This window comes from Anabaena sp. WA102 (genome assembly GCF_001277295.1).
GTDB lineage: Bacteria > Cyanobacteriota > Cyanobacteriia > Cyanobacteriales > Nostocaceae > Dolichospermum > Dolichospermum heterosporum.
The window spans coordinates 2,534,916-2,650,258 of the sequence record NZ_CP011456.1 but is presented as its reverse complement, the minus strand read 5'-3'; the positions used below and the strand labels follow the sequence as shown (position 1 = coordinate 2,650,258).

The 115,343-nt window shown below is 37.6% G+C and carries 90 protein-coding genes, 1 other RNA gene and 6 pseudogenes (2 of these 97 cut by a window edge); 46 read left to right on the top strand and 51 right to left on the bottom strand.

Features of this window, described 5'->3' with window-relative positions; genetic code table 11:
- Positions 1-1,301, bottom strand: partial view of a translation elongation factor 4 gene (lepA, locus tag AA650_RS11400; RefSeq protein ID WP_053539107.1) — the 5' portion only. The gene continues 511 nt to the left of window position 1, outside the view; the window shows 1,301 of its 1,812 coding nt (coding positions 1-1,301); it begins with the start codon at positions 1,299-1,301; the stop codon falls past the left edge of the window.
- Between the two features lie 298 nt (positions 1,302-1,599).
- Here lepA and AA650_RS11395 point away from each other — a divergent pair, with 298 nt between their 5' ends.
- From AA650_RS11395 to AA650_RS11385, 3 genes and pseudogenes are all read left to right on the top strand, one after another.
- Positions 1,600-1,836, top strand: a complete 237-nt coding sequence (locus AA650_RS11395) for a hypothetical protein (protein WP_053539106.1) — start codon at positions 1,600-1,602, stop codon at positions 1,834-1,836.
- 174 nt (positions 1,837-2,010) lie between these two features.
- The gene (locus AA650_RS11390; RefSeq protein WP_053539105.1) at positions 2,011-2,220 is read left to right on the top strand and encodes a hypothetical protein; all 210 of its coding nucleotides are present in this window, start codon (positions 2,011-2,013) and stop codon (positions 2,218-2,220) included.
- Between the two features lie 388 nt (positions 2,221-2,608).
- A pseudogene (locus AA650_RS11385) lies at positions 2,609-4,108 on the top strand (ATP-binding protein); the annotation flags it as partial.
- 23 nt (positions 4,109-4,131) lie between these two features.
- Here the strand turns inward: AA650_RS11385 and AA650_RS11380 are convergent.
- Positions 4,132-4,380, bottom strand: coding sequence for a TIGR02450 family Trp-rich protein (locus AA650_RS11380; protein ID WP_027400712.1), 249 nt, complete (start codon positions 4,378-4,380; stop codon positions 4,132-4,134).
- A 646-nt stretch (positions 4,381-5,026) separates the two neighbouring features.
- On the opposite strand from AA650_RS11380, the pseudogene bchL reads away from it, so the two are divergent.
- From bchL to AA650_RS11340, 8 genes and pseudogenes are all read left to right on the top strand, one after another.
- Positions 5,027-5,894: pseudogene (gene bchL, locus AA650_RS11375) on the top strand (ferredoxin:protochlorophyllide reductase (ATP-dependent) iron-sulfur ATP-binding protein).
- 26 nt (positions 5,895-5,920) lie between these two features.
- Complete coding sequence (locus AA650_RS11370) at positions 5,921-6,727, top strand: DUF5331 domain-containing protein (protein ID WP_039203629.1); 807 nt, start codon at positions 5,921-5,923, stop codon at positions 6,725-6,727.
- A 152-nt stretch (positions 6,728-6,879) separates the two neighbouring features.
- Positions 6,880-8,283 (top strand): ferredoxin:protochlorophyllide reductase (ATP-dependent) subunit N, encoded by a 1,404-nt coding sequence (locus tag AA650_RS11365; protein ID WP_053539104.1) that lies wholly within the window; start codon positions 6,880-6,882, stop codon positions 8,281-8,283.
- Between the two features lie 128 nt (positions 8,284-8,411).
- The gene (locus AA650_RS11360; RefSeq protein WP_053539103.1) at positions 8,412-8,885 is read left to right on the top strand and encodes a DUF29 domain-containing protein; all 474 of its coding nucleotides are present in this window, start codon (positions 8,412-8,414) and stop codon (positions 8,883-8,885) included.
- 33 nt (positions 8,886-8,918) lie between these two features.
- The gene (locus AA650_RS11355; protein WP_233455406.1) at positions 8,919-9,224 is read left to right on the top strand and encodes a DUF7680 family protein; all 306 of its coding nucleotides are present in this window, start codon (positions 8,919-8,921) and stop codon (positions 9,222-9,224) included.
- Between the two features lie 175 nt (positions 9,225-9,399).
- On the top strand, positions 9,400-10,002 hold the full coding sequence (locus tag AA650_RS11350; RefSeq protein ID WP_053539102.1) for a hypothetical protein: 603 nt from the start codon (positions 9,400-9,402) through the stop codon (positions 10,000-10,002).
- Positions 10,003-10,191: 189 nt separating this feature from the next.
- A complete protein-coding gene (locus AA650_RS11345; protein WP_053539101.1) occupies positions 10,192-10,851 on the top strand; it encodes a helicase-related protein in 660 nt (219 codons plus the stop codon).
- Positions 10,852-11,148: 297 nt separating this feature from the next.
- Positions 11,149-11,337: a hypothetical protein gene (locus AA650_RS11340; RefSeq protein ID WP_027400728.1), complete on the top strand. Its 189-nt coding sequence runs from the start codon at positions 11,149-11,151 to the stop codon at positions 11,335-11,337.
- A 328-nt stretch (positions 11,338-11,665) separates the two neighbouring features.
- Here the strand turns inward: AA650_RS11340 and AA650_RS11335 are convergent, their stop codons facing one another.
- On the bottom strand, positions 11,666-12,550 hold the full coding sequence (locus AA650_RS11335; RefSeq protein WP_053539100.1) for a GUN4 domain-containing protein: 885 nt from the start codon (positions 12,548-12,550) through the stop codon (positions 11,666-11,668).
- 14 nt (positions 12,551-12,564) lie between these two features.
- Between AA650_RS11335 and AA650_RS11330 the strand changes: the two genes are divergently transcribed.
- Positions 12,565-14,184, top strand: coding sequence for an RluA family pseudouridine synthase (locus AA650_RS11330; RefSeq protein ID WP_053539099.1), 1,620 nt, complete (start codon positions 12,565-12,567; stop codon positions 14,182-14,184).
- Between the two features lie 279 nt (positions 14,185-14,463).
- The gene (locus tag AA650_RS11325) at positions 14,464-15,153 is read left to right on the top strand and encodes a TMEM175 family protein (RefSeq protein ID WP_053539098.1); all 690 of its coding nucleotides are present in this window, start codon (positions 14,464-14,466) and stop codon (positions 15,151-15,153) included.
- Positions 15,154-15,185: 32 nt separating this feature from the next.
- Here the strand turns inward: AA650_RS11325 and AA650_RS29095 are convergent, their stop codons facing one another.
- The 8 genes from AA650_RS29095 to AA650_RS11285 form a co-directional block, all read right to left on the bottom strand.
- Entirely contained in the window at positions 15,186-17,117 is a 1,932-nt protein-coding gene (locus tag AA650_RS29095; protein WP_081424207.1) for an MFS transporter, read from the bottom strand.
- Positions 17,118-17,154: 37 nt separating this feature from the next.
- Complete coding sequence (locus tag AA650_RS11315) at positions 17,155-17,790, bottom strand: GNAT family N-acetyltransferase (RefSeq protein ID WP_199924429.1); 636 nt, start codon at positions 17,788-17,790, stop codon at positions 17,155-17,157.
- Positions 17,791-17,863: 73 nt separating this feature from the next.
- Entirely contained in the window at positions 17,864-18,514 is a 651-nt protein-coding gene (locus tag AA650_RS11310) for an SET domain-containing protein (protein ID WP_053539096.1), read from the bottom strand.
- Positions 18,515-18,636: 122 nt separating this feature from the next.
- Complete coding sequence (locus tag AA650_RS11305; protein ID WP_053539095.1) at positions 18,637-19,761, bottom strand: fatty acid desaturase family protein; 1,125 nt, start codon at positions 19,759-19,761, stop codon at positions 18,637-18,639.
- A gap of 101 nt (positions 19,762-19,862) precedes the next feature.
- On the bottom strand, positions 19,863-20,987 hold the full coding sequence (locus AA650_RS11300; RefSeq protein ID WP_053539094.1) for a fatty acid desaturase family protein: 1,125 nt from the start codon (positions 20,985-20,987) through the stop codon (positions 19,863-19,865).
- A gap of 248 nt (positions 20,988-21,235) precedes the next feature.
- A complete protein-coding gene (locus tag AA650_RS11295) occupies positions 21,236-22,156 on the bottom strand; it encodes a fatty acid desaturase family protein (RefSeq protein WP_053539093.1) in 921 nt (306 codons plus the stop codon).
- Between the two features lie 237 nt (positions 22,157-22,393).
- Positions 22,394-23,926 (bottom strand): SDR family oxidoreductase, encoded by a 1,533-nt coding sequence (locus AA650_RS11290; protein WP_199924428.1) that lies wholly within the window; start codon positions 23,924-23,926, stop codon positions 22,394-22,396.
- A gap of 22 nt (positions 23,927-23,948) precedes the next feature.
- A complete protein-coding gene (locus tag AA650_RS11285) occupies positions 23,949-26,021 on the bottom strand; it encodes a fatty acyl-AMP ligase (protein WP_053539091.1) in 2,073 nt (690 codons plus the stop codon).
- Positions 26,022-26,730: 709 nt separating this feature from the next.
- Here AA650_RS11285 and AA650_RS11280 point away from each other — a divergent pair.
- Genes AA650_RS11280 through AA650_RS11265 form a run of 4 tightly spaced genes read left to right on the top strand, consistent with a single transcriptional unit; the run spans position 26,731 to position 30,668 of the window.
- Positions 26,731-27,324 (top strand): TetR/AcrR family transcriptional regulator, encoded by a 594-nt coding sequence (locus tag AA650_RS11280; RefSeq protein WP_053539090.1) that lies wholly within the window; start codon positions 26,731-26,733, stop codon positions 27,322-27,324.
- A gap of 47 nt (positions 27,325-27,371) precedes the next feature.
- Positions 27,372-28,661, top strand: a complete 1,290-nt coding sequence (locus AA650_RS11275; RefSeq protein ID WP_053539089.1) for an ABC exporter membrane fusion protein — start codon at positions 27,372-27,374, stop codon at positions 28,659-28,661.
- Between the two features lie 33 nt (positions 28,662-28,694).
- Positions 28,695-29,876 (top strand): ABC transporter permease DevC, encoded by a 1,182-nt coding sequence (gene devC, locus AA650_RS11270; protein WP_081424206.1) that lies wholly within the window; start codon positions 28,695-28,697, stop codon positions 29,874-29,876.
- Between the two features lie 42 nt (positions 29,877-29,918).
- The gene (locus AA650_RS11265) at positions 29,919-30,668 is read left to right on the top strand and encodes a DevA family ABC transporter ATP-binding protein (RefSeq protein ID WP_053539088.1); all 750 of its coding nucleotides are present in this window, start codon (positions 29,919-29,921) and stop codon (positions 30,666-30,668) included.
- Between the two features lie 80 nt (positions 30,669-30,748).
- On the opposite strand, the gene AA650_RS11260 is transcribed toward AA650_RS11265, so the two are convergent.
- Together AA650_RS11260 and AA650_RS11255 are read right to left on the bottom strand one after the other, a co-directional pair.
- Positions 30,749-31,300: a hypothetical protein gene (locus tag AA650_RS11260; protein WP_053541259.1), complete on the bottom strand. Its 552-nt coding sequence runs from the start codon at positions 31,298-31,300 to the stop codon at positions 30,749-30,751.
- Complete coding sequence (locus AA650_RS11255) at positions 31,297-32,397, bottom strand: AAA family ATPase (RefSeq protein ID WP_053539087.1); 1,101 nt, start codon at positions 32,395-32,397, stop codon at positions 31,297-31,299. The genes AA650_RS11260 and AA650_RS11255 overlap by 4 nt, the downstream gene beginning before the upstream one ends.
- Before the next feature lie 260 nt (positions 32,398-32,657).
- On the opposite strand from AA650_RS11255, the gene AA650_RS11250 reads away from it, so the two are divergent.
- A complete protein-coding gene (locus AA650_RS11250) occupies positions 32,658-33,185 on the top strand; it encodes a single-stranded DNA-binding protein (RefSeq protein ID WP_053539086.1) in 528 nt (175 codons plus the stop codon).
- A gap of 47 nt (positions 33,186-33,232) precedes the next feature.
- Here the strand turns inward: AA650_RS11250 and AA650_RS11245 are convergent, their stop codons facing one another.
- Both AA650_RS11245 and AA650_RS11240 read right to left on the bottom strand, forming a co-directional pair.
- Positions 33,233-34,111, bottom strand: a complete 879-nt coding sequence (locus AA650_RS11245; RefSeq protein WP_015078484.1) for an NAD(P)-dependent oxidoreductase — start codon at positions 34,109-34,111, stop codon at positions 33,233-33,235.
- A gap of 355 nt (positions 34,112-34,466) precedes the next feature.
- Positions 34,467-35,666 (bottom strand): class I SAM-dependent methyltransferase, encoded by a 1,200-nt coding sequence (locus tag AA650_RS11240; protein WP_053539085.1) that lies wholly within the window; start codon positions 35,664-35,666, stop codon positions 34,467-34,469.
- A gap of 628 nt (positions 35,667-36,294) precedes the next feature.
- Here AA650_RS11240 and AA650_RS11235 point away from each other — a divergent pair.
- A pseudogene (locus tag AA650_RS11235) lies at positions 36,295-37,543 on the top strand (ISNCY family transposase).
- A gap of 495 nt (positions 37,544-38,038) precedes the next feature.
- Here the strand turns inward: AA650_RS11235 and AA650_RS11230 are convergent.
- The 5 genes and pseudogenes from AA650_RS11230 to purL all read right to left on the bottom strand — a co-directional run bounded on the left by AA650_RS11230 (position 38,039) and on the right by purL (position 47,818).
- Positions 38,039-39,238 carry an IS4 family transposase gene (locus tag AA650_RS11230; RefSeq protein WP_053537530.1) on the bottom strand — a complete coding sequence of 400 codons (1,200 nt, stop codon included), beginning with the start codon at positions 39,236-39,238 and terminating at the stop codon, positions 38,039-38,041.
- A 535-nt stretch (positions 39,239-39,773) separates the two neighbouring features.
- A pseudogene (locus AA650_RS11225) lies at positions 39,774-40,792 on the bottom strand (IS4 family transposase).
- A 162-nt stretch (positions 40,793-40,954) separates the two neighbouring features.
- Positions 40,955-41,974 (bottom strand): transposase, encoded by a 1,020-nt coding sequence (locus AA650_RS11220; RefSeq protein ID WP_053537527.1) that lies wholly within the window; start codon positions 41,972-41,974, stop codon positions 40,955-40,957.
- A gap of 308 nt (positions 41,975-42,282) precedes the next feature.
- On the bottom strand, positions 42,283-43,773 hold the full coding sequence (gene purF / locus AA650_RS11215; RefSeq protein WP_053539084.1) for an amidophosphoribosyltransferase: 1,491 nt from the start codon (positions 43,771-43,773) through the stop codon (positions 42,283-42,285).
- Between the two features lie 214 nt (positions 43,774-43,987).
- Complete coding sequence (purL, locus tag AA650_RS11210; protein ID WP_053539083.1) at positions 43,988-47,818, bottom strand: phosphoribosylformylglycinamidine synthase subunit PurL; 3,831 nt, start codon at positions 47,816-47,818, stop codon at positions 43,988-43,990.
- 735 nt (positions 47,819-48,553) lie between these two features.
- Between purL and ssrA the strand changes: the two genes are divergently transcribed.
- Positions 48,554-48,945: a transfer-messenger RNA gene (gene ssrA / locus AA650_RS26400) on the top strand.
- A 273-nt stretch (positions 48,946-49,218) separates the two neighbouring features.
- On the opposite strand, the gene psb29 is transcribed toward ssrA, so the two are convergent.
- The gene (psb29, locus tag AA650_RS11205) at positions 49,219-49,890 is read right to left on the bottom strand and encodes a photosystem II biogenesis protein Psp29 (RefSeq protein ID WP_027400742.1); all 672 of its coding nucleotides are present in this window, start codon (positions 49,888-49,890) and stop codon (positions 49,219-49,221) included.
- Between the two features lie 111 nt (positions 49,891-50,001).
- Complete coding sequence (locus tag AA650_RS11200) at positions 50,002-50,373, bottom strand: STAS domain-containing protein (protein ID WP_053539082.1); 372 nt, start codon at positions 50,371-50,373, stop codon at positions 50,002-50,004.
- A 109-nt stretch (positions 50,374-50,482) separates the two neighbouring features.
- Between AA650_RS11200 and AA650_RS27860 the strand changes: the two genes are divergently transcribed.
- Entirely contained in the window at positions 50,483-50,656 is a 174-nt protein-coding gene (locus AA650_RS27860; RefSeq protein ID WP_234413373.1) for an alpha/beta hydrolase, read from the top strand.
- Here AA650_RS27860 and hemF read toward each other — a convergent pair.
- The 4 genes from hemF to AA650_RS11180 form a co-directional block, all read right to left on the bottom strand.
- A complete protein-coding gene (hemF, locus tag AA650_RS11195; RefSeq protein WP_053539081.1) occupies positions 50,647-51,693 on the bottom strand; it encodes an oxygen-dependent coproporphyrinogen oxidase in 1,047 nt (348 codons plus the stop codon). The two genes, AA650_RS27860 and hemF, sit on opposite strands and share 10 nt — an antisense overlap.
- A gap of 623 nt (positions 51,694-52,316) precedes the next feature.
- Positions 52,317-52,772, bottom strand: a complete 456-nt coding sequence (locus AA650_RS11190) for a ferredoxin (protein WP_053539080.1) — start codon at positions 52,770-52,772, stop codon at positions 52,317-52,319.
- A complete protein-coding gene (locus tag AA650_RS11185; RefSeq protein WP_027400746.1) occupies positions 52,772-53,158 on the bottom strand; it encodes a DUF1257 domain-containing protein in 387 nt (128 codons plus the stop codon). Before AA650_RS11185 ends, AA650_RS11190 begins: the two co-directional genes overlap by 1 nt.
- Positions 53,159-53,197: 39 nt before the next feature.
- Entirely contained in the window at positions 53,198-53,407 is a 210-nt protein-coding gene (locus AA650_RS11180) for a DUF2997 domain-containing protein (protein ID WP_053539079.1), read from the bottom strand.
- An 870-nt stretch (positions 53,408-54,277) separates the two neighbouring features.
- Here AA650_RS11180 and AA650_RS11170 point away from each other — a divergent pair.
- Positions 54,278-55,135: a peptidoglycan recognition protein family protein gene (locus AA650_RS11170; protein WP_053539077.1), complete on the top strand. Its 858-nt coding sequence runs from the start codon at positions 54,278-54,280 to the stop codon at positions 55,133-55,135.
- A 105-nt stretch (positions 55,136-55,240) separates the two neighbouring features.
- Positions 55,241-56,119 carry an Rpn family recombination-promoting nuclease/putative transposase gene (locus AA650_RS11165; RefSeq protein WP_015080216.1) on the top strand — a complete coding sequence of 293 codons (879 nt, stop codon included), beginning with the start codon at positions 55,241-55,243 and terminating at the stop codon, positions 56,117-56,119.
- A gap of 135 nt (positions 56,120-56,254) precedes the next feature.
- On the opposite strand, the gene AA650_RS11160 is transcribed toward AA650_RS11165, so the two are convergent.
- From AA650_RS11160 to ribBA, 3 genes are all read right to left on the bottom strand, one after another.
- Positions 56,255-56,890, bottom strand: coding sequence for an RloB family protein (locus AA650_RS11160; protein WP_053539076.1), 636 nt, complete (start codon positions 56,888-56,890; stop codon positions 56,255-56,257).
- Complete coding sequence (locus AA650_RS11155) at positions 56,865-58,208, bottom strand: AAA family ATPase (protein WP_052149937.1); 1,344 nt, start codon at positions 58,206-58,208, stop codon at positions 56,865-56,867. Before AA650_RS11155 ends, AA650_RS11160 begins: the two co-directional genes overlap by 26 nt.
- A 334-nt stretch (positions 58,209-58,542) precedes the next feature.
- Positions 58,543-60,216 carry a bifunctional 3,4-dihydroxy-2-butanone-4-phosphate synthase/GTP cyclohydrolase II gene (gene ribBA, locus AA650_RS11150; RefSeq protein WP_053539075.1) on the bottom strand — a complete coding sequence of 558 codons (1,674 nt, stop codon included), beginning with the start codon at positions 60,214-60,216 and terminating at the stop codon, positions 58,543-58,545.
- A 299-nt stretch (positions 60,217-60,515) separates the two neighbouring features.
- Here ribBA and AA650_RS11145 point away from each other — a divergent pair, with 299 nt between their 5' ends.
- Positions 60,516-61,367: a DNA-methyltransferase gene (locus tag AA650_RS11145; RefSeq protein WP_053539074.1), complete on the top strand. Its 852-nt coding sequence runs from the start codon at positions 60,516-60,518 to the stop codon at positions 61,365-61,367.
- A 21-nt stretch (positions 61,368-61,388) separates the two neighbouring features.
- Here the strand turns inward: AA650_RS11145 and AA650_RS11140 are convergent, their stop codons facing one another.
- Together AA650_RS11140 and AA650_RS11135 are read right to left on the bottom strand one after the other, a co-directional pair.
- Positions 61,389-62,219 carry a ScaI family restriction endonuclease gene (locus AA650_RS11140; protein WP_053539073.1) on the bottom strand — a complete coding sequence of 277 codons (831 nt, stop codon included), beginning with the start codon at positions 62,217-62,219 and terminating at the stop codon, positions 61,389-61,391.
- Positions 62,220-62,441 (bottom strand): helix-turn-helix domain-containing protein, encoded by a 222-nt coding sequence (locus tag AA650_RS11135; RefSeq protein ID WP_015080221.1) that lies wholly within the window; start codon positions 62,439-62,441, stop codon positions 62,220-62,222.
- A gap of 210 nt (positions 62,442-62,651) precedes the next feature.
- Between AA650_RS11135 and argC the strand changes: the two genes are divergently transcribed.
- Entirely contained in the window at positions 62,652-63,710 is a 1,059-nt protein-coding gene (argC, locus tag AA650_RS11130; protein ID WP_053539072.1) for an N-acetyl-gamma-glutamyl-phosphate reductase, read from the top strand.
- An 80-nt stretch (positions 63,711-63,790) separates the two neighbouring features.
- Here the strand turns inward: argC and eno (AA650_RS11125) are convergent, their stop codons facing one another.
- Positions 63,791-65,080: a phosphopyruvate hydratase gene (gene eno, locus AA650_RS11125; RefSeq protein WP_015080223.1), complete on the bottom strand. Its 1,290-nt coding sequence runs from the start codon at positions 65,078-65,080 to the stop codon at positions 63,791-63,793.
- A 452-nt stretch (positions 65,081-65,532) separates the two neighbouring features.
- Between eno (AA650_RS11125) and AA650_RS11120 the strand changes: the two genes are divergently transcribed.
- Both AA650_RS11120 and AA650_RS27855 read left to right on the top strand, forming a co-directional pair.
- Positions 65,533-65,763, top strand: a complete 231-nt coding sequence (locus AA650_RS11120) for a hypothetical protein (RefSeq protein ID WP_027400762.1) — start codon at positions 65,533-65,535, stop codon at positions 65,761-65,763.
- Positions 65,738-65,881, top strand: a complete 144-nt coding sequence (locus tag AA650_RS27855; RefSeq protein ID WP_199924472.1) for a hypothetical protein — start codon at positions 65,738-65,740, stop codon at positions 65,879-65,881. The genes AA650_RS11120 and AA650_RS27855 overlap by 26 nt, the downstream gene beginning before the upstream one ends.
- 117 nt (positions 65,882-65,998) lie before the next feature.
- Here AA650_RS27855 and AA650_RS11115 read toward each other — a convergent pair whose 3' ends face one another.
- The 5 genes from AA650_RS11115 to AA650_RS11095 form a co-directional block, all read right to left on the bottom strand.
- Entirely contained in the window at positions 65,999-67,498 is a 1,500-nt protein-coding gene (locus tag AA650_RS11115) for a TolC family protein (protein WP_053539071.1), read from the bottom strand.
- 67 nt (positions 67,499-67,565) lie between these two features.
- A complete protein-coding gene (locus tag AA650_RS11110) occupies positions 67,566-68,747 on the bottom strand; it encodes an ABC transporter permease (protein ID WP_053539070.1) in 1,182 nt (393 codons plus the stop codon).
- Positions 68,748-69,004: 257 nt separating this feature from the next.
- Positions 69,005-70,528 carry an HlyD family efflux transporter periplasmic adaptor subunit gene (locus AA650_RS11105; protein ID WP_053539069.1) on the bottom strand — a complete coding sequence of 508 codons (1,524 nt, stop codon included), beginning with the start codon at positions 70,526-70,528 and terminating at the stop codon, positions 69,005-69,007.
- A 133-nt stretch (positions 70,529-70,661) separates the two neighbouring features.
- On the bottom strand, positions 70,662-71,102 hold the full coding sequence (locus AA650_RS11100) for a hypothetical protein (RefSeq protein WP_053539068.1): 441 nt from the start codon (positions 71,100-71,102) through the stop codon (positions 70,662-70,664).
- 102 nt (positions 71,103-71,204) lie between these two features.
- Complete coding sequence (locus AA650_RS11095) at positions 71,205-71,591, bottom strand: DUF4879 domain-containing protein (RefSeq protein WP_053539067.1); 387 nt, start codon at positions 71,589-71,591, stop codon at positions 71,205-71,207.
- Between the two features lie 528 nt (positions 71,592-72,119).
- On the opposite strand from AA650_RS11095, the gene AA650_RS11090 reads away from it, so the two are divergent.
- Together AA650_RS11090 and AA650_RS11085 are read left to right on the top strand one after the other, a co-directional pair.
- Complete coding sequence (locus tag AA650_RS11090) at positions 72,120-72,320, top strand: hypothetical protein (protein WP_199924427.1); 201 nt, start codon at positions 72,120-72,122, stop codon at positions 72,318-72,320.
- 48 nt (positions 72,321-72,368) lie between these two features.
- Positions 72,369-72,677 carry a FitA-like ribbon-helix-helix domain-containing protein gene (locus tag AA650_RS11085; protein ID WP_015080227.1) on the top strand — a complete coding sequence of 103 codons (309 nt, stop codon included), beginning with the start codon at positions 72,369-72,371 and terminating at the stop codon, positions 72,675-72,677.
- A gap of 62 nt (positions 72,678-72,739) precedes the next feature.
- On the opposite strand, the gene AA650_RS11080 is transcribed toward AA650_RS11085, so the two are convergent.
- The 3 genes and pseudogenes from AA650_RS11080 to eno (AA650_RS11070) form a co-directional block, all read right to left on the bottom strand.
- Positions 72,740-73,075, bottom strand: a complete 336-nt coding sequence (locus AA650_RS11080) for a XisI protein (RefSeq protein ID WP_053539065.1) — start codon at positions 73,073-73,075, stop codon at positions 72,740-72,742.
- Entirely contained in the window at positions 73,063-73,482 is a 420-nt protein-coding gene (locus AA650_RS11075; RefSeq protein WP_027400758.1) for an element excision factor XisH family protein, read from the bottom strand. Before AA650_RS11075 ends, AA650_RS11080 begins: the two co-directional genes overlap by 13 nt.
- Positions 73,483-73,515: 33 nt before the next feature.
- A pseudogene (gene eno, locus AA650_RS11070) lies at positions 73,516-74,154 on the bottom strand (phosphopyruvate hydratase); the annotation flags it as partial.
- Between the two features lie 245 nt (positions 74,155-74,399).
- Between eno (AA650_RS11070) and AA650_RS28695 the strand changes: the two are divergent.
- Both AA650_RS28695 and AA650_RS27850 read left to right on the top strand, forming a co-directional pair.
- On the top strand, positions 74,400-74,816 hold the full coding sequence (locus tag AA650_RS28695) for a type II toxin-antitoxin system HicB family antitoxin (protein WP_234413371.1): 417 nt from the start codon (positions 74,400-74,402) through the stop codon (positions 74,814-74,816).
- The gene (locus tag AA650_RS27850) at positions 74,809-74,952 is read left to right on the top strand and encodes a type II toxin-antitoxin system HicA family toxin (RefSeq protein ID WP_199924426.1); all 144 of its coding nucleotides are present in this window, start codon (positions 74,809-74,811) and stop codon (positions 74,950-74,952) included. Before AA650_RS28695 ends, AA650_RS27850 begins: the two co-directional genes overlap by 8 nt.
- Before the next feature lie 338 nt (positions 74,953-75,290).
- On the opposite strand, the gene AA650_RS11060 is transcribed toward AA650_RS27850, so the two are convergent.
- Both AA650_RS11060 and proB read right to left on the bottom strand, forming a co-directional pair.
- A complete protein-coding gene (locus AA650_RS11060; protein ID WP_053539064.1) occupies positions 75,291-76,478 on the bottom strand; it encodes an FtsW/RodA/SpoVE family cell cycle protein in 1,188 nt (395 codons plus the stop codon).
- A 90-nt stretch (positions 76,479-76,568) separates the two neighbouring features.
- Positions 76,569-77,678, bottom strand: coding sequence for a glutamate 5-kinase (proB, locus tag AA650_RS11055; RefSeq protein WP_053539063.1), 1,110 nt, complete (start codon positions 77,676-77,678; stop codon positions 76,569-76,571).
- A 686-nt stretch (positions 77,679-78,364) separates the two neighbouring features.
- Here proB and AA650_RS11050 point away from each other — a divergent pair.
- On the top strand, positions 78,365-78,928 hold the full coding sequence (locus AA650_RS11050; RefSeq protein ID WP_053539062.1) for a Uma2 family endonuclease: 564 nt from the start codon (positions 78,365-78,367) through the stop codon (positions 78,926-78,928).
- 230 nt (positions 78,929-79,158) lie between these two features.
- On the opposite strand, the gene pheS is transcribed toward AA650_RS11050, so the two are convergent.
- Positions 79,159-80,151, bottom strand: a complete 993-nt coding sequence (gene pheS / locus AA650_RS11045; RefSeq protein ID WP_053539061.1) for a phenylalanine--tRNA ligase subunit alpha — start codon at positions 80,149-80,151, stop codon at positions 79,159-79,161.
- A gap of 454 nt (positions 80,152-80,605) precedes the next feature.
- Here pheS and surE point away from each other — a divergent pair, with 454 nt between their 5' ends.
- Both surE and AA650_RS11035 read left to right on the top strand, forming a co-directional pair.
- Positions 80,606-81,403, top strand: a complete 798-nt coding sequence (surE, locus tag AA650_RS11040; protein WP_027400770.1) for a 5'/3'-nucleotidase SurE — start codon at positions 80,606-80,608, stop codon at positions 81,401-81,403.
- A 333-nt stretch (positions 81,404-81,736) separates the two neighbouring features.
- Positions 81,737-82,618 (top strand): MBL fold metallo-hydrolase, encoded by an 882-nt coding sequence (locus tag AA650_RS11035; protein WP_053539060.1) that lies wholly within the window; start codon positions 81,737-81,739, stop codon positions 82,616-82,618.
- Between the two features lie 57 nt (positions 82,619-82,675).
- On the opposite strand, the gene AA650_RS27845 is transcribed toward AA650_RS11035, so the two are convergent.
- Positions 82,676-82,843, bottom strand: coding sequence for a hypothetical protein (locus AA650_RS27845; RefSeq protein WP_168634134.1), 168 nt, complete (start codon positions 82,841-82,843; stop codon positions 82,676-82,678).
- Positions 82,844-82,904: 61 nt separating this feature from the next.
- On the opposite strand from AA650_RS27845, the gene AA650_RS11030 reads away from it, so the two are divergent.
- From AA650_RS11030 to AA650_RS11025, 3 genes and pseudogenes are all read left to right on the top strand, one after another.
- Entirely contained in the window at positions 82,905-83,810 is a 906-nt protein-coding gene (locus tag AA650_RS11030; protein WP_234413369.1) for an RNA-guided endonuclease InsQ/TnpB family protein, read from the top strand.
- Positions 83,811-83,953: 143 nt separating this feature from the next.
- On the top strand, positions 83,954-84,151 hold the full coding sequence (locus tag AA650_RS26385) for a transposase (RefSeq protein WP_234413368.1): 198 nt from the start codon (positions 83,954-83,956) through the stop codon (positions 84,149-84,151).
- Between the two features lie 346 nt (positions 84,152-84,497).
- Positions 84,498-85,383 (top strand): annotated as a pseudogene (locus AA650_RS11025) (bestrophin family protein).
- Between the two features lie 7 nt (positions 85,384-85,390).
- Here the strand turns inward: AA650_RS11025 and AA650_RS11020 are convergent.
- From AA650_RS11020 to AA650_RS11010, 3 genes are all read right to left on the bottom strand, one after another.
- Positions 85,391-86,320 (bottom strand): alpha/beta fold hydrolase, encoded by a 930-nt coding sequence (locus AA650_RS11020; protein ID WP_199924425.1) that lies wholly within the window; start codon positions 86,318-86,320, stop codon positions 85,391-85,393.
- A 21-nt stretch (positions 86,321-86,341) separates the two neighbouring features.
- Complete coding sequence (locus AA650_RS11015) at positions 86,342-87,166, bottom strand: SDR family oxidoreductase (RefSeq protein ID WP_053541257.1); 825 nt, start codon at positions 87,164-87,166, stop codon at positions 86,342-86,344.
- 767 nt (positions 87,167-87,933) lie between these two features.
- Positions 87,934-88,605 (bottom strand): pentapeptide repeat-containing protein, encoded by a 672-nt coding sequence (locus AA650_RS11010; RefSeq protein ID WP_053539058.1) that lies wholly within the window; start codon positions 88,603-88,605, stop codon positions 87,934-87,936.
- A 439-nt stretch (positions 88,606-89,044) separates the two neighbouring features.
- Between AA650_RS11010 and AA650_RS11005 the strand changes: the two genes are divergently transcribed.
- Positions 89,045-90,880 carry an APC family permease gene (locus tag AA650_RS11005; protein ID WP_053539057.1) on the top strand — a complete coding sequence of 612 codons (1,836 nt, stop codon included), beginning with the start codon at positions 89,045-89,047 and terminating at the stop codon, positions 90,878-90,880.
- 228 nt (positions 90,881-91,108) lie between these two features.
- Here AA650_RS11005 and AA650_RS11000 read toward each other — a convergent pair whose 3' ends face one another.
- A complete protein-coding gene (locus AA650_RS11000) occupies positions 91,109-96,577 on the bottom strand; it encodes a translocation/assembly module TamB domain-containing protein (RefSeq protein WP_053539056.1) in 5,469 nt (1,822 codons plus the stop codon).
- A gap of 413 nt (positions 96,578-96,990) precedes the next feature.
- Between AA650_RS11000 and AA650_RS10995 the strand changes: the two genes are divergently transcribed.
- The 8 genes from AA650_RS10995 to AA650_RS10960 all read left to right on the top strand — a co-directional run bounded on the left by AA650_RS10995 (position 96,991) and on the right by AA650_RS10960 (position 111,296).
- A complete protein-coding gene (locus AA650_RS10995) occupies positions 96,991-97,410 on the top strand; it encodes a DUF3110 domain-containing protein (protein WP_027400778.1) in 420 nt (139 codons plus the stop codon).
- 163 nt (positions 97,411-97,573) lie between these two features.
- Complete coding sequence (gene murQ / locus AA650_RS10990; protein WP_039204873.1) at positions 97,574-98,494, top strand: N-acetylmuramic acid 6-phosphate etherase; 921 nt, start codon at positions 97,574-97,576, stop codon at positions 98,492-98,494.
- Positions 98,495-99,097: 603 nt separating this feature from the next.
- Positions 99,098-100,306: a response regulator gene (locus AA650_RS10985; RefSeq protein WP_053539055.1), complete on the top strand. Its 1,209-nt coding sequence runs from the start codon at positions 99,098-99,100 to the stop codon at positions 100,304-100,306.
- 204 nt (positions 100,307-100,510) lie between these two features.
- Positions 100,511-100,873, top strand: coding sequence for a response regulator transcription factor (locus AA650_RS10980; protein ID WP_053539054.1), 363 nt, complete (start codon positions 100,511-100,513; stop codon positions 100,871-100,873).
- A 135-nt stretch (positions 100,874-101,008) separates the two neighbouring features.
- Positions 101,009-101,482, top strand: coding sequence for a chemotaxis protein CheW (locus tag AA650_RS10975; RefSeq protein ID WP_053539053.1), 474 nt, complete (start codon positions 101,009-101,011; stop codon positions 101,480-101,482).
- A gap of 174 nt (positions 101,483-101,656) precedes the next feature.
- Positions 101,657-105,523, top strand: a complete 3,867-nt coding sequence (locus tag AA650_RS10970; protein ID WP_053539052.1) for a GAF domain-containing protein — start codon at positions 101,657-101,659, stop codon at positions 105,521-105,523.
- Positions 105,524-106,022: 499 nt separating this feature from the next.
- The gene (locus AA650_RS10965; protein ID WP_053539051.1) at positions 106,023-109,649 is read left to right on the top strand and encodes a hybrid sensor histidine kinase/response regulator; all 3,627 of its coding nucleotides are present in this window, start codon (positions 106,023-106,025) and stop codon (positions 109,647-109,649) included.
- Positions 109,650-109,946: 297 nt separating this feature from the next.
- A complete protein-coding gene (locus AA650_RS10960; protein WP_053539050.1) occupies positions 109,947-111,296 on the top strand; it encodes a PrsW family glutamic-type intramembrane protease in 1,350 nt (449 codons plus the stop codon).
- A gap of 212 nt (positions 111,297-111,508) precedes the next feature.
- Here AA650_RS10960 and AA650_RS10955 read toward each other — a convergent pair whose 3' ends face one another.
- From AA650_RS10955 to AA650_RS10945, 3 genes are all read right to left on the bottom strand, one after another.
- Positions 111,509-112,144 (bottom strand): hypothetical protein, encoded by a 636-nt coding sequence (locus AA650_RS10955; protein WP_053539049.1) that lies wholly within the window; start codon positions 112,142-112,144, stop codon positions 111,509-111,511.
- Positions 112,145-112,237: 93 nt separating this feature from the next.
- Positions 112,238-113,860 carry a CHAT domain-containing protein gene (locus tag AA650_RS10950; RefSeq protein ID WP_053541256.1) on the bottom strand — a complete coding sequence of 541 codons (1,623 nt, stop codon included), beginning with the start codon at positions 113,858-113,860 and terminating at the stop codon, positions 112,238-112,240.
- 206 nt (positions 113,861-114,066) lie between these two features.
- Positions 114,067-115,343, bottom strand: the 3' portion of a protein-coding gene (locus AA650_RS10945) for a PP2C family protein-serine/threonine phosphatase (protein ID WP_053539048.1). It continues 892 nt past the right edge of the window; only the last 1,277 of its 2,169 coding nucleotides appear in the window; its start codon lies beyond the right edge, outside the window; it ends in the stop codon at positions 114,067-114,069.

Sequence of the window (115,343 nt, the reverse complement as noted above, 5' to 3'; positions counted from 1 at the left end):
AAGATACCGCGACGGTTTTGAGACAACTCCATTAAAGAACCAACGTAGATTTCGGGAGTAATCATTTCTACTTTAACGTAGGGTTCTTCAATTCTGTCGCGCTCATTGGGGTTAGGTAAGCGGCTAGGATTATCAATGTACAGTTCTTCCCCTTTGATGGTGACGACTTTGTAAACCACTGAGGGGGCGGTAATGATTAAATCTAGGTTATACTCACGCTCTAAGCGTTCCTGGACGATTTCCATGTGCAGTAGTCCCAAAAACCCACAACGGAAACCAAAACCCATTGCACTGGAGGTTTCTGGCTCATACTGTAATGCGGCATCATTGAGTTCTAGTTTTTCTAAGGCTTCCCGCAAGTCTTCAAACTGATCTGCGTCTATGGGGAACATTCCACAAAATACCATGGGATTGGCTTCTGCGTAACCAGGTAAGGCTTCGGTGGCTTTGTTTTTGCATAGGGTAATGGTATCTCCTACTCTGGCATCAGCTACGGCTCTAATCGCTGCACCTAAATAACCTACTTCTCCGGCATGGAGTTCTTCAACTGGCTTTTGGGTGGGAGAGAGTACGCCTAGTTCATCAATGACATATTCTTTACCGGATGCCATTAAGTAGATGCGATCGCCTCTTTTGACAGTTCCATCCATGACCCGGAAATAAACAATTACACCCCGGTAACTATCATAGTAACTATCAAAAATCAGCGCTCGCAGGTTTTCATTTACAGTGTCAGCGGGTGGGGGAACTCGTTCGACAATTGTTTCTAAAATCTCAGCAATGCCAATTCCCTCTTTTGCTGAAGCCAAAATTGCACCACTGCAATCTAAACCAATAATTTCTTCAATTTCGCCAATTACTCGCTCTGGTTCTGCTCCTGGTAAATCAATTTTATTTAAAACCGGAATAATTTCTAGATTACTCTCTAGAGCTAAATACACATTGGCTAGGGTTTGCGCCTCTACGCCTTGGGACGCATCCACAACTAACAATGCCCCTTCACAAGCCACAAGGGAACGGGACACTTCATAGGAGAAGTCTACGTGACCAGGAGTATCAATTAAATTGAGAACGTACTGCTGACCATCCTTGGCAGTATAATTCATCCGGGCAGCTTGCAGCTTAATTGTAATGCCGCGCTCCCGTTCCAAATCCATGTTATCGAGAAACTGCTCTTTCATCTGTCTATCTTCTACAGTCCCAGTAGCCTGTAGCAAACGATCTGCGAGAGTGGATTTCCCGTGATCAATGTGAGCAATAATACAAAAGTTGCGAATGCGATCTGCGGGAACGTCAGTCATATACCATCTTTGCTCTAAAGCAAACCAAAGTGAAAGCTATTTACTTCATGTATTTTAACACAAACAGCAGAAGTCCAAGGAACAGGGAACAGGGAACAGGCAGGAAGCAAAAATTAATTACCCATTACCCATTACCTCTTCCCCGTTCTCTGCTATGACAACTTACGCTATTATTTAGAATCTATTTCTAGCTCCCAGTATTGATGACTCAGCAGTTTACAATTGGATAGACTCAATTATAAATATCATGACTGCTGAAAAACAGTTTCAATAAACCTATTTCAGAGTATTTAAACCCATGAATATGCAGGAACAACCCAACAGTGCAGATAAAAAACGCACTGAGAAGACAGAAATCGCTCTTAATCTAGATTCTGAATTGATAGAGCAAATTCAACATCTAACTAATGATCCCAGTAAGGTGATTGAGGTGGCTATCCGTCAATGGTTACGGGGTGATTTTAATAGAGATGATGAGTTAACACGTACCCCTCTACGAACACCTGTTCCCCCCCGTGGTGAATGGAATGATTAAACCGACTTGACAGGTATCAGCTAATAATAAGAAATGTAAAAATTAATCTCTTAAATGCCAGAAAAGTCAAAAATCTACCCTTGAAAAATGTAAAACCTGTAAAAGTTTATGCCAGAATTTAATTAGCTTTAGTATAAGTACGGTGGAAAGCTTTTTGTCTATCCAACTCGATTAATGACTATTAGTGGCAATAGCCAATTTCCGAATTTAATTTCTCAAAATCTGGAATCTAGTAATTTTATGAGCGATCGCTCATCAGCAACTCTGGGAGCAGAGTTAGTATATACTCAAGATGCCTCTGGACGCTATTTGACTTTTTATTGGCAACACAGCCAATACTTAGAGTGTGATCCCCAGAAGATAGTTGATGTCCTCAGTCAGTAACCCAGCCCTAAAGGGACTGGGCTTGCAAGAGTAATTAAGCAAGCCGTACTGACCAGACCACCCTGAGCGTTGTCGAAGGGTAGCCGTTATTTGAGTCACGACACCTCGGAATGCGAAGCTAGTTCCCCGCTCTGTCGCTTGTAATTAAACAGTTCTAAGGTCACTGGAACAGTGTTGCAAGCTCAAGCAAGCTCTTATAACAGGTCGTTCGCGCCAGCGTGCCGGAGGCATCTAGCTAACATTACCCCAGAAATGGGAGTTGGTTTCCAGGTTCCAATCAAAAATCTGGTTTCAATTTTAATATCCACAGCGGTTAAAACCGCTCGTGTCGTTTCCCTCTCAGGTCTAAAGACGCGCTCGTTTCCCACTTACCGGGTATTCTTATGAAAATGATAGCTTTGCTCCAGTAGATAAGGTTGTTTATCTAGAAAATTTACACCGGATTTTGAGCAGTTCTGTGCCGGAAAGGGTGAAATACTGGTTTAAATGCCCAAATATCGAATTATTAGAGTTGGAATTGACAATTACGCCGATTCTGCCGCAATTTGGTCAGCCCACAACTACAGTTTTGGTAATAGGTAGGTTGTTACCATCAAAAATTAATCCTCAAGATGTGAATCAGGCACTTAAACCGCCAACAGCGCTTGAGTTAGCTTTACGATTGCAGCGACATCAGAAGTTATTAAACAAAATCACCAGAAATATTCGTCGGACACTGGATTTAGATGTTATTTGGCAACAAACAGTTGATAGCTTGGGAAAAAGACTCAACCTAGAACGCTGTATTATTTGCCCTTATCAACCCGCTAATACCAAGGTTCAGGTAATTGCGGAGTATCATCAACCAGAGCAAATTTCTATTCTTGACTCAGAAATAGATATATCTTCTGAGCCGGCTTTTGCTCAAGCATTAGCGACTTTAGAGCCTGTGGTGATGGCAGTTTCATTTAATCACCAATCTCCACAGTCTCAATCTCTGGTTGTTGCGACTTGTTACAAAGACAAAGCTAATGGTTTAGCTGCTCTTAGTTTTGTTGATGAATGCCATCCACTAACACAAGCAGAATTAGAATTAGCCAGGGAAGTGGCAGATCAGTTAGGAACAGCGATCGCTCATGCTACTTTATATCAAGAACTAGAAGAATCCCGACAAAAAGCTGAAGAAGTTTCTCGCTTAAAAAGCGAATTTCTGGCTAATGTCTCCCACGAAATTCGGACTCCTCTCAATGGCATGATTGGCTTCTTAAAGCTAATTTTAGAAGGAGTTACAGATGATGCTCAAGAACAACATGAGTTTATTTTAGAAGCTCATGAATTATCTTTGCATCTGTTAAATATCCTCAATGATATTTTGGACTTTGCTAAAATTGAAGCAGGTAAAATGGAATTAGACTGTTCACCAGTCAATCTCAAAGAATTATTTGATGACGTTGAAGGCTTTACCCGTCAGCAAGCGGAGGTGAAAAATATTAGTTTTCACATGGAAATGCCTGCAATTTCTGATGCAATTATTGTTCAAGGCAACTATAAGAGATTATTACAAGTAATGCTAAATTTAGTAGGTAATGCTATTAAATTTACCCATGAAGGTGGTATTACTATCAGTGCTGATTTAATACCAAAAAAACACCCTACAACAGTCAAAGTTCGCGTTGTTGACACAGGTATTGGTGTTTCCTTAGATAAGCAAGATAAACTATTTCAATTATTTTCTCAAATTGATGGTTCTCGGACTCGTCACTATGGTGGTACAGGTTTAGGACTCACAATATCCCAAAAGCTCATAGAAGCAATGGGTGGTGAGGTACATTTTTATAGTCTAGGTGAGGGACTTGGTTCAACAGTGACTTTCACTGTGCCACTGTATCAACAACCATTGATGGTTTAGAAGAGGCAAGAGGCAAGAGGGAATTAATGGTTTTCGATAGAGTTTATTTCTTGTAAGGTTTGCCAACCAGCGTACCATTGGGAATTATCTTGTAATAATTTAGCATTTAACCAAAAGCGTACTTGAGGATCACAAGCTGCTACCATTTCCGCATATACCCATTTACCCTGATTTTTGCGGTTAACAACCTGAAAATGTCGCCAACCATCAACTTTTTTCTGTGCAGTCCATTTAGAACCCAGCAAGTAAGGAAATTTTTGTTTTTTAGTCATTTGTCAGTTGTCATTGGTTAAGAACTTTCTTATCTTCCCTGTTCCCTGTTCCCTGTTCCCTATTCCCTATTCCCTATTCCCTGTAAAGTTTTATATCAGATATTTTATAATTTAATAAATATTTACTAATCCAGGAACAATGGTAACAAAAAGGGAAGCGATCGCTCATAAAATTTCTTTATTGCCAATTTTACGCCTGAATCAGAATACCCGATTAACCTGATCCCCAAATCTCACCTTTATTTTCAACCGACCGTTGACAATGCTTTTCTGGTTGCACACACCGTAAATACCAGCAATATCGTCAAGGGTTACAAGAGTAAGCAAATATTATGGAATAAATAGATTTTTATATATGGATTTTTTTTGTCTTTTGAAACTATTTTTATAAAAACAAAAGATTAAAACTTTAAAAAATAGAATTTTTAGCCATTTAAGACTAATAAATGGCTTAATACTTTAGAAATAGAATATTTAATCACTTAAATAGCTGATATCAGCACCTTTCAGATTCTAGTCCCCTTTCCTTTCCAGAGAATTTGCACAATAATGACACTCAAGCACCTCACACATCCCCGAATCAATGTAGATACAGGCAAATGTTTGAGCTAAGAGTTTGTAAAGAAACTATAAGAGAGGTACAACAATGAAACTAGCAGTTTACGGAAAAGGTGGAATCGGCAAATCTACAACCAGTTGTAATATCTCTGTAGCTCTGGCTAAACGAGGTAAAAAGGTCTTACAAATTGGCTGTGATCCCAAACATGACAGCACCTTTACCCTGACTGGGTTTTTGATTCCCACCATTATTGATACCTTGCAAGAAAAAGATTATCACTACGAAGATGTTTGGCCAGAGGATGTAATTTACAAAGGTTATGGCGGTGTTGATTGCGTTGAAGCAGGTGGACCTCCAGCCGGTGCCGGTTGTGGTGGCTATGTAGTTGGGGAAACAGTCAAATTATTAAAAGAACTTAATGCTTTTGATGAATACGATGTAATTTTATTTGATGTCCTTGGTGACGTTGTTTGTGGTGGCTTTGGCCGCACCGTTAAATTATGCAGATTATTGCCTAATTGTTACAGATAATGGTTTTGATGCTCTATTTGCAGCCAACCGGATTGCTGCTTCCGTTCGGGAAAAAGCTCGGACTCACCCCTTGCGTTTGGCAGGATTAATCGGTAATCGTACCTCCAAGCGGGATTTAATTGATAAATATATAGAAGCCGTGCCTATGCCTGTTTTAGAGGTATTACCTTTAATTGAAGATATCCGCGTTTCCCGCGTCAAAGGCAAAACTTTATTTGAAATGGCAGAGTCAGATCCTTCTCTAAGCTACGTTTGCGACTACTACCTGAATATTGCTGATCAAATTCTCGCTCAACCCGAAGGTGTCGTTCCCAACGACTCTCCTGATCGTGAACTTTTTTCTCTATTGTCAGATTTTTATCTCAATCCAGTAAAAGTTAAAGCCACAAATGCTGAAGAGGAATTAGACTTGATGATTGTATAAAACATTTTACCTCTCAGGATGGACTTATGGCTTTCTTTGATAGTTTTACCGATTCGATCAAACAAAAGTGGCTGCAATTCTTTCAAGCCAATCGTGAATGGATTACGCTCCAAATGACTGTTGAATCAGTTTATACCCCTGATGGCGGCAAGCGTCCGTCTTCTTACCTCATCCTGGGAGTCATCAATGCTCTAGAACCAAAATTAGCCCAGCTAATGTTCCCCTTTGCCAAACTGAATCCAGATGCGGATATTTTAATTGAAGTTCTGGATTTGCATTTTGACCCTGATATTGCCCTTGGTAATCGTCTCAGCCCCACAGTAGAACCAGAAATGTACTCTCGTCTGTCGGCTGTGGTGGCAGATATGCCTGAATCAGAATCTTTCTCAGTCACTGGGATCAATCTGAATAATTTGGGAAACGAGACGCAAGCCACTTGGGCTATAGATAGAGATCATGAAGGTTTTGGTGGTATTTCTTTATCCGATGAAGGTGTTTCCCATCACTCAGAAGCATCATCCAGATTAGAAGCAATGGGTGATTTTGGTCATACCTCCTTTAATCCGATGTCTTTAAGTGATGAAGACGCTTTTGGAGAGATACCTGATAATGCTTTTGGGGAAATGACCGAAAATGCTTTTAGTGGACTGAATCTATCTGAAGATAATTCTTTGGATGAACTAAATACATCTGAAGAAAATGGATTTGATAATGTAGTTTCAGACATCTGGGGTGATGAAACTTCGCTGCATAATGGTGACGACAATTTGGAAGAACTACCATCTGAAGTTTTTAATGAATCAGAAATGGCTCGTCTCTTCCCTAACAATTAATTGTTGAAAGCAGAATTTAGGTGACAGGTGACAGGTGACAGGTGACAGGGAAGAAAGTAGGGGGAAATGAATAACCCAATCATCAATCACCAATCACCAATCACCAACCATCTACTTTCCAAGTTAAAAAAAATTAAAGGGAGAATATTAATATGACTGTTGCTCAACAGCCTGAAGCTTTAAATTTTGAATGTGAAACCGGAAATTATCACACTTTTTGTCCTATTAGCTGTGTGGCTTGGTTATATCAGAAAATTGAAGATAGTTTCTTTTTGGTAATTGGCACGAAAACCTGCGGTTACTTCCTCCAAAATGCTATGGGGGTGATGATTTTTGCTGAACCTCGCTATGCTATGGCTGAGTTGGAAGAGGGGGATATTTCGGCACAGTTGAATGATTATGAAGAATTAAAACGTTTGTGTGAGCAAATTAAACGCGATCGCAATCCTAGTGTAATTGTCTGGATTGGTACTTGCACCACTGAAATTATTAAAACCGATTTGGAAGGTTTAGCACCTAAGTTAGAAGCCGATTTAGGTATTCCCATTGTTGTCGCCCGTGCCAACGGACTCGACTACGCATTTACCCAAGGAGAGGACACTGTGTTAGCCGCTATGGCTCATCGTTGTCCTGAAAAGTCTCCCGTATCGGAAACTGAAAAAGGCGAGCGTAACGCCATTCAGAAACTGATGAATTTCGGTAAGAAAAAAGAAGACATCGCTCAAGATGAATCTGAGTATGTAAATCATACACCTTTGGTGCTGTTTGGTTCTTTGCCTGACCCAGTTGTGACCCAATTAACCTTGGAACTGAAAAAACAAGGGATTAAAGTTTCTGGTTGGCTACCCGCAAAAAGGTTTACAGAATTACCCGTGATTGAAGAAGGGTATTATGTCGCTGGTGTCAATCCTTTCCTCAGCCGCACTGCTACAACTTTAATGCGTCGTCGCAAGTGTAAACTCATTGGCGCACCATTCCCCATTGGTCCTGATGGTACTCGCGCTTGGATTGAAAAAATCTGTTCTGTATTGGGAATTACTCCCCAGGGTTTAGATGAACGAGAAGCACAAATTTGGGAAAACTTAGAAGAATACGTGCAATTAATTCGCGGTAAATCTGTGTTTTTCATGGGTGATAATTTATTAGAAATTTCCCTAGCGCGGTTCTTGGTGCGTTGCGGAATGACTGTTCAAGAAATCGGCATTCCTTACATGGATAAACGCTATCAAGCTGCTGAATTGGCTTTGTTAGAAAAAACTTGTCAGGAAATGGGTTCACCTTTACCAACAATTGTCGAAAAGCCAGATAATTATAATCAAGTTCAACGCATTTATGAGTTAAAACCAGATTTGGTAATTACTGGTATGGCTCATGCTAATCCATTGGAAGCACGGGGTATTAATACTAAGTGGTCTGTGGAGTTTACTTTTGCACAGATTCACGGTTTTGGTAATGCGCGTGATGTTTTGGAGTTGGTAACTCGTCCTTTAAGAAGGAATAATAATTTGAAGGATTTGGGTTGGGATAAGTTGGTAAGAGAGGAAGCGCAGGTTTAGATTTTGCGTTTTATTCGGCAATTTTAGGACGAGCTTTTTAGTTCGTCCTTTTTTTCACGCAGAGACGCAAAGAGAGGAGAAATGTTATAATTGGTAAGTTATGCTTTTGATTTAGTGGATAGAGCTATATGAACCATCAACTATATGAACAAGATTTTAATCTTTGGAGAGAAACTATCATTACACAAATCAAAGAAAAACATTTTCATGATGTTGATTGGGAACATTTATTATTAGAACTGGATGATATGGGTAAATCGGAAAAACGGTCTTTCTTGAGTAATTTAACAATTTTAATTGCTCACTTACTCAAGTTAACTGTTCAAGCTGATGCTCCTGAAATGATGAAAGGAAGTTGGTACAGTTCTATTACTGAACATCGTTTTAGAATTAAAAAAGATTTACAAGAAAATCCTTCTTTTAAAAATTATCTGCATGAAGTAATTTCTATAGCTTATGCTGATGCTAGAAAACTGGCAATTAAAGAAAGTAAAAATGCAAAATTGGGAGTGAGAAAACCAGATGAATCAGAATATCCTCTTGATTTACCTTTTAGTTTAGAACAGTTACTAGATGAGGATTTTTATGGAGATATGTTATAATACTAAGTAATTGGACAAAAATATTTACAGTCATTGCAGGGTAATGCTTTAATTCAGGTAAAACAGGCGATTTATGATTGTTTGAAAGCCAATAATTATGACCCAAAAACATTAAGTCATAATCGCCAAAGTCCTTATGTTTTAACTGAGGAAACGGGTATAAATTTAGCTTTGTTATTTCAGACGATTCAACCACTTTCTAAACCTGAAAGAATTGCTAATATTGCCCAAGGTATCAAAGCAATGAGTTATGAGGAATCCCATTACTGGTTTGCTAAGATTAGTAATGGGAAGCGTAGTCAAGCTTTAAAAGCGATTAGGGTATTATTAGGAGATTGAGGTTTGTTAACTGTTGACTGTGGTGTAAGTAGGTTGGCGTTGAAAATTGTCGTTATGGCAAGGCAAAAGGCAAGAGGCAAGAGGCAAGAGTGAAGAGGGTTTGGGCGATTTTACGTTTCTTTACACAGTTTGGTTTTATTGTGTTCACCTACTTAATTAATTAAAGGTAATAAAGATGGCTTACAGTGATTTTAAATTAAGTGAAATTATCCAAAAATTTGAATTGACATTAAACGAAGTATCAGGATTATTTGGAGATGTTCCAGAGGAAGAATCTAGTGATTTACTAAGAACAATCCTCAAGGAAAATGTTGATTTAGCTGTTTCAATTAATACAGAAAAAGCCCGTTCTGAGATGATAATTAGTCCAATTTTACTGGAAGTAAGAAGAAAGTTAAATAATGAAATCAGTTTATTTTCTGGGGTGGATTTTAATGTAGATAATCAACAAGGGTTAAATGGTTTTTGCGATTTTCTGATTAGTCTTTCTAAAGAACAGCTTTTTGTCCGCGCACCTGTAATTACATTGGTAGAAAGTAAAAATGAAAACTTGAAATCCGGTTTGGCTCAATGTATAGCTGAAATGTTGGCTGCTCAATTATTTAATGAACAGAAACAAAATCAGATTAAAATTGTTTATGGTGCTGTAACTATCGGTACTATTTGGCAGTTTTTGAAGTTAGAAGATAAAGTAGTTTCTATTGATTTAACTGAATATTATATCAAGGATGTAAAAAAGATTTTAGGAATTTTAATCAGTGCAATTAAGCAGGAATAATTGTCTGAATCAGGATTTCCAGGATTAGAGGATGTACAGGATCGGTTTATTTGTGAGAATCAGGATTAAAGGATTTTGAGGATGTGGGTTTGTGTTTGATATTTTTTTGTCTGAATCAGGATTTCCAGGATTAGAGGATGTACAGGATCGGTTTATTTGTGAGAATCAGGATTAAAGGATTTTGAGGATGTGGGTGAATCTGCGTCAGAAGGGTTAAACTTGCAAAATTGTGGGGTATTAATCAATTATGATATGCCCTGGAATCCCATGCGTGTGGAACAAAGAATTGGCAGAATTGATAGAATTGGACAAAGGTATGAAACTGTCCGCATTCACAATTTTTATTATGATGGCACTGTAGAAGCAAAAGTTTATAGAAAATTGCGCGATCGCATTAACGCCTTTGCTACAGTTGTTGGTAATCTCCAACCCATTTTAGCTAAAGTTCCCACTTTCATTGAACAAGCTGCGATGAGTGCAGATCCAGAAGAAGAGGATGTGTTGATGTCTGAGTTTGACTCGGTATTAAATGCACCTCTCCGCCCAGGAATTGAAGCAATGCTAACAATGGATTTAGATGCTGATTTAGCGGAAATTCAAAAGCCTATTCCACCTACTCCTTTTACACCAGAAAGCATTGAACATTTATTTACCACATCAACAATTTTAAAATCTACTGGGGTGATTTTTCAGCTAAAAGACGAAAAAACGTGGCTACTTACCTATAAAAACCGGGAATACATGATTACTTTTTACCCAGATATGTTTGATGAAATACCTTCTCTGAGATTAATGAATTTTGGAGAACCTTTGTTTGCGGAGTTTTTGCAGATGACACAAAACTTATAGATTTATCTGAAGAATAAACCCAATTTCCAGTTTTATACACCTTAAGCATCTCATTTTTTGGGTTTTAAGGCAATATTTCTGGAAATACCTCAGCTATTATATTACTTTGCTGAACACAACCTACGTAACCGCAAATGTAGAGAATTAAGAAGAGTTGCATCCTCTATAAATCATTGGGTTGATAATATAAAAGTCAGAACTAATTGACGAGAATTTCTAATTCTTGTGTCGTTTTTTAACACAGAAGGTAGGGAGGGTTCTTTCAGTTTTCAGTAGAAATTAAAGGGGGTATCTGTTATGAAAGAATACATGAGTATTTTAGAGGGATTAGTTGATCAGTTGACACTAGCGGCAATTTTAGAGATGCTAGAGCGAATATGCCATAAAAAAGCGGAAAATCTGAGAACTCACTGGAATGATGAAGAATCTGCAAAACTGTGGGATAAAGCAGCTAGACAGATAGAAAATATCAATGTTGATATTTAAATGTTACGAAAAAAAACTCCTAGTTGATGGTTATTTTCAGTTAATGGAAATAACCAACTTTTAATTTTGTGGATAGATAATTACCCCAAAAAGCCAGCGAGTAGTAGTGGTAATAGTATCAAAGCAGACCCAATTAGAACCAGGGTGGCTGGATCAATTTTAATGTGGTTCTTTTGTGGATTACGCATTTAGTGAAGTTCCGAAAAATAGTTATTTTAACACAATCTGAATTCAATAATTATCTGAGCAAAACTAATTTAAAATTTTGAGAACAAACAAAGATATCTGTATTCTTGGTTTGTTCCCTACCCCAAATATAGCATTTATTTTATTTACAATCATTCATGCGAATAAATATCTTGTGATAACAGCCTACTGCTTGTCCAAACCAAAGCCTATCTAAATTTCCCACACAGGCTTTTCCCAAAGACGTTCCTACAGGTTTGGGTAAATATCCTATGGGGGTATCTGTGGATAATTGGAAATGAGATTCTATATGGGTTATATTTTCTGGGTTCCATCCTACTTTTTGACGAAATTTCTGATCTATTTTATAATTAAAATTGATTTGACCATTATTTTCTTGGTTCCAAATTTTAGTTTGGACACTAAAACCAAATCTATTTTCACTAGCATCTAACCACAAATTGTCTATATTCTGTAAAGCTTCACAAGGAAAAGTTTCAATAGCTCTGGTACTTAACCAATTATTATTTTCTCTATTAGTAATTTTCAACATTACTGATTGTGTTTCTTTCGCAGCATCTTCCCAATTTTTAGCTTGTAAATATTGACTCAATTGAGTATAATTCTCTTGTCTATGCTGAGGATGCCAATAAATCAAATTTTGAATTTGATAGGATGAAAAAAAAGATAAAAATGGCATGAAGCATATTATAATTAATATCAAATATCTAGTTGTATAAGCAATAAATTGATGAATTTTTTGGTAATAGCGTTGATTGTTTGTTAGTATAGCCAGTAAATGGGAAATTTTTTTCATATCCTCATCTACAAATAGATATATGAGGAAAAATGGTAAACACAAAAATACCAAAGTGAGGATAAAATTCCCAACGGGATTATTAATAATTTCTGGTGTGAGAATAATTAGAGGTATTGTAAAATATACTAACGTCCATACCAAAAAAAGCTTACAAATTAAAACAAGCAACTTCAACAAAAATTTATTAACTATCAAATATTTGATCATACTCTATATATTTTATGATTTACCTGCATCCGCTTTCAGATTTTATCTCATCTAATTTGATCATTACTTCGGCACAGCCTAACTATTACTATGAAGGAAAATGCCCCCAAACAGGGGAAATACTCAGATTACCCCGTACCCCTTTAGCGGAAGCTATAGCTAATAATCTGATGCAACAACTTGAGCAAAATCATCTTTATTCCCAGGAGGGAAAAATGTATGGTATTTTGTTAGTTGAATTACCCAATGGTGAACCAAGAGTTATTAAAGCATTTTCCGGTTTATTAAATGGTAATAGTATGCTTAAAGGTTGGGTTTCACCAATTCCTGGTAGGGAAGAAGTGGTTTTATTAGAAACTCAGACCTTAGCCAAGTTAGAAGCCATTAAACAAGAAATTATTAGCCTTGAGAAACTTTCAGAAAGAGAAGAATATAAAACTCTATCTGCTGAATATACTCAACAGTTACAGGCTCTTAGTTTACACCATTATCGTAGCAAACTACAACGACAGACACAACGTCAAGAATTTTGGCAAACTCTCACGGATGAATCTCTGAAAATTGCGCTGGAACAATTGGAAACAGAAAGTCGTCTACAAGGAATTGAACGTCGCCATCTTAAACGTCGTCAAAATGAAATTTTACAACCTTTACAGAAAATTATAACATCAGCAGATCAGAAAATTGCCGTACTAAAACAACAGCGTAAACAACTATCCCGACATTTACAAACAGAAATGCACGCTGCTTATAGCTTAATTAATTTTCAAGGACAATCTTTATCTCTACAGCAATTATTACCAACAGGAACACCAACTGGCACAGGAGAATGTTGCGCTCCTAAATTATTACATTATGCAGCTACTCATCAACTAAAACCTTTAGCAATGGCTGAATTTTGGTGGGGTAATTCTACTGTAGAGGATAAAATACAGGGAGAATTTTATGGTGCTTGTTTGGAAAGATGTCAGCCATTAATGGGATTTTTGCTATCAGGATTAAAGCCAAATCAAGTAGAAATAATTTATGAAGATGAATGGCTAATTGCTGTGAATAAATCATCAGGACTATTATCTGTTCCTGGTCGTTATTTTCATAATCAAGATAGTGTAATCAGTCGTTTACGTCATCTATATAATCAAGAAATAATCGCGGTACATCGTTTAGATCAAGATACTTCCGGGATTCTCTTAATAGCTAAAGATCCAGTTACTTATTCTCAAATAAGTAAACAATTCCAAAAAAGACAAGTATCTAAAGTTTATGAAGCTTTGCTGACAGGTTCTCTAGCTATTAATGAAGGTGAAATTAATTTACCTTTATGGGGAAATCCTGATCATCGTCCTTATCAAGAAGTGGATTTATCACGAGGTAAACCTAGTTTAACTCACTTCCGCGTTATGAACAGAGAAGGAGATTATACCCGTGTTGAATTTGTGCCTTTGACTGGACGGACTCATCAATTACGGGTTCATGCTGCTGATACAAGAGGACTGGGAATGGCAATTTTGGGGGATAAACTCTATGGTTATCATAGTGATACTGATAGATTATATCTGCACGCGAGAGAGTTGAGGTTTCAGCATCCTCATGTAGAAAAAATCTTCCACTTACAGGTAAAAACACCATTTTAATTATAATTAGGGCTTGCTGAAAAAGTGGAAAAAGCCTTAATTTGTAGGTTAGGTTGTGAAACGTGAGCGTTCGCGGAGCAATCAGCAGGATATCTGAATTTGCAAAAATATCTTGACAAACACTTTAGGTTTATTATATTATTTAATATAACGAGCGTTCGATATAGAAACGATAGCTGTTATGCCGAAATTCTTGTTATTTGAATTTTATTTTCCACCGTAAGTTTACTTTGACCCAACGTACAAATTAAAAGTAGCCTGCACTTTTGGATATGACTAATGAATGAAGATAAAAACAATAATTCTGATCAGAAAGAGCCTATTGTCCACCTTCAGAGAATAGCTGATATTATATTCGCACTGGCAATGGCAGAGTGCTTCTTAGCTCTTGATTTTCCTGAAAATCTGCAACAGCCCACAGACTCAGAAATTGTGGCATTTTTACTAGCTCAAATAAAACCACTCACTAGCTACGCGATCGCATTTGTGATTGTTGGTTTCTACTGGCTAGAACATATCAAGCAATTTAAATATTACAAACAAGCAGATACGATTCATATTTCACTCTATTTACTTTATCTGATGGGAATATTTCTGATTCCTTACTCTGACACCCTAGTTATTTATTTTCCAGAAAATGCTCTTGTGAAAATATGCTTTAGCGTCAATACTGCATTCATTGGATTGATATCATTTATTAACTGGAATTATGCGACTTATAAACACCGACTAATTGCCGATGATCTAAATAGTGAAATTATTATTTCTACAAGATGGAAAATCTTGATAGAGCCGATGTTTTCCTTATTAACAATAGGAGTTGCTATTATCGATCAAGGTTGGTGGGAATATGTCTGGTTTTTATTACCAATTCCTTATCTCTGGACAGAGAAGATATTTAGCAAGGGTGCTGTCAAAAATAATCAACAGGCTGACAATAATTATGAAAAATATCAGGACAAGGAGTAGCTAATCATCCCCAAATACTAAATATACTTCGTTTACTGTATCTTCGCCTTAATATTGACATCTTTAAGCTGACCGTCTTCCATATAAATAATACGGTCAGCAATATCCAAAATGCGGTTATCGTGGGTAACGAGCAAAATAGTACAGCCTTGTTCTTTAGCAAGTTTCTGCATCAATTCCACAACATCGCGGCCAGATTTTTTATCAAGTGCAGCGGTAGGTTCATCAGCTAAGACAATTTTAGGCTGGCTGACTAAAGCACGAGCGATCGCTACCCGTTGTTTTTGTCCACCAGAAAGATTTTCGGGGTAGTAACTGATACGATCTGCCAAACCGACAGCCTCTAACATGGCGATCGCTTTGTTGTTGATATCATGATTTAGATATTCATCATGCAATTCCAACGACATCCGCACATTTTCTTGGGTAGTTAAAAAGGTCATCAGGTTGTGCGCCTGAAAAATATAACCTATTTGACGGCGCAATTTAGTTAAGTGTTGTTTATTTGCTCCACATATTTCCTGTCCTAAAATTTTCAAACTACCTTCTTGAGCAGAACGCAAACCACCCATTAAAGTCAAAAGGGTAGTTTTACCTGAACCGGAAGGTCCAGTCATAATCACAATTTCACCAGGTTGAATATCCAAATTAATGTCAAATAATACTTGTTTACGTAGCATACCTGATCCAAAATAATGATTCAGGTTACGCACTGAAATTACAGGTTCGGAAACAGGGAATGAAGAATCAGTAGTAACTGATTTAATTGTATGAGTGCGGCCGATTGACGAAGCTATGGCAGTGAGGAACATTGTGACTCCAGCTGCTACAAATAATCCCGTCAAACTGAATTCTACTAACACTCCAGAAACACCTTGAGAGAAGGGATCAAGAGCTACCGCAGCGAACATTGTCAGTCCCATCATTCGTCCCTGCATATTTGAGGCTGTATTTTGTTGCAGCCAAGTCATGCCCAGTACAGTGACAGTACCACCTCCTATTCCCATTAAGGCAATTATTCCCGATGCTATCCAAAAGTCCTGGACAAATCCTAATGCTATTAGTCCCGCACCCAGACCATAGCACAGTAAAACAAGAGGGGTTTTGAGACTCTTAATTGCACCCATTTGACTGGCAACTAAGACACCAAGTAATGCACCTATACCGTAAGCGGATTGTAGATAACCAAATGTTGTGGCATTACCTCCAAACTTTACGTTGACTAAGGCTGCAACGCCGATGATAATCGGACCTAACATTGCAAAATTAATCATTGCTAAAAGTAGCAAACTTATTCTGATAGCAGGCTGTGTCCAGGCATATTTTAAACCTAAAACAATCTCACCTGTTAAAGCTTGTTTCTCTGGTTCAGTTGCCAGAGGTTGACGGCGACGAGTCCGCACTAGGTATATGAACAAACTACCAAAGGCAAATATGAGTGTATTGATGGCAAAAGCAATGGTTAATCCAAACGCACCAATCATAAAACCCGCACCAGCAGGTCCGATGACTTCGGTAAACTGTTCACTGCCCTGTATCCAAGCGTTAGCTTCTGCTAATTGTGATTTTCTCACCAATTGAGGCAAGAGGGCAAGAATCGCTGGGTATAAAATAGCCTCAAACAATCCAAATAAAACAGCAATTACAATGAAAACAATGAGATTAAAACCATCTAATATTAGCAAAACAGTAGCAATTCCAATTAAAACAGTATTAATCAGACCTCCAATGATAGTGACATTTCGAGGTGACCAACGATCGCTGATTGCACCACCTACCAACATAAACAAGGCTCGTGGAATTGCCGCCGCCACTAATACAGTACCAACAGCCAATCCTGAAGCTGTTTTCTGGAGTACCAACCATGTTAACGAAACCATCCAAAATTTAGCAGCAGACAAGATTAAAGTTTGCCCTAACCACAGCCAACGAAAGTTAGGGAAATATAAGGGCGAGGAAAACATAATTTACCTTTGTTCAGAACTTCCAAATATTTTGTCATTACTCCGTATCAAAACTGTCCGGAGTATTGTTTATGTCCAAAATATATATAAATCCTTTCACATTTTCTCCTCTTAAGAATGAATCTAAATCATTCTTAAATGTACTATAGCGTGTAAAGCCATATTTCTCGTAAAATTGCCAGTTGCTGAAGGGATCGGTATAAAGAGATATCCGTTTAACTCGTTTATCTTTGGCAACTACTACAAATCTGTCCATTAAAGTTTTACCAATTCCTTGGCCTCGATACTCCGGATTGACCATAAAAAGTACGATCTTTCCATCTGATTTCGGCGAACTCTGTTGAGATTTTATCTCTGTAGAAATCAAGTTTTTTACAAGCAATAACGGTTTAGATAATTTACCATATTTCCCAGAAATGACTTTTATTAACACTATTATAGAATAAAAAATGGACTTTATTTTCGCTTTTAAAGTGCAATCTGTCTCAATTTTTCCAACCAGTAATCCTACCACTTTATTAGAGATGCAAGCAACTTCCATGTATGATGACGATAAACGGCATAACTCCAAGTAACCATGCATCAAAAGTACTGTTTTTGTTTTGTTTGTTAAAATAGATGCAACAGGCCACTCTTTTGACGCAAATTGAGCAGAGTCAGCAGTATCACTCATCTTAAAAAATCTAAAGATAAGAGGATCGGAATTTAAAGTCATAAAAATCAAAAATAATGGTTTATTAGACTTTTTACGATAGTATTCTGTTCCATTTTTTATGAAAATTTGAGCTTCGCTTTTTGAGAAACTCTAACATAATTTTAGAACAATCACTATGATTCTGAAAAGCTTTAATTAATTCATTTTTCTCTTTAGTATCCATAAAATCAAAAAGAGGTTGTTTAACTTGAAGTGAACAAGTTAATGCTTCATTTAAGCGAGAAATGAAAATAGGCAAGTAACTGTCAATATCAAGATTATTAATGATTTTTCGGCAGTTGGGACTGCCACACTGACAAGACAATCCTTCCCCCTCTTTATGAATATCCAAATAGGCATCATTTAGGGTATAGTCTATAGTTATTTCTTCATTTTTGGCAATATCATGTGCAGCAATAGATAAATGATATGGAGTAACAAGGGCATTAGAATCACAACTATGGTTTATGTACTTTTCATTATCCCAAGCTAAGATTCCATCACCTTCTTTGTCAATATAAACAAAATGCTCAATAATTGCTCTAACTTTGTCATTAAGACGCTCATAAGTTTTCGGTAAAATCTTGATATCAAGAGAATCTACAAATCCGACAATTGTTCCTTTGGGAATTGGTTCAGTAGCAAAGACACCATAACCAATAACTGGATTGATAAAGCGAAGTTGATGAGAGGGATGTAACATAGTTTAAAACCGATTTGTTCTTTAAATTGTGTCCTAAAGATAATAGATAATGGACAAGGAAAGAGTAATAATAGTAGGTTGGCTATTTAACTAATACAATAAAGCCAACCTGTCCAAGTAAATTAAAGAGTTGAACTTGATTTACCAAGACGACGCAGTAATCGAAAATGTGATGACAAAGAAGCAAAAAGTGATTTGTTTGTTTGATATTTTACACCAAATTCTTGACAAGTTTTTTCAACAATAGGGGCTATATAAGCATAATTTACATGACAAATTTGTGGAAATAGATGATGCTCAATCTGAAAATTTAGTCCACCACAAAACCAATTTAAAAAAGGATTAAAGGAACAATTAACACTGGTTTCAATTTGATGAATGGCCCATTCATTTTTTACCATTCTTGTATCTTCTGAAGGCATAGGAAATTCTGCTTCTTCAACTTCGTGGGCTAACCAAAAGATGCAACTCATCACAATTCCTAATGTTAATTGTGTCACAGTATAGCACAATAAAATATTCCAAATGGAATGAAACATTAAGGGAATACCGAAAGCAAGACTCAAAAAAATTGTCTTTCCCAGTATGAAGATAACTAACTCCCTTTCCCTGGGTCTAGGATAATCTACATGGCGTAATTTATTGCTAAAAAAACTCTCGAAATCAAAACTTAATGACCACTCGATGCTGTACACACCATATAGTAACCAAATATAATATTGTTGCCAACGATGATGAGGAAACCACTTCTGAAAAGGTGTTTTTCTCGCCAAAGTTCCAAACTCAAAGTCTTGATCATACCCTGTTATATTAACATAGTTGTGATGAAGTACATTGTGAAATATCTTCCAATAATAGGAACTAAAACCAATCACATCCAGGGACATAGCCATCAGTTTATTCACCCAAGGAATGTTGGAATAGGCATTATGGGAACCATCGTGCTGAAGGTTAAAAACAATGCCATCCATGAACAGTCCAAGTAAAATTGATAAACTTAGAGCTTGCCACCATTCTTGTGCTAAAAAAACTAAAGATACATAAATAGCTATAAAACCCAGAACTAAAATAGCTGTCTTCAAATACATCTGGGGACAGTCTCGTTTTTGTCGTCCAGTGGTTTTAAAAAAATCTTCAACTCGTCTGTTTAACGTGGCTCGAAACTCAGTATTTTCAGCAAACTTTAGCTTTTTAATTGATTCAAGGTTTGAGGGATAAGATACTGTTTGTGTTACTGTTTGTGTCATGAGATTCAACTCCTTTTTATTGTTTTTTTTTGATAGAAAAACGTTAATAAAGAATTGGTAAGTTGGTTATTTTAGATAAATAGCCAACCTAGCCAAATAAATTAAAAATTTGGACTTGGTTTACCAAGGCGGCGCAGTAATCGAAAATGTGATGATAAAGAAGCAAAAAGTGATTTATTTGTTTGATATTTTACACCAAATTCTTGACAAGTCTTTTCAACAATAGGGGCTATAGAAGCATAATTTATATGACAAATTTTCGGAAATAGATGATGCTCAATCTGAAAATTTAGTCCACCACAGAACCAACTTAAAAAAGGATTAAAGGAACAGTTAACACTGGTTTCAATTTGATGAATAGCCCATTCATTTTTTACCATTATTGTATCTTCTGAAGGCATAGGAAATTCTGCTTCTTCAACTTCGTGTGCTAATAAAAAAATACAATTCATGAAGAAACCCATATTAAATACTGCAACTCCATAGCACAATAAAACATTCCATACTGAATGAAATATTAAGGGAATACCGAAGGCAAAAGTCAAAAAAATTAACTTTCCTAGCCAAAAGATAACTAGATCCATCCCTTTTGGTCTAGGATAATCGAGATGGTCTATTTTATTGCTTAATAAATTATTGACATCACGGATCAATGACCACTCAATAGCATACACCCCATAAAGTAACCAGATATAATAATGTTGCCAACGATGATGAGGAAACCACTTCTGAAAGGGTGTTTTCCGAGCAAAAGTACCAAACTCAAAGTCTTGATCATACCCTGTTAAATTGACATATTTGTGATGAAGTACAGTATGTCCCATCTTCCAATAATAGGAACTAAAACCAATCACATCCATAGACATAGCCATCAGTTTATTCACCCAAGGAATGTTGGAATAGGCATTATGGGAACCATCGTGCTGAAGGTTAAAACCAATGCCATCCATGAACAGTCCAAGTAAAATTGATAAACTTAGAGCTTGCCACCATTCTTGTGCTAAAAAAACTAAAGATACATAAATAGTTATAAGACCAAGGACTAGAATAGCTGTCTTCAAATACATCTGGGGACAGTCTCGTTTTTGCCGTCCAGTGGTTTGAAAAAAATCATCAATTCGTCTGTTTAAGGTTGTCCGAAACTCAGTATTTTCAGCAAACTTTAGCTTTTTAATTGATTCAAGGTTTGAGGGATAAGATACTGTTTGTGTTACTGTTTGTGTCATGAGATTCAACTCCTTTTTATTGTTTTTTTTTGCTAGAAAAACGTTAATAAAGAATTGGTAAGTTGGTTATTTTAGATAAATAGCCAACCTAGCCAAATAAATCAAAAATTTGTACTTGGTTTACCAAGGCGGCGCAGTAATCGAAAATGAGATAAGAGAGCGTCCCCAACGGATTCATACTTTTGATACTTAATCCCAAATTCCTTACAGGTTTCCTCTTTTTATTGTTTTTTCTGGTTAAATAAATTTTAATTAACCTCTGATGATTTTATTGCTGAATTGTCACGGGTTATTTGCCGATAGCTTTCTAGCAAACTTTTTGATATATCTGGGTTATTTGGACATAAAGATTGATGTGCTTTGGGCAGATTATACCAAGGAATAGTAGGACATAAGTGGTGAACATAATGATAACATCCATTGTGAAATATGAAATTAAGAAAAGGATTGACATTTGATCTTGTTCCTGACACAGTATTATAATGTTCATGCACCTCATTAAAAGCTGAAAAGAAAGAATAAGACCACACTAAAGGTACAAACCAGTAAAGTAATAAAATATCTAAATTTCCTGACCAATAAAATCCGAAAATAACGACTAGCCAGAATAAACAAAGTTGAAGGAGATTTTTAAGCAACCGTCCATTATTTTCTTGTAGTCCTGTTTTAAAGTTTAGAAAGGTATCATGAATAGTCTCAACAACAAAGAAAATTGCAGAAAAGCCTAATATCGGTTTAATAAACAAGATCATTAAAACGTTCTTGTTTGTTTTATTTAATCCTAAAAATTCATAGTGTTCAATGAGGTAGTCTTTTTCACTTCCTAAATGTGTATGGTGAGGTAAGTGATGTTTCCGATAAGAATAAAGGGTGCGAAAAAATGGAAAAGCATATAGAAACTCTAGGTGGTCATTCCAGGCTTTTGAGGTAAATAAATTATAATGGGCTGCTTCGTGGGCAATCGCTTCTGCAAGGGCAAATTGAAAAGCCCCAATTAACCAAACACAAACAACATAAACAAAGATATTATTTGCCCAAATACTAAAGGCTATAATTAAGGCAATAGCGAGCCAGTCTCTTAGAATTTCTCGGAACGCTTTCAGATTATTACGTTCAACAAAATCAATAGGTTTTTTGGGTGACATTGTTGTTGAAATTGTTACTGTCATTGAATTATCTCCTTAAGATTTTAGGTTTTCGATAGTCTTTGCTATTATAGCATTAGGACTTTGACAAAAAGTAAGGCTAAAAATGGGTGAAAGCTCTATATATTATTGGCTCAAAAACACTTAAACGCTCAATACAATGGCTTAGAGGTGAGTCTACCTCTAAAAATATAAAATTAGCGTTTGGTAAGGTTTCTTCCCCTTTTTAATCAGATAAGATTGTCAAAGTCCCACAAGAAATCATCCATTAAGAACAAAATCTACATAAGCATGAGTAAAAGGCTTTTCGCAAGGGGGACACCAATGGATATCCTCCTTAACCATGTCCGTATCAATCTTGCGGAACATGGTATTAAGTTGTTGATCTAATTCACGAGATACGACAGATTTCAAAAGCTTAATACTGTTGTTATCGGTGTGTCGAACATACTCTTGATACTTGTCAACAAAGGTTGTCAAAGGAACAGTTTCAATCCGCTTATTAAGCTTTTTAAAGTAACTGACAATATCAGACCAATTGAGAGGCTGGGGGTTATAGAAAGTATAACATTGTTGTTTCTCATTCATCGGTAGTAATGAGGTCTTAATAATCGCTTTGGCTGAATATTCAACGGGCATAAGATCGAAATTAGCGTCAATATCTGGGACACAACCAATTTCAGGAATAGCCATGAGAAAATTCTCAAAAGCATCCGCTTCAATGAAGAAATCCTCTTCTACTTTGTCGTAAGCTTTTGCCACTAATTGAAGCAATTTATTAAACGAAGTATTGGGATTAAGATCAACATTTGAAATCCCCAATGTATATAAATATCCTAAACGAAAACTGATCCAAGGTAATCCTTTTTCTGCCAAACGTAAGATAATCTGCTCCGTTACATACTTAGTTTGGGCATATCCATTAACCAGACCAATAATAGTCGGGGGATCACTGCATTTTTCCAGCAAAGAAACGGCACAACTCGATACATGATAGAAGGGTTTTATTTTGCGGGACAAAGCAAAATCTGCCACTTCAATAGTTCCGAAAACATTGGTTTTCTTAATAATGTTATAGGGTAAATAAAAGTTATCTACTGCTGCAACATGATATACACTGTCTATTTTTTCTGCGTAATCTTCATAGACACTTTCAGACAGTCCAAACCGCTTCTTGGACATATCACCAATCACGATTTGTACGCGGTTTTCCCATCCACTAGGAAGAAAAGCATTGTATTTTAATGCTGTCTTTTTAATCCTGTTTAACCCTGCTTCTTCATCGGCAGCGCGTACCAAACAAAAAACCTTAAGATCAGTGCGTTCAAGCAGTTCTTTGAGAAAAAAAGTACCGACAAACCCTGATCCTCCAGTCAATAATGTAGTATTAGTCTGACTGCCTTGGTTTTCTGTTGCACCATCACCACGATCTCGAAGAAGATATTCTAACGCTTCTTCAATTTCTGCTTGTAAAGAATAGTTACTAGTTTTAACTCCGACATTATCCTGATTAGAAATCGATTTAACAATATCATCAATCATCTCTTTGAAAGTATTTGCTTGGAAAAAAGCCTCTGTAGGAATTTTAGTATTTAACTGTCCTTCAAGGGTGCTATGAATTTCAATGATCTTTAAAGAATCGATACCATAGAAAAAGATAGATTTTTCAAGGTCAAAATCAAGCATTGAAACCTGATATTTATCTGTAAGCATCTGCATGATGTAAGTAAACACCTTGAGATGCATTGGCCCCATCGCTGTGATTTGGTCAAACGTTTTTTCGATATTCAACATATTAATGTTTCCTTGAGATTGATTAATTATTGTGATTAGACATGGCACAAACAATGTCATTCAGCAAACCTTTGACGTTATTTTCTTGAGAAAATACCTCAACCGGAATAGGACATTCTAATTGCTTTTCCAGTTGGCCACGAATCTCCATCAGTTGGGGAAATTCAATTCCATAAACAAGCATGGGTTTTTCAAGATCAAAATCAACCATTTTTACCTGATATTCATTGGTCAATATCTTGATCAGATTGGTAAAAACTTTTAAATGGGTAAAACCCATAGACATGATCTCTTGAAATGTCTTTTCTAGGTTTTGGGTATCAACGGCCTCTTGAGATTGATTTGTGGAATCATATTGAGTCCATGTTGCTAGTGCATCAGGAATGCCTTGTAAAAATTCTTGTTTACATTGCTGTCTCCGCAGTTTGCCACTAGATGTTTTAGGTATGCGCCCAATTTTTAAGAAAACAAGTTGGTTTAAAGGCAGTTCAAAGTTTTCTCCAACTTTTGAACTAATAGCTTCAACTAATTCTTCTAAATAACCAGATTGTTTCATCTTAGTTATACCAGCTTTGTTCAACTCGACAACAGTTACTAATTCCTCACCTGTCGCACCTGGCACACTAAAAGCAATAACACAACCGGAGGAAATGTCAAGATGTGCTTGTTCGACACAGATTTCAATATCTTGCGGGTAGTAATTAACCCCGTTGACGATCATCATATCTTTGAGTCGGCCGGTGATATAGAGTTCGCCATTATCATCCATAAAGCCTAGATCACCAGTACGGAGGTAGGGGCGACCGCCTTGTTGAGAAACAAGAGTCTGAGCGGTGGCTTCTGCATTGTTGTAATAACCACACATCACGTTAGGGCCGGTCAACCAAATCTCTCCCACATGATTACGGGGAACTTCGCAATTGCGTTTGGGATCAATAATAAAGATCTGTTCGCCAAGTTTTGCGTGACCACAGCCAACAAAAATCTTCTTGTGAGTCTCTGTCGTTGCTGGCTTAGCAATATTGTCTTTACCTAATGACTCTAAGTCCACTTCCAGATAAACTGGTTCTCGATCAAGGGTTCCAGAAGATATAAATACTGTTCCCTCAGCCATGCCATAAGCTGGGAGAAACATCCGAGGTTTAAATCCATTCTCAGCAAATTTAGCACTGAAATCCCAAAGAGTTTGGGAATTAATGGGTTCGGCGGCGTTGATCGCCATGCGTAAGGAAGAAAGATCAAGATTTTTTTGCTCTTCAGGTTGAATCTTGTCAACACATAATTGATAGGCAAAGTTAGGTGCGCCCGTATATTCCCCACGGTATTTCGTGATGGCTCGTAGCCACTCAATAGGTCGAGAAACAAAGGTTGTTGGTGCTAACATCACACAGTGACTACCAGCATACAAACTGTGCAGCAAATGGGCAACTAATCCCAAATCATGATGATGAGGAAGCCAACTGACAAAAGTAGAAGAAGGAGTTGCCTGACTTACAGACAAAGCCATATCAAGGTTACTTAGACAGTTTGAATGGCTGATCATCACACCTTTGGGTAGTGAAGTTGAGCCAGACGTGAACTGCAAGAATGCGATCGCTGATCCATTTATCTCTGGTAAAGGTAAGTTCTGAGAGTTTGCTGGCTCAACAGTCATGTCTGTTGGTACATAAATCAGATCCTTTGGCCAATTTTCTTCCTTGCTCAAAGTATCCCGAAAAGCTTGTTCATCCTTGCTAAGAAGTAATATTGCTGAGGCTTTTGTGGCAGAAACAATATCTGCAATCTTCTTGTTGGAACGATTACGTTTTGGGATATGGATAGGTGCAGGTAAAACCCCAGCATAAAGGCAACCGAAGAATGCAACTATAAATTCAATTCCTGGTGGATAAAGTAAAATCGCATTACGTGATTGTAGTCCTTCAGACAATAATCTTTGAGCTATATTAATCACCTGGGAATACATATCCCCGTAGGTAATATAACTATCTTCTGCACCGTTAATATCGAGCATTGTATAAGCCCTACGGTTAGGTTGTACCTTAGCTCGGTAGGTAAGTAACTGATCTAATGTATTCAAGGCTTTAAATTCTATCATCTAAGTAAAAACCTATGACTTATGTATCAACAAAAATCATGAACAATAAATTTGATATTTTTAGACGCTACAGTGTGATTTTTTCATAATTAGCAAGACATTATAGCCTATCTTCCGCACCCTCAACTGTCACAATCGGTTTTTACTGTTTTTTATGATGAAATGAGGATGTATTATATACAGAATCTCAATGAATTAACGGATACATGATGCCGACAAGGCATAATTTATATCCAGAAATCAAGAGAAAATCAAGTGATAATACTATGTGACACCCCAGGGTGCGGAATGTGGATTATAGCTTTTTGCACTCTGTTGTAGGATAGCATTAGCTCAAATTATTTGTATACACCGGATATATTTGAATATGATATTATCATCATAGATATATATCTATCATTTAACCTATTATTCTTAACTACTGTAAAGGTTCACTATAATGTGCCTAAACTAAAATCCTTCATTTCAGGTTTTTAGCGATTAACTTCCGATCAATAGTGATAGCGAAGTGCTGCTGCAAGCAGTTCGCTCAAAAAGCATCACAAAATCACGTTGAAATGCCCGAAACCCATACCTCATGGTTGAGCTTGTCAATGCGTAAATCCTATTGAATTAGGATATCTGAATTTGTAAAGATATCTTGACAAACACTTTAGGTTTATTATATTATTTAATATAACAAGCGTTCGATATAGAGACGATAGCTGTTATGCCGAAAATTGTTAATCATGAACAATACCGTAAAGAATTACTCAATAAATGTTTTGATTTGTTTGCTGAAAAAGGCTATGCAGCGATTACTATGCGGCAGATTTCTGCGAGTTTAAAGGTTTCCACAGGTACGCTATATCATTATTTTCCCAACAAACAAGCTTTGTTTGAGCAATTGGTGGAAGAAATTAGTCAGCAGGATATCATTACAGCTTTAACAGAATTTGGAGGAAAAAATAACTTATTAGAATTGATGGCAGCGTTGGGTCAATATCTTGTTAAAAATGAGGATTATTTAATTAAATGGACTTATCTATGGGTTGATTTTTGTCAACATCAAGACTCAAAAATAATGTTGAGTAATAGCACTGTTTTTAAACGGGCTAATCAACGATGTCAGCAAGTAGCCTGTGATTTATTAGGTGTTCCAGATGTAGTATTAGCATCTTTTGTTTTGAGTTTTGTGAATGGTGTGGTTCTCGAAAAATTATGGGGAAATGAAAACATTGATTTCTCTGAACAGTGTCAGCTTTTAGGAGAGATGATTGTAGCCTATTTACGACAAAAAACCGACTTTAAGGTTAGTAGTTAAGCGTCAATAAATGTAGAAAAATTTGTTTTATCACTTTGGGAGTTATGATGAGTTATAAACAGTTGTTTAAACCTAAAAATCAAGGGTTAATTGCTTTAATAATTGCGGCCACTGCGATAACAGGAGGAATTGCTATTTATGGGATTTCTAACTTTGGAAAAATGGAAAAATCTTCTGTAACTGAATCCAAACCTATTGTCCCTATTCCGCAAATAGTTACTGCTTTAGGAAGACTAGAACCGAAAACGGAAATAATTAAATTATCTGCACCTTTAGCATTAGATGGCGATCGCATTTCTGAACTATTAGTTAAAGAAGGTGATAATGTTAAAATCGGACAAGTAATTGCTATTTTACAATCCCGTGATCTATTAAAAAAATCTGTGATTCAATCCCAGCAACAAGTGAAAGTTGCTAAAGCTAAACTCGCACAAATTAAAGCTGGGGCTAAATCAGGAGAAATTCAAGAACAGTCAGCAATTGTGGAGAGAATTAAGGCACAATATGCAGGAGATAAACAATCCCAACAGGAAAATATTGCCCGTATATCAGCCCAATGGGAAGGTGATAGAATTGCCCAAACAGCAACTATTAATAAACTAACCGCAGAACTCAAAAATGCCGAATCAGAATATAAACGCTATGAAAAGTTATTTTCTGAAGGGGCAATTTCTAATTCTGTAATTGATGGTAAACGGTTAAATGTAGAAACTGCTAAACAGACATTAAGTGAATCTCAAGCTATTCTCAACCGCATTAATACTACAGCCAATAAACAATTAGCAGAAGCTAAAGTTGCTCTCAATCGGATTAATGCTACTAGTAATAAACAAATTAATGAATCTCAAGGTAAACTCAATAGTATTGCTGAAGTTCGTCCTGTAGATGTGCAGTTAGCACAAACAGAAATTGAAAGTGCGATCGCTAATCTAAACAGGGCAAAAACTGAACTAGAAGCAGCTTATATTCGCGCCCCTATGACGGGACAAATTATCAAAATTCATACTCGCGTCGGTGAAAAAATTGGTGATGAAGGGATTGCTGACTTTGCCCAAACTAACGCAATGATGGCAGTAGCAGAAGTTTATCAAACTGATATTAGTAAGATAAAATTAGGACAAAAAGCCATAATTACCAGTCAAGGATTTACAGGAGAATTACAAGGTACAGTCCAGCAAATTGGTTTACAAGTCAAACGCCAAAATATTTTTGGTGATCAACCAGGAGAAAATTTAGACAGTCGCATTGTCGAAGTAAAAATTCTCCTCAATCCTGAAGATAGTAAAAAAGTTTCCGGCTTAACTAATTTACAAGTGCAAACAGCAATTAAATTGTAATTAATTTCTCATCAAAATGCATAAAAAAAACTCATGATTAATAAAATGTTTCGGAAAACGCCCCTAGCTTGGCGACAGTTGATGAAGGAAAAAACGCGGCTATTAGTTGCAGTGGCGGGAATTGCATTTGCGGATATCCTAATATTTATTCAAATGGGTTTTGAAAGTGCCTTATTTGATTCTGCTATTCAACCTCATCGCAATTTACAAGCAGATTTAGTAGTAACAAATCCTCAATTTCAAACCCTATTTTCAGTCAAAAGCTTTTCTAGAGAAAGACTTTATCAAGCATTAAGTTACAACGGTGTAAAATCAGTCAGTTCTATTTACATTAGTACCGGACAATGGCGCAATCCTCAAACTAAAATAGATCGATCTATCTTAGTTTGGGGTGTAGATCCATCTGCACCTGGTTTAAAGTTTCCTGAACTGCAAGCAAAGAAAGATAATCTTAAACAATTGAATCAAGTTATATTTGATGAAGCTGGTCGTCCAGAATATGGAGAAATTGGCAGTATTTTTCGAGCAACTGGGAAGTTTAACGCCGAATTAAGCGGCAAAAATGTCAGTGTTAAGGGTTTATTCCAAAATGGTGCTTCCTTTGCTGCTGATGGTAATGTCGTCACTAGTGATTCTACGTTTTTACAATTATTTCCTACTCGCAAAGCTGATCAAATTGAAGTTGGGTTAATTACTCTTCAACCCGATGCTGATCTTGAAAAAGTCAAAGCACAACTACAAATAGGACTAAATCCAGATCCTAAAAATCCCTTTGTTGAAGTTGGTACTCCCGAAACATTTGCCCAAAAAGAAAAAACTTATTGGGCTAATGGGACAGGGATTGGGTTTATTTTTAGTTTGGGTGTAATAGTCGGTTTTATTGTTGGTATTGTCATTGTTTATCAAGTGCTATATTCTGATGTTTCTGATCATTTACCAGAATACGCTACTCTCAAAGCAATGGGTTACACTGATAATTATCTATTGCGAGTTTTATTACAAGAAGCATTGTTTTTAGCTGCATTGGGTTATTTACCTGCATTTTTCCTATCTTTTGGGTTATATCAAGTTACATTTGCCGCAACTCTTTTACCAATATATATGAAGGTAGATCGGGCAATTAATGTTTTTTTCTTAACAGTAATTATGTGTACTGTTTCTGGCGCAATAGCGATGCGAAAACTCCGTTCTGCTGATCCGGCGGATATTTTTTAAACTGACTCACGCAAAGGCGCAAAGGCGCAAAGGGAAGGAACTATGTCATTGGAAGTTACAACTATTGCTTCTGAAGTTATTTCTAGTTCAGAAACAGTTATTTCTGTTAGTAATCTCAATCATTATTTTGGTAAAGGTGCGCTACAAAAACAAGTCTTAGTTGATATTAATTTAGAGATTAAGGCGGGAGAAATTGTGATTATGACTGGTCCTTCGGGTTCAGGCAAAACTACCCTATTATCATTAATGGGGGGTTTACGTTCTGCCCAAAATGGTAGTTTGCAAATATTAGGACAGGAAATGTCTGGTGCAAAAAAAGGGCAATTAACTAAATTACGTCGCCAAATTGGTTATATTTTTCAAGCACATAATTTGATGAGTTTTTTAACAGCCAAAGAAAATGTGCGGATGTCTTTGGAGTTACATGAACATCATCTCAATGGCGATATTAATGCTAAAGCTACAGCAATGTTAGAACACGTCGGTTTAGGAGAACGGGTTAATTACTATCCAGAGAATTTATCCGGTGGACAAAAACAACGGGTAGCGATCGCCCGCGCTTTAGTCAGTCATCCCAAAATAGTATTAGCAGATGAACCGACAGCTTCATTAGATAAACAATCTGGCCGTGATGTGGTGGAATTAATGCAAATGTTAGCCAAAGAACAAAACTGTACTATCTTATTAGTCACCCATGATAACCGCATTCTGGATATAGCTGATCGGATTATTTACATGGAAGATGGACAATTAAAAAGTGATGGAATAGATATGGGAGTCAAAGTAAATTGACACTTATTTATAATGAATAATAACACAGCCTCAATTTCAATATTGAAGCAATAAATTCGCAAGAAATGAGAATTGATAACTTATTCAATTAATGGCAAAATTCTCTGTAATTCTCCACAAGCAGCTTTTAAGGAAGGTGGTGTCTTCTCATCTAAATTACCTTGAGAACACTGGTTGACTAATTTCTCAACATAGGGTTTACAATCAGATTGCTTTTTCAATTTTGTATATTCTGTTTCTTCATCAACATTTGTACCTTGTAAATAATGTATCCAGGTTTCAATATTTCGTTTGGGAACAAAAACTGCTATAGCTTCATTAGGTTGACGAAGTTGTTGTGAATTTTCTATAAGTGCATCATTTAATTGTTTTAGTCTTTCTTCAACTGTTTTTTTATCTGCATCAATTAAAACAATGAGCATTCCAGAACGTCTATTTCTTCGTCTACGATACTCTACCACTTCTTTGGCATATTTTTCTCTGACAAACTGTTCTCCTGCACCTTTAGGACAAATTTCGGTGCGGAAATTTCTATCTAAGGTAAAACCACGCTTTTTCAAAAAATGAATAGCAAAAACTTCTTGTTGTTTATCCTCACACAAAATGACTATCTGCACTCTCCGCTGGCTCATTTTAACCATCCCCGCGCAATCAGTTCTGAAATCTTTAATCCTGAATCATCAGCTTCTTCATTACTGATTTTTCTCACTCTTACAGGTGCATTACTTTGACGTTCAAACCAGTAACCTATTGGTGATGCTAAAAGATAATTAATACATTCGGGATGATGTGAAATTAGTAAGGCTTGTAATTTTCCTTCATCGCAAAAATCATACAATTGCAGTAGCCAAGGTTGAATCTCTGGAAGTGCTAAAAAGTTTTCTGGTTCATCTATACATAATGTATAGTCTTCTGATTCTGTGCAATATAAAAGAGTATATAGAGCCATCAGAACTTTTTGACCATCAGATAATTCACTAAGACGATAATCAATGATTTTTTTTTCTTTCTCTGAAGAAAATCTTAATTTTAAAATTCGAGAATCTTCGCCATATTTTTCAAATTTAAAACTCACAAAACCTGATAAAATATCTTGTAAAACTCTCATTAATTCAGCAGTTTTACCTTGATCTTGTGAAATATAACGATACCAGGATACAAAATTATCTGTGTAATAGTTTAATTTAGTTTCTTCCTGTTTACTACTATCAATTATCTGACCAGGAACAATTTGAATAATAATTATTTTTTCCAAACTTTCTTTAAACCAAACTAGCTTAGTATTATCTATTTCTGGATTTAATAAAGACAAAAATGAATGCGGCAAAGATAAAACAAATTCTGAAGATAATGAATGATCATCTTTATAAAATTGTGTTTTTTTATCTTCATGTATTAATAAATGTCTATTGTTAAATAAAAGTCGTTCATATTCAATCTTACCCTTTTTACAATGAATTCCTAATTCATATTTATAACTGCCATCATTACCATCAATTTCTAACTCAAACCGTTGAATTTGTGAATTTTGCCAGCGTGTACAGTCAGAAGATTTAAATATTTTTTCGACTTTATCATCGCCTCTGACAAAAGTTTGAATTTTCCTCAATACATCAAAAACAGTTGATTTACCTGCTCCGTTACCACCAAGAAATAAGTTAATTGAGTCAACATTAAGCTCAAAATTTACCAAGCAGCGAAAATTATCAATATAAATACGCTTCAGCATAAAACTTTTTCTCCTAACCAAACACTATAATACAATGCCCATTACGATCATCACATAAATCCAATTAATTATATAAATCACAGTCCAGACCGTAATATAGTACAATTGTTCTATACAGACAAAACATAATGCTCGTTCTAGTCAGGTGTAATATAGAAAAACAATGATCCGTGTGATGATTGCCCTAACTAATTATGCTTGACTTTTCTCGTCGAGTGCAATTCACCGTGAGAAAAAGTATTAAAAATCAGGAGCAGACGATGAACAGTTGTATTTTGATGGCAGAAATTTACGATAATCCCCAACTGCGTCACACACCAGATGGGTTAGAAGTTACAGAAATGATCGTTCATGTCGCGGGAGCAAAACCAGATGATCCAACGCATCCTTTAAAAGTCGTAGGTTGGGGAAATTTAGCAAAAGAGATTCACCAAAGTTATCATCAGGGCGATCGCGTTATTATTGAAGGGCGCTTAGGTATGAATACAATTGATCGCCCCGAAGGATTTAAGGAAAAACGCGCAGAATTAACAGTCCAAAAGATTCACGCCATCGGACAAGGTACTTATACCAGTTCACCACCGGCAGCCACGAGAACCACACCAGCCTATGAAACCCCTGTAGCGCCACCAACCTACAGCCCTACTAATTATGAATCAAACTATCCCACATCCGCCCCAATGCCCCAGGTAACAGCCCCTCAGCCGACATACCAACCCGCCCCTGTGCAGTCTCCATCCCCTGTAGGAGTTACGCCAGAACCCGATCCAGATGACATCCCGTTTTAGTCATAATCCTTGTAGAGACGTTCCATGGAACGTCTCTACATTCTTTTTCAACCTCCACTGACTTCACCCCATTCCCGAATTGCTGGAAATACGGATGAATAATCATCTTCTGGATAGGACATTTTCATAGTTGCGTGTAAGATTTGCCTTACACCCTCAATGCTGTTGAGATTCAAACCCAAGGATTTTGCTTCCGAGATAAATAAATCTATTTCTTTGATCAGTTGTTTTGTCGGTAAGTTAGCGTTATTGTAATTGCCATCTAACATCCGCCGCAAATTTTGATCAAAAGTAGGCGCATAAAGTTTACTTTCGCGCAAAACCTGCATAAACAAATCAACATCAATGCCTTGCAACTGAATATACGCCAAACTCAGAGCAAAGCTAGTTGTCAGAGAAGCAATCAGTTGATTGAGCGCCAGGGTGAGGTTTGATGCCGAACCCACAGCGCCTATATATACAGGATTTTCGCCAAAATGTTGGAGTAACTTTAAATGACGCTGATATTGTTCTTCCTCTCCACCTACCATGACAATTAACTTGCCAGTTTGAGCTTCGGGAATACTACCGAGGACAGGTGCTTCTATATATTCACCACCAGCCGCAACTACTGTATCTCTGATTTCTTGGCTTTCTAAGGGATTAATTGTCCCCATTTGAATGATGCTGCGTCCTGATAAAGTATGCCAAGAAGTATCTGTCAGAAGTACATGATAAATAGCTGCGGCGTTAGAAAGCATTAGCACGATACAGTCAGCAGCACGGATGGCTTCGCGGGGTTTTGTCACAATTTGCGCCCCTGCTTTCCGTAACGGTTCTAATTTTTCTGGGGTGCGATTATAGGCAATTAGTTCTATATCGGTAGCTAATAACCTTTGAGCCATCGGTAGTCCCATCAATCCAGTTCCCAGAAATGCCACCTTCATGTTTTACGTTCCTTTGTCAGTGGTCAGTTGTTATTTGTCAGTGGTCAGTGGTCAGTTGTCAGTGGGTACGGATAATTGGAAGAATTTATTACCCATACCCAATTAATTTTGACTTTTGACTTTTAACTTTTGACTTCCGCGAAGCGGTACTAGCCTCCAGCGGCAAAAGTCACCATAATGATTATGGAAAGTAAGAGTCCGGGGGACAGTAGAGTTACTAGCACTAACAGATCATGAGCAGTCATAATTATTTCTCTTGGGTAGATTTTTGACTTAAATGTCATCTCTGTTATGCTAGTGCAATCAGGACTAATACAGGATTGTTAAAGAGATTTTTAACCTTTCTCTTTGATCTCTACTCTGGTACGACTAATCCCTGGAGTGGTTGTGATGCTTCTTGTTCAGTTAGTCCCTGGCTTTGGACTAAAACGCCAAAGTTGCCTAGTCCTCCTGGGTTAATTAGTTGGTGTAATCCTTCCCGTCGTTGTAGCAACTGTGATATTGGTTGCTGTTGAGAGGAGAGTGCAGCTAACCTTTCACCTATTCCCAATGCCATCAAAAATAGCCCTTGCTGAGTCCAACCCATGTTTTTGAGTCCGCACCGTTCACCCCAAGATGATAAGGCTGTAAAGTCAACATGGGCAGTGATATCTTGTTGCCCAATATTGATATAAGGATTATCATGATGACGATGCTGGTAGTAGCACTGGAGAGTTCCCTGCGATCGCCTGGGGTTATAATAACGATGAGCAGGGTAGCCATAATCAATTGTTAGCACATACCCCCGTTCCAAGCAGTCTGCCACTATACCCAACCAGTTCAAAGCTGCTAAATTAATTTCACTACGATAGCCATTTTCATAAGTATTTTGGCTTAAATCAATGCCTACTAACTTAAAATATTCTCCTAATTGTGGTGTTGATGGTTCTCCTATTACTTCAATAAATAGAGGATCACGGATGATCTGGATTTCACTGATTTCACGGTTTAATTCGGCAAGGGTGACGTAAATTTCCCGCAATTCTCCTGCTGCTAAAATAAATTGGTGGACTGGAAAAGCATCTACTAATTCATTGGAAAAGAAGCAGCCGTTAATAGATTTGGAGGGAATTTCTTCCAAGTTACACCAATCAACAGCAAAATCTTGTAACCGTTGTTGTTGTTCTTGTTTTAAACTTTGTGATTTTTCAACAATAATATATTTGACTGCGCCAAAAAAATCTGGGTACTCTTGCTGTATATAATTGAGAATATGGGATGCTAATATACATTGTCCTGCCCCCATTTCTACCAAATCAAAATGTATAGGTTGATCTAAAATCTCCCACATTTGGTAAAATTGCTTTGCTAGTAATTCCCCAAAGTCAGCGCCTAAACTGGCAGATGTGAAAAAATCACTACCGCGAAAGCCGATTTTGATGGCATCACTAGAATAATAGCCATGTTCTGGGTGATATAACACCATATCCATGTATTGGGCAAAAGTAATTCTTTTTTGAGGGCTGGTGATGATACGATGGGCTATGGCTTGACACAGTGGGGAATGGGAATCCATAAAATTCAATGTATATTTCCTAATATTTTCGCACTCCTAACGCACCTTTGCTAATCTTCCTAATAATGTGGCTGGAAGTAAAGGATATTTAGGTAATTTGGGGATGAGAAAATCAGGTAAATCAGTATTAAAAGTTGCATTTGTCTGAATCAGGATGTCCAGGATTTGAGGATTTACAGGATGTTTTTGAATGATGGTTTGTAGAGATGTTGGGGATTTCTAGGATGTTTTTTGATGATTTTCCTTAAATGATTATAAACCATCTAAAAATTACCATCCTGTACATCCTTTAATCCTAGTTATCCTGATTCAGACAAATACAACTTTCATCACCCAGCAATTCTCATTTTGAAAAAAATAAAGTATTAGCCCCGATTTTGGAATTCAAAATATAGTACAAAGTAACTATTTTTTAGCCATTGCCTCTGGCTAAAAAAACAGTCGGGTTGAAAAATAAGTATGAATACTCAATAAACTAGAGAGATTGCTTGACAACGAATGGGGAAAATCCAGTTTATCGTTCGGGTTTTAGAATAGGGAATCCAAGGGAAATAAAAATTTATAATTGTTGTCAGATGATGTAAAATCGGTGAGTTAAAAATCTGATAGTGCATCAAATTACTCAAACATGACTCCAAAGACAGCGACACTAGAAATTCCTGAATTAATGCAATTTTTACGTCAACAATTACATGATTTACCTGATGAAAGAAAACCTGGAAATAATACGAAATATCAGGTAGAAGACGCAGTGATGGCAGCATTTTCAATCTTTTTTACGCAGTCAGCGTCTTTTTTAGAGCATCAAAGATTAATGAAAAGCAATAAAGGAAAAGATAACGCAGAAAGTTTATTTTCAATTAAGAAAATCCCCTGTGATAATCAAATAAGAAATTTGTTAGATCCAGTTCCAGCCGCTACTATCTTTATGACTTTTCAAGAAGTCTATGAATGGTTAAATAAAAATGGAGTTTTGAAAAAGTTTGTCTATTTAGATGAAGAAATTTTAATCGCTTTAGATGGGACAGAATATTTCTCATCTAAAAAAATTAGTTGCCCTCATTGTAATTGTCGTAATCATCGAAATGGAACTACAACTTATTTTCATGGCTGTGTCACACCCATTGTAGTTTCTCCTAATCAAAAACAAGTAATTAATTTAGAACCAGAATTTATTAAAAAGCAAGATGGGCATCAAAAACAAGATTGTGAAAATGCAGCGGTTAAAAGATGGTTAAATAAGAATCATCAAAACAAGTATGGTTATGCTGCAACTCTTTTAGGGGACGACTTGTACTCTCACCAACCTATTTGTGAACTAGCTCTAAAACAAGGTTATAATTTTATTTTTGTTTGTCTGGAAGCGTCGCATAAAACTGTATATGAATGGCTAGACTTCTTAGAAAAAAGTGGAGAAGTTGCAACCGTTGAAACCAAACAATGGGATGGACGAAAAAATTTAATTTATCGTTATCGTTATGCTTCTAGAGTTCCCTTAAAAGATGAAGACTCCAGTCTCGAAGTTAATTGGTGCGAAGTAACTGTTATTAATGAAAAAACACAGAAAATCATCTACCAAAATAATTGGATTACTAATCATAAGATCACTGAAAATAATGTTGAAAAAATTGTCAAGGCTGCACGCAGCAGATGGAAAGTTGAGAATGAAGGGAATAACATTCTTAAAAATCACGGTTATAATTTAGAGCATAACTTTGGTCATGGAGAAAATCATTTGTGTGAGTTATTATTGTCTTTGAATTTATTAGCTTTTTTATTTCATACTGTTTTAGATTTAGTTAATTATACCTATCAGAAAGTTCGTGAGTTATTAGTAACCCGAACTTCTTTTTTTAATGATATGCGTAGCCTATTAAAATTTATTTGGTTTAAAGATTGGTCGGATTTTTTCTCATTTATTCTCAGGGAATATGTCCCATTTAAAAAAATAAATTCTGGTTGAAAAATGTCAATATATTGAAAGAGGAGGAGAAAGTTATTTATTCAAAAAACTATAAATTTGCTTAGAATTTCAGCTAGATTGGTAAGTTGAAATCAATTCTTCATGTCTAGATTTTTAAAGATTTTTAAAACCCTATCTATCTCCAGCGTCGGATGATAATTATCTATTAAAAAAGAATAATTTAATACAGGGTTTACACTTAAATTAAGAGAATTTTATCTTATTTTTTTCAAAATGAGAATTGCTGTTCATCACCAACAAACCATCTAAAAATTACCATCCTGTACATCCTTTAATCCTGGTTATCCTGATTCAGACAAATACAACTTTCATCACCAACAAACTATCTAAAAGTTACCATCCTGTACATCCTTTAATCCTAGTTATCCCTTAACGGGTGACAAGGCGGCTAAAGAGCTTGTTTCATAAGGGATAGAGCCTGAAAGCCCCGTTGAAAAAAGAGGCGTTTATGAGGCTTGAGATTGATTAAATTCAGAGCTAAATCAGCCCATAATTCCATACCATAAATCCATAGTTGTCCGTAGAGAGCAAAGCTAAAATCACTTTGACGTGGGTACTTGTCCTGATGTTGTTGAATACGTCCGGCATAAGTCTCTATACCTAATTTTTTCATCCGTTGACCGTGCATAGTGGCTAAACTATAAGCAATGACAATCAATAATACTAAAGCTAAAAAGCGAGTTTCATTTACTTTAGTATCCTCTAAATTATAACCACCAGTTTTACAATCCTTAAAGAATTGCTCAATTCCCCATCGACATCTATAGAGGCATAAAGTTTGTTGGAGAGTTGGTAGATTCGTCAAGATATACCAAGGTTCTTTTGGTCCAGAGTTCCGATATTTTCTCTTCCAATAAACAGCGATATTAAATAAGCCTAATTCATCCCCTTTACCACATTTAACTTTTTCATAAAATCTCGACATTCCTGGCTTAAATCCTTGATTTTTAAGAACTTGATATTCTTGTTCAGGTTTTTCTTGAAAATAAAGGTTTTTCTTCTGGCGTAAAGCGAAGTAAACTCCTTGCTCATCAAGCCATTTAGCCAGTTTTGGACTATGAAATTCTCTGTCTGCTAACACCACAATTCGACATTTTTTTAACAACTTTATTGCTGTCTTTATTAATCTTTTCTGTGTTTGTAAATTACTATTTCCGACATGATTTAATGTTTCCCAATATAGTGGTAGGGCATGAGTACCCCATACCAATGTCACCATAAATATATTTCGCCCCTTCCACTGTGTTCTATCCAGTGCTACCATCCAATAACCATATTTTTGATACTGTTTTTTATGAAAATAACGGCGCTGTTCTCGATTCAGTTGTTTTGGTGTTAACGATTGTCTAATCCAATATTTTATCAATGGAAACCATAATAATTTTACGCAGAGTTTACCTATTCCTAAAAATCTTTGTAGATTACGTTTCCTGCTTTCATATTTAATTGGTTGGGGAAACAAGCTGGCCAATTTTGACAGTTTTACTTGGCGATGAGCCTGTATTAATAACAACAATATCTCTAGTGTCAAATACTGCTGTTCACTCAAATGCTTTCGGAAAATTGTTTGATATGATTGTGGTAACATTTTTTGCTTCGGGGGCTTCTTTGTCCCTATTTTTTTACTCCCTTATTTTCTCAAATTATTGCCACATCTCATCTTCAACCGCCTTGTCACCCGTTAAGTAGTTATCCTGATTCAGACAAATACAACTTTCATCACCAACAAACCATCTAAAAATTACCATCCTGTACATCCTTTAATCCTGGTTATCCTGATTCAGACAAATACAACTTTCATCACCAACAAACCATCTAAAAATTACCATCCTGTACATCCTTTAATCCTGGTTATCCTGATTCAGACAAATACAACTTTCATCACCAACAAACCATGTAAAAATTACCATCCTGTACATCCTTTAATCCTGGTTATCCTGATTCAGACAAATACAACTTTCATCACCAACAAACCATCTAAAAATTACCATCCTGTACATCCTTTAATCCTGGTTATCCTGATTCAGACAAATACAACTTTCATCACCAACAAACCCAGAAATGTTGAATAGCGTAATAAAACTTTACATATTGAAATAAACTTAGCCTATAAGTGCTATTTTTCATCTTATCCAAATAAGTTTTCTAAACCAATGAACATAACTTATTTCCTGACACATATAGGACTGAAGATAACGGAGTTTATCTAATAAAGTTTTGCCAAATTTTTGCGGTATTTCTATTAGTTGCAATATCAAATAAGCGATTAAACAGCACATTATCTGAATTCTAATTCCATTCTCATTCTTTGTCATAAGTCTGTCTAACTTGAGGTGCATTTTTAAGAATTTCCATAACAATTCAATTTGCCATCTTTGTATGTAAATTTCCATAATCTCTTGATTACTAACTTGCTCTTCTCCTTCATTTAATAAGTTTGTTGCTAAACGAAATTCACTCTTAGTTTCTATATCACAAAATGCTACTACTCTAATTTCCACTTCTCTTTCATCTTTGCCAACTTTACAATTACCATTTTCTAGCATTTCTAAAGTGACATTATTTTTAATTCTTAAGACAAAAGCTTTATTTTTTTGTTGTTTTAATTCAGATATTCTTTCGGAGGATGCAAATCCTCTATCCATTATCCCTACTCCTTTTGACGGAATTGCTTCTACTGTTTCTTGTCCATATTTATGGTCATGTCCTTGCCCAAAATGAATCACCATTCCACCAACTTCTGATGTCAAACTATCTAACCCACAAAATAGTTTTACTTGATGATATCCTTGACTCCATAATAATTTACTTGTTAATGTAATAATTGTTGAATCTATAGGAAATAATGCTTGGGTTTCTTCCTTTCCTTTTTTCTTTCTCAGTTGATTGTTTAATTCAGTTATTATCTCCAAAAATACTTGAGTATCTCTCTTTTTACTTGCCTTGGAAAAATTTGATATTTTTAAATCTATCCCTTGATTATTTAGTCTTTGAAATAAATCTCTCATACTCACTATACTTTTATCCATGACATACTGTAACCACACTGATACAAATGAAAATGTGTCCAGAACTGGATAATCTTTTTGGGCAATGGTTTCAATATTGTTTTGACCACTTCTGGGAAATTCTTTAAGCGCATAATTTGATAATTCTTTATCTAGATTTTTTTAGATTGTATCAAATTATGGTACTTTTTTTAATCTTTTCCTAACATTCAACACTTCTGCAACAAACCAGAAATGTTGAATAGCGTAATAAAACTTTACATATTGAAATAAACTTAGCCTATAAGTGCTATTTTTCATCTTATCCAAATAAGTTTTCTAAACCAATGAACATAACTTATTTCCTGACACATATAGGACTGAAGATAACGGAGTTTATCTAATAAAGTTTTGCCAAATTCTTGCGGTATTTCTATTAGTTGCAATATCAAATAAGCGATTAAACAGCACATTATCTGAATTCTAATTCCATTCTCATTCTTTGTCATAAGTCTGTCTAACTTGAGGTGCATTTTTAAGAATTTCCATAACAATTCAATTTGCCATCTTTGTATGTAAATTTCCATAATCTCTTGATTACTAACTTGCTCTTCTCCTTCATTTAATAAGTTTGTTGCTAAACGAAATTCACTCTTAGTTTCTATATCACAAAATGCTACTACTCTAATTTCCACTTCTCTTTCATCTTTGCCAACTTTACAATTACCATTTTCTAGCATTTCTAAAGTGACATTATTTTTAATTCTTAAGACAAAAGCTTTATTTTTTTGTTGTTTTAATTCAGATATTCTTTCGGAGGATGCAAATCCTCTATCCATTATCCCTACTCCTTTTGACGGAATTGCTTCTACTGTTTCTTGTCCATATTTATGGTCATGTCCTTGCCCAAAATGAATCACCATTCCACCAACTTCTGATGTCAAACTATCTAACCCACAAAATAGTTTTACTTGATGATATCCTTGACTCCATAATAATTTACTTGTTAATGTAATAATTGTTGAATCTATAGGAAATAATGCTTGGGTTTCTTCCTTTCCTTTTTTCTTTCTCAGTTGATTGTTTAATTCAGTTATTATCTCCAAAAATACTTGAGTATCTCTCTTTTTACTTGCCTTGGAAAAATTTGATATTTTTAAATCTATCCCTTGATTATTTAGTCTTTGAAATAAATCTCTCATACTCACTATACTTTTATCCATGACATACTGTAACCACACTGATACAAATGAAAATGTGTCCAGAACTGGATAATCTTTTTTGGGCAATGGTTTCAATATTGTTTTGACCACTTCTGGGAAATTCTTTAAGCGCATAATTTGATAATTCTTTATCTAGATTTTTTTAGATTGTATCAAATTATGGTACTTTTTTTTAATCTTTTCCTAACATTCAACACTTCTGGCAACAAACCATCTAAAAATTACCATCCTGTACATCCTTTAATCCTGGTTATCCTGATTCAGACAAATACAACTTTCATCACCAACAAACCATCTAAAAATTACCATCCTGTACATCCTTTAATCCTGATTGTAATATGATGAAATACCAAATAATTGGTAATTGATAATTATAAATTATCAATTACCAATTTAATTACTTCTTGGATATTCCCAATTTTCTAAACTAGGGCTTTTTCCAAAATCAATTTAGAACGCTTCATTTTTTCAGGAATAGCCACAGGATAATCACCAGTAAAACAAGCCGAACAAAAACTATTAGTATCTTCTCTGGTTGTTTCTAGCATTCCTTCCCAACTCAAATAAGCTAAACTGTCAACTTGTAATTGCTTGGCTATTTCTTCGACTGACTTCGTAGCAGCAATTAATTGATCTTGGGTATCAGTATCAATACCATAGAAACAAGGATGAGTTACAGGAGGAGAAGAAATTCTCATGTGGACTTCGGCTACACCAGCATCACGCAAGGCTTGAACGAGTTTGCGGCTAGTAGTTCCCCGGACAATGGAATCATCAATAATTACAACTCGCTTACCGAATAAGACATCTTTAAGGGGATTAAGTTTCATTTTAATCCCTGATTCTCGCATGGCTTGGGTAGGTTGAATAAAGGTGCGACCAACGTAGCGATTTTTAATCAATCCTTCACCGTAAGCTATACCAGAGGCTTGGGAAAAGCCAATGGCGGCAGGGATACCAGAATCAGGGACACCGAAGACCAAATCAGCTTCTACGGGGGCTTCTGCCGCCATTTTCCGTCCTAACCGCATTCGATAACTGTATAGGGTTTCGTTGTGCATGAGGCTATCAGGACGGGCAAAGTAGATCATTTCAAAGATACAAAGTTTGCGTTCTGATTGTTGATGCCATTGAAATGATTCTAAGCCTGTTTCCGTGATCCAAACTAATTCCCCTGGTTGGACATCACGCAGATATTCTGCACCGATAATATCTAAACCGCAAGTTTCGGAAGCGAGAACGTAGCGGACAGGATCACTATCTAATGTGCCAATTACCAAGGGACGAATCCCGTTAGGATCACGGACTCCCATCACACCTACGGGTGTAGCAACAGTCAGGCTAAATGCTCCCTCGCACCGATGAAAGGCACTGGTAGCTCCTGTTACCCAATCTGCACCAGCGTTGACTTCTTGAGCGATCGCATAAGCAATCATTTCTGAGTCGGTTGTCGTTATTAAGTTAAACTTATCTTTGAGTAACTCTTCTCTCAATTTTACGGTATTGACTAAATTACCATTATGTGCAAGTGCTAATAAACCCAACCGAGTTTCTACTACAGCAGGTTGGGCGTTAACTTTGCGACTAGAACCGGTAGTGGAATAGCGATTATGACCAACTGCCAGATTTCCGGGTAATTGATCTAAGATGGTTTCATTAAAGACTTGAGACACCAAACCCATATCTTTGTGCTGGTGGACACGCGTACCCTCAAAGGTAGCAATCCCAGCAGATTCTTGACCCCGATGCTGAAGAGCATACAATCCAAAGTAGGTCAATTTAGCAACGTCTTGTTCTGGGGCATAAATGCCAAACACACCACAAGCTTCTTCTGGCTTGTCAGGGCGCTCTTCATGACTATTGATTGGGTTGTTAGCAATTTGGGGGTACTCATCCGAATTCATGGGAATCATGCTGGTATTGCTCCTGGTGGGGATGTTGTTCAAAAATCAAAAATCAAAAGTCAAAAGTCAAAAGTAAAGAAATCCTATCTGTCACCTTGCTTGAGGGAGAGTTAAAAACTTCTTAACAAATCTTTAACCATCCACTAAAACAGTACCGTAAATTGGTCAAGGATAGAGGATGAATTGTAAATTTTCATGTTTAAACCTTGATTTTTGCTGTTGCTTAGGTATTGGTGTAGATGGCGAGACGTTTGGAAATTGACAAAGAATAGCGATCGCTCATATCTTCGAGACTAACCTGGAGTAACTTATGGTTATCTGCGGTTAAAATCTCTAAATTACCGGAATTAGTTACTGTTCCCAGTTTTTGCCAATTCTCTGGAAGAGTTCGGTGTAAATAGGATTCCCATTTTTCTTGGTTTTCTCCACTGACAGAAACTAAAATTCTCGCCCCACCTTCACCAAAAAGAACTTCATCAAAACGGGAATCGTGATTTGCACTAATTGGGAAATTAATTTCCGCCCCCAAATTCCCAGAAAGACAAGATTCCGCTATAGCTACAGCTAAACCACCTTCAGCCGAATCATGGGCAGAATTTACCCAACCAGCGCGAATACCATCACGACAAGCCTTTTGCACCAGTCGTTCTAAATCAAAATCAATTCTAGGGGGCTTACCAGCGATCGTATGATGAATAGTTGCCAAATATTCAGAAGCACCCAATTCCATTTTAGATTTTGGATTTTGGATTTTGGATTGAATGGGTAAACCCAGAAGATAAATTATATCACCTGCATTTTGCCAACCTTGTCCGCAAATTTTCGTTAAATCAGGAATCAAACCCACCATACCCACAACCGGAGTCGGGTAAATTGGTTGGGGATTACCTTCCGCATCGAAAGTTTCATTGTAGAGAGAAACATTCCCCCCAGTTACCGGCGTTCCCAACTCCCGACAACCTTCACTCAAACCCCGACAAGCGGATGCTAATTGCCAATAACCAATGGGTTTTTCTGGACTACCAAAATTGAGGTTATCCGTCACAGCAATGGGTTCAGCACCCACACAGCTAAGATTCCGGGCAGCTTCCGCCACTACTGCCTTAGCCCCTTCATAAGGATCAAGATAGACATAACGAGAATTACAATCTACCGTAGCCGCAACACCGGATTTTAGATTTTGGATTTTGGATTTTGGATTTTGGGGTGTTTCTAAGGGACGGATACGAATCACAGCCGCATCAGCGCCACCGGGTAACAATACGGTATTATTCTGAACTTGATGGTCATATTGGCGATAAACCCAGCTTTTAGAAGCAATAGAGGGGGTATCTAGCAAAGTCAATAAAATCTGATTCCAAGTTTCCAGACTTCCCGCAATTTCAATTCCCGCAGCATTGCAAACAGGTAAATCATCACTTGTCCATTGCCATGCTTTTCGAGCATATTCTGGGGGTTCTGTCAATAATTCTCTTTCATACAAAGGCGTATTTTCCGCCAAAGCATCAGCCGGAATTTCCGCCGCAATTTTCCCCTCAAACCAAATTCTGACAATGGGTTCTTCTATTACTGTCCCCGCAACCACCGCTTGCAGTCCCCAACGGTGGAAAATATCAATTAATTCCTGTTCTCGTCCTTTTTCGGCAACAAACAACATTCGTTCTTGAGATTCCGAAAGCAGGTATTCATAAGGAATCATTCCCGATTCCCGCACCGGAATTTTATCTAAATCGAAATCAATCCCCACACCACCTTTAGCCGCCATTTCCGAAGTTGAACAGGTAATACCCGCAGCCCCCATATCCTGTGCTGCCACTACAGCCCCAGTTTTAAATGCCTCTAAACAAGCTTCAATTAAGGACTTTTCGACAAATGGATCTCCCACTTGCACAGCGGGACGGTTATCCATTGATTCATCAGTTAATTCCGCACTGGCAAAACTCGCGCCGCCCATGCCATCCCGTCCGGTGGTTGAACCTACATACAGCACAGGATTTCCGAAGCCAGAAGCCCCTGATTTGACAATTTCCGACGTTTCCATCAATCCCAGTGCCATGACGTTGACCAGGGGATTGACCGAGTAGGCGGGGTCAAAATAGACTTCACCACCAACGGTGGGAACCCCGACGCAGTTATGAGTAACAATCCCAGATGAAGTTACAAAAAGATGGGTGTGATCTACTTCCACATCGTAAACATCACATTCATCAACGGCTTGACATTCGATACTTTTAATTTTGACAACAGCCACATCTGCCGCAGACTGAGTAAAGCGGGGAAATGAATATTTACTGCCATTGTAACGATTCAGGGCAACTGCTAATTCTGCATTGCGCTGTTGACTAAAGACAGTTGCTAATTCTTTTAATCCCGCAAAATTACTAACTTCCAATTGCCATAATGGTTTGTGAATGTGCTTACGTCCCTCTATTTCTCCTTCCCCCGCTGGTCTTTGATAAATATAGGGCATGACTCCTTGACTTTGCAGCAGGATAACTGTTTGTTCAAACAATTGATGGCTGGTTGTCCCAAAACTGATTTTGGCATGATTACCATTAGTTTTTGTAGTCATTGAACCGTCACCACGCAGTAAGCCTTTCAGGGCTTCACGCTGCAAATTTTGTGACCATTGAAAAATACAAGCGGGAAAAGCCTTATTACTGGCTTGAGTTCCACATTGCCATACATTTTTGAGGAAATGCCCTAATAACCACGAAGTTGCATAAACGGCGATAGTAGAAGCGCGTTTTTCCACACAGGGGCGTAATCCTAATTGCTTCAATCCAGCAATTACATCTTCAACATACTCTGTTTCATGGTGGGCAAAGGTGAAAATAATTTTGTATGTGTTGCCATTTTGGGAAACGCAACCTTCAGACAAGAAATAGCCAATTAATCGGGCAAATAATTCATTTGGCTGAATAACTGCTGGCATATAGTTAGCTTTGCCACGTCGGAATAGACTAATATCACTGCGGGAAACGTTAAGCAGCAGTTCTAGGGCTAAAAAGTGAGAAAGTGGGAGTCTACCAGTGCTTAAATAGTGATGACGATTAGTAGCTGAAGGTTCAATTAACCGCAATGCAGTCCGCACAACTTCCGTGACTTGCCAATTTTCCGGTAGTTGTACATAAACATCTTTACCACTAGCATCTTCTGGGTTTAAACCAGCAATTAAGTCTAGGGGTGCGTTTTGGTTTTCTCCTGGTTCTAATTCCGGTAAAGCGGTGATAATGGGAATTTGATCACCCACTTTTAAAGATTGTGCTGGGGATACATCCCATTGACCTTCTGCACAAATTACCATGGGATGGTCTGGGGTAACTATCAGCTTACGCCCCAAAGCGGTGCGGATAGTCATGAGATTTTGGGTACAACGTTTGAAAATACGGCGGACACGCTGCCAACTTACAGTATGCTGATCTGGGTCTAAGGACAGGGTTGTAACTGCATTAGCATCGTCTATCTCTAAAGTGTGGACATTAGCAGGTAAGCGCGATTCTACAAAATTACCAATCGTATCAAAATGCACACCTTCTTGATCTTTCCAGATAAATGTTTCGCCACTGACCAAACAGTTACCATAATGGGAGATTCCCGCAACTACACCCGTAAATAATCTTTGGGTTTTGGGATCATTCAAATCCCCAAACCGCAAAGAATTTAATAAGGCTATGGGACGCGCCCCCATTGTAAAGATATCTCTTAATATCCCACCAACTCCGGTGGCTGCACCTTGGAAGGGTTCAACGGCGGAAGGGTGGTTATGGGATTCTATTTTAAACGCTAATTGTAGTCCGTCGCCAATATCCACAACTCCGGCATTTTCACCTGGTCCAACGAGGATGCGTGGTCCGGTGGTGGGAAACTGTTTGAGTAAAGGGCGAGAATTTTTATAACAGCAGTGTTCTGACCACATTACCCCAAACATACCGAGTTCGGCTTTGTTGGGATGACGACCTAAGCGACGGATGATTTCTGTATATTCTTCTGGTTTTATGCCTTCTGAGGCTATTTCTTGCGGAGAAAAGGGATTTTCACCAAATATGGTCATGGAAGTTATGCACCAAGGGGACAGATGAATATTCTATCTGAGATTCCCGACTTCTTTTTTTTTATAAGGAAGAACGCCGAAAACCCTTGAAAATGTGGGTGACTCAGGAAGCCACATTTGGGCTTTAGACAAGGGATGAAGGCTAGTACCGCAAGGCGGAAGTCAAAAGTCAAAAGTCAAAAGTCAAAATGAAGACAGTATAGGCTTTTGGAGGATTTAGAATGGTTGGTTTATTTACGCCGTTTTGTACTAGAGGCAGGATAAATCCTGCATTGATTTTAATCCATATTCGTGATACAACTATATTGTCACTAAAGACATAAAAAGCTACCGAGGGACTCTCGGAAAGTTACGCTTGTCAGATATGATTTCGCCCGCCAGGGCCAACGAAATCAGGGCAAGAACCCAAATATTTAAGGCAGTGCCTGAAACTGGGATAACTGAGGGATATAGACTGAAACTCTCTATAGAATCTCCGCGTCTTTAGACCGGAGAGTGTCAAGCTACGCTAAGTAATTGGACAAGAATATTGACAGTCATTGCGATCGCAGGGAAGCAATCACAACCCTGGCAATTGCTTCATTTCACTTCGTTCCATATGGCTAACGCCAGGCAATGATTACGCAATAACATTGTATAATTAATTCTGTCTCACTACTTATCAGCAAATCTTAACTATACTTTTTATTTGTCAAATTACAAAATTACCTACTATAATAAAAGTGTGAAGTGCATGGGGCTTTAACGGTTTCGACAGGTTGGCGAAAGCTACTCTGTGATTCAGGTCGAGAGCGAGTCATCTCTCGGAAATCAAAGACTCAAAAAAAAAGTAAATGCGAACAATATCGTAAAATTTGCTCGTCGGGAAGCTCTAGTAGCTGCCTAAGAAACCTCTTTTAGGTTCGAGCGTCTTTAATTTGACTCCGTTAAGGATTAAAGACCTAACCCCCAACGGATGCTCCAACAAGCGTTCTCTGGTTGGCTTGAAGGCTAAGATTAAATCAGAGCATCCTACGTTCGGGATAATGAACGATTCCCGCCTTGAGGGTCAGAAAGGCTAAACCTGTGAACGAGTGGAGGGTTAATACCCAATTTGGACATGGGTTCGACTCCCATAAGCTCCATTTTCAATTTTCAATAATTATTTAGCCCGCTAAAAACTTTGATGTTAGGCGGGCTTTTTGCTATCTGGGGGATTTCTTGATACGGATAAGTAGTCGGACAAAATTAAATTCACTCGTTGAGAGAGGGAACAGGGAACAGGGAACAGGGAACAGGGAACAGGGAACAGGGAACAGGGAACAGGGAACAGGGAACAGAAAAATCAATTGTGTAATTAATTCTGTCCCATTACTTATCCCGTTCCCAATTTATTTATTGGTACGGGATGGTGCTGATAGTTAGGCTGACTTTAAAGCATCCCGCTTTTTGCGATCTGCTGTCAAAATATCTGCCATGACTATGAGTGCTTGCGCCATTTTTTCCAGGTTAGAACTGTATAGTTCTAAATCTTTGATGAGTTTATCTTCAGAGATATTTAACCCGTTAGCGATCGCTTTGAGTGCTTCACTCTTTTGTTTATCATCTTTCATCAGTTCATGATCTGACTGTACCAATAATGCAAATAAACCAACACCAAATAAGCGACTGTATTTAAAGTTGGAATTGGTAGCCACTGCTTCTAATTGCTGCTGCAAGTCCCCATCTTGATCTAGGGAATTTGCCCGACTCAAACCAGCAATCAAATCCTTAACTGGTAAACTGACAGCTAAAGCTTGCAATCTGGAGGCATCTTGTCGGTAACGCTGGGGATCTTGTTCCACAGCTTGACAAATTGCTCGGAAAATTGATTCTTTATCCTGTTCTGGTTGGTAGCCGTCCATGAAGCTGTCAAAAGTGGTGACAACGCCCAAGGCATAAATGGCATTGTAGCTAAAATCAACATTGACTGATAGCAGGTGCATTTCTACCATCAACTCTTCCACTACCCGGCGGTAAATAGTGTTAATTGGCCTGGTATGAAGGGTGTAAAAGGTTCTTTTTGTATCAGATACTGTACGGACGTTATTCACAAAGAAAATTTTAGTAAAGACGTATTCCTCTTCTCTAGTATGAACTAATCAGACCTAATTCGTGAAAGTCATTCAATTTTAGATTTTAGATTTTGGATTTTCCGATAAATCCTATTGACTCGCCAAAATCCGGGGTGAAGTCTTTAAAACCTGTTCTTCGGTATCAAAAATTTCAAATACTGTATCCATCATTGTAACTTCAAACACAAGTTTAGCTTCCGAATGAAGATTACAAATCCGAAAACTGCCACTAATTTTATCAGCTTCACGCATCCCGGCTAATAAAGAGGTCAACCCGGAACTATCAATAAAATTTACTTGTCCTAGATTGACAACAACATGAGGACTGTGTTTAGAAATACATTCCTGTAGCTTGAGACGAAATTGCCAAGCAGTAGTAATATCTAAACGACCAGCAGGTGTCAATACCATTATGGTATGACCGTCTTCAGTCGTACAGGTTTTTTGATCTATATTAATCACTGAACCGATACTTTTTTACTAATATTTGCTAATCCAAACACTCGCAATGAGAGGAAGTATCAACTCATGTCCAGAAGATGACATCTAGTTGTTAGTGTAACTTACTGTCATGGTATTTAACAAAAATAACTGGAAATTGGGAACTGGGGACTGGGGATTGGGGATTGACAAACATATTCTGTTTTTTACTTCCTTACCATTACCCATTACCCATTACCCATTACCCATTACCCATTACCCATTACCCATTACCCATTACCCATTACCCATTGCTCATTCCTGACTTGGTTTCCAGTTTATCCAATCTTGAGGTTTTAGGAAAGTCTCATACAACTGGGCTTCAGGAGTATTAGGTTCTGGTTTGTAGCCATATTCCCAACGAACTAAAGGTGGTAGAGACATGAGAATTGATTCTGTGCGACCGTTGGTTTGGAGTCCAAAAATTGTTCCCCGGTCATAAACCAAGTTAAATTCTACATATCTACCACGACGGTATAATTGAAAATTGCGTTGGCGATCGCCATATTCCATCCCGTGCCGGCGTTCCACAATTGGCACATAAGCAGGTAAAAATGCCCCAGCACAGTCTTGAACTAAAGCAAATATATCTTCCCAACTCCGCGAGGGTAATTCACCTACCTGATTGCTATAAATCGCTGCTTCCCCATTGGGATCTGGACCGCGATAGATAGAACCTTGACCATCTTGGTAATCCAAAAATAACCCACCAATTCCCCGTGTTTCATCTCGATGTTTCAGATAAAAATATTCATCACACCAGCGCTTAAACACAGGATAATATTCAGGATGGTGTTGATCACAAGCTTGTTTAAAAGTGTTATGAAAATGTTGTGCATCTTCAGCAAAGGGGTAATAAGGTGTTAAGTCTGCACCGCCACCAAACCACCAAACTGGACCTGCTTCAAAATAGCGGTAATTTAAGTGAACTGTAGGTACATAAGGATTGCGTGGATGCAATACCAAGGAAGTCCCAGTTGCATAAAAGCCATGTCCTGTAGCTTCTGGACGTTGGGCTAAAATCGAAGGAGGTAAATGAGAACCCCAAACTTCAGAGAAATTTACACCTGCTTGTTCAAAAATTGCTCCGTCACGCAGTACACGCGATCGCCCACCACCCCCTTCTGGACGCTGCCAACTATCTTCTTGAAACTTCCCCAGACCATCTAATTTCTCTAAACCTTGGGTAATTTCATCCTGCAAATTTTGCATAAACTGGCTGACTCTAGCCTGAGCATTAACTCCAGGGAGAAGATCAGATGATTCTTTTGTGATAGTGGGGGTTTGCGAGTTGGTTAACATAGATTCCCGAACCTAAAATTACAATTTCCAAAACAATTACAAATTTTTGTTGTCAAAACTTGTCAGCAGCGAGAGTCACGAATCCGGCTTAATTTGCCAAATACAGTCTTTTATTATACGTCAAAACACAACCGTTCAAAACGCCTTCAAATCTCCATTGGCACGGATTTTATTCCAATTCACACATATCACACCTGAAGACCCTTTTTCACAGTTACAGAAATAATCTTATTATTCATTCTACAAATTTTCTCTTCCTCACAAGCTCCTTGAATGAAAACTTAACGGTCTTTACCTGTTCACGTTTCAACATTAAAGAACATTTTTAATTTGACTATAATATGATTAATTAAGATTTAACAAGGTTAACTAAAATAAAGAGCAAAGTTAATTAAATAGGGTTTGCTGATAGCGTAGCGTTAGCCATACTCCTGAATGGGCGCAGGCCCTGCGCCCCTACCTCCTGATAGCGCAGCGTGGCGTTAGCCCTCACAGATAACTCATTCAGCAAACCCTAAATAAAAGATTTGAATTTGATGTGGGGTGCGGAATGTGGGATATAAAATAAAAGCACTGGTAAAACCAGCGCTTAACTGCATAATCAATACAAATTGTCAAGTTATTTAAGGATTGGATTTTTTTAACTTTTGTTTTTTCCGGCGTTTTTCTGTAATGGCTACACCATGTTCTACTGGATAACCAACTACAGGAATTACCTGATATTTTCTGTCTTCTTCTAAATTTTTAAGTTCTGTGTAATCAACCCAGTGAATACAATCAACAGGACAGGTATCTATGGCTTCTTGAACTACCTCTTCTATGTCTCCATCTTGACGGATGACGCGCGATCGCCCATAATCTTCTTCAATAAAAAAAGTATTTCGGGCAACATGGGCGCAATGCTTACAACCGATACAGGTAATTTCATCCACATAAACGCCTTTTTGCCGCACCAATCCACCTAATTCCGGTTCTAAACCAGAACGTTCAGGGACATCTCGGAGAAAACTCCCTAATTCTGGTTCTAAGCCGGAACGATTATATTCCTCTGCTTGTGGCGACGGCTGCAAATTAGACATTACGCACTCCAGCGTTGTACTACTAGACGAATAGAACCATCTTCCTGTTGCTGTTGTTCTGCCACTTGGAAGCCAACTTTAGTGGTTTCTTTGACTATTGTTTGATAAGCATAACGTTGAGTTACTTGACGGACAAACCCGTCCACAGATAGATTTTGTTGCCAATATTGTAAATCTGCAACTAATTCGTATTCTTGACCATTCCATCTGAAACCGATGTCATAGCCGTTTTGCTGTTCAATAGTTACTTCGGCTGCATGAGTTTGACCACGATAACCACGCACCTCACAAGGTCCAGGTTTCCAGTCTATTCCCAAATCGGAAAGGGCATCTTTCAAGGATTCTAGATTACGGATTTGTGTTTTAATTTGGCTAAAGTGTGACATAGTGGTTTGTAATCAATGAACATTAACTAGTTGGAAAACTTACCATTCGCTGTGGGCGGTTTGTGTATTCGCCACACTATTTTGCTGCGGGTTAGTGGCGAAAAACTCTGAGGTTGGTTCATTACTCAACACTCGTCCTAGCTGGGCTTCTATGGCTGCTGTCACCTCAGCACAAGATGCACCGATAATACCGGTGACTTTTTCTTGTACTCGACCATCTGGATAAATGATGAATTCTAATGTTTCCATGCTTTGAAAGCCAACCTAGATAATAGATTTGAACCTAGCTGCCTGATTTCAGACTAGCTCAAAATTTAGGGATAGGAATTTAGATACAAATTTGCCACCTATCTCATAATTTCCCATACTTAAGGACATATATTTCATCGTTTTTACAAAATTTATTATTTTCACTAGTATTTACCTTCGTTAATTATAAGTTTCTCTTAACCTGATCAATTAGTCAATATGAGGACTGCCAAAGATCAGAAATAATCAAGAACCTGATTAAATCAATCTTGTGGACAACATCTCTAGTCAAAAATAGGCTGAGATTTTTCTCAGCTTCATTGGAAAATCTTATCATTATCATTAGTTAGGGTTTGCTGAATAAGTCTTCTCGTGAAGGGAGGTGACAGGTGACAGTTGACAGGTGACAGTTGACAGGTGACAGTTTCAGCTATCTGTCATCCCCAAACTTTTAAGTTTATTAGAGGTAAAATACTCCGTTTTGGTACTACCCCCTCAAAAACCTTGCACCTATTTTCCTTTTTATCAACCTCAAACCTTTGATTCATTTACGGTTTACGTTTTTTCAGCAAGCCCTAGTTAGCCAATTCAGGCACTTTGTACTTGTCAGCAGGTATAATTGTTACTAGTAGTTTGTCAAATTTATTTTGACGGGTAATGATCGAAAAAAAACCTCTGTTCTTCCCTCCCCCACCTCCCCTACCCCCCTACCTCCCCTACCCCCCCTACCTCCCCTACCCCCCCTACCTCCCCTACCTCCCCCACCTCCCCTACCTCCCCCACCTCCCCTACCTCCCCTACCCCCCTGCTTGCCTTCACCCATGAATATTGACAATCAGCACACTATATTACCGATTTTCTATAAAAAATATGAAATTTAGAGCTTGGGCAACTAGAGTCATCCTGATTTTTTTGATGTTAGCTACCCTGATTCTGGCTGTATTTATTGGGGGTGCAAGACAAAAACACAATCAAACAATTGCATCCACTTCAGAGGTGACAACGTGGAATCAGTATTCACCAGGGCAATTACAATCAGCAGTAACTAAGCCAGAAAATAAGCAAAAATTAAGACCATCTCCCACAAAGATGAATAAAATTAATCCTCTATATATAACTACTAGGGATTTTGCTAATTATAGACCTAAGTTTGCCCAGGTTAAGGTTGATCCTAGCAATTATGGCGATCGCTATACAGCAGATATTAATGGTGTCCCGTTTAATAATCAAGCCATTATTGTCCTTCATGAAACTACTAATTCTACTTCTAGTGCCATTAATTTTTTTCAAACACGCCATGATGATGAAAGTGTTCAAGCCAGTTATCATGCCATCATTACTTTAGAGGGAAAAGTTATTTATTTAGTTCCTCCAGAAAAACGCGCTTTTGGTGCTGGTAATTCGGTTTTTAAAGGCGCTAATGGTGTGGAAACGGTGCAAACTAATCCCAATTTACCCCCATCTGTCAATAATTTTGCCTATCATGTATCCCTAGAAACCCCGACCGATGCTTGGGGTAAAAGTAATATAGAATCACATTCAGGATATACAGAGGCTCAATATAATTCTTTAGCTTGGTTAATTGCTCAAAGTCAAGTTCCTGATGAGAGAATTACTACTCATCGTGCTGTAGATGTGGGGAATGGGAAGGTTGATCCTTTGAGTTTTGATGGTGAAAAGTTTATCAATAAATTGCATTCTTTTCGGCAATTACAAACTTTCAATTAGTTAGCAAAACAAAATTCTGAACATTTAATTTAGTTAAAACTTATGCAGAATCTCAAATAATGTGATTAAATTTAGAGGATATTTAACAAATAGATAGAATGCTTCATGCGTCGAGACTCCATTTTCTATAAACTATTTCAACAGTCTCCAACTTTGCTATTTGAACTGTTGACAAATCCACCCATAAATGCAGATGCTTACCGATTTGATTCGGTAGCTGTCAAAGAACCCAAGTTTGAAATAGATGGAGTATTTCTCCCCCCAGAAAATGAAGGTGCTGGGATTGTGTATTTCTGTGAGGTGCAGTTTCAAAAAGATGAACAACTTTATGAAAGAGTATTTGCAGAATCTTCACTATATTTCTATCGCAACCGCGTTAGATTTAGTGACTGGCAAGCAGTTATAATATATCCATCTCGCAATACCGAACAAAGGGACATTTACCCTCATAGAACCTTACTAAAAGGTGAACAAGTACATAGAGTGTATTTGAATGAATTGGGGGATATTCGTCAATTACCTCTATGGGTAGCATTGATGGTATTGACTACGGTGGAGGAAGAACAAGCGCCAGCAGCAGCACGGGATTTGTTAATAAGAACCCGTGAAGAAGATCCTCAACCATCAAGTCGCGCCATAATAGAGATGATCACGACTATCATGGTGTACAAGTTTGAAAAACTTAGCCGAATGGAGGTAGAGTCTATGCTAGGAATAACACTCAAGGAAACTAGAGTTTACCAAGAAATTAAGGAAGAAGGACGAGAGGAAGGACGAGAGGAAGGACGAGAAGAAGGACGAGAGGAAGCAACTGTTAATGTGATTATTCGACTGTTGACTAAGCGGTTTGGAAAAATCTCTGAGGAAATGCGTTCCTCAATTTCTAGTTTACCTTTGCCGGTTCTCGAAGATTTGAGCGAAGCATTGTTAGATTTTACCAGCTTTGCTGATATCCAAACTTGGTTAAAAGGGCGGGTAAATTAAATTATTTGGGCTGAATATTCGCGTAAGTTGCTAGTTAAGAAAAAAGGGAATAGGTGAAAACTAAAAACTTACCTATTTCCCAAATTACATTTTTTCGCCAGTTAAGAAGCGTTAATACTGCTAATAAATAATTGGTCATTCAAAGTTTTTTTGTTTTTGCAATTTATCAATTAGAATATGTACTCTTGTTGATGGTTTGGTACATCCATCTTCGTTGGGATGATTATTTTCTAGTTTAATAGCATGAATAATTGCTTTTTCTTGATTGGGTTTAAGTTTTTCATATAGTAATCTATCACTTTTATTATAAGTTTCTCCTTTTTGGAGAATACCCTCTTTTCTCATTTCTGATTCTAGCTTTGGACGTAATTCTTTGTAACTACTAAAGGGACTGGTAGTATAACAACAATGGAGTAAAAACCAAAATTCAAAACAGGGTATTGATGTTATAGATTCAACATTATATTTTTTTGCTGTGCTGAGAGCTTGTTTATATTTATCCGGTTTATTATCATCATCAAATATACAAAATACTTGATCATATTGTTTTTGTTGAGATAGATCATAAGCTGTAGTTACAATCTCCAGAGGATCTCCACCATAAGCGGGAACTATTTTAACGTCAGTTGTTGATAATTTAAGTTCACGTTTTAGAGACTCGAAGTAATTATATTCTGTTTGTTCACCCTCAACTACAATTAAAAAGTATCCTCTAGGATTTTTATTCTCTGAACTTCGTTTTAAATTATTTGTCGATTTTCCCTTTCTCATGTTTTTCACTCCCTCCCTTGAACCCATTAATAAAAGGAATAGCACCATAACGACCTAGTAGATAACCTTTTTGTAAAGATTCATGTTCACGAGGTCGAAAATCAAACAATGAATATAGTTTAGTCATGCTGTTATCTTTCTCAGTAAACCATATTTGGTCAGGTCTGAATGTTTCATCATCTAATAATGTAGTATCATGAGTTGTAAAGATTAATTGAGCATTGTTTTTATTAATTTCTGGATTATTAAACATTTTTATTAATGCTTTAGAAAGAAGTGGATGTAAACTTCTATCTAATTCATCTATTATTAATACTTCTCCATATTCTAATACCCATAATAAATATCCTGCTATATTAAATAAACGTTTTGTTCCCGCAGATTCATCACTCATTTCCAATTCTATTTCACTGTTAGAATCATTCATTTTATGAATAGTTATCACTTTCATGAAGTCTATTTCTAATAAATTATTAGCATTCTTTCTTACTTCAAATTCTTCGCTAAAAAGATTTTGAGCCACCAATTTTATATTATCATCCATTGGTTCACTTTCAAACCTTATATCTGAAATACCAATATCAGCTTCACTCAGCAAATTAACAATCTGCTCACGAAACTTATTATCTTCTTCACACATTCTAATACTAAAATTAAATTCTCTAAGTTGACGTTCTGTTAAAGAAAACATATTTATTTCATTCTCAAAAAAATCAAATACCTCTGTTAATTGAGGATGATTATTTTGTGCAGCATGAGATATAAATAAAGAATTAGAACGAACAAATCTTTGAATACGTTTTTTTTCCCCTTTTAATCCTTTACCAAAAGACCATTTATATCCTTCGTCTACTTTTAATTCTGGATTATCTGGCAGATATTCACGAGAAAACCAGTTTTGTTGAACTTCATTTGGATAAGCAATTAACCACTCTTCAAATATTCGTTCTCGATTTAAAGAAACTCCATATTCATAACGAATATCATCACGAATAAAAATTATTTCAAAACTACTAGGCTTTTTTGCTGATTCACTATTTAATCTAAATGGTTCAACAGGTAATTTATCACCAGTTTGCATTCTACTAGCTGATTTAATGACAAGATTTTTTAGGACTTGCATAGCTTTGAGTAAATTGCTTTTACCGGAAGCGTTAGGACCATATATAGCAGCACTTGTAACTAAGCGTAAATCATTATTGTTAGGGATAGGAAAAGTATTACTTTCTAGCATGGTTGCGTCTTCAGCAGCTACCATACTTAATGTTTGCTTTTCTTGGATGGAACGATAATTTTCTACACTAAATTCTACAAGCATGACTTTCTTCTTAGTTGGTTATCTGCATATAGGAATAATATTTGATTTATGAAAAGATACGTAGGGTGCGTCAGACTGCATAAATTCTATCAATAAACAGATTTGTCATATCTGACGCACCCTACAATACCTAATTTTTTTCAAAAATCAAATACGAGTTCTATATAACCCACAAATTATTATAAATAGTAAAAATTATACTTTTTGTACTGTGCTAATGTCTAGTTGATAGCAACTTTTATTTGTGGGGTTATTCAAGCATACATAAATAATGAACAAATAGCTCTAGTTATAAAACTAAAGCTATTATCAATGTGTGTAAATTCAGGAAATTTTACTTACTAAAACTGTAAATGTGCTGTGTCTGCAAGTTATCTCTCAAAGATGAAGGCAGGACACCATCAGAGAAAGTTTGCCTGTCTAGTTGTACCTGCAAATTACTCAAAGGATCGCTACCTGTCGCAATCAGAAATTCCATTTTCTGAATATAGGGTAAAGTTGCAATTTCATCTAAAATCTGGCAGATTGCTTGCAGGTAAGGATGACCTTTTTGTTGATACCAATTGGATTCAGCAATATTAGCTTGGTCAAAACCCAAATGTACAGTTAAAGAGGGTTGATCAAATAAAGCGATTCCCAATGGACGGGCTTCTTCCTGTAACAATAAATGTTGATTTTTGGATAAATACCGTATTTTCTCTAGTCGTTCATAGCGTCCGGTGACGGATTCTGGTTCATCTTGCCAATGTATCGCTACTGTAACTAGATAAGTTTGTAACAGCATATGTCCCAATTTCTTAGCTTTAGTAGCTAGGTAATAGGAATTAAAATCATTAGACTCAATTAAGAGGGGAACACGATCTACCACGTCTAATCCATAACCTTTAACACCAGCGATTTTACGGGGATTATTAGTGATCAAACGAATTTTTTTAATACCCAAATCCATGAGAATTTGCGCCCCCATGCCATAATCACGCAAATCAGCGGGAAATCCTAACCGCTCATTTGCTTCCACTGTATCTAGTCCCATATCCTGCAAAGAATAGGCTTTCAACTTGTTAACTAAACCTATGCCCCGTCCCTCCTGACGTAGGTAAACAACGACACCTTGACCAGCATTTTCAATCATTTTTAATGCGGCTTGTAACTGCATCCGACAGTCACAGCGCAGAGAACCTAAAGCATCTCCTGTTAAACATTCCGAGTGCATTCGCACCATCACAGCTTCATCTCGGAAATTTGCCGGATCTCCCTTGACAATGGCAACGTGTTCTGTATTATCTAGGGTGTGACGGTAGCCGTAAATATCAAATTGACCGAACTGGCTGGGGAGTTTGGTAATGATTTCTCTGTATATTAGGCGATCGTTTTGGAGACGATAACTGATTAAATCGGCAATGCTAATAATTTTGAGGTGATGATTTTTGGCATATTCGACTAACTGATTTAATCGCGCCATTGAACCATCGGGGTTTTGAATTTCACAAATTACCCCGGCTGGATACAGTCCCGCCAATCGGGATAGGTCTACAGCGGCTTCTGTATGTCCTGCCCGTTTGAGTACGCCTCCCGGTCTAGCCCGCAGGGGAAAAATATGACCTGGACGGCGTAATTCTTCCGGTTTGGTGCCTGGGTTGAGGGCGACTTGGATCGTGCGGGCGCGGTCTTCGGCGGAAATGCCGGTACTAACGCCTAAATGGGGTCCGGCATCAATACTAACTGTAAAGGCGGTTTGGTTAGTATCCGTGAGTGTGCTGACCATTAATGGTAAGTCTAGTTCATCGAGGCGATCGCCTGTCATTGCCAAACAAATCAGTCCTCTGGCTTCTACAGCCATGAAGTTGATCATGTCCGGGGTGGCAAATTGGGCGGCGCAAATTAAATCGCCTTCATTTTCTCGATTTTCGTCATCTACGACAACGATGACACGACCAGCTTTGAGATCGGCCAAAGCGGCATCAATAGAATCAAATTTAAAGGTTTGGGTAATATTAGACTGTGACACAGAAAATTTCCAGCTATCAACGTAAAGTTTTTTAACAATTTCTTATTTTAGATTGTAGCTTGTTTATCGGAATTAGAGCTTTTGTGAGATACCTAAGTAGGTTAGCATTGAAAATCGTCGTTATGACAAGGCAAGAGGCAAGAGGCAAGAGGCAAGGGTGAAGAGGGTTTGGGCGATTTTACTTTTCGTTACATATTTCGGTTTTTTTCCGTTCACCTACTTAAACTGTTACTTGCTAATAAAGTAGTTCATATATACTATCAGCAGTTTAGAGTACCATATACACAGATTATTAAGCTATGAATTTGACTGATATAAGTAAATTACTAGGTAAACCCTACTTTCAAGCGTCTAATTGTCTCATTTACAATTTAGATTGTTTAGAGGCGATGACAATTTTACCAGATGAATCAATTAATTTAACTGTCACCAGTCCACCGTATAACATTGGTAAAGAATATGAAAATTTATTGCCATTAGACGATTATATAAATTGGTGTGAACAATGGATAAAAGAAGTTTATCGTCTGACTTTATGTGATGGAGCTTTTTGGCTAAATTTAGGTTATTTATCTATTAAAAATCGTGCTAAAGCAATTCCTATTTCATATTTGCTTTGGGATAAAATTCCTTTTTATTTAATTCAGGAAATTGTTTGGAATTATGGTGCTGGAGTCGCAGGAAGTAAGTTCTTTTCACCTAGAAATGAGAAATTTTTGTGGTATGTGAAAAATTCAGAAGCTTATACTTTTAATCTTGACGATATTCGTGATCCTAATGTTAAATATCCCAATCAAAAAAAGAATGGTAAAATCAGGGTTAATCCTTTAGGTAAAAATCCCACTGATGTTTGGGAATTTCCGAAAGTAACTTCTGGACAAAACCGATCTTCAAAAGAAAGAACACCACACCCAGCACAGTTTCCCTCTGCTGTCATTCAAAGAATAATTCAAGCATCTTCAAATCAAAATCAAATTATCCTAGATCCATTTTTGGGTTCAGGTACTACTGCTATGGTAGCTTTAGATTTAAATCGGCTAGTAATTGGTTTTGAAATTCGTCAAGATTACTGTGATATTGCTGCTAATAGAATTGAAACTTTTTTGAAAGAACAAAGTTGTCAAGTAGAACAAATGTCTTTATTTCTATAAAATAAAAGTAATTTTATATTTTTAAGTTAACCACCACCAAACACTATTTATTATGTTTTTGCCCAGTGCAAATTTTTCAATCCCTGAATTCAATTTAAGTATATTGTGATATTTTTCCTGCACTTTGGCTTTTTTAACAGTTTGATTATTACCTTGATAATCACTTAATTCCTGAATAATTTTTATTCCTTCCTTATTCATCTCATTCGCAATTACATCACCAACTTTACATAATAAATTAACAGGAGAATCTAAAATATATTCTCCTGATATTGTAAAAAGTTTATGCTCATAGACTTTTTGATCTAAACCAGATGCCTGACCTGTTGCTGATTTTTGTGCATTCCAGTCTTCATGATCTATCCAACCGAATCTTAATAATGTTAAACTTTGCTGGTAGAAATTAGCTGTAATATAATAACCAGACTTTTCTTTTTTAGCAAGCTCCTCATTATTTTCATCTTTTGCTTTTTGACCATAGCTGCGATTTCCAAAAATTTTTGTGCCAAGCTGACCAGAAGTTTTTATCTCTATTGAATATCTTGTATCCTTTAGATAAACAATATCTTTTTCATCTTTACATTGTGTTCCTCTCCATTCTTCTGGATAACGCTTTTGCAATTCTTTGGCAAATAGTTTTTCAAAAAAATAACCCACCATAATAGCTGGTGGATCAATTTCTGCCAGGCTCAAATATGTGTCTTCCTCTCCTATTTTTGTTTGCCATAAAAGCTGCCAACTCTTTAAAGCAACCTCTCTAATAACATTTGGCTTGAGAGGATGTTCTTCTATCAGTTCTTTTGTTTTATCTGCCCATTTTTCAACTGGAATACTGGCATAAGGAAATACCATTTAATCTAAACCTTTTAATAATTCACTGGGTGATATTCCCAGAGCCTGAGCAATACGGATAATATTTAACAAAGCAATATTTCTTTCACCACGTTCAACACCACCGATATAGTTGCGATGTAGTCCTGACAGTTCTGCTAACTGTTCTTGAGAAAGATTTTGCGCTTTTCTGATTGTGCGAATATATTCGCCAAATTTTTGAAGTTGAGAATTTTCTGTCACATAGCAAACATAATCTTTAGTGGTACTGATTTTCTACACACTATGAGTGTGATTATTTTTTAAAGATATTTGTGATTATAGGTACGCTAAAAGATCCGCTTTGCTATACAATGCTGCGAAAGTTCAATCAAAAGTCATTAGTAATTAGTTAGTAGCTTGACTGCTGATGATTGATAATAGATAACTAAAAGTGGATAAGGATTTAAGATCATGGGAAATTTAAGACGCGTACCAGTTGGAATTGTTGGCGCGTCAGGGTATGGCGGAGTGCAGCTAGTCCGACTGCTGATGGATCATCCTGAAGTGGAAATTGTTTATTTAGGTGGTGAAAGCAGCACGGGTAAATCCTTTGCTGACCTGTACCCACATTTCGCTAATATAGTGAATTTGCCCATTGAGGCGGTAGAACCGGAAGTTATTGCTAGTCGTTGTGAAGTGGTATTTCTGTCTTTACCGAATGGACTAGCTTGCCAAATTGCTCCTCAACTTATAGAAAAAGGCTGCAAGGTCCTGGATCTGAGTGCTGATTATCGCTTTGGTGATTTGAAAACTTATACAGATTGGTATGGTACAGAAAGAAGCGATCGCTCGACAGCAGCCACAGCAGTATATGGTTTACCAGAATTGTACCGCGATCGCATTGCCGAATCAAATCTAATTGGCTGTCCCGGTTGCTATCCTACAGCCAGTTTACTGGCATTGTCCCCACTGTTAAAACAAGGTTTAATAGTTCCCGAAACAGCCATCATTGATGCCAAATCCGGCACATCTGGAGGCGGCAGACAAGCCAAAGTCAACCTGTTGTTAGCCGAAGCTGATAACTCTCTGGGTGCTTATAACGTTGGTAGACACCGCCACACCCCAGAAATTGAGCAGATTTGTAGTGAATTGGCAGGACATGAGGTAAAAATCCAATTTACACCCCATCTCATCCCGATGGTGCGGGGGATTTTAGCCACTGTGTACGCCACCATGCGCGACCCTGGTTTAGTCCGTGATGACCTCATTACCATCTATAACGCCTTTTACCGTAATTCCCCTTGGGTGAAAATCTGCAATAGTGGCACTTATCCCCAAACAAAATGGGCGTGTGGCAGTAACAGTTGTTACATAGGTATAGAAGTTGACCCCCGCACCGGGCGCGTTATCGTCATGTCAGCCATTGACAACCTGATTAAAGGCCAAGCCGGACAAGCAATTCAGTGTATGAACCTGATGTTAGGCTGGGATGAAACCTTGGGATTACCTAAAGTTGGGTTTTATCCTTAATTCGGTAATGGGTAATGGGTAATGGGTAATGGGTAATGCTGTTTACAATCACCAATCACCAATTACCAATCACCAATTGCCTATTTTGGTCCTAAACCAACAGTACCAGCATAGACAGCGCGATCGCCTAATTCATGCTCAATGCGGAGGAGGCGATTGTATTTTGCTACTCGTTCACTACGACATAGAGAACCGGTTTTAATTTGACCGGCGCGGGTAGCTACAGCCAAATCAGCAATTGTTGTATCTTCAGTTTCACCAGAACGATGGCTAATTACTGAACGGAAACCGTTGCGAGTGGCTAAATCAATGGTTTCCAAAGTTTCAGTTAGAGAACCGATTTGATTCAACTTAATCAAAATCGAGTTAGCGGCTTTTTGTTCAATGCCTTTTTGTAAGCGGGTAGCGTTAGTTACAAATAAATCATCACCGACTAATTGTACTTTTGAGCCAATTTTCTGAGTTAGTAATTGCCAACTTTGCCAATCTTCCTCATGTAAACCATCTTCAATGGAAACAATCGGATATTGGTCAACCAACTGACCTAAATAATCAATAAATTCAACAGGACTATGGGGTTTACCATCATAAACATATTGCCCATTTTTGTAAAATTCACTTGCAGCCACGTCTAAGGCTAAAGCTACTTCTTCACCCGGTTTGTAACCAGCTTGTTTAATTGCAGCTACCAACAATTCTAAAGCCACTTGGTTAGATTCTAGGTTAGGTGCAAAACCACCTTCATCACCTACACCTGTCAGCAAACCTTTATCATCTAACACTTTGCTGAGAGTCGCAAATACTTCCGCACCCCAACGCAAAGCTTCTTTGAAAGAAGGCGCACCGATAGGGACAATCATAAACTCTTGAAAGTCAACGTTATTAGATGCGTGCGCTCCACCGTTGATCACATTCATTAAGGGGACTGGCAATAAATTCGCCAAAGGTCCACCCAAATAGCGATAGAGAGGAATATCTAAAGCTGCTGCACCTGCTTTGGCTGCTGCTAAGGAAATACCTAAAATGGCATTTGCACCTAAGTTAGATTTGTTAGCTGAACCATCTGTAGCAATCATTGTCCGGTCTAACAGTTCTTGGTTGAGGACATCCAAACCTAATAATTTGGGTGCTAATATCTCATTGGCGTTTTTTACCGCCGTGAGGACTCCTTTACCACCATAACGGCTTTTATCCCCATCTCGCAGTTCATGAGCCTCAAATGTGCCTGTGGAAGCACCGCTAGGAACTTGAGCTAGTCCGACTGCACCACCAGCTAAATGTACTTCTGCTTCTAGGGTAGGTCTTCCCCGTGAGTCGAGGATTTCGCGGGAGACAATGGCTTCAATCGCGGTGTCTAGAAATTTAGTCATTCGTGGTTTGTCCTTGATTTTGAGTATGTCGTCAGGGTTTAACCTTTACAGTTTACTAATAACCCAATCGCTAGTTTATGTGTTTCTGGGGGAAAATCGGCTGACATTAAAGAAGATTTCCAATCGTGAAGGGTGGTAATGCTCGCTGAGTATGGAAGGAAACATGGAGTTTGTCAGAATCAGGATATTCAGGATTAAAGGATGTACAGGATTATTTATTGATACTTTATTTTGTCAGAATCAGGATGCTCAGGATTAAAGGATGTACAGGATTATTTATACTGCTTGACTGTTTCTGAAGAAATTAGTTGCTATTTTTAATATTTAGGTACAAAATCCTGACAATCCTCAAATCCTGGATATCCTGATATGGCTACGCCACGCTACGCTATCAGACAGATATTTCTACATTTTTGTATGTTATAATTTTCAGAAAATAGCAAAGATTATTTATGAATACAGTAGAAATTCGTCAACAAATTCAAGAATATGTTGATAAACTGTCACCAGAAAGATTATTAGTGGCTGTTGATTTTTTGGCGTATTTGGCAGATAGACAAGATAATGATGCTACTGAAGAGTTATTGAAAATTCAAGGATTTAAAGAAGATTTTGCTAAAGCGAAAGAAAATGTTAAAGAAGGTAAGGTAATTTCTGTTGAGCAACTTAAACGAAAATATTAACTATACGGTTGTTATTGGCATTGATGCTCGTATTACTTTAGCGGAGGTTCATGCAGCATTGGCTTATTATTATGATCATCTGGAAGAGATTAGAAAAGATATAGAAGATGATGAATAGGAATTGTTTATAGCCGTTCCCATGCTCGTCAGGTACAAAGTTTTTTCGTTTTAGGGAACAGGGAAAAGGGAATAAATTGGTGTGTACTTCATTAGACTGGGAAACGCTATAATCGCATTATTTAACCCATTTACTCAGAGTAATTCCCAAAAACTGTTCTAGTTGAGTGATACTATTAAGATGATTAATGATAGCATTAAGTTCTTGATTTTGAGCATCAACTAAACTTTTTTCAAAGTTAATAATATCCGTCATTGAAATATTACTACTTAATCTCATTCTTTCCTTAGCATTTATCACTTTTGATGCTGCTAACTTTCGTGCTTGCTGTGCTAATTCAATCTGCTTAAAAGTATCTTTTACATTACGAGTTTTATTTTTCAACTCCTCATTCAAATTATCCTGAGTTTTTGCTAGAGTGTAATTAGCATTTTGTAAGCTAATCTCACTTTTAACTACCGCATTATCTTGACTAAGATTACCAAATTCACGATTTAATACTAAAGACGAACTTAAATTATTTGTATCTTGAGTATTAGAAGCACTATTAAACCCATAACTCACGTTTAATTTTAAATCTAATTGTTGTTGATTTTTAGATTCTCTTATCCCAAATTTAGCATTTTCCACAGCATTAACAGCAGCAAGATAACCAGTATTATTCGCTTTAGCTAATTCTAGCATTTCTGTAAAAGCTGGTAAATTTAAACTTGTTGGAGGATCAGGTTTTTCCATAGCAATTAGTTTTTTCGTTATGGGTAAATCTATAGTTTTAGTTAATTCAGAAATTGCTTGTTCTAAACTTGATTGTGTATTCAGTAAATTTACTTCTTGTTGAGCAATATCAGCTTGACGCTCAACCAGATCATTTTTAGGAATTCTCCCAAATTCAAATAATGCTTGTAATCTATCTAAATCTTTTTTAGCATTAGCAAAAGATAATTGTTCAATTTTTAATCTTTCCTGAGCTAACAATAAACTTCTATAACTAACTATAGTATTAGTAATTGCTTGAGAAGTAGTATTTTTTATATTTAAAATATTTGCATTTTCTGTCAATTTCGCTCTTTGAATACTCAGAGTATTTAATTGTGTACCAAAAGCCTTTAATAAAGGTTGACTAAAATTAAGATTGACACTTTGACTTAGAGTATTTGTATTTGAGGAAGTATCTAATGAGCTAGTACGAGATAAAAGATTTTGTCCTTGCCATGTTAAACTTAAATTACCACCTGTAGGAATTTTTAAATTAAAATTAGCACCTAAAAGAGCAGTTGTATTATTATTGATATTACTACCAGTTTGATTATTATTCAAATTTAAAGATAGCTGTGGTGTAAAAGTTGGATTAAATTGAGATTCAGTTTCAGCTAATTGTTTTTGATCTAAAATACGTTGGAGGTAAGCTATTTTTAAATCTCGATTATTTTGTAAAGCTAAATAAACAGAATCAGCTAATTTTAAGGGTAACTCCTGACTAGAGTTATTTAATAGTAATTGTAAATCAGAATTAGATTTTGGTAAACTTGGTGGATTAGCTATATTTTGAGATTTTCCTAAACCCGGAAATAGGAAAATCAAGAGTAAAGATGATATTGGTAATAAAAAACGATTCATAGTAAAAAAATTAAGTAGGTTGGGTTGACGCAAGGAAACCCAACATTAACATTATTCTAAACCTTACTTATTGAGAGCGTAAAGCCTCAACAGGATCTAATTTACTAGCTCTCAGCGCAGGTAAAAAGCTAGAAATGATCCCTACCATAATAGCAGAACTGAGAGAAACTAAAGGAGTTTCATAACTGATTTGATAGGGTAAATTCAAGAGAGTTACAGTTATAGTTGTAATTCCTTGTACAGTAACTATTGCAAGTATTCCTCCTGTCATACTAATAAAAGTTGCTTCAAGTAAAAACTGAATTAAAATATTTTTTTGTGTAGCACCAATAGCGCGTCTTAAACCTATTTCTGGAGTCCGTTCCACAACTGATGCTATAGTAATATTAGCAATTCCCACACCCCCCACAAATAAAGAAATACTCCCAATAAGTAAGAGAATAATAGTCACACCATTTAAGACTTTTTCTAAACTTTTCACCTCTTCAACATTGCTAGAAGCGTAAATATCTACATTAGGGAATCTTTTCTTTAAAGTGTTAATTGCTTGATTTTGCAGTTGTTCTATATTTTCTGGATTCTTAGGAGTAATAGTAATTTTATCAAAAAAAGGACTTGATTTGAGAGATTGATAAACAGATAAAGGAATCAGTATCAATCCTTGTTCCTCTCCCCAAGTATTACTTTTTCTAGTTTGAATAACACCTTGAATATAATAAGACTTATTTTGAAAATAAATCATTTTTCCCAATGAATTTTTACCTTTAAATAGTTTTTGTGCGAGTAATCGATCTATAACAACAACAGAACGGGTTTGCTGCAAATCATTAACTGTAAAAAACTTACCAGCAATTAATTTCCTTCCCGAAATAGGTAAGAAATCTGGTGTTACTGCTTGACTTTCCACATTGATTTTTTGAGTTCCCAAAAAAATAGCATCACTACCACTATTTTGTACAGGAGCAATATATTTCCAACCAGATAATTTGGTTTTTAACCATTCTAAATCTTCGCTTTGATATTTTTTTTGTTGAGACGTAACCGAGTTATAGGGAGCTTGAATAGAAATTTGCGGAGATTCCATTTTTTGTAATTGCGTCTTTAAATATATTTTTCCAATATCGCTTACTTGTAATGTTCCACTCACAGCAAATACACCCATAAATACACCTAAACTACTCAGAAATGAGCGCAAGGGATTACTGCGTAAAGAACTAGATGTTAAAGATAATAAATCATTGATGTTCATGGGGATAAATATGTTAAATTTATTCTTTATTATCGGTAAGATTTTAGAAGAATCTCATAGGTGTCAACTTAAGTTAGAAATGGCTTATCTGTTTGCTTCCACACCCGCCCAGAAATGAATTTCCGGGCTAATAACCAAAGTAAACTAAAGTTTACTAAAGAGTTTTATGTTTATTTAGTCATCTTCAGATGACTTTTGCTATTAGACTGGGAATTCATTCCCAGGCGGGCTATGGGTTTGACTACAATATTATATTATTACTGCATTTTTATGACAACATGATCTCCCTCATTTAAAGGATTTTCTAAAGTGGGAATTAATATTTCATCTCCTGGTTTTAACCCTGATTTAATTTCAATATTATCTAATCCTTGTAAACCAGGTTTAATTATTCTTTTAAAAGCCTTAGATTGTTGATCTTTTATCCAAACAAATGTTTCTGATTCATTTTCTTGAATAGCTTCACTAGGAATAACTGTCACATTATTACGTTGAGCGATAATCAACGCAACTGTGACTGGAGTTCCAGAAACAATATTTTTATTAACTTGATCTAAACGCACAATTGCTGTAATTTTGACATTATCTGCACCTTGATTATTATTTTGGGTATCTCCAGCTAATAAAGATATTTGTTGAACCTTACCAGTTAATTTCTGTGATTGAAAACCAATAATACTAATTTCCGCTTGTTGTCTAATTTTAACCTTAGTTGCGTCTAAAGGAGATAACTTTAATTCCACAATTTGTTGAGCAGGATTACCAATAACTAAAACATCTCCTTTCGGTTCAATTACATCACCTAATTTTGCTTGTAAATTGAGAATTACACCATCAATAGGAGAAGTAATTACTGTTTTTCTTAATTCTTCAGCAATTTTTTGACGTTGTATTTTGAGTTTTTCTATTTCTCTCATAATTTGATTGAGTGCTAATTTAGCTTGGTTTAATTCTTGTACAGTTTGGTCAACTTTAGATTTAGCTTCTTTCAATTTTTGTTGAGGTTCAGATTTGTTATTTCTCACATCTTGCCAAAAACTTTGTAATTCTAATTTCTGTTGATCTAAATCTAAATTACTTAAAGATAATTCATCTTTAGCATTACTTAAATCTGTTTCAGCTTGAATAACTTTCTTTTCTTGCTCTTTTAATTCAGTTTCCGAAATAAACCCCTTAGCGAAAAGTTGTTTATTTTCTTGTAATTTAATCTTTGCTTCTTTTAAATCGGTTATTTTAACAGTTAATGCTTGTTGTTTTCTGGTAACTTCTAATTTACGCTTTTGAAATTCCCGTATTTTCTCATCTTTTTTCTTATTAATATCATTTCCATGGGTACTTTGAATATTTCTATATTCTTGTTGAGTTTCTAATAATTTACTTTCTGCTCTTTTTAAAGATGATTGTTTATCAACAAGTTGTAAATTCTTCTCTTTCAAATCAGATGCAAATTCTTGTAATTTAATTTGTGTTTCTGTATCTCGCAGACGGATTAAAATTTGATCTTTTTTAACTTTATCCCCTATTTTGACTAAAACTTGTTCTACTGTTCCTGTGATTGAAGATTTAATATTTCTTTGATTATCTAATTTTAATATGCCACTTTCACCAGTAATTTTATCTTCTACTTTGTCTTGAATAGCTGTTACTATGCGAACGGGGATATTTTGAATTTTACTTTGGGTAAATATGGCAAAAATCAACCAACACCCAAGAAAAACACTTGTTAAACTTGCCGATATGGTCAACCATTTAAATCCTGGTTTGAACTTAAAGTTTTTCATTGTTATTGATTAATACAATTGAAAATAGAGACGTTATGTTATATACAACGTCTCTACAAAAAATTTATCACAAATACTTGTAGTTGGGTTTGGCTCACGCTCAACCTAACGCAAAAAAATTGGATATCACATTTTAACGCAGTGTAAATTCAACAGTGTAACTATAATTAGTTGAATTTACAGATGTAATTTTTGCATCACAAGTAACATTAGAACCTGTCGGTGAACCATTCTTTGTCCACTTTGGAATCTGACCACCAAACAAGGTTGGTGTTGTTGTTAAAGAGGTACCAAACCTACATCCCTGAGTGCCAGTGGTATAAGAGAAGTGAATACTTGCTATATTAGAAAAGGGACTTATAACCGTGAAAGCTTGAGTCGCACCAGGTATAATTTTATTTGGGGGACTTCCAGTACCAAGAATTTGACTCACACTAGAAGGAACAAGCGATACTGGCTGTTTTAACTGGTTTTTTACCACAACTTGGGTTACTACTCCCGCCTGTGCCTTTGCTGCTGTTGTAGAAAGTATTAATCCAATCATCACTGAAAACAATTTGTTGGAATGTTTCATAGGTAATATCAATCTCCTGTCAGTTTAAAAAATGTCACTTCCTCAACCCAACCTTGCATCTTAGAGGTATGTTAAAAAAAGTAATATACCTCCCAACCTCTACTAGCGGATATATAGCCTAGTGGATAATGTGTTCCTGGGGAAGTTTATTGAAGTTGCCTGAAAGGTAAAAGTACCAGATGTAAAAGAGCCTTGGTAACACCAGACTCTTGTCCAACCAGTTACAACTCGTCCCGCTCCCAACGTGGGAGCAGAGGATCTTTCAGTTAGTCGATTTCCGTTAAACTGTGCTATCTGATTTGTTCCATAGCCAACTTCTTGCGTTTGAACACATAACTGGGGTACGCGATTAACACCAATCACCTTTACCTGAGATAATGCGGGTGCTGGTGCAGATATAGCTTGTTCCATACCCGCAACTGATATTCCTATAGTTGAGAGTCCCAAAATAGTCACTATGATTGGATTGTTATGTCTTTTTAGAAACATATAATTCTCCTTTGGAGGTTAATGGTTTAACTATTGACAAGTCATTTTTCTATACTGACTATTTCACGTTCCTTAAAAAAAACCACCCGCATTTCTACTGATTTTTTCTCAACCCAAGAGTATTGAATCTTCATGAAAATGGCATATTTATGAAATTATGGTGAAATTCAACAGATATTCTAAATTCAATATCAACGTAAAATTAATTACAAAGAAACACGACCTATATCATGATCATAAAGCTGTGAATAAGCGGTAAAGATTAGCATTGAAAAGGATCTAACAAAATAGTATTTTATGTAAATATAACCATTATTTTTGTTCTTAATTTATCATACTGGGTGAACAATTACGTAAGAGTCCGCACCCAAACTATTACAGCGTTTTTCGCTCTTATGAGGTACAAAGTTGAATCATCAAACTCTTGTAGTGCGGGTATCTTACCCGCCACATATGTACCTCATAACACTGGGAAGTGCTGTATCCGTTAAAATACTGATAAAATCTGCCTAACAATAAAAAATGCTTGTGGCATTGCTAAAAAATATTAACTTCGGCTTAACATATCAGCAGCCGAAAAAAGCCACACCAACTTTAATGAAGCTATCCGACTATTCAACGAAATGGAAGCACCCAAGCAAGTTGAGAAAGTGGAAAAAGCCAAAAGAGGAAATGTTGATTCATAAAAATGGTTTAGCATTGCTAAACCCCTACCGCGTTGATATATAATCATGAAAAATGCTATAATATAAACCAATCGCAAGCTATGTATGAAATATGAAAATAATTCTAGATAACTTAGAACCCAACTTAGTCGAAAATCTCAGATATCAAGCAGAACAACATGGACGTACTCTAGAGACTGAGTTGAAACTAATTTTAACACAAGCTGTTACCAAAAATCCTCAAGAAAATTTTCAGGAACAAACATTAATTCCCCTAGAAATATTAGCAGCACAGGTAAAAGAATCCTTAGATAATACAGGATATAATTCCCATGAGCAAATTATTGATTTAATTCAAGATGTCAAAAAAGAAATGGCTGAAGAACATTTATTAAAAGCACATCATCACAATGAGTTATGATATTCCTCAACGTATTTGTCATAATTTTTTCCAAAACTTCTGATTTTATTTTACACTTTATTTTAAGCTACAGAAAAATCTGTAAACTGCCGATATTCAGGACGAATAAACCCTAAAATAATATCATCCTTTTCTACTCCTAATTCCAATAATTCCGCAGTTATCCCCCTTTCTGTACCATCCCATTCAATGCAGATTTTACCATCAATAATTCGCAGATGAAACACCACTGCATGAACCCTACCTGTTTTATCCCAACCTGTATCCATTAACAAATAATTATCAGATTCTTGATCACAAATACATAAAGCCTCAATTTTTCCATGACTAGGTTTATACTTAGCGTGATTTCCAACAATACTAATTATAATTCTTCTGTATTTTTCTAACTTATCCATTGTACAATTACCTCCTGAATTGGATCGAAAATAATGTAATTAATCTGCTGTTGATCACTTAAAATATCTTGAATAGCTGGTTTAAGAAAAAAGTCTTGATAAGCAGCTTCAGGAATCGCTAAATATAATTTACGTTCTGGATTGATTCTTTTAATTAAACTAACATAAATATTATATTGTCCTAATGTTTTTTCTAATTCTGTAATTAAAGAAGGGCTATTAAAAACTTTTATTTCAATTACAATCTTTTGCTGCATCTTCTGGGCAGCAAATAATTTTTCTGCTCCTAAATCAGCATATAAACGCAAGCCTTTGTATTCTAGTATAAAGGGGTCATCGGTAATTACCCATCCATCTTTGGTTAGAGCATTTTTAACTTGATTGTGATATAAATCGTACTGTGGCATTACTAAATCAAGAATATTAACTTTAGCCTAACAAAAACCACCTTCATCACCTACACCTGTCAGCAAACCTTTATCATCTAACACTTTGCTGAGAGTGGCAAATACTTCCGCACCCCAACGCAAAGCTTCTTTGAAAGAAGGCGCACCGATAGGGACAATCATAAACTCTTGAAAGTCAACGTTATTAGATGCGTGCGCTCCACCGTTGATCACATTCATTAAGGGGACTGGCAATAAATTCGCCAAAGGTCCACCCAAATAGCGATAGAGAGGAATATCTAAAGCTGCTGCACCTGCTTTGGCTGCTGCTAAGGAAATACCTAAAATGGCATTTGCACCTAAGTTAGATTTGTTAGCTGAACCATCTGTAGCAATCATTGTCCGGTCTAACAGTTCTTGGTTGAGGACATCCAAACCTAATAATTTGGGTGCTAATATCTCATTGGCGTTTTTTACCGCCGTGAGGACTCCTTTACCACCATAACGGCTTTTATCCCCATCTCGCAGTTCATGAGCCTCAAATGTGCCTGTGGAAGCACCGCTAGGAACTTGTGCGAGTCCGACTGCACCACCAGCTAAATGTACTTCCGCTTCTAGTGTAGGTCTTCCCCGTGAGTCGAGGATTTCGCGGGAGACAATGGCTTCAATAGCGGTGTCTAGAAATTTAGTCATTCGTGGTTTGTCCTTGATTTTGAGTATGTCGTCAGGGTTTAACCTTTACAGTTTACTAATAACCCAATCGCTAGTTTATGTGTTTCTGGGGGAAAATCGGCTGAGATTAAAGAAGATTTCCAATCGTGACGGGTGATAATGCTCGCTGAGTATGGAAGGAAACATGGAATTTGTCAGAATCGGGATGTACAGGATTAAAGGATTGACAGGATTATTTATTGATAATTTATTTTGTCAGAATCAGGATGCTCAGGATTAAAGGATGTACAGGATTATTTATTGATACTTTACTGATTTTGCATACATCAATTGCTATTTTCAATATTTATGTACAAAATCCTGTAAATCCTCAAATCCTGGATATCCTGATTCTGACATATATTTCTAAATCTGCTTATGTTATAATTTTCCTAAAATTACAGAGATTATTTATGAACAAAAAAAGTATTACCGCCATAATTCATACAGGTGACGATTTTGGTTATGTGGCTGAGTGTGTAGAAATTTCTGTTGTTACTCAAGGGGATACTTTAGATGAAGTTGTGAAAAATTGTACCGATGCTTTTTTTTTGCATTTAGAAGGGGAAAATCCACAGGATTTTGGATTAATTGAACATCCAACTATTCGTTTTATTTTTGAATTACAGCCGATTTATGGCTAAGTTAAGAAGATTATCAGCACAGGAAATCATTGATATTTTTAATCGCTTTGGTTTTGAAATTATTATCCAAAAAGGTAGTCATATTAAATTGCGGAGATTAGGAGAAAATGGTAAGAGTAAGCCAGAAAATAAATGATCCTGTTTTGTCATGCTGAGTGTAGCGAATCGAAACGAAGCATCTCATCGTTCCTAGTCTCTGACTAGGAATGCAGTTAATGAGGCTCTGCCTCTAATAAGTAGTGAGACAGAATTAATTACACAATGTCATTGCGTTAGCGCAGCGTGGCGTTAGCCATATATAACGAAGTGAAATGAAGCAATCGCAAGGGTTGTGATTGCTTCCCTTCCCTCGCAATGACTGTAAATATTTTTGTCCAATTACTTATCATTGAAGTCAGAGCCTTCTAGAATTCATTCCCAGTCAGAGACTGGGAATGAGATGACTTGAGTTCTTTGCGGGATAGATGTTTTACGCTAAAAAAATCGTCTTCTTGTCCGAGGTTCAGACGGTGTTCTTCGTAAAGGGACTACTTCTGCTTCACTACCCTCCCTAGCTACTCGAATTAATAACGCAGAAGATACCAAACTAGCAACCATCGAATTACCACCATAACTAAACATAGGTAAAGGTAAGCCTGTAGTTGGTAACGCACCTGTAGTTACACCAATATGTAATAGTGATTGGCCAATCATGACAACTACTACACCAATTGCTACTAATTTGGATGTGAGATTTTTGGATTTAAGGGCAATAATTAATCCTAAAGTGGCAAATATTGCTAACATTAGCAAGAGTAAAATACCGCCAATAAAACCAAATTCTTCGGAAAAAATTGCGAAGATAAAATCAGTATCTTGAATTGGTAAATAGAATAACTTTTGTTGAGAAAGTCCAAATCCCGACCCCCAAGTTTGCCCTGAACCTACGGCTAATAAACTTTGTACTAACTGATAACCATCTCCTGTGGCATCCCCCCAAGGATTCATAAAGGACATAATGCGTTTACGTTGATATTCTTTGATACTAATACTGAGTAATGCTAAAAGCAGACCACCAAAGGCTGTTCCTCCCAAATATTTATATGGTATTCCTGCTGCTAAGGCAATGAACCAAATTGTCATGCCGCAAAGTGCTGTGGTACTTAAGTTAGGTTGGGCAAGAATTCCTAAAAGCACAAGACCAAAAACACCCAACCAAGATAAACGAATTCCCCAAGGTCGTTTTTCCCACTGGCCAAAAAGTGTGGCGCTTTGTAAAACTAAAAAGGGTTTAATTAATTCTGATGGTTGGATAGGAATGGGGCCAATGGCTATCCACCTAGCAGCATCAAAGGCTTTTTTTCCTAATCCTGGTATTAATGTCAGAAAAATCAGCATCAGAAAAAATATTAAAAACCAATGAGATACACCCAAGATTTTTCGCAATGGCAGATTAACAATGATGTTGAAAATAATTAAGGAAGCTATAGCCCAAAGAATTTGCCGTTTAAAATAATACAAACCGTCACCATGACGGGCATCAGCAACGGGATAGGATGCGGAAAAGAGGATGATTAAGCCAATAAACATCCACGTTAATGTTAGCCAGCGCAACAATCGGGCTTCTAAACCCCAGCTAGAAACAGAATTATCAAAAATTGGGATTAAACGGAGTAGATTCACAATTTGGTAATTGGTAATTGGTGATTTTCTTCTTTCTTCTCCTGACTCCTGGGTGGGGAAACCCCGCCCCTACTACAAGAAATCCTGTATTTAAATTAAAACTAAGTTATCTCGGTGAATCACAGTATCTGCGCCTTCATAACCCAGAATTGAGGGGATTTCCCGTGAATGTCGTCCGCAAATTTTCTGCAATTCTTCACTATTATAATTCACTAATCCTCTAGCAATTTCATCACCATTACTATCACACAATTGCACCGCCTCTTGATTGTCAAATTCCCCTTCTACGGCTTTAATTCCCGCTGCTAGTAAGGATTTTCCCGCTTTGACAACGGCAGCGATCGCCCCCTCGTCTAAATATAATTTTCCTCCAGGAATCAAACCATAGGCTATCCAACGTTTGCGGGCTGAGGTTGGTTCTGGTTGCGGTGCAAAATGTGTACCAATGAGTTCCCCTTGAATAATTTTTTCAATGTTTCGGGGAAACTGTCCTTGAGTAATGACTGTACGGATACCAGCAGCGATCGCAATTCTCGCTGCCGAAATTTTAGTCATCATCCCTCCAGTCCCCCATTGAGAACCCTGTCCACCAGTTTGAATCTGTAAATCTGTCAGTTCTTGCATACTACTAACTAAACTAATCGGTTTAGCATCGGGTACGGAACGAGGATCGGCTGAATATAATCTATCAACATCCGTTAATAAAAATAACCAATCTGCTTCTACTAAACTAGCTACTAATGCAGACAGGGTATCATTATCCCCAAATTTTAATTCTTCTACCGCTACTGTATCATTTTCATTAACTATAGGAATTACTCCCAAACCTAGTAATTCTTGAAAAGTATTATTAGCATTCAGATAGCGGCTACGTTGTACCAAATCTGCCCTAGTTAATAATACTTGAGCAATTGGTTGTTGGAGAATACTAAATAAATCATCATATATACGCATTAATCTACCCTGTCCAACTGCTGCTACAGCCTGTTTTAAAGCTATAGTTTTGGGACGTTCCGTTAACCCTAACCGCGCACAACCGACTCCCACCGCGCCAGAAGAAACTAAAATTACCCGATGTCCCTGTCGTCTCAAATCACAGAGGGTTTCCGCTAAAGTAGCAATACTAGAAAGGGCTAATTGTCCTGTTTCTGGTTGAGTAAGGCTAGAAGTACCGATTTTAACAACAATTGTTTTGGTCATTAGTTAGTGGTCAGTTGTTATTCCCAAAAAATTATACAGCACCAATCCCTCTATGGTGAAGGTTGGCGCTGTACGGGTTTATATTTATCTATTATCTGCTAGGGTCTTTTTAGGCTGACCCTGATGTTATTGAAATTAATAATCTCTGATTTTTTGCGAATTTGATAATTCCTTAACTATTTCTTTAGATTTACTTTCCTGACGAATGATAAATCTTTGTAAAGATTTGTATCTTAAAACTATTAATACAGCACGGCGAAAATAAACCAACCACTATAAATCTCCCAAAAGCTTATACCGTCTTCGTTTTGACCTTTGACTTTTGATTTTCGCCTAGCGGCACTAAGTAGGTAGACGTGAGATAACCAAAATGTGTATTCAATACTGCTCGGTTAAGCCTGAAAAGTCATTATATGGTAGGTTGGGTTGTGGAACGTAAACGTATCCCTGCGGGACACTGCGTGAACGCCAAGCAATCGGAACGAAACCCAACATTATCAAGGATTTTGTTGGGTTTCGCTATCGCTCAACCCAACCTACATTTCCTTAACCGACAAGTATTGAATGTGTATTGTAGAACCAAGAAACATTCCAATATAATTGCGCTGTCGCTTCATCCAACCTACAAAAAATGGCGAAGGTATGGTTATCGTTGATAATATAACTATGCTTTCTAGTTACCAATTATGACTATAGCCACTGAACGCCAGATTACACTAGAAAATTTTCTCAAGTTACCAGAAACTAAACCAGCATCAGAATTTATTAAGGGGGAAATCCTACAAAAACCTATGCCACAGGGTGAACATAGCTTAATTCAGACTACTTTTATTGAAGTTGTCAATGGACTAACCAGAAGTCAAAAAATTGCTATAGCTTTCTCCGAACTACGCTGTACTTTTGGTGGTAGTACCATTGTTCCTGATATTGCGGTGTTCCGGTGGGAGAGAATTCCCACAACTGAATCTGGGAAAATTGCTAACCGCTTTGAAATTCATCCTGACTGGGTAATAGAGATTCTTTCTCCTGAACAACCACAGAAAAAAGTATTAACAAAATTATTGCATTGTTCCCGACATGGAACTGAGTTAGGTTGGTTATTAAACCCAGAAGAAGAAAGTGTATTGGCTGTATTTCCTGGACAAAAAATTGAAATATATGAAGGTGATGATAAATTACCAATTTTGGAAAATATAAATTTAGAATTAACAGTTAAGGAAATTTTTGGTTGGTTGAGTTTTGATTCATAACTGTAGCAAGGAAAGGGGAATGAGAACCTTTATCAAGGGCGGGTAAACCCCGCCCAGAAATGAATTATGGCTTACGCCACGCTACGCTATCAGGGCTAATAACCAAAGTCTACTTTAGTAGACTCAAGATTATTCAGTCATCAAAAGACAACTTTTGCTATGAGACTGGGAATATGGCTAACGCCACGCTTCGCTATCATTCCCAGGCAGAACTTATGCCCACCTGGATATTAAAATTGTTGTAAGAAGCGCAAATCGCTGTTATATAAACGGCGAATATCATCAATTTGGTGTAATACCATAGCAAAACGTTCTACACCAAAACCAGCAGCAAAGCCGCTATAAACTTCGGGGTCATAACCGACAGATTTTAAAACATTGGGGTCAACCATTCCGCAACCCATGACTTCTAACCAACGTCCTTTCCACTGTAAATCTACTTCGGCAGAAGGTTCAGTAAAAGGGAAATAACTGGCACGAAAGCGAATTGGTAAGTCGCCAAATATTGATTGTAAAAAGATTTTGACAGTTCCTTTCAGGTCTGTAAAAGTTAGTCCTTCATCTATGGCTAAAAGTTCGATTTGATGAAAAACTGCTGAGTGGGTCGCATCTACATCATCTCTGCGATATACTCGACCTGGGGCAACAACTCGAATGGGTGGTTCTTCCTTTTCCATATAGCGAATTTGCACTGAGGAAGTATGAGTCCGTAATAAATTACCATCTGGTAAATAGAAGGTATCTTGCATATCACGGGCTGGATGATCTGGGGGGGTGTTAAGTGCTTCAAAATTGTAGTAATCTGTTTCCATTTCTGATCCTTGGGCAACGGTGTAACCCATGCCGACAAAGATATCTAGGGTTTGGTCAATAATGCCATTGAGGGGATGAATCCGACCTTGGGGACGGTAAATACCGGGCATGGTGACATCTATGGTTTCCGCCTCTAGCTGTGCCTGAATTTGAGCAGATTCTAGGGTTGTGCGTTGCTGGTCAAGGCTGTTTTGAATGGCTTCTTTGACTGTGTTAGCGATCGCTCCAATTTTAGGCCGTTCTTCCGCGCTCATTTGCCCCATACTTCGCAATAGCGCCCCCAATTGCCCTTTTTTGCCTAAATAGTTGACTCTAAGTTCTTCTAGGCGTTCTAGGCTATCAGCAGAGGCGATCGCTGTTTCTCCTTCTTGCCGTAATGCTAAAAGTTGATCCTCTAAATTGCTAGTCATTAGTTATTGGTGATTAGTCATTAGTCATTAGTCTATAGTAGGGGACGGGGAACAGGGAACAGGGAACAGGGGGGCAGGGAGCAGGGAGCAGGGGGCAGGGGAGCAGGGGGGCAGGGGGGCAGGGGGGCAGGGAGAATATTTATTGCCTATTGCCTATTGCCTATTGCCTATTGCCTATTGCCTATTGCCTATTGCCTATTGCCTATTGCCTATTGCCTATTGCCTATTGCCTATTGCCTATTGCCTATTGCCTATTGCCTATTGCCTATTGCCTATTGCCTATTGCCTATTGCCTATTGCCTATTGCCTATTGCCTATTGCCTATTGCCTATTGCCTATTGCCTATTGCCTATTGCCTATTGCCTATTGCCTATTGCCTATTGCCTATTGCCTATTGCCTATTGCCTATTGCCTATTGCCTTCTTCCTGACAACTGACAACGAACAACTGACAAATGAAATTACTAGTTAGCAATGATGATGGAATTTCTGCTTTGGGTATTCGTACCCTAGCCAACACTTTAGCAGCAGCGGGTCATGAGGTGACAGTAGTTTGTCCAGATCGAGAGCGATCGGCAACAGGACACGGATTAACTTTACTGCAACCAATTCGCGCGGAAATAGTAGAATCTGTTTTTCATCCTCATATTAAGGCTTGGGCTTGTGATGGTACGCCTTCAGATTGTGTAAAATTGGGATTATGGGCTTTATTAGATTCTCCACCCGATCTAGTGCTATCTGGAATTAACCAAGGGGCAAATTTAGGGACAGAAATCCTCTACTCTGGGACTGTTTCTGCCGCCATGGAAGGAGTCATCGAAGGTATTCCTAGTATTGCTTTTAGTTTAACCAGTCATACTCATAAAGACTTTCAAACAGCGGCTAAATTTGCCGAAATCCTAGTTGCTAAAATTGCCGCCCAACCACTGCCAGAATTGATGTTACTGAATGTCAACGTCCCCCCCCTATCTTGGGAAGAAATAGCTGGAGTTACTTTTACCAGACAAGGAGTACGACGTTACGTAGATGTTTTTGATAAGCGAACTGATCCCAGAGGTAAAACTTACTACTGGTTAACTGGAGAGGTGATCGAAGATGTAGAACCACCTATAGAATTAAACTTACCAACCCACATTCCCCTTGATGTTCATGCCATTCAAAAAAAATATATCAGTATTACTCCATTACAATATAATTTGACTTATGGGCATGGACTTAATCAGCTATCTGGGTGGGAATTTGAATTTCCCTAGATTTAGGCATTTTCATCTCAGCTAGAAGAAATTATATGACATTGATGAAAAAAACAGCTATGGCAGCAGTCAGGAGTAAAAACCTGTTGTGGACGGAGTTTTATTTCATGTCCTAACTACCTTGATGGTTGCTACATATAATAATTCCTGCATTGCTGATTCTCACTAACCTCTGCTGAAATTAGCTGCGTTTCACACCAAAGTGTTTGCAATTTTGAAAGCCGAGTATGTTGTTTTCAGTAATAAAACTTGTAAAATAGCATACACTTAAATAAATAAGAAGTCCTGTGTTTTCATGATTCCTTTGCTCAGTCTAGCCAGCCAACAATACCCATGTCTAGGATAGAAAACCAATTTAATGTGCAGTTTTGGGGCGTTAGGGGCAGCATCCCCAGTCCAGGGCTAGATACAGTCCGCTACGGAGGTAATACTCCTTGTGTCTCCATGCAGGTGGGCGGTAAACGACTAATTTTTGATGCGGGGACAGGATTGCACATTTTAGGTAAATCCTTATTGTCCCAAATGCCAGTAGAGGGGCATTTATTTTTTACCCATTCCCACTGGGATCATATTCAAGGATTTCCCTTTTTTACCCCAGCTTTTATTAGTGGTAATAAATTTGATATTTATGGAGCGATCGCCCCAGATGGTTCTACTATAGAACAGCAGTTAAATGACCAAATGCTGCATCCTAACTTCCCTGTACCATTACAGGTTATGCAGTCTAATTTGACTTTTCACAATGTGCAAATCGGACAGCCCATCAATATTGATGACATCATTATAGAAACCGCTGATTTAAATCATCCCGGTAAAGCAGTAGGATATCGAGTTAATTGGCGAGGTAGTGCTGCTGTCTATATCACGGATACTGAACATTATCCTGATCATTTAGATGAAAATGTCTTGTGGTTAGCTCGCAATGCTGACGTACTCATTTATGATTCTACCTATTCTGATGAAGAATACAGTAATCCCAAATCCCCTAAAATTGGTTGGGGACATTCCACTTGGCAAGAAGCTATAAAAGTTGCTAAAGCTGCTAATGTGAAAACCTTAGTAATTTACCATCATGATCCAGACCACAATGATGATTATTTAGATCGTGTCGGTGAAGATGCTTGTGCGAGTTTTCCCGGTGCAATTATGGCGAAGGAAGGACTAGTTATCCCAGTTAACAAAGAATTTTATCCTCAAAACGGCTGGATTGTCTGATTCTAAAGGTAGGGGGTAGAAACAGCTTGATAATTTCTACCCATAACTATCCATATATTACTGTTTGTCCAAGTCTTCAATAAGTTGATCAACAAAATCCCTCAACCGTTGCTGCCAATCAGGGACGGTTTTAATTTTTTCCCTGACTCCAGGTAAAACCTTAAATTGCAAGGGTGATTTATCGTAGGCTACTTGATTTTGTGGTTTAAATTTAATCCGAGGCATTGCTAAATCTTAATATGTCTGATATACTAGATATCATAGCACAACATTGAAGGTCGAATCAATGCTTTTATCATTCAAAACTGCACTAATTCCAAATAACCGACAGATTACAGCTTTTCGCAAGGCTTCTGGAGTCGCTAGACACGCTTACAACTGGGCAAATGCTCAAATCATAGATATTTTAGCTACTCGCAAAGAAGGCGAAAAACTTAAATTACCATCAGCGATTGACTTGCATAAAAAGTTAGTCGCCGAGGTTAAATCTGAACACGCTTGGTATTACGAAGTTAACAAAAATGTCCCACAAAAGGCGTTAACTGACTTACGCCAAGCATGGGATAGGTGTTTTTCCAAAACATCGAAACAACCCCGATTCAAGAAAAAAGGACAGCACGATTCTTTTTATTTAGAGTCAGGGACTAAGGCGAAACCGTTAATTAAAAACGATGGTAAAAGAATTAAATTACCGTCAATCGGTTGGGTACGATTAGCCATACCTTTACCAATTACCGCAACTCATAACTGTGTAATTTCCCGACAAGCTGATAGATGGTTTATTTCTGTCAAGTACGAGATTGAAAAACCTCCTATACTTGCAGACAGACCGACCATCGGCGTTGACGTAGGAATAAAGGAGTTAGCAGTTTGCAGTAATGGTGAAATATTCAAAAACCCCAAAGCCTACCGCCGGATGAGTAAACGCATGAAACGTTTACAGCGTAGCGTTACCCAGAAGGTCAAGGGGTCTAATAATCGTAAAAAAGCTGTGAGAAAATTGGCTAAATTACACGCCAAAGTTTCTAATATTCGCAAGAATTCTATTCACAAATTAACCTACTATCTAGCTAAAAACCACAGCATAATTAAGATAGAAGATTTGCACGTTAAGGCATTTTTGAAGAACCACAAATTAGCAGGTGCAATTGCAGATTGTGGGATGTATGAATTTAAAAGGCAATTAGAGTAAAAAACTGAGAAGTTTGGCAGTGAATTAATCCTTGTAGATAGATTCTTTCCTAGTTCGCAAATATGCTCTAAGTAGGTGAACACAATAAAACCAAACTGTGTAAAGAAATGTAAAATCGCCTAAACCCTCTTCACTCTTGCCTCTTGCCTCTTGCCTTTTGCCTTGCCATAACGACAATTTTCAACGCCAACCTACTTAACTGCGGTAATCATCGTCATAAAATGCCATTAAAAAGCCGCGTTTATGTTTGTCCTGATTGTGGACATACAGAGTATCGTGACCTCAACGCAGCTAAGAATATTGACCGATGGTTTGTGGATATTTTTATCCCTGTAGCGTAGCGGTTCTTTTTAGGAACTACGGTCAGAAACGGTAAGTTCTACCGAGATTGCCTGTGGAGCGGGCAAACAAGATTGGAAGTCATTCTAAGACCGCGATGAAGCAGGAAATAAACACTAAGATTATTGCTGTCCAGATGTGTCTAGACTTTGGTAATTTTGGGTAAGTTTTATAGAACGGATATCCTCAATTTTCCAAATCCGACAAAGAAAAATGCACCTAAGTAATGGGACAGAATTAATTACACAATTGATTTTTCTGTTCCCTGTTCCCTGTTCCCTGTTCCCTGTTCCCTGTTTCCTGTTCCCTTGCCCCAACGACAATTTTTAATGCCCACCTACTTACTATATGTTAGAGAAAAGACTGTCATGGTTTGAAAGTGCTTTACAAATAAAAGGATCAGTCATTGCGGCGATTTACAAACGGGTGCTTTTGTGTGGTGCTTTTGGAGTTTTAATTTCCATACTTTATCATCTGAAAATTCCCGTTTCTCAACCAATTTTAGGGACTGTTATTCCCAGCATCGTTTTGGGTTTGTTATTAGTATTTCGTACTAATACAGCCTATGAACGTTTTTGGGAAGGGAGAAAATGCTGGGGGGCAATAGTCAATACTATCCGTAATTTAGCTCGACAAATTTGGGTATCTATTGATGAGAAAGAACCAGAAGATAAAGATCATAAAATTGAGGCTTTAAACTTACTTGTGGCTTTTGGCATAGCGACAAAACTACATTTACGAAGTGAACCTATAAATAGTGATTTAGAAGCATTAATGCCAGATTCTAAATACATCACTCTGAAGATTATCAATAATCCGCCTTTAGAGATTGCCTTTTGGGTTAGCGATTATTTACAACAGCAATATAACCGTAATTGCATTAATAGTTATCAACTGACATCTATGCAGGAACTATTAAATATATTGGTAGATAATTTAGGTTCTTGTGAACGAATTTTAAGAACACCAATGCCGCTGGCTTATGCTATTCACCTCAAACAATTATTATTGCTGTATTGCTTCCTATTGCCATTTCAAATCGTCCAGAGTCTTGTGGACTGGGTTAATTTCTGCTTTGGTTAGCTTTACGTTGTTAGGTATTGAAGCCATTGGGTTAGAAATTGAAAATCCCTTTGGTTATGACGAAAATGATTTACCTTTAGACGCAATTTGCACGACTATGAAACGAAATATTGATGATTTAATCACCTTAACTCCTACTGTGCATAAATAATGAAATTTTAAATGGAACTGGAAATAGAAGCTATAAATGGTGATACTACCTCAACAAATGCTTGAGTATATTCATAGGGCATAACATTCTTGCCAATGATTTTGACTCCCTGACCTTGAGGTAAACAATTCAAATAATATGTTAATCTTTCATCGGGAGTTTCTGGTTTACTTTCTTTACTAATGCCGCGAGCTTTTTCTCCCACAACTAATAATGTGCGGTGAGGAATTGAAGCAATATCATGACTATAATCCCTTTGCCAAAATCTGGCTAAAAAAGCAAATACAGCATAACGCCCATTCATATTCTTAGCATCTGCCATGAGAGTATTTAGCCATTCATCATCAACGTTTTCACTGAGAGCAAATAATTTTTCAGATGAGAAAGAATGTAAAAATTTGCGGGTACGGGCATAGCGAAAAAAGGCATTACCTATGGGAGATGTAAAAATACTCCAAAGTAAGTTCTGTTGCCATTTGGGGGCATTTTTAGTAATAACTGGACGAGAGGTAGGATCAGATAATACTAACCCGGCAATTAGGTCTTTTTCTAGTTTCACTAATTCAATGGCAACTGGCAATAAAGCCCCTTGAACTACGATAATAACGGGTTGTTTAATTACAGTTTGCAAAAAGTATTGTAGCTGTTTTGCCCAGTTAATTGGTGTATGTGCTAAGGCTGGCATATCACTTTCACCACATCCCAATAAGTCGGGATTGTAGATATAATTTTGGTGATTTTTATCATACCATTCTCGGCAAAATCGTTGCCAAAATTGCCGTGATAAACCTACACCGATAGGATGAATTAAAAGTAAAGGAATGCCTGTTGCTGGCGAATTGATAGGTTGATGAATTTCGTAAGCACAGCGATAGTTTTGCCAAGAATAATACTGGGTTGGCAATGCTGTTCCGTTGTTGATTGTAGCTGATGACATGATGATAATTGGGAATGGGGGCTAAAAAATTATTTGCGGGTGAATGAATTGATATCCAGCATCTTTAAGCTTTTGATTGGATACCCAGGCATTATAGGGGCGGATGTTTTTATTATCTGCATCCCAAATAACTTTAGGTAAATTGTTTTTTGTCATCACATTATCAAGTAATTCTTTATTTGTCAGATGACTATCATCTACAAGATTATAAATGCCTTGTAAGCGATGCTCACGAGCAAATTCTATGGTGTTAACAATATCGTCAAGATGAACCCAATTGGTGATATCTTCTCCATTTCCGGGACGAGTTGTTCCTGCGGCTCTACCAAAGATTTTTTCCAGTTCTCTACCCGGTCCATAAATACCACCTAACCGTAAAATACAAATGCGGGTGTTTTCATTGTTTGCTGATAATAATATATCTTCTGTTTTTCTGAGTAGTTGAGAATTGCGATTAGCTGGGGCTGGCGGGCTTTCTTCATCTACCCAGATACCATTTCTGTCTCCATAAATTGAATAACTACCTGTATAGATGACTTGGTGAATATGAGGAAATTGGGGTAAGAGAGAAACTAGATTTTTCGCAGTATCTACATAAGTTTCTTCATAAGAATCTGCATTTTTTGCCCCGACACTTAATAAAACAATTTCTTGATTTTTTAATACGGCTTTCAAACTTTCTAGATTATTACCTGATGTGACAATAACTCTTTTTGCTACTGTTTCTAAAGTAGGAATACGTTCTGGGCTAGTGGTAGTTGCGGTCAGCATAAAATTACTGTTTGACTGCCAATATTTGCTAACTGCACAACCTACATAACCACAGCCAATAATTGCAATGTTCATGATCATTAATAGAACTAAAATAAATTATTTTTAACAATTACCAGTCAATCGTCAATAGTACAGGAATCCAGAAGTTTCTGACTAATAAGTATTAGTTTTACTTAAAATTTTCTGCCTATTCAAATATATAACCTGAGAAGGAAGCCACATTGATCATTAAATTTTGTGAATACAGCATTCCTATTTTGTATGTAAACTTGACTTCGGGAGTCAAAGAGCAGGAAGTAGATTCTCTCACATATTATGGATTATGGCTATATTATTAATTTTAATGGCTATAACTAAGTAGGGTTTGCTGAAAAAGTTGTCTGTGAGGTCAGGAGTATGGCTAACGCCACGCTAGGAGGTAGGGGCGCAGGGCCTGCGCCCATTCAGGAGTATGGCTAACGCCACGCTGCGCTATCAGCAAGCCCTAAGGGACTTCCAATTAAAAAAATACCCAAAAATTTCTTGTGGTGCGGGACGAATTGCCCGCTAATCATCAAGGACGGGCAGGATGCCCATCCCACAAAATTGGGTAATTTATTTTTTGGTGTTCCCTAAGTAGGTGAACGGAAAAAAACCAAACTCTGTAAAGAAACGTAAAATCCCTGAAAACTTCTTTACTCTTGCCTCTTGCCTATTGCCTATTACCTATTGCCTATTACCTCTTACCTCTTACCTCTTACCTCTTGCCTCTTGCCTCTTGCCTCTTGCCTCTTGTCTCTTGCCCCTTGCCTCTTGCCTCTTGCCCCTTGCCTCTTGCCTCTTGCCTCTTGGGATTGTTTTCAGGTATGAATTATACCATCAGGCATGATGGCTCCAGCTAATTTAGCTCCAATCAATTTTACCAGCAGGCGATCGCCTGAACGAATTCTCGCTCCTGTCAAATCAGCGCCCCGCAAATCAGCACCGCTAAGATCCGCACCAATCAAATTAGCCGAGCGTAAATTGGCATCTCTTAAATCCGCTAAGAGTAAGTTAGCTCTAAATAAATTAGCTTCTGACAAATCCGCACCTCTGAGAATCACCTTGTGCATAAAGGTATCACTAAGATTAGACCCACTTAGATTGGCATAGCTCAAATTTCTGCCTGATAAATCCCGGTTACTCAAATTAGCACGACTAAAATCTTTACCGCTTAAATCTGAATTTGGCTGTGGTTGTTGATAAGTTGTGTGTGGTGGATAAGAGTATGTAGATGATGGTTTATTGGCTTGAGGTGCTGGAGAATAAGCGCGAGTGGGCTGGTTATCCCGTAAAGATCGCAGTTTATCACGAGCTTCATTAAATAATTTCAGCTTTTCCTGGGCTTTGTGTTGCAAGCGCAGATTGTCTTTAGGCAGACGGTCTGGATGCCAAACAAACACTAAATCTTTATAAGCCTGGTTTATTTGTTCGAGTGTAGCCCCTGGCTCTAATTCTAAGATTCTGTAGTATCGCTCCAGTTCGCTCGTCATGGTGTATTGATGAATATTAATTAATAATTGAACAAATGATGAGTTATGCGGTTATTTTTTCAGTATAGCGACTGATTACTACACTTCGTTTCGTAATGCCTCTGGCACGCTGCGCGAACAGAATGACATTGGGCATTTCTTTTTGTGGAGTTCTCTTAAGAGTTAATAGGGGAAATTTTTCACTAAAACCGTTCTTTTTGCGGGAAATAAATCTGATAATTTTCCTGCAAATTCACTATAAGATGTTTCCGCCTGCGTTTTGCACCTTCCCCAGCATCGAGCGGTAGTTAAAGAGGCTTGTTTTTGTTAGCAAAATTTTAGGCTAAAATGTAATGGTTAATTTGTTACAAATCTGCCTAAATTACTATATTCTGTAAACTCAGGTTTGAGTTTATTCTCAACTGAGTTCTAGTTAACATATTTTCCAAGCGGACTTTATATGTCCTTCTACCCTCAAATTAAGCAATTTTTCCTCGGTAAATCCTTACCAACGAGCGCCCATAGCGAAGAACGATTGAGCAACGCGGCAGCTTTGGCGGTTCTTTCTTCTGATGCTCTTTCCTCTGTGGCTTATGCAACAGAAGAGATTTTGCTCGTTTTAGTGACAGCAGGAAGTGGCACTCTCGGCTTGTCTCTACCCATTGCGATCGCAATTATCGCCCTTTTAGGCATAGTTGTTCTTTCCTATCGGCAAACCATTCGTGCTTATCCTAATGGCGGTGGTTCTTACATTGTCGCTAGAGAAAATTTGGGTCTTTATCCAGGACTAGTGGCTGGTGGTTCGCTGATGATTGATTATATTTTGACTGTCACTGTCAGTATATCTGCGGGTACAGCGGCTTTAACATCAGCAATTCCTGCACTCCAATCTCATACAGTGCTTCTGTGTTTGATTTTCATTTTCTTATTAATGCTGGCAAATCTTAGAGGTGTCAAGGAATCAGGACAGTTGTTTATGGTTCCGACCTTTGCCTTTATTGTGAGTATTTTTCTATTAATTGGCATTGGGCTGTTTAAATATAGCACTGGGCAAGTTCCGGCAGCATATCCTGCTCTTCCTGCTACGGAAGGAATAAGTTTATTCTTCATCTTACGGGCTTTTTCGGCGGGATGTACAGCATTGACGGGGGTGGAAGCAATATCTGATGGGGTATTAGCTTTTAAAGCCCCAGAATGGAAAAATGCTCGGCTAACTCTGTTGTATTTAGGGGTGATTTTGGGATTTATGTTTGTGGGTATCACTTACCTAGCAAACATTTATCATATTGTTCCCGAAGATGGACAAACAGTAGTTTCCCTCTTGGGAAGAGTAATTTTGGGGACAGGACCTATTTACTATTTTCTGCAAATTGTTACCCTGTTGGTTTTGATGTTAGCTGCAAATACCAGTTACGCGGATTTTCCTAGACTGTGTTATTTTCTGGCACGAGATGGATTTTTACCCCGTCAGTTGTCCCTATTGGGCGATCGCTTGGTCTACTCCAATGGTATTATTCTCCTCAGTAGTTGTGCGGGAATTTTAGCGATTATTTTCAAAGGTGAAGTTAACGCCATTATCCCTCTCTACGCAGTGGGTGTATTTACTTCTTTTACCCTTTCCCAAGCTGGCATGGTTCGTCACTGGTTTCAAGGACAAACTAGCAATTGGCGTGCAAGCGCAATTATGAATGGGTTAGGAGCATTCGCTACTCTCATTGTATTGTTCGTGATTATTTCTACAAAGTTCATCTTAGGTGCTTGGTTAGTTGTAGTAGCAATTCCGTTAGTCGTGGCTTTATTTGCAGCCATTCATCAACATTATCAATATGTAGCCCAACGTCTGAGTATTCAAGATTTAGCACCCCGCAGTTATATCTCCATTCCCAAACCAGCGGTTATCACTCACCCTGCGGTAGTCGTGGTCGGACAACTGAACCGAGGCACAGTAGAAGCTTTAGACTATGCACGGACAATTGCTGATGAAATTGTGGCTGTTCACGTAGATATTGGGTCTACGAACCGGGAAAAACTTCAAGAAAAATGGCAAAATCTCCAATCGGATATTCCTTTGGAAATTATTGACTCTCCCTATCGTTCTGTAATTGACCCAATTGTGGATTTTGTTACTCAGTTTAAAGAACTTCATCCAGATGTTTTTACAACTGTTATTATCCCAGTTTTTGTACCTCGTAATTGGTGGGATAGTGTTTTACATAATCAAACCACTTTGTTTTTAAAGAATGCTTTACGAGCTAAGAAAAATCGTATTGTCACAACTGTTAGATATTATTTATAGGGAACAGGGGGCAGGGAAGTAGGGGGAGTAGGGAAGTAGGGGGAGTAGGGGGAGTAGGGGGAGTAGGGGGAGTAGGGGAAGTGGGGGAAGTGGGGGAAGTAGGGGGAGTAGGGGGAGTAGGGGAGTAGGGGAGAAATTTCATTCTTCATTCTTCATTCTTCATTCTTCATTCTTCATTCTTCATTCTTCTGAATGGGCGCAGGCCCTGCGCCCCTACCGCTTGATTCCTCAAAATTTTCTTTCAAATTCAATTACAGCCCGACTATCATCAGTTAAATTAGTGGAAGAACGGACACGGAATTGATTATTTATGCGGTAATTAACCCCCCATTGTAAGGGATCATTTGCTGTGAGGATTTTAATGGTAGAAAGAGAGAATTTTGCAGAAATATCAATTCCTGCTTCTAAAGCTAATTCTAAAGATGAGTTATTTCTCCCTGCTTCTGGTCTTTCAGATAGAATAGTGGGAAATATTCGCAATTCACTTAAACCAAAAGCATCACCAATTTCATTAAATGCACCTTGGAAATTACTGAAAACAGCCGAACCGGCAATATTAATTAAACCCAGGGTACTATCACCACGTCCTTGATTGTCAACAAATCCGCCTCCTAGCAAGGTGACAATTTGTGTTTCTGAACGGGAAGGATTACTTTTTAATTGCAAATTATCATTAATTTGACTAGCTAAACCATTAATACTAGCTTCTACTCGCACAGTTTCTAACCCTGCTAAACCTAGAGAACCTTGTCTACTTAAATCACTATTTTGAGTTATGTCTAAAACCTTCGCAAATAGGCGAATATTCAAATCAGGGTCACGGGGTTGACGAGGACTAAAAGTAGCAGTTTGTGGATAACCTTTTGCTAAATTTAACTGGGTAGTAAATAAGTTTACTGTACCTTTGGTTAACTTAATAGGTCCATCTGGTATGGGTTCAGCTAAAGAACCATTCACAGTTAGATCTCCAGAAGCTTGGAACTTGAACACTGGTGGTTTAGAAATTTGGATATTTTTTCCTAATCTTAATTTTAAATCATTTAACTTAGTAATTTTACCCGCTGTATCTAGTTTATTAAGGTCATTAATTTTTGCAGATGATGAATTTTCATCTTTAGATTCTGCTAACAATACTTGACCATTGAATAATTCTATATTACCGCTAATTATTGGTTGGAGAAGAGAACCAGTAATTGTTAAATCACCATTAGCACCTCCTTGATATAAATCTTTGAGATTTAAAGATAATTGTCTTAAATTAACCATCAAGGGAATATCTATTTGCACATTTTTACTATTAGCAATTGGCAATTCTCCCACAGCTTCCACTTTACCATTGCTAAATTTACCTTCAAGACTTTTAATAAACACACGAGTTAAATCAAAAATTGCTTTACCATTCACATTAGTTAACTTTCCTGGTAAGGCTTGGGCGCTAAAGGTAGCATTATCAAGAGAAGCAGTTCCTTTCACGAAAGGTTGTTTTCTAGTTCCTCGAACTTTTAAATCTAATTCTCCTTGTCCCTTTTCAAAAGCTATCTCATTAGTAAAGAGATTTAAAAGTGTCAACCCTTCATTTTTGATATTGACATTTAAAGTAACGTTGTCACTGTCCGATTTTTCAGAAGCAAAGGGTAAAGTATAGGGAATACTACCATCAATATTTGCAGGTTCAGACCCCACTCCTAGTACCTGACTACCAAAGTTTAAACGTCCATTAGCATAACTGAAACTAGCATTAGCTGATTCCACTGGTTTTTTATCAATTGTTCCTTCTGTAATGTTTAATTCTCCTGTAGCTTGAGGATTGGCAATACTACCTGCTATGGCTGCGTTAAGTTTTAGCTTACCTGTAATTCCCAGCGGCAGTTTCACTAAATTATTAAATCGCTGAATGGGAAAGTTTTCAACTGTTAATTTACCTGATTGGGTTTTACCACTAACGTAACCTGTAAAGGCAATTAACTTGTTTTCCGATTGAATTCGTAAAGGTTGTAACCGCAAAGTTCCTTCTGTAAAACCACCTTCAGCTATGATTTTTTCTGCCCGATAAAAGCGACTTGGTTCTGTTGGGTTCCCCCAGGTAAAATTTTGTCCTTGGAGGTTAAATTTTATTCTTGGTTCATCCGTTGTGGCAGTATTAATGGAAATGTCACCATTCAAAATCCCCTTTAAGTCTCTTAATTCTGGGATAGGTTGAGTATCTAATCGTTTTTGTTTTTGGCTATTTAGTAGGGCATTAATTTCTGATAATCGTTGTATTTGGTTAAATAGAGACTCTAATGGTAAGCCTTGAGATTGGGTGGTTAAATCCACAGCCGTGCCGTAGATAGGTGGGTTTAACCCCCGCTGGAAGTCTTGAATATCAAAGATTTGTGCTGCGGTGAGAATGTCTTGAATATTGCCTTTGTCAATGTTGATATTTGCTCGCAGTTGCGGTTTTTTTGCCCAGGGTTTGATGTTGGCAGTAAAGGTATATCTACTTTCACCTTTGCGAAGTTCGCTGTTATTGAGGATGAAGGTATTATTATCGTATCGCAGTTGAGTTGCAAAGCGATCGCCTTTAATTCTCCCCAGTTCCGGTTCTTCAATGGCTATATTTCCCGTTGTAGCCCATGTCTGCGAATTAATTTGCAAATTCCCTGTTAATAATCCTCTCACTCCTCCTGGACTTAAAGGAGTATTTGCTGGTAAAGCTATATTCAAAGCTTTTAAAGGAAAATTAGTCACATTTATATCCCAATCAGATCCTGTTGCTGTACCTGATAACAATGCTTGTTGCCACTGAACTAAAATGGATTTTGGGCGATTATTACCATCTAAATTAACTGCTATGCGGTCTTTCACACCAGCAACATCTAAACTCAACCCCTGTCCTGACACAGAATTTAAATTACCAGTCAATAATGGCTCAAAAGCCAATTCCTGAACTTTTAAATTCCGTAACCCTAACTTAGCTGTAATATTTGGAGCGGTAGGTTTTCCCGTCACCTGTCCGCTAAAATCCAATCTGCCAGCAATATCAACAAGATCAGGTAGTTGCACTGGCAATCCTTCCAGACTATAGTTTCTTGCCTGGATATTCAAATTAACATCAGTAATTTCTGGAATACCCGATTTCTTAGCATTAGCTAATAAATAACCTTTTATAGCGAGCGCCGTTGAACTATTAGCTTGAAAATTGGCACTATTATAACCATCAATAGTTAGCTTTTCTCCATTCCAACCAATATCAGCTTGAATAGGTGCATCCATACCTGATAAACCTTGACTCAACCGCACCTGACCAACAGCAGCTACATCTGCTAATGTGGGAGCAGCTAGAGTTCCCGATACTTGCAACTTTCCTGCCAACTGTCCTTTTAACTGCTGATTAAAAGGCTTTAATTGCAAACCTGAAGTAGCTAACAAGGCTTGATAATGGCCATTATTCAGTTGAATCTCGGAAGCTTTAACTATACCACTAGGTAATGTTAAATAGCCTTTCCCTTCTCCTTGAATAGTTTCTGGTTGGAATGATTCTACCGAACCCGCTACTTGCAATTGACCAGTGATCATTCCCTGCATTTCTGGGCGCAGGCCCTGCGCCCCTACGAGTTTTGTTAAAGGTATATTATCAGCTTGAATTTTCGCCTGATAGCGACCTTCTGCTACTTGAATATTAGCAGCTTTAATTGTCCTTCCACCAATATATAGAAAGGCTTCACCGATTCCAGAAAAGGTTTTTAGACTGAAATTTTCCCTGTTACTGGTAATCATAAAATTACCTGATAGGGGATTATTTAAAATTGGGTTAGCTTGTTTAACAATTGTTGCTAACCGTAAGTCTTTTCCTTGCAACAAAGCGGTAAAATTTTGGTTATTTAATTGGATTTGGGAAATATTGACTGTGCCACCTGCAATGTTGACATTGGCATTTTCAGGAATAATTGTTTCTATTTGAAATGGCGAGGAATTTCCTGATAAACGCAACCTACCGTTAAATTCTGCCCCAGCTAGAGAAATATTTTCCTGCTGTTTTTGGTCAACAAAAGATGTTAATTGGATTTTACTAGCTTGAGTTAAAGCTTGCCAACGCTTGCTATCATAACTATAATTACCACTACCAGTAACTATACCGCCGCCAACCTTGGCAACTATATCACTAAAGGAAACTGTGCGATCGCTATGAATAATACTTGTCCCTGTTGCCGGGTATTTGGCTTGAGGAGCTTGCCATTTAACTACAGTTTGGGTATTAGTAGCCACACCCTTCAATTCCGCGGTAGCTGTCATCAGGCCAATGGGGAAGCCTGTTTTGATATTATATACTTGAGCGATCGCATCCCCAGGCACATTTTCCGCTTGTAATTGCAAGTTCAGCGCCGATACTTTACCAAGTTTAATTATCCCCCCACCCTTAACCTCGCCGCCATAGGTAGTTTTACCTTGAATATCTGTAATTTTCAGAAGAGATTGACTACTAATAAGCTCAAATTTACTGCTAACTTGCCCAAAATCAACTTTATCAATTTGGGCAATTTTTAACGTCCTCACATTACCAGACAATACAGGTTGGGAAACTCTCCCCACTATCTGTAAATCGGCTTGAGCTATACCACTCACCGGAAATGGTAACTTTACCTTTAGCGTTGTTTGGGCATTAGCTAAACTTACCGCATTTACACGCCCTTTTAAATTAAACCCTGCTTGCTGATCAATAGTACCCGATGCTGTTAACGGAATCTTTCCATAATTTGTAACTATATGATCTAATTTAATTAACAGTCCATCAAAACTGAGATTTCCCTGACTATTATTGAGCAATTGGGGCAGATTGGGAATTTGCACCGTCACCCCTTCTAGAGCCGCATTGCCATAAAGTAAGGTTTTCTGCTTTGGTATCACCTTAATTCGCAAATCACCATTAACCTTACCAGTCTGTAAAATCAGTGGTAAAGTTACAATCCGGGTAATATCTGCGGCAAGAAGATTTTGAGCTTTAAGTCGAAAATCCCCAACTAAAGTTTTCTCAGGAATTAAATCGCCAACAATGGTAATATCACCCCCACTGACAGCCTTACCAGCCAAGTCTAATTTAATTAGGCGATTTTTATCTAAGAAGAGTTGAGCCGTGCCATTAACCCCAGAAAATCCCACAGGGACTGGTAAAGAAATTTTTGCCCCTTCACTAACTTTCGGCACTAATACCAAATTTGCATCCCGAAACCGCAATTTATCTAAATCGGTTTTAATCAGTCCTGCCTCCGTAGGTGGAGCGATAGTAGTCGTTAACCAGCTTCCCTGCCTATCCTGCTCAACATAAACATCTGGATTAATTAAAGTTACATCTAATCGAAGATTGCGGTTAATAACTAACTTCCAAATATCAAATCCTACATCTACTGCTTTGACATTTACCCGATCTGGATCTGTCGGTGTAGCGGGAATCTCCGAAGCGGCAAACTGAACACCAGTCAGGGAAAAGGATTTAACTGCTCCCAATTTTACTGGACGATTGAGAGTATTAGTAAGACCTTGGGTTGCTAATGGTACTAAATCATGATCAACAAAACCCTTTAATCGCCAAACACCACCAATAATTCCTAATAATAACAAAGCACCTATACCTAAGCCAGCACGACCAATTATCGTCCACCATAGGCGATTAATCCCAGAATTACCGGGGCGAGAATTTTGACTAGGAGAGTTAGACATAGGTTTGCACGCTTTGATTACCAGATATCTGGCAAAACACTAATTACTGAAACCGGACAAGCCTCAAGGTTATCCACAGCACTAGAAATATAAATGAATATTGACATAATTTTACGTTTAGAGACTTCCAAGAAATAAATTATCCTAAGAAACGAACCACAGAGGCACAGAGTACACAGAGAGAGAATTTCTGCATCAGTTTTGGGACATTTTTTTATTTGGAAGTCTCTTAACTCTTAGAGTATAACGGGATAAGTGCGAAAATAAAAACTTTGGTTTTGGTAGAATTTGCAAATTATGCCTTTTGGTCTATGCCTAACTTCCAATAATCTCACAAAAATTATTGGAGATTTTTATGAATATACAGTATTGAACTTTAAGATAAATTAGAGAACTGAATCAAAGGATAGACAATGCGTGTTTTTGTACTAATGTTCAATGCTGGCACTGATAATGAGGGGATTCACAGCATTCGGATTAGCAATGCTCAAGGGATAGAAGGGAATAAAATCCTCATGTTTGAGTCAGAGGATGATGCCACCCGCTTTGCTTTAATGTTAGAAGCACAGGATTTTGCTGTCCCGACAGTGGAAATGATGAATGCCGATGATGTTAAGGAATTTTGCGAAAGCACTGGCTATCTCTGGGAAATTGTAGCGGAAAATAACGAATTAGTATTGCCACCAGAAACGAATGTCAAACAAACTGATTGGCAACCTGAACCAGAAATAGAGGATACTGATGAAGACTTTTTATCTTACAGTCCACCTGCGCCAGAAATTGCTAATTCTGATTTAGACAGTATTCGACGCAAACTGGAAGGTTTATTATAATTAGTCATTAGTCATTGGTCATTAGTCATTATGGGTAAATAAAAACTGACGACTGACAACTAACAACTGACAACTAACCAACTAACAACTAACTAACCAACTAACAACTGACAACTGACAACTGACAACTAACAACTAACAACTGACAACTGACACAAAGTATATGACAAATTTTCAGGAACGAGGGCATTTACTCACCGAACAAGTTAATCCCAATAGTCTCAATTTAGACCAACTTAACTCCCTGGAATTGGTGGAGTTATTTAATAGCGAAGACCAAAAAGCAGTAGCAGCAGTAGCGGCTGCGAAGGTTCAGTTAGCAGCAGCCATTGACTGCACAGCAGAAAGGCTAAGTCAAGGTGGACGTTTATTTTATGTAGGTGCAGGGACGAGTGGGAGATTAGGAGTATTGGATGCTGCTGAGTGTCCACCGACTTTCTGCACTTCCCCAGAATTGGTACAAGGGATTATTGCTGGTGGTGCGGGAGCATTAGTCCGCAGTTCTGAGGATTTGGAAGATCGGTCTGAAGATGGGGAAAGTGCGATCGCTCAACGACAAATTACCCAATTGGATGTAGTCGTCGGTATTACTGCTGGGGGAACAACTCCTTTTGTTCACGGTGCCATTAATGCAGCACGTCAACGGGGAGCTAAGACTATTTTTATCGCCTGTGTTCCCGCCGAACAAGTTAGTATTGAAGCTGATATTGATATTCGGTTGTTGACAGGTCCAGAAGTTTTAGCTGGCTCTACTCGCTTGAAAGCAGGAACAGTGACAAAATTAGTTTTGAATACTCTCTCGACGGGGGTAATGGTGAAACTAGGTAAGGTCTATGGGAATCGCATGGTTGATGTCGCTGTCACTAATCAAAAATTACGCGATCGCGCTTTACGCATCTTACAAGACCTCACTGGTTTAAGTCGAGAAGCCGCTGGTTTTTTACTAGAACATAGCGGTAAATGGGTGAAATTAGCATTATTAATGCACTGGACTAGCTTAGACCAAGAAGCAGGTAAAAAACTATTAGCAGCCCATCACGGTAATCTTCGACTAGCTGTAAACAGCTACAATCAGAATACTTAACTACTAAATTTACCAACATCACAAAACAGAATTAAAAATGGGTAATTGATAATTACTTACGGTTTCTTGTACCCTAAAAATAAGCGTTATTACTGATATAGTATCATAGACAAAATGAGTATAATATTACAGGATTATTGAGTAAATAAAACAGATGGTTAATTGCATACCGCTAAATTAATCTGAGACTTTTTAATATTTACTAAGTAGTGAGACAGAATTAATTACACAATGTCATTGCGTAAGCGTTGCGTGGCGTTAGCCATATGGAACGAAGTGAAATGAAGCAATTCCAAGGGTTGTGATTGCTTCCCTTCGCTCGCAATGACTGTAAATATTTTTGTCCAATTACTTACTATTCTAAATATCGAGTACTGTTACATAACAATAACTAAATTACATTTGTGTGTAATCCTCCAATACCCTCGCCAAACGTCTGAAGCCCTATTAATAATATCCTAAAGATTTTATTGGTTTGCATATCTATATTTAGAAAGTCGGCATAGGTATTAATCCTCCCAATTAAATTGTCAAATGCTTGTCAAACAAGCCAAACATGGATTTTTATAAATACTAAATCAATAAATTTTCAGGGAAAGTATGATGACCAAACCAGAAGTAACAGAAGCGCAAAACCTATTCAACGAATTTAAAAAGTGTACTCAAGTCCAATATAACGGACAACTAAATATCAAAAGTTCTAAAGGACGAGAATGGACCTTCTACTACCGTTTAGGTAGAATAGTATGGGCTATAGGTAGTGATCATCCCTTCAGACGTTGGCGCAGAAACATGGCTCAACATTGTCCTGATATTGATATCACTAAAATTCGCTGTCGTTATGAAGATATAGCTATTGACCATTGGGATTATAATCTCATAGAGATGCTACATAAAAGACAGAAAATTCAAAGAGAAAAAATTCATGCCATTGTGGAAAACACTGTAGCTGAATTATTTTTTGATCTAGCTCAGGAACTAGGTTTTGCGGCTGTCACCTGCAATTACAGCCAGAAAATCATATTAGAAATGCCTATGAGCTTCACAAATGCAGATATGTCCATTAAACAAATGCAAGATGCGTGGTCAATTTGGTCACAAGCTGGACTAACAAATATTTCTCCTAATTTAGCGCCAGTTTTACGCCGACCAGAACAACTACAGCAAATGGTAAATCCATCTGTATATAAAAATTTTGTGAGTTTAATTAATGGTCAATCCACATTACGGGAGTTAAGCATCAGAATGAAACAAGATGTCATGCCTGTAGCACGTTCCCTACTTCCCTATATTCTTAAAGGCATTATTGAGTTAGTATCAGTACCTGATTTACCCTTAACAGTCGAATCTAGTAGTTCCACTAGTAGAAACCCCAAAAATCAAGCTCCTCCATTAATAGTTTGTGTAGATGACAGTCCCCAGGTGTGTAACATCTTAGAAGGAATTATGACCCGTCATGGACTGAGATTTATTAAAATCCAAGACGCTATCCAAGCTTTACCTATTATCATCCAACAAAAGCCAGATTTAATTTTCTTAGATTTGATTATGCCCATAGCCAGTGGCTATGAAGTATGTACACAATTACGCAGAATTTCCGCTTTTGCGGAGACACCAGTAATCATATTAACTGGTAATGATGGTTTAATAGATAGAGTTCGGGCGAAAGTTGTCGGCTCTACAGACTTTATTTCTAAACCAATCGTAGCAGATCGGGTTATGAATGTAGTTCGTAAATATTTACGCGTCCCCAATTTATCAAACAATAATCATGATACTAATTTAGAAGCTACCAGTAAGAAAAATTTTTGACCTCAATTAGTGATAAAAACAGGTAATATACATAAGAATCAGTATTTACCGACTCTTGGATTGAGATATCTTGAAAAAAGTTCATGATTTTTACTGAGATAGTAATAATAAAATAGTGTTAAGATTAACAATGCTAACTGTTGATTGTTTTGTTGGTTGCCACCAGCATTAAATCTTTTTAAAAGAATTCAATAGGTAATTGTTATGAGTACCGTTTTAGTAGTAGAAGATGGCTTAACTGATATGGAAGTTATCAGTAAATACTTACAGCAAGCTGGTTATTTTGTGGTTTGCGCTACAAATAGTGCAGAAGCACAATCTAAAATAGGTAGGAATAAACCGGATGTAATAGTTTTGGATGTAATTTTGCCGGATAAAAGCGGCTATGAAATTTGTCGGGAGTTAAAAGATAATACCGAAACTAGTAATATTCCTGTAGTTTTTTGCTCTACTAAAAGCAGTGATGTAGATAAAATGTGGGGGAATATGTTAGGTGCTGATGCTTATTTAGCTAAACCAGTAGATAAGGAAGAATTAGTGCTGACTTTAAAAAGATTGATTAAATGATGAATTGTGGGTTAGTCACCGAATTTTAGATTTTAGGTTTTAGATTTAAAATTTGAAGAAGTCTGTACCCTTTCGGTAAAGCAATCTGCATTTTCAGGGGCTAAAAAGAATTATTGAGGGTAGGGGACACTAATTTTGGAAACCAAACAAAAATTTTTGAGCTTTTCTTTAGGAGTCAGAGATACAGCAGTAATTCCCCTGGAGCAAATTACAGAAGTTGTACAAATACCACTAACAGAAATATGTGGTGTTCCCCAAATGCCTAATTGTGTTGTCGGAATTTATAATTGGCGGGGGGAAATGTTGTGGTTGGTTGACTTGGAGGAAATGCTAGGTTATCCACCACTTTTGCAAGGGTCAAATGTTTTGTCCAAAATGATGGCATTAGTGGTAGAACATGAAGGTAAGTATTTGGGAATATTAATCCGTCAACTCATAGATATTGATTGGTTGGATACCCAGCAAATGAAACAACCATCTGGGGAGGTTTTCTATCCAGAAATGATACCTTTTTTGCAGGGATATTTCATTAATGATTCTGAACAAATGATTTTTAATTTGGATGCTTCAGCAATGCTGCAAACTTCTATCTGGACAACACATAGTTAAATAAGGAGTCAGGAGTCAATAAAGAATAAGAAGTTTAGTAATCATAATTTTTATTCTCTATTCTCTATTCTCTATTCTCTATTCTCTATTCTCTATTCTCTATTCTCTATTCTCTATTCTCTATTCTCTATTCTCTATTCCCTACACTTTACTACAATTATTGAGGTTAATAGCATGACAACTTTATATCAAAACCAAAATGAAGATGCTGGAAACATTTTTAGTACATCAGAAAATGAAGAAAAGAAAAAAGATAATGGCAATGGATCTAATTATGATTCATCTAGTAAAAGTTTAATTGCCCAGGAATTTAAAATCTGGAGACAGCGATTTCAAGAGATAACTACTAAAATGCGCCTAGTTGGGGATTTGGAGAAGTTATTATTTGTAACAGTAGCAGAAATTAAAGCTAAGTTAGTATGCGATCGCGTCTTAGTTTATAAGTTTAACACAGATGATACTGGAACTGTTTTAGCTGAATCAAGAAGCACTGGTTGGACACCTGCGATTAATGAAACTCTGGCGGCTATCGTGTTTGGTGTTTATACCAGTGCAGATTATTTAGAACCTGTAATTATTGACGATATTAGTAAAATTCAAGTTACCCCCTACCAAAAGCAGCTACTCGAAAAATTTCAAGTTAGAGCTAGTTTGAGCTTACCTATTTTTATTGATAGTAAAGTGTGGGGTTTATTGGTAGTTCATAGCTGTGGCATACCTCGACAATGGCAAGAAACAGAAACCACACTTTTATCACAAATTACCACAGAAATCACTTATAGAGTTCAAGGATTTAAATTACAAAAAGAACTAAAACAATCTTCCCTAGCTAAACAGTCAGCAGCGAAAGTTATTACCAAGATTTTACAACAGCCAGATGTCGAAAAAATCTTTCAAACAACTACTCAAGAAGTCCGCCAACTATTGAAATGCGATCGCGTTGGGGTGTATCGTTTTAGTGATGATTGGAGTGGTCAATTTGTCTCCGAATCTGTGGGAAATAATTGGGTGAAAGTTGTCACCCCCGATTATAAAATGGTTTGGGAAGATACCCACCTTCAAGAGACAAAAGGTGGTAGATATGCCAATGGAGAAACCTTTGTCGTTAATGACACCTATAAAGTAGGTTTAGCCCAATGTCACATTGATGTTTTAGAACAGTTTGAAGCCAAAGCTTATATAATTTCTCCCATTTTTTCTGGTGAAAAATTGTGGGGTTTATTAGCAGCTTATCAAAATACTGGAGCGCGGGAATGGCAAGATTGGGAAGTCAGCTTTTTAAATCAGATTGGTTCACAATTTGGTGTAGCTGTTTCCCAAGGAGAATATCTAGGAAAAGTACAAAAACAAACTGAACAATTAACTCAGATTACCAAACAGGAAAAGGCTTTAACTAAGATTATTAACCGCATCCGGCAATCTTTGGATATGGGAGAAATCTTTAAAATTGCTACTCAGGAACTACGTCAGGTTTTGCGATGTGATCGGGTTGCAGTTTATCAATTTCATCCAGATTTTAGCGGTAAGTTTGTTGCAGAATCAGTGAGCAATGGTTGGGGTAAATTAGTTAGTACAGACCTGACAGATATCATTGAAGATACTTATCTGCAAGAAACCAAGGGCGGGCGGTTTGCTAAAGGGGAAGCCATAGCGGTAAATGATATCTATCAAGCCAATATTACCCCTTGTTATCTAGAATTATTAGAGCAGTTTGAAGCTAAAGCTTATATCAATGTCCCAATTTTCTTTGGCGATAAATTATGGGGTTTATTAGCAGCTTATCAAAATTCAGCACCTCATGAATGGCAATCTTCAGAAGTTAACTTTTTATCTCAGGTAAGTTTACAATTTAGCCTAGCTAAAACTCAGATAGATTATCTACAAACCCTAGAATCTAAGTCAGAAGAACTAGCACAACGGGCTGAACAAGAAAAAGCCATCAATAAAATTGTTAACCGCATTCGTCAATCCTTAGATGTAGAAGAAATATTCAAAACAACTACCCAGGAAGTTCGTCAGGCTCTGCAATGCGATCGCGTGGGAGTCTATCAATTTCTCCCTGATTGGAGTGGTAAATTTATCGCCGAATCAGTAGGTATGGGTTGGAAAAAAGTAGTAACACCAGACTTCCAAATGGTTTGGGAAGATAGCCACCTCCAAGAAACCCAAGGTGGTAGATACGCCAAAGGTGAAATCTCTGTAGTTAATGATATCTATCAAGTTGGTTATGCTCAATGTCATATCGAGATTTTAGAGCAGATTGAAGTTAAAGCCTACATCATCGTCCCCATCTTTTTTGAAGAAAAATTATGGGGCTTATTAGCAGCCTATCAGAATTCTGCAACCCGTGAATGGCAAACTTCAGAAGCCAACTTTTTAACTCAAATAGGATTGCAATTTAGCCTAGCTAAATCCCAAGTTGATTATCTAGATAGATTACGACAACAATCTGCTAAAATTGCCCAGATAGTTGAACAGGAAAAAACCTTCTCCAAGATTGTTAACCAAATTCGTCAGTCCTTAACTTCCGGGATCGAAGAAATTTTCAAATCTACCACCCAAGATATCCGCCAACTATTTAAATGCGATCGCGTCGCAGTCTATAAATTCACCTCAGACTGGGGTGGTCATTTTGTCGCCGAATCAGTAGCTCCAGGTTGGATCAAACTAGTTACATCCGAACTAAAAACCGCCTTTAATGACCCTTGTTTGCAAGCCATGAACGGTGGTGATTATAAAAAAGGTCGCAAATTAATAGTCAACGACATTTATCAAGCCAGCTTTGATACTTGTTACATTGAACTCCTGGAAGGATTTGAAGCCAAAGCCTATGCAATTGTCCCCATCCTATTTGGCGAAAAACTCTGGGGACTACTGGCAGTTTATCAAAACTCTAGTACCCGCCATTGGGAAGAGCCTGAAACCAATCTGTTAGCGCGGATTGGTGATCAATTAGGACTAGCTTTGCAACAAACAGAATTCTTACAACAGCTACAAACCCAATCAACCAAACTATCAGAAGCAGCAACAAGAGAAAAAGCAGCCAAAGAACTACTCCAACAGCGTTCCATTCAACTGCTAATTGCCCTGAAACCAGCCCTCAAAGGGGATTTGACAGTCCGCGCCCCCATTACTGAGGATGAAATAGGAACAATTGCTGATGCTTATAACGGGACTGTGCAAGCACTACAGCAGATCGTTATTCAAGTACAAACAGCTTCTCAACAGGTAGCCCAAACCTCCAGTAATAGCAGTACCTCACTGGTGGGATTGACTCATTTAGCCGAACAACAATCTGGGGAAATCACTAAGGCTTTAAGTGATCTGCAACAGATGGTAAATTCGACACAAGCGGTAGTAAATAATGCCCAATTAGTACAGATAGCCGTCCAACAAGCCAACAAAACTGTAGATTCTGGCGATACCGCGATGAATGAAACAGTTAATGCTATTCAAGCCATTCGAGAAACCGTAGCTCAAACCAGCAAAAAGATTAAACGTCTGAGTGAATCATCTCAAAAAATCTCCAAAGTTGTAAATCTGATTAGTAGCTTTGCCACTCAAACTAACGTTCTAGCTCTGAATGCAGCTATTGAAGCCACTAGAGCCGGTGAATATGGGAAAGGCTTTGCAGTAGTAGCTGATGAAGTCCGTTCTTTATCTCGTCAGTCAGCAGCTGCAACTATCGAAATTGAAAAATTAGTTCAGGAGATTCAAGCGGAAACTGGGGAAGTTGCCGTAGCAATGGAAACAGGGATTCAGCAAGTTGTCGAAGGAACAAACTTAGTTAATGAAACTCGCCAAAATCTTAATGCCATTGTGTCTGCAACTGCGGAAATTAGTCAATTAATTGAACGCATTACTGAAGCCACCCAAGTACAAATGCAGCAATCTGGTACAGTTACTAAATCCATGAATGATGTGGCAGAAATCGCTAACAAAACCTTTGGGGAATCTCAAGAAATTGCCCATGTTTTTCAAAGCTTAACTGGAATGGCACAGGATTTATTAGCGACTGCTAGTAAGTTTAAAGTCAAATAAATAGGGAGTGGGGGAGTGGGGGAGTGGGGAGTGGGGGAGTGGGGGAGTGGGGGAGTAGGGGAGTAGGGGAGTGGGGGAGTGGGGGAGTGGGGGAGTAGGGGGAGTAGGGGAGTAGGGGGAGTAGGGGAGTAGGGGGAGTAGGGGGAGTAGGGGAGTAGGGGGAGTAGGGGGAGTAGGGGGAGTAGGGGGAGTAGGGGGAGTAGGGAAGTAGGGGAGAAATTTCTTTCTTCCTCGTGAACTCGTGAACTCCTGAACTCGTGAACTCCTGAACTTCTGAACTTCTGAACTTCTGAACTTCTGAACTCGTGAACTCGTGAACTCCTGAACTTCTGAACTCCTGAACTCGTGAACTCCTGATAGCGCAGCGTGGCGTTAGCCATACTCCTGAACTCGTGAACTCCTGATAGCGCAGCGTGGGGTTAGCCATACTCCTGAATGGGCGCAGGCCCTGCGCCCCTACCTGCTGAACTCCTCGATTTAAAATCAAAAATCAAAAATTATGATTACAGATCAAGCAATTCGTGAACAAGGCTATGCCTATTTTTTGGGCGAAGCACCGGAATTATTGCAAACTATTGAACAAGATTTATATACTTTAGTTGAAAATTCTAGCACAGCTAAAATACATAATCTAATGCGGGCAACCCATACAATTAAGGGTGGGGCAGCAAATGTTGGACTCGATACCATCATGACAATTGCCCATTCTTTAGAAGATATATTTAAGGCTTTATATAATCCTAATGTTGTTATTGATAGTGAATTACAAACTTTACTTGTTGAAGGTTATGAATGTCTACAATTAGCAGTGACGGCAGAAGTTACTAGCAGTAACATCAATGCTGATGAACTTTTGAACCGAGCTACTACAGTATTTATTCAAATCCAAGAAAAGTTAGGTGATGCTTTCGGAGCAGAAACTCATGTGCCGACATCGGAAGAGTTAGGATTTGATATTGTTAAATCTATTTTTGAAGTAGGAGTAAAACAACGTCTAGATATTCTGAATCAGGCTCTTACTAATCCACCAGATAATACTGAATTTTGTGAATTACTCCACTCTCAAAGTGAAGTATTTATTGGCTTGGCAGAATCTTTGAATCTACCAGGATTGGAAAAATTGGCACGCACAATTATGGCGGTTTTAGATGCAAATCCCCAAAAGGTGCGAGAAATTGCTAAAATCGCTTTCACTGATTTAAAAGCAGCACAAATAGCTGTTTTAGGGGGCGATCGCACTTCTGGAGGTTCAGCATCTTTAGAATTGCAAGCGCTGGTAAATACGACAAATGATGATTTATTTCCTGTAATCACAACCAGTTCTTTGGCAACAATCCCAAAATCTGAGTCATATCTGGGATCTATTCACCAATCTTTTGCTGATACATTTTTTAATAATACAACAGAATTTTATCACTTTTTAACTACTCTTAGCAATGGGAATAATCAACCTTTAAAACCAGTTCACGCCAAGGTTTATTTAAAAACTATTCGCTATATTTTTGGCTGGTTTAATCAGTACAGAGAAATACCAGAATCAGAGTTAAATCTATCTTTATTAATTCCTTCATCTAGTCAGAAATATCCCGTCAATTATTTAGAACATTGGCTAGAACAATTTCTTTACTTTATAGAAAAAGTAGGGGATAGCAAATCTTTATGTCTCCATCGTCGTGGTGTAATTTTAATTATTATTTTAGCCATTGCTAAATTCCAATATACTGTTGAGCAAAATAATAGTGCCATTCCCATTATCAAAAAATTAAGGCAGCAAATTCGTGAATTAGGCAAAGAATATAAAAATTATCCACCAGTCACAGAAGCCGAAAAAAACTGGCTAGATCATCCTAAATTACAAGATTTGCTAGTAATCAAAGAAATAGTTCCTTCTTCATTACTCGAAGAAAATAATAGCCTTCTGGAATCAATATGGGGAGGAGAATCTATTTTAGAGCCAGATAATATACTCGCAATGCCAATCATAGAAACAACAGAAGGCGTTCAAGATGATATTTATTTAGAAAGTGTGACATCATCAGCAGTTAGTGAAGAGGTAGTCACAAACTATGATACAAAAATTAATCAGCAATTAGAAGAAAAAACTACTGATGCAGTTACTAGAAACTCTCGACAATCTTCCTTTGTCCGTGTTGATGTGGAAGGACTACAACGCCTGAATTACATAACAGGTGAATTACTAATTTCTCAAAAAAGACGGACTTTATATGATGACCAAGTTATAGAATTAATTGATAGATTAAGTCAGCAACTTCACCAACACCAATTAACTTTATATCAATTACGAGATTTGCCATTACAAGGAAATAATGTCTCATCTCATCATACCCAGTCCCTGAGTTCAGTAAATTTTGATTCCTTAGAAATGGATGTATATTCAGAGTTTCAGTTAACACTGCATTCAGCAATGGAAGAAACCTTGCAAATACAAGAAACTTCCGAATCCCTAGAATTACTGATGAAACAAGCTGCTCAAATTGGGGAGAAACAACAAACCTTAACCTTAAATATTATAGATAACTTGGTAGAAGCGAGAATGTTACCTTTAGGAACTATCCTCAGCCGCTTTCCGCAAATGGTGCAGAATCTAGCCAATGTTTATGGAAAACAGGTAGAATTAAAACTTACTGGTACAGATGTTCTAGTTGATAAAGCGATCGCCGAAAAACTCTATGATCCCCTTTTGCAACTGGCACGCAACTCTTTTGATCATGGGATTGAATCTCCAGAAATTCGCCGAGAAAGAGGCAAATCAGCACAGGGTATCATTGAGATTTTTGCCTATAATCAAGGTAGTCAAACTGTTATTGAAATCCATGATGATGGACAAGGATTAAACTTAGAAAAAGTTCGTAGCAGAGCCATAGAACTTAATCTAATTCCCCATGATAATAGTGGAGATTATGTTCATCGCCTCACCGAATCTGAATTAATAGAGATGATGTTTGCTCCGGGATTTTCTACAGCCGGGAAAGTTAGTGAAATCTCTGGACGCGGGATGGGTTTAGATATTGTTCGTACCCAAATACAATTACTTAACGGCTCAATTTCTGTGCAATCATCACCTCAGCAGGGAACAACATTTATTCTTAAAATTCCTTTCTCTATGACTACAGATAAACTCATGTTAGTTCAAGCAGGTGGTGTTATTTACGCTTTACTACAAGATAGTATTGAAAAAATAGTTATTCCCTCTGCTCAACAAATCAAAGAATTTGAAGGCAAACAGTTTTTACATTGGCGGACAGATGAAGATGAATTGATGGTCAATATCCAAAAACTGGCGGGGTTAATGTACTATAATGGCGCAGTTTTGAGTACAAATAATCTGCAAAATTTCCCAGATAATTCAGAAGCAGGAATGGTGAAAAATCCCATCATTTTATTGCGTCGCCATCATGGTATGGTAGGCATAGAAGTTGATCAAATTATTGGAGAACAAGAATTAGTAATTAGGCCGTTAGGAAGTTCCATTACCCCACCAAAATATGTTTATGGTTGCAGTAGTTTGGCTAATGGTAACTTGATCTTAATTATTGATGGGACGCTGCTTATTGATACTAAAGAAATGCAAGCTACATTGGATGTCATGTCGCTCCCGATGGCACCCGCAGCAAATCAACAAGCTTTACCAGAGACAGTTGCCACTCACACCCACAAACAGTTAACCGCTAATGTGTCAGGAAATAGCCAATCACCAAAAGTAATTTTAGTGGTAGATGATGCTATTAGTCTGCGGCAAACTCTCTGTCTCACTTTACAAAAATCAGGATATCAAGTATTACAAGCTCAAAATGGTATGGAGGCTTTAGAACAACTACATCTACATCCAGAAATTGAAGTAATTATCTCTGATTTAGAAATGCCAAGAATGAACGGATTTGAATTGTTAAGCCATATCCGTCAAAACCCAGATTTTGCTAAAAAACCAGTTATTGTTCTCACCTCTCGTAGCGCAGATAAACATCGTCAGTTAGCTTATGAATTGGGGGCAAATTCTTATTTAACTAAGCCTTACTTGGAGCATGAATTTCTCGCTACCGTTGAGATTTTAGCTAATGGGAATAACGAGGATTCAAGCCAGGGATTAATAGCAGCAGGTAAATAAGTAATGGGACAGAATTAATTACACAATTGATTTTTCTGTTCCCTGTTCCCTGCGATGCACTGAGCTTGTCGAAGTGTTCCCTGTTCCCTCTCTCAACGAGTGAATTTAATTTTGTCCGACTACTTATGGAGAATTTTCTGCAATTTTGTATTTTGAATAAGGATAACAGCTAGTGAAGCTATGGTATATTTAGGGGTGGTGCAGCCCTGAATATGGCTAAAATTAGGTCTACTACTATAAAATCTGATAGGGTATGGCATAAGCCGGAGAATTTGTTTAGACACACTCACTAACTCGATGACAGGCAAAAACGCAAGACAGAATGCATTTCTGCGGTTGGTGTCCAGTAAGGTCGAAGTTTCCGAGTCAGCATCTCGCTACTTGTTGCTTCCTGGTAAAGAAATGGTAATTGGACGTGACCCCATCTGCCAAATTGTCTTGGATGCCGTAATATACCGAATGGTATCTCGTCGTCATGCGGTAGTTCGTCCCGTTTCTTTAACGACCTATAGCGGCTATAGCTGGGTAATTTGTGATTTAAATAGTGCCAATGGCACTTTTTTAAATGGAGAACCCTTGAAAGGATGTCAAGAATTACATTTAGGCGATCGCATTTCCCTTGGTGCTGATGGGCCACAATTTATTTTTGAGTACGAAGTTGTTGCTCAAAAAACAATGATCAATGTCAGTAAAGCGACAGTATTATCATCTGTTAATTATCAACATCTGTCATCAAAGCAAGATTCTGTAAGCTTCACACAATTATTTCCTATTATCTCTACTGGTAAGGATCTCACTCGCAAAGCCTACCTGATTCCAGGAATCTTAACAGTAGTTTTCGTGGTATTAATGTTTGCTACGGTAGGTCATCCCCAAGCCAATCAAGTAATTGTGGGATCTTACATCGCTTTTGCTGCTTACTATTTTGTTTATCAATTGTGTGGTAAATCTAAGCCTTGGTGGGTACTCCTGGCTACGGCACTGAGTACGATGTTAATTTTACTGAGTCCTCTCTTAGATTTATTTATCAAAGTCTTCCGAAATATCTTACCTGGGACTTTGGATGCGACATCTCCAGATGGGATTACCTTCACCGAATTATTAGTACGGATGTTTTTTGGTGCTGGGTTAATGGAGGAACTCCTGAAAATACTACCAGTATTAGGAGCATATTGGATTGGCAAGTCCCTCCGATCGCCCTGGCGAGAACGGATTGGGGTTTGGGAACCGCTGGATGGTATTCTCTTGGGTACAGCTTCCGCTGTGGGGTTTACTTTACTAGAAACTCTTGGTCAATATGTACCCTTAATTTCCCAAAATTCTGGTCAATCAGTCGGTTTACAGCTACTTATTCCCCGCATTTTAGGTTCTGTGGCTGGACACATGGCTTACAGTGGGTATTTAGGCTATTTTGTGGGTTTGGCTGTGTTAAAACCCCTGAAAGGCAAGCAAATCCTCACGGTGGGTTATTTGAGCGCTTCTGCACTCCACGCTTTATGGAATGCGACGGGTTCTATTAATGCTTTGTTTTTGGTAGTAGTTGGCGTTTTATCTTATGCCTTTCTGATGGCGGCAATTCTGAAAGCACGGGTATTGTCACCTACAAGATCAGAGAACTTTGCTACTCGGTTTCTTGATCCAAAGTAAGTAAGAGGCAGGGAGTAGGGGAGTAGGGGAGTAGGGGAGTAGGGGGAGTAGGGGGAGTTGGGGGAGTGGGGGAGTGGGGGAGTAGGGGGAGTGGGGGAGTAGGGGGAGTGGGGGAGTAGGGGGAGTGGGGGAGTGGGGGAGTGGGGGAGTAGGGGAGTAGGGGGCGAGAGGTGATAAATTAGCTAATCTCTGGACTTGAGGCAGAGTAAAAATTAGGGTTGAGAATCGGGTTTTGAGCGATGTTGGAGGGCATAATCAGCGATCGCTAAGGTAATTTTTGCTTGTTCTATTTCTGATAAATTTGCCCAATCCCGCTCTTCAAAATCTCTAATTAGTGATGTCAATGTATGTGGTTCACTACTTCGCATTGCGTAAGCAAAAGGACGAGCTAAAACCAGCAGATCATCTACTTCCCAACTAGGTAGTAAAGCTTGGACACATTCCACTAATTTCTCACTAGCTGATTGTTCAAGAATAGAAACTTCAGTAGCTTTTTGAGCGATTGCAGTGAGTAAACCTCTAGGAATAACTGAAAAAGCGTTCTGCAAAACTTCCTGAAGATAATTAACGGTATTTTTACTACTGTTATTTTCAAGAACAGCAACTTGATCCCAAATTGTATCTAGATTTTGATAAAAATTATCGGTACTTGTACTCAGTTCTAAATCTGAAAAATCTTGCAACCCAAACTGTAGTTCTAGGTTATGAAAATAAGCTTCTGAAGATTCATCAGCTAAATTCCAGGGATAAGCAGCATCTTCAGGCTCTAACAGTGCTTCTATAAATTCTAAATCTACATTTGATGGGGCAATATTTAAGATATTTAAATCATTAATGTGGTTTTTCATTTTCTTCTCACTATTAATTTATAGGTTCTATTGACAACTACAATCTCAAAAATTGAATTTCCGCAAAATACAGCAGTCATGATCAACTGGTTTTTACTCCTGACTTTTGGGCGCAGGCCCTGCGCCCCTACTGATGGAATCCTCCCGAATAAATTCCCAAATTTCACCTTTAGAACTCCCAAACATTAACTGCATTCCTGATGTTAAAGGTACTTCTTCCCGGAGGATTTGTTGCCAACCATTAGGGCTTAAATACCAGGTTGTCCCATAGGTAGACAAATCCTGTAGGTAATAAGTGGTCATGGATGTATTTTCTTTGAGAGTCTTCCGACATAAAATTTCTGCGTGGTGTCTGGAAATATAAATTTCGGGGATGATAATATCATTCTCTTTTGTGCGACCGATGCGGGTAACTCCAGAACGTAATAACCAAATTTTGCCTCCTGGTGTGAGCGATCGCAAATAAGCTGTATTAATGGGGGTAACTAGGTCAGAAATCGCCGTATTGGGTAGTTCTGTGACTCCTTCATCTACATCTTTAATCAGTTCTCCATCAAAATCAGGATGGAGGTAGAGAACTGGTAATGTCCAAGCTGGTTGATTAAATTTATACAGTGTCAATAGTTCTTGTCTAGCAGTTGCCACTGCTTCATCAATTAATTTACGCGATCGCAAACTGGAAGCAAAAGTTTGAATAAAACTATGACTTTCTACATCAGCAATTTCATCACGCATCCCCAATACCGCTGGCACACCATGACGAATCAACACCTCAGCCAAACTACTAGCCGGGATAGCCTGGTGATTAACTGCTGCTGGTTGCGCTCCCCAACAGGCGTTAAAAACTCCCAATTTTATGCCTGTTCGCGTTAAAATCTGAGCTAATTCTATGCCATTAATTTTGAGTTCATTTCCTAAAAATAATGAGCCTCCATCTGGATCTGGTAATCCATGACCAGCATAAAAAAACACATTATAAACTTTAGTTTCTAACTCCTGAATTAACTCTGCCTTTGTCGGTTGGATCAGGGTTTTTACTGTACAAGGTGCGTATCCAGCGGCAGTTTTGCCCCCAGGATGACCTTCTAACAATGTCTTTTTTAGTAAAGACGCTTCCTGATCTAGTTGTAATTTATAATTATGTCCTAACACCAGCAGAATATTTACCGCCCGGTCAGTCCGCAATTCTGGTAATGGTTCAACTGCGCTGATGGTACGACTAAATAAAACATCTTGGGAAAGAGATATGGCGGATTGTCCAACTTCCCGCTGCATAATTTCCCAGGGGAGGGCAATTAGATCAGGATCACGAATTTCTAACCGAAAGCGTAATTGAGTCTTTTGACCCATAGCCATACCCCGACTCCGTTCCCAACTATTCAGAATCGCCCCATCAAATATCCATCCCCAGAGATTGATACCCAAGGATTGCATTAGACGACTACTATAGGGACTTGTCCTTTGACCTTCAGCGGGTGAAATTACAGCTAATGGCAATGTATTAACTGATGAAGAAATTGAATAGGAAGGAATATCCAGGGGACTATGACCAGCAAACATTTGTTGCCATTCTTGCCAAACTTGATTAAGTTCAGGGGAGAAAACACAATCACGGAGAACATAGCCACTGGGATATGGTGCTTTGACTACCCAAATAGCGAAGTGATCTGTGCTAGTATTTACTAGGCGGGCGATCGCTATACTCGCCGAAAGCATTGCCAAATTCGGGCTGGACATGGATTGGTAGAAACTAAACGTTCAAAACACAGATACAGATATTTTAGGCAGAAGTAGCGAATTTAGTCAGTTGTCAGTTGTTATTTTTCCCCCGACTCCCTCCACTCCCTCCACTCCCTCCACTCCCCCCACTCCCTCCACTCCCCCCACTCCCCCTACTCCCCCTACTTCCCGCTCCCTGTTCCCTATTCACAAATACTAGATTGATCTGATTGTAAAATAGAGATGTCTTTAGCTAAAGCTTGCAGTTCGGAAAAGTTAAGTTGGACTCTTTTAAGCGTTTCTGGTGCAGGATTAGATTTTTGACAAACACGCAAACTTACATCTGGATTATTTCCATCATTAGGATTAGGTTTTTTATCTATAACTTGGAAAAAACTTTTAGCAGGGAAAGTTTGCTTATTTAAGGTTATGGGACTATTAGCTTGAATCACCCAATTAGGAGAGAGATTTTGTAAAGTTCTTTGTGCCGTCAAAGTTGGTTGTTGACTAGAAAATGGAGACGGAGAAGAAATTATTGTTGTTGGTGACTTAATTTGGAGTTTAAACCAATATCCCAGCAAACCAGATGATAACGTTAACCCTAAGAGAATAAACAACTGTAATGGTAATTGGGAAAGTTTAGCAGTCTTGCGTTCAGAAATAACTTGAGTTTTCGGATTATTAATAAAACTCTGCCCATTGGCTGTATCATCACCGGCTGAGTATAATTCTGTGTCAGGTAAAAGATGAGAAATATCCGCTGTAATTATCGTCTCTGGTTCAGAGTATTCAACATGATAATGTACTAAGGCAATAGTGGCATTATCATGTCCATTTTTAGTATTAGCAATTTCTATTAATCTTTGGGCAACATCTTCTATACTTGTTTTTCCAGAGAGAAGAGGTAAGATTTCAGTTTCCCAAGATTCTTCCACTCTATCAAAATCACTCAGACCATCGGAAGTGAGTAAGAAAACAGCATCTTCATCAACAATAAAGCGTTGAGATGTGGGGTGTAGCGAGGTACTTTTACTCATTCCCAATGCCTGAACCAATGAACCAGAACCCCTGTGTTCTAAAGCTTCCCTGTAAAGAGCATAGCCTAAACGGACCTCGCGGGACGCGACATCATCATCTAAGGTAACTTGATGACAACCATGATGAGTAATCCAATAGGCACGACTATCACCGACATGGGCAATATATATTTCATGGGCAATAGGTAAAGCCATGACAATAGTTGTTCCCATGCGTTGTCGCCCTTGACGATGTTCGTTATCGTTACGCTGGCTGATTTTGTCATTAGCTTTGGCTACTGTCCGTTCTAGGTCCAAAAGTAGTAAGGATGGATCTATGTTGTCGGTGGGAACTGAAGTCAGTTCTTTGACTTGTTTATAAATAGTTTCAATTGCGAGGTTGGAAGCCACGTTACCGCCTTCATGTCCACCAATACCATCACAAACAATAGCTAGGGTGTTCT

What these genes read in the sequence shown, in the direction of transcription:
- AA650_RS11395 (WP_053539106.1), top strand. Translation starts at nt 1,600, where the DNA reads ATGAATATGCAGGAACAACCCAACAGTGCAGATAAAAAACGCACTGAG.
- AA650_RS11390 (WP_053539105.1), top strand. Translation starts at nt 2,011, where the DNA reads ATGACTATTAGTGGCAATAGCCAATTTCCGAATTTAATTTCTCAAAAT.
- AA650_RS11380 (WP_027400712.1), bottom strand. Translation starts at nt 4,380, where the DNA reads ATGACTAAAAAACAAAAATTTCCTTACTTGCTGGGTTCTAAATGGACT.
- AA650_RS11370 (WP_039203629.1), top strand. Translation starts at nt 5,921, where the DNA reads ATGGCTTTCTTTGATAGTTTTACCGATTCGATCAAACAAAAGTGGCTG.
- AA650_RS11365 (WP_053539104.1), top strand. Translation starts at nt 6,880, where the DNA reads ATGACTGTTGCTCAACAGCCTGAAGCTTTAAATTTTGAATGTGAAACC.
- AA650_RS11360 (WP_053539103.1), top strand. Translation starts at nt 8,412, where the DNA reads ATGAACCATCAACTATATGAACAAGATTTTAATCTTTGGAGAGAAACT.
- AA650_RS11350 (WP_053539102.1), top strand. Translation starts at nt 9,400, where the DNA reads ATGGCTTACAGTGATTTTAAATTAAGTGAAATTATCCAAAAATTTGAA.
- AA650_RS11340 (WP_027400728.1), top strand. Translation starts at nt 11,149, where the DNA reads ATGAAAGAATACATGAGTATTTTAGAGGGATTAGTTGATCAGTTGACA.
- AA650_RS11335 (WP_053539100.1), bottom strand. Translation starts at nt 12,550, where the DNA reads ATGATCAAATATTTGATAGTTAATAAATTTTTGTTGAAGTTGCTTGTT.
- AA650_RS11330 (WP_053539099.1), top strand. Translation starts at nt 12,565, where the DNA reads ATGATTTACCTGCATCCGCTTTCAGATTTTATCTCATCTAATTTGATC.
- AA650_RS11325 (WP_053539098.1), top strand. Translation starts at nt 14,464, where the DNA reads ATGAATGAAGATAAAAACAATAATTCTGATCAGAAAGAGCCTATTGTC.
- AA650_RS29095 (WP_081424207.1), bottom strand. Translation starts at nt 17,117, where the DNA reads ATGTTTTCCTCGCCCTTATATTTCCCTAACTTTCGTTGGCTGTGGTTA.
- AA650_RS11315 (WP_199924429.1), bottom strand. Translation starts at nt 17,790, where the DNA reads ATGAGTGATACTGCTGACTCTGCTCAATTTGCGTCAAAAGAGTGGCCT.
- AA650_RS11310 (WP_053539096.1), bottom strand. Translation starts at nt 18,514, where the DNA reads ATGTTACATCCCTCTCATCAACTTCGCTTTATCAATCCAGTTATTGGT.
- AA650_RS11305 (WP_053539095.1), bottom strand. Translation starts at nt 19,761, where the DNA reads ATGACACAAACAGTAACACAAACAGTATCTTATCCCTCAAACCTTGAA.
- AA650_RS11300 (WP_053539094.1), bottom strand. Translation starts at nt 20,987, where the DNA reads ATGACACAAACAGTAACACAAACAGTATCTTATCCCTCAAACCTTGAA.
- AA650_RS11295 (WP_053539093.1), bottom strand. Translation starts at nt 22,156, where the DNA reads ATGACAGTAACAATTTCAACAACAATGTCACCCAAAAAACCTATTGAT.
- AA650_RS11290 (WP_199924428.1), bottom strand. Translation starts at nt 23,926, where the DNA reads ATGTTGAATATCGAAAAAACGTTTGACCAAATCACAGCGATGGGGCCA.
- AA650_RS11285 (WP_053539091.1), bottom strand. Translation starts at nt 26,021, where the DNA reads ATGATAGAATTTAAAGCCTTGAATACATTAGATCAGTTACTTACCTAC.
- AA650_RS11280 (WP_053539090.1), top strand. Translation starts at nt 26,731, where the DNA reads ATGCCGAAAATTGTTAATCATGAACAATACCGTAAAGAATTACTCAAT.
- AA650_RS11275 (WP_053539089.1), top strand. Translation starts at nt 27,372, where the DNA reads ATGAGTTATAAACAGTTGTTTAAACCTAAAAATCAAGGGTTAATTGCT.
- devC (WP_081424206.1), top strand. Translation starts at nt 28,695, where the DNA reads ATGATTAATAAAATGTTTCGGAAAACGCCCCTAGCTTGGCGACAGTTG.
- AA650_RS11265 (WP_053539088.1), top strand. Translation starts at nt 29,919, where the DNA reads ATGTCATTGGAAGTTACAACTATTGCTTCTGAAGTTATTTCTAGTTCA.
- AA650_RS11260 (WP_053541259.1), bottom strand. Translation starts at nt 31,300, where the DNA reads ATGAGCCAGCGGAGAGTGCAGATAGTCATTTTGTGTGAGGATAAACAA.
- AA650_RS11255 (WP_053539087.1), bottom strand. Translation starts at nt 32,397, where the DNA reads ATGCTGAAGCGTATTTATATTGATAATTTTCGCTGCTTGGTAAATTTT.
- AA650_RS11250 (WP_053539086.1), top strand. Translation starts at nt 32,658, where the DNA reads ATGAACAGTTGTATTTTGATGGCAGAAATTTACGATAATCCCCAACTG.
- AA650_RS11245 (WP_015078484.1), bottom strand. Translation starts at nt 34,111, where the DNA reads ATGAAGGTGGCATTTCTGGGAACTGGATTGATGGGACTACCGATGGCT.
- AA650_RS11240 (WP_053539085.1), bottom strand. Translation starts at nt 35,666, where the DNA reads ATGGATTCCCATTCCCCACTGTGTCAAGCCATAGCCCATCGTATCATC.
- AA650_RS11230 (WP_053537530.1), bottom strand. Translation starts at nt 39,238, where the DNA reads ATGTTACCACAATCATATCAAACAATTTTCCGAAAGCATTTGAGTGAA.
- AA650_RS11220 (WP_053537527.1), bottom strand. Translation starts at nt 41,974, where the DNA reads ATGCGCTTAAAGAATTTCCCAGAAGTGGTCAAAACAATATTGAAACCA.
- purF (WP_053539084.1), bottom strand. Translation starts at nt 43,773, where the DNA reads ATGATTCCCATGAATTCGGATGAGTACCCCCAAATTGCTAACAACCCA.
- purL (WP_053539083.1), bottom strand. Translation starts at nt 47,818, where the DNA reads ATGACCATATTTGGTGAAAATCCCTTTTCTCCGCAAGAAATAGCCTCA.
- AA650_RS27860 (WP_234413373.1), top strand. Translation starts at nt 50,483, where the DNA reads ATGGTATTTAACAAAAATAACTGGAAATTGGGAACTGGGGACTGGGGA.
- hemF (WP_053539081.1), bottom strand. Translation starts at nt 51,693, where the DNA reads ATGTTAACCAACTCGCAAACCCCCACTATCACAAAAGAATCATCTGAT.
- AA650_RS11190 (WP_053539080.1), bottom strand. Translation starts at nt 52,772, where the DNA reads ATGTCTAATTTGCAGCCGTCGCCACAAGCAGAGGAATATAATCGTTCC.
- AA650_RS11185 (WP_027400746.1), bottom strand. Translation starts at nt 53,158, where the DNA reads ATGTCACACTTTAGCCAAATTAAAACACAAATCCGTAATCTAGAATCC.
- AA650_RS11180 (WP_053539079.1), bottom strand. Translation starts at nt 53,407, where the DNA reads ATGGAAACATTAGAATTCATCATTTATCCAGATGGTCGAGTACAAGAA.
- AA650_RS11170 (WP_053539077.1), top strand. Translation starts at nt 54,278, where the DNA reads ATGAAATTTAGAGCTTGGGCAACTAGAGTCATCCTGATTTTTTTGATG.
- AA650_RS11165 (WP_015080216.1), top strand. Translation starts at nt 55,241, where the DNA reads ATGCGTCGAGACTCCATTTTCTATAAACTATTTCAACAGTCTCCAACT.
- AA650_RS11160 (WP_053539076.1), bottom strand. Translation starts at nt 56,890, where the DNA reads ATGAGAAAGGGAAAATCGACAAATAATTTAAAACGAAGTTCAGAGAAT.
- AA650_RS11155 (WP_052149937.1), bottom strand. Translation starts at nt 58,208, where the DNA reads ATGCTTGTAGAATTTAGTGTAGAAAATTATCGTTCCATCCAAGAAAAG.
- AA650_RS11145 (WP_053539074.1), top strand. Translation starts at nt 60,516, where the DNA reads ATGAATTTGACTGATATAAGTAAATTACTAGGTAAACCCTACTTTCAA.
- AA650_RS11140 (WP_053539073.1), bottom strand. Translation starts at nt 62,219, where the DNA reads ATGGTATTTCCTTATGCCAGTATTCCAGTTGAAAAATGGGCAGATAAA.
- argC (WP_053539072.1), top strand. Translation starts at nt 62,652, where the DNA reads ATGGGAAATTTAAGACGCGTACCAGTTGGAATTGTTGGCGCGTCAGGG.
- eno (WP_015080223.1), bottom strand. Translation starts at nt 65,080, where the DNA reads ATGACTAAATTTCTAGACACCGCGATTGAAGCCATTGTCTCCCGCGAA.
- AA650_RS11120 (WP_027400762.1), top strand. Translation starts at nt 65,533, where the DNA reads ATGAATACAGTAGAAATTCGTCAACAAATTCAAGAATATGTTGATAAA.
- AA650_RS11115 (WP_053539071.1), bottom strand. Translation starts at nt 67,498, where the DNA reads ATGAATCGTTTTTTATTACCAATATCATCTTTACTCTTGATTTTCCTA.
- AA650_RS11110 (WP_053539070.1), bottom strand. Translation starts at nt 68,747, where the DNA reads ATGAACATCAATGATTTATTATCTTTAACATCTAGTTCTTTACGCAGT.
- AA650_RS11105 (WP_053539069.1), bottom strand. Translation starts at nt 70,528, where the DNA reads ATGAAAAACTTTAAGTTCAAACCAGGATTTAAATGGTTGACCATATCG.
- AA650_RS11100 (WP_053539068.1), bottom strand. Translation starts at nt 71,102, where the DNA reads ATGAAACATTCCAACAAATTGTTTTCAGTGATGATTGGATTAATACTT.
- AA650_RS11095 (WP_053539067.1), bottom strand. Translation starts at nt 71,591, where the DNA reads ATGTTTCTAAAAAGACATAACAATCCAATCATAGTGACTATTTTGGGA.
- AA650_RS11085 (WP_015080227.1), top strand. Translation starts at nt 72,369, where the DNA reads ATGAAAATAATTCTAGATAACTTAGAACCCAACTTAGTCGAAAATCTC.
- AA650_RS11080 (WP_053539065.1), bottom strand. Translation starts at nt 73,075, where the DNA reads ATGGATAAGTTAGAAAAATACAGAAGAATTATAATTAGTATTGTTGGA.
- AA650_RS11075 (WP_027400758.1), bottom strand. Translation starts at nt 73,482, where the DNA reads ATGCCACAGTACGATTTATATCACAATCAAGTTAAAAATGCTCTAACC.
- AA650_RS28695 (WP_234413371.1), top strand. Translation starts at nt 74,400, where the DNA reads ATGCTCAGGATTAAAGGATGTACAGGATTATTTATTGATACTTTACTG.
- AA650_RS27850 (WP_199924426.1), top strand. Translation starts at nt 74,809, where the DNA reads ATGGCTAAGTTAAGAAGATTATCAGCACAGGAAATCATTGATATTTTT.
- proB (WP_053539063.1), bottom strand. Translation starts at nt 77,678, where the DNA reads ATGACCAAAACAATTGTTGTTAAAATCGGTACTTCTAGCCTTACTCAA.
- AA650_RS11050 (WP_053539062.1), top strand. Translation starts at nt 78,365, where the DNA reads ATGACTATAGCCACTGAACGCCAGATTACACTAGAAAATTTTCTCAAG.
- pheS (WP_053539061.1), bottom strand. Translation starts at nt 80,151, where the DNA reads ATGACTAGCAATTTAGAGGATCAACTTTTAGCATTACGGCAAGAAGGA.
- surE (WP_027400770.1), top strand. Translation starts at nt 80,606, where the DNA reads ATGAAATTACTAGTTAGCAATGATGATGGAATTTCTGCTTTGGGTATT.
- AA650_RS11035 (WP_053539060.1), top strand. Translation starts at nt 81,737, where the DNA reads ATGTCTAGGATAGAAAACCAATTTAATGTGCAGTTTTGGGGCGTTAGG.
- AA650_RS27845 (WP_168634134.1), bottom strand. Translation starts at nt 82,843, where the DNA reads ATGCCTCGGATTAAATTTAAACCACAAAATCAAGTAGCCTACGATAAA.
- AA650_RS11030 (WP_234413369.1), top strand. Translation starts at nt 82,905, where the DNA reads ATGCTTTTATCATTCAAAACTGCACTAATTCCAAATAACCGACAGATT.
- AA650_RS11020 (WP_199924425.1), bottom strand. Translation starts at nt 86,320, where the DNA reads ATGTCATCAGCTACAATCAACAACGGAACAGCATTGCCAACCCAGTAT.
- AA650_RS11015 (WP_053541257.1), bottom strand. Translation starts at nt 87,166, where the DNA reads ATGAACATTGCAATTATTGGCTGTGGTTATGTAGGTTGTGCAGTTAGC.
- AA650_RS11010 (WP_053539058.1), bottom strand. Translation starts at nt 88,605, where the DNA reads ATGACGAGCGAACTGGAGCGATACTACAGAATCTTAGAATTAGAGCCA.
- AA650_RS11005 (WP_053539057.1), top strand. Translation starts at nt 89,045, where the DNA reads ATGTCCTTCTACCCTCAAATTAAGCAATTTTTCCTCGGTAAATCCTTA.
- AA650_RS11000 (WP_053539056.1), bottom strand. Translation starts at nt 96,577, where the DNA reads ATGTCTAACTCTCCTAGTCAAAATTCTCGCCCCGGTAATTCTGGGATT.
- AA650_RS10995 (WP_027400778.1), top strand. Translation starts at nt 96,991, where the DNA reads ATGCGTGTTTTTGTACTAATGTTCAATGCTGGCACTGATAATGAGGGG.
- murQ (WP_039204873.1), top strand. Translation starts at nt 97,574, where the DNA reads ATGACAAATTTTCAGGAACGAGGGCATTTACTCACCGAACAAGTTAAT.
- AA650_RS10985 (WP_053539055.1), top strand. Translation starts at nt 99,098, where the DNA reads ATGACCAAACCAGAAGTAACAGAAGCGCAAAACCTATTCAACGAATTT.
- AA650_RS10980 (WP_053539054.1), top strand. Translation starts at nt 100,511, where the DNA reads ATGAGTACCGTTTTAGTAGTAGAAGATGGCTTAACTGATATGGAAGTT.
- AA650_RS10970 (WP_053539052.1), top strand. Translation starts at nt 101,657, where the DNA reads ATGACAACTTTATATCAAAACCAAAATGAAGATGCTGGAAACATTTTT.
- AA650_RS10965 (WP_053539051.1), top strand. Translation starts at nt 106,023, where the DNA reads ATGATTACAGATCAAGCAATTCGTGAACAAGGCTATGCCTATTTTTTG.
- AA650_RS10960 (WP_053539050.1), top strand. Translation starts at nt 109,947, where the DNA reads ATGACAGGCAAAAACGCAAGACAGAATGCATTTCTGCGGTTGGTGTCC.
- AA650_RS10955 (WP_053539049.1), bottom strand. Translation starts at nt 112,144, where the DNA reads ATGAAAAACCACATTAATGATTTAAATATCTTAAATATTGCCCCATCA.
- AA650_RS10950 (WP_053541256.1), bottom strand. Translation starts at nt 113,860, where the DNA reads ATGCTTTCGGCGAGTATAGCGATCGCCCGCCTAGTAAATACTAGCACA.